Source organism: Arthrobacter sunyaminii (genome assembly GCF_018866305.1).
In the GTDB taxonomy this organism is placed as follows: domain Bacteria; phylum Actinomycetota; class Actinomycetes; order Actinomycetales; family Micrococcaceae; genus Arthrobacter_B; species Arthrobacter_B sunyaminii.
Map to the genome: position 1 here is coordinate 3658209 of NZ_CP076456.1, position 110396 is coordinate 3768604.

The 110396-nt window shown below is 65.3% G+C and carries 113 protein-coding genes, 1 tRNA gene, 1 other RNA gene and 2 riboswitches; of the genes, 48 read left to right on the forward strand and 67 right to left on the reverse strand.

The genetic code is table 11. The features are described from left to right. Positions 1-4 precede the first annotated feature (4 nt). Complete coding sequence (locus KG104_RS16620; protein WP_104053251.1) at positions 5-610, reverse strand: antibiotic biosynthesis monooxygenase; 606 nt, start codon at positions 608-610, stop codon at positions 5-7. A 70-nt stretch (positions 611-680) separates the two neighbouring features. Further along, positions 681-1037, reverse strand: a complete 357-nt coding sequence (locus KG104_RS16625) for a nuclear transport factor 2 family protein (RefSeq protein WP_207348299.1) — start codon at positions 1035-1037, stop codon at positions 681-683. 147 nt (positions 1038-1184) lie between these two features. Between KG104_RS16625 and KG104_RS16630 the strand changes: the two genes are divergently transcribed. Together KG104_RS16630 and KG104_RS16635 are read left to right on the forward strand one after the other, a co-directional pair. Next, the gene (locus tag KG104_RS16630; RefSeq protein ID WP_207348331.1) at positions 1185-2987 is read left to right on the forward strand and encodes a flavin-containing monooxygenase; all 1803 of its coding nucleotides are present in this window, start codon (positions 1185-1187) and stop codon (positions 2985-2987) included. A gap of 107 nt (positions 2988-3094) precedes the next feature. Beyond that, complete coding sequence (locus tag KG104_RS16635) at positions 3095-3892, forward strand: hypothetical protein (RefSeq protein WP_181032466.1); 798 nt, start codon at positions 3095-3097, stop codon at positions 3890-3892. A gap of 18 nt (positions 3893-3910) precedes the next feature. On the opposite strand, the gene KG104_RS16640 is transcribed toward KG104_RS16635, so the two are convergent. After that, positions 3911-4141 carry a hypothetical protein gene (locus KG104_RS16640; RefSeq protein ID WP_146067184.1) on the reverse strand — a complete coding sequence of 77 codons (231 nt, stop codon included), beginning with the start codon at positions 4139-4141 and terminating at the stop codon, positions 3911-3913. 50 nt (positions 4142-4191) lie between these two features. After that, positions 4192-5088 carry an ABC transporter substrate-binding protein gene (locus tag KG104_RS16645; RefSeq protein WP_207348298.1) on the reverse strand — a complete coding sequence of 299 codons (897 nt, stop codon included), beginning with the start codon at positions 5086-5088 and terminating at the stop codon, positions 4192-4194. Between the two features lie 160 nt (positions 5089-5248). On the opposite strand from KG104_RS16645, the gene KG104_RS16650 reads away from it, so the two are divergent. After that, positions 5249-5623 (forward strand): nuclear transport factor 2 family protein, encoded by a 375-nt coding sequence (locus KG104_RS16650; RefSeq protein ID WP_207348297.1) that lies wholly within the window; start codon positions 5249-5251, stop codon positions 5621-5623. A 45-nt stretch (positions 5624-5668) separates the two neighbouring features. On the opposite strand, the gene ssrA is transcribed toward KG104_RS16650, so the two are convergent. From ssrA to KG104_RS16665, 3 genes are all read right to left on the reverse strand, one after another. After that, positions 5669-6038, reverse strand: a transfer-messenger RNA (tmRNA) gene (gene ssrA, locus KG104_RS16655). A 111-nt stretch (positions 6039-6149) separates the two neighbouring features. Beyond that, the gene (locus KG104_RS16660) at positions 6150-6644 is read right to left on the reverse strand and encodes a hypothetical protein (RefSeq protein WP_207348296.1); all 495 of its coding nucleotides are present in this window, start codon (positions 6642-6644) and stop codon (positions 6150-6152) included. Positions 6645-6691: 47 nt separating this feature from the next. Further along, positions 6692-6991, reverse strand: a complete 300-nt coding sequence (locus KG104_RS16665) for a hypothetical protein (RefSeq protein ID WP_104102140.1) — start codon at positions 6989-6991, stop codon at positions 6692-6694. Between the two features lie 115 nt (positions 6992-7106). Here KG104_RS16665 and KG104_RS16670 point away from each other — a divergent pair, with 115 nt between their 5' ends. Continuing rightward, complete coding sequence (locus KG104_RS16670; protein WP_207348295.1) at positions 7107-8048, forward strand: SMP-30/gluconolactonase/LRE family protein; 942 nt, start codon at positions 7107-7109, stop codon at positions 8046-8048. Positions 8049-8073: 25 nt separating this feature from the next. Here KG104_RS16670 and KG104_RS16675 read toward each other — a convergent pair whose 3' ends face one another. Next, on the reverse strand, positions 8074-8421 hold the full coding sequence (locus KG104_RS16675; RefSeq protein WP_207348294.1) for an antibiotic biosynthesis monooxygenase family protein: 348 nt from the start codon (positions 8419-8421) through the stop codon (positions 8074-8076). A 99-nt stretch (positions 8422-8520) separates the two neighbouring features. Next, a riboswitch (guanidine-III (ykkC-III) riboswitch) is annotated at positions 8521-8585 on the forward strand. 10 nt (positions 8586-8595) lie between these two features. On the opposite strand from KG104_RS16675, the gene KG104_RS16680 reads away from it, so the two are divergent. The 3 genes from KG104_RS16680 to KG104_RS16690 all read left to right on the forward strand — a co-directional run bounded on the left by KG104_RS16680 (position 8596) and on the right by KG104_RS16690 (position 10808). Continuing rightward, positions 8596-8910, forward strand: coding sequence for a DMT family transporter (locus KG104_RS16680; protein WP_207348293.1), 315 nt, complete (start codon positions 8596-8598; stop codon positions 8908-8910). 2 nt (positions 8911-8912) lie between these two features. Next, positions 8913-9278: a DMT family transporter gene (locus KG104_RS16685; RefSeq protein WP_207348292.1), complete on the forward strand. Its 366-nt coding sequence runs from the start codon at positions 8913-8915 to the stop codon at positions 9276-9278. Between the two features lie 66 nt (positions 9279-9344). Continuing rightward, positions 9345-10808: an amino acid permease gene (locus KG104_RS16690; protein WP_207348291.1), complete on the forward strand. Its 1464-nt coding sequence runs from the start codon at positions 9345-9347 to the stop codon at positions 10806-10808. 44 nt (positions 10809-10852) lie between these two features. Here KG104_RS16690 and KG104_RS16695 read toward each other — a convergent pair whose 3' ends face one another. Further along, on the reverse strand, positions 10853-12049 hold the full coding sequence (locus KG104_RS16695) for an MFS transporter (RefSeq protein ID WP_237688616.1): 1197 nt from the start codon (positions 12047-12049) through the stop codon (positions 10853-10855). 170 nt (positions 12050-12219) lie between these two features. On the opposite strand from KG104_RS16695, the gene KG104_RS16700 reads away from it, so the two are divergent. The 3 genes from KG104_RS16700 (at position 12220) to KG104_RS16710 (ending at position 13461) form a co-directional block, all read left to right on the forward strand. Further along, complete coding sequence (locus tag KG104_RS16700) at positions 12220-12573, forward strand: hypothetical protein (RefSeq protein ID WP_146067183.1); 354 nt, start codon at positions 12220-12222, stop codon at positions 12571-12573. A 112-nt stretch (positions 12574-12685) separates the two neighbouring features. Next, positions 12686-12982, forward strand: a complete 297-nt coding sequence (locus KG104_RS16705) for a hypothetical protein (RefSeq protein ID WP_207348290.1) — start codon at positions 12686-12688, stop codon at positions 12980-12982. Positions 12983-13092: 110 nt separating this feature from the next. Beyond that, the gene (locus tag KG104_RS16710; protein ID WP_207348329.1) at positions 13093-13461 is read left to right on the forward strand and encodes a DUF1622 domain-containing protein; all 369 of its coding nucleotides are present in this window, start codon (positions 13093-13095) and stop codon (positions 13459-13461) included. Between the two features lie 60 nt (positions 13462-13521). On the opposite strand, the gene KG104_RS16715 is transcribed toward KG104_RS16710, so the two are convergent. Further along, entirely contained in the window at positions 13522-14007 is a 486-nt protein-coding gene (locus KG104_RS16715; RefSeq protein WP_207348289.1) for a hypothetical protein, read from the reverse strand. Positions 14008-14241: 234 nt separating this feature from the next. On the opposite strand from KG104_RS16715, the gene KG104_RS16720 reads away from it, so the two are divergent. Next, positions 14242-14523: a PLDc N-terminal domain-containing protein gene (locus KG104_RS16720; RefSeq protein ID WP_181032469.1), complete on the forward strand. Its 282-nt coding sequence runs from the start codon at positions 14242-14244 to the stop codon at positions 14521-14523. Between the two features lie 254 nt (positions 14524-14777). On the opposite strand, the gene KG104_RS16725 is transcribed toward KG104_RS16720, so the two are convergent. Continuing rightward, complete coding sequence (locus tag KG104_RS16725; RefSeq protein ID WP_207348288.1) at positions 14778-16220, reverse strand: HNH endonuclease signature motif containing protein; 1443 nt, start codon at positions 16218-16220, stop codon at positions 14778-14780. Between the two features lie 292 nt (positions 16221-16512). On the opposite strand from KG104_RS16725, the gene KG104_RS16730 reads away from it, so the two are divergent. Further along, positions 16513-17817 carry an Nramp family divalent metal transporter gene (locus KG104_RS16730; RefSeq protein ID WP_207348287.1) on the forward strand — a complete coding sequence of 435 codons (1305 nt, stop codon included), beginning with the start codon at positions 16513-16515 and terminating at the stop codon, positions 17815-17817. Between the two features lie 67 nt (positions 17818-17884). Here KG104_RS16730 and trxB read toward each other — a convergent pair whose 3' ends face one another. Then, complete coding sequence (trxB, locus tag KG104_RS16735; RefSeq protein WP_104160663.1) at positions 17885-18862, reverse strand: thioredoxin-disulfide reductase; 978 nt, start codon at positions 18860-18862, stop codon at positions 17885-17887. Positions 18863-18976: 114 nt separating this feature from the next. Here trxB and KG104_RS16740 point away from each other — a divergent pair, with 114 nt between their 5' ends. Beyond that, positions 18977-19561 carry a GNAT family N-acetyltransferase gene (locus KG104_RS16740; protein WP_207348286.1) on the forward strand — a complete coding sequence of 195 codons (585 nt, stop codon included), beginning with the start codon at positions 18977-18979 and terminating at the stop codon, positions 19559-19561. Then, entirely contained in the window at positions 19561-20154 is a 594-nt protein-coding gene (locus tag KG104_RS16745; RefSeq protein WP_207348285.1) for a GNAT family N-acetyltransferase, read from the forward strand. Before KG104_RS16740 ends, KG104_RS16745 begins: the two co-directional genes overlap by 1 nt. A 1-nt stretch (position 20155) precedes the next feature. Here the strand turns inward: KG104_RS16745 and KG104_RS16750 are convergent, their stop codons facing one another. Genes KG104_RS16750 through KG104_RS16760 form a run of 3 tightly spaced genes read right to left on the reverse strand, consistent with a single transcriptional unit; the run spans position 20156 to position 22566 of the window. Further along, positions 20156-21034, reverse strand: a complete 879-nt coding sequence (locus KG104_RS16750) for an ABC transporter permease (RefSeq protein WP_104160144.1) — start codon at positions 21032-21034, stop codon at positions 20156-20158. Beyond that, a complete protein-coding gene (locus KG104_RS16755) occupies positions 21031-21966 on the reverse strand; it encodes an ABC transporter ATP-binding protein (RefSeq protein ID WP_237688617.1) in 936 nt (311 codons plus the stop codon). The genes KG104_RS16750 and KG104_RS16755 overlap by 4 nt, the downstream gene beginning before the upstream one ends. A gap of 45 nt (positions 21967-22011) precedes the next feature. Beyond that, positions 22012-22566: a GNAT family N-acetyltransferase gene (locus KG104_RS16760; protein ID WP_207348284.1), complete on the reverse strand. Its 555-nt coding sequence runs from the start codon at positions 22564-22566 to the stop codon at positions 22012-22014. A gap of 89 nt (positions 22567-22655) precedes the next feature. On the opposite strand from KG104_RS16760, the gene KG104_RS16765 reads away from it, so the two are divergent. The 6 genes from KG104_RS16765 (at position 22656) to KG104_RS16790 (ending at position 28474) form a co-directional block, all read left to right on the forward strand. Beyond that, a complete protein-coding gene (locus KG104_RS16765) occupies positions 22656-23339 on the forward strand; it encodes a DUF6308 family protein (RefSeq protein ID WP_207348283.1) in 684 nt (227 codons plus the stop codon). Continuing rightward, complete coding sequence (locus tag KG104_RS16770) at positions 23336-23704, forward strand: hypothetical protein (protein ID WP_207348282.1); 369 nt, start codon at positions 23336-23338, stop codon at positions 23702-23704. Before KG104_RS16765 ends, KG104_RS16770 begins: the two co-directional genes overlap by 4 nt. Before the next feature lie 179 nt (positions 23705-23883). After that, positions 23884-24900, forward strand: a complete 1017-nt coding sequence (locus KG104_RS16775) for a hypothetical protein (protein WP_207348281.1) — start codon at positions 23884-23886, stop codon at positions 24898-24900. Then, positions 24901-26511 (forward strand): efflux RND transporter periplasmic adaptor subunit, encoded by a 1611-nt coding sequence (locus tag KG104_RS16780; RefSeq protein WP_237688618.1) that lies wholly within the window; start codon positions 24901-24903, stop codon positions 26509-26511. Then, positions 26508-27185 carry an ABC transporter ATP-binding protein gene (locus KG104_RS16785; protein ID WP_104053277.1) on the forward strand — a complete coding sequence of 226 codons (678 nt, stop codon included), beginning with the start codon at positions 26508-26510 and terminating at the stop codon, positions 27183-27185. Before KG104_RS16780 ends, KG104_RS16785 begins: the two co-directional genes overlap by 4 nt. After that, the gene (locus tag KG104_RS16790) at positions 27182-28474 is read left to right on the forward strand and encodes an ABC transporter permease (protein ID WP_207348280.1); all 1293 of its coding nucleotides are present in this window, start codon (positions 27182-27184) and stop codon (positions 28472-28474) included. The genes KG104_RS16785 and KG104_RS16790 overlap by 4 nt, the downstream gene beginning before the upstream one ends. On the opposite strand, the gene KG104_RS16795 is transcribed toward KG104_RS16790, so the two are convergent. The 3 genes from KG104_RS16795 to KG104_RS16805 all read right to left on the reverse strand — a co-directional run bounded on the left by KG104_RS16795 (position 28471) and on the right by KG104_RS16805 (position 32291). Then, complete coding sequence (locus KG104_RS16795) at positions 28471-29616, reverse strand: glycerol dehydrogenase (RefSeq protein ID WP_207348279.1); 1146 nt, start codon at positions 29614-29616, stop codon at positions 28471-28473. The genes KG104_RS16790 and KG104_RS16795 overlap by 4 nt on opposite strands. 105 nt (positions 29617-29721) lie before the next feature. Next, complete coding sequence (locus KG104_RS16800; RefSeq protein ID WP_207348278.1) at positions 29722-31359, reverse strand: ABC transporter permease; 1638 nt, start codon at positions 31357-31359, stop codon at positions 29722-29724. After that, complete coding sequence (locus KG104_RS16805) at positions 31356-32291, reverse strand: ABC transporter ATP-binding protein (protein ID WP_207348277.1); 936 nt, start codon at positions 32289-32291, stop codon at positions 31356-31358. The genes KG104_RS16800 and KG104_RS16805 overlap by 4 nt, the downstream gene beginning before the upstream one ends. 175 nt (positions 32292-32466) lie before the next feature. On the opposite strand from KG104_RS16805, the gene KG104_RS16810 reads away from it, so the two are divergent. Both KG104_RS16810 and KG104_RS16815 read left to right on the forward strand, forming a co-directional pair. After that, positions 32467-32892 (forward strand): LexA family protein, encoded by a 426-nt coding sequence (locus KG104_RS16810; RefSeq protein WP_237688619.1) that lies wholly within the window; start codon positions 32467-32469, stop codon positions 32890-32892. Between the two features lie 8 nt (positions 32893-32900). Beyond that, positions 32901-34187: a Y-family DNA polymerase gene (locus KG104_RS16815; protein WP_207348275.1), complete on the forward strand. Its 1287-nt coding sequence runs from the start codon at positions 32901-32903 to the stop codon at positions 34185-34187. Here the strand turns inward: KG104_RS16815 and KG104_RS16820 are convergent. Beyond that, on the reverse strand, positions 34184-34558 hold the full coding sequence (locus tag KG104_RS16820; protein WP_207348274.1) for a PadR family transcriptional regulator: 375 nt from the start codon (positions 34556-34558) through the stop codon (positions 34184-34186). The two genes, KG104_RS16815 and KG104_RS16820, sit on opposite strands and share 4 nt — an antisense overlap. A 2-nt stretch (positions 34559-34560) precedes the next feature. Continuing rightward, a complete protein-coding gene (locus KG104_RS16825; protein ID WP_207348273.1) occupies positions 34561-35013 on the reverse strand; it encodes a hypothetical protein in 453 nt (150 codons plus the stop codon). 85 nt (positions 35014-35098) lie between these two features. On the opposite strand from KG104_RS16825, the gene arfB reads away from it, so the two are divergent. Then, positions 35099-35521: an alternative ribosome rescue aminoacyl-tRNA hydrolase ArfB gene (gene arfB / locus KG104_RS16830; RefSeq protein WP_207348272.1), complete on the forward strand. Its 423-nt coding sequence runs from the start codon at positions 35099-35101 to the stop codon at positions 35519-35521. Here arfB and KG104_RS16835 read toward each other — a convergent pair. Beyond that, complete coding sequence (locus KG104_RS16835) at positions 35518-36420, reverse strand: NAD-dependent epimerase/dehydratase family protein (RefSeq protein ID WP_207348271.1); 903 nt, start codon at positions 36418-36420, stop codon at positions 35518-35520. The two genes, arfB and KG104_RS16835, sit on opposite strands and share 4 nt — an antisense overlap. Before the next feature lie 228 nt (positions 36421-36648). On the opposite strand from KG104_RS16835, the gene KG104_RS16840 reads away from it, so the two are divergent. After that, positions 36649-37002, forward strand: coding sequence for a hypothetical protein (locus KG104_RS16840; protein ID WP_207348270.1), 354 nt, complete (start codon positions 36649-36651; stop codon positions 37000-37002). A 100-nt stretch (positions 37003-37102) separates the two neighbouring features. Here the strand turns inward: KG104_RS16840 and KG104_RS16845 are convergent. Then, positions 37103-37175, reverse strand: a tRNA-Ala gene (locus KG104_RS16845). Positions 37176-37405: 230 nt separating this feature from the next. Between KG104_RS16845 and KG104_RS16850 the strand changes: the two genes are divergently transcribed. Next, positions 37406-37825, forward strand: coding sequence for a four-helix bundle copper-binding protein (locus KG104_RS16850; protein WP_104053289.1), 420 nt, complete (start codon positions 37406-37408; stop codon positions 37823-37825). A gap of 38 nt (positions 37826-37863) precedes the next feature. Here KG104_RS16850 and KG104_RS16855 read toward each other — a convergent pair whose 3' ends face one another. Then, positions 37864-38379 (reverse strand): mycothiol transferase, encoded by a 516-nt coding sequence (locus tag KG104_RS16855; RefSeq protein WP_207348269.1) that lies wholly within the window; start codon positions 38377-38379, stop codon positions 37864-37866. A gap of 206 nt (positions 38380-38585) precedes the next feature. Between KG104_RS16855 and KG104_RS16860 the strand changes: the two genes are divergently transcribed. The 5 genes from KG104_RS16860 (at position 38586) to KG104_RS16880 (ending at position 43061) form a co-directional block, all read left to right on the forward strand. Next, positions 38586-38810, forward strand: coding sequence for a hypothetical protein (locus tag KG104_RS16860; protein ID WP_146068446.1), 225 nt, complete (start codon positions 38586-38588; stop codon positions 38808-38810). 39 nt (positions 38811-38849) lie between these two features. Next, positions 38850-39605, forward strand: coding sequence for an IclR family transcriptional regulator (locus KG104_RS16865; protein ID WP_207348268.1), 756 nt, complete (start codon positions 38850-38852; stop codon positions 39603-39605). A 69-nt stretch (positions 39606-39674) separates the two neighbouring features. Further along, positions 39675-41600: a heavy metal translocating P-type ATPase gene (locus KG104_RS16870; protein ID WP_207348267.1), complete on the forward strand. Its 1926-nt coding sequence runs from the start codon at positions 39675-39677 to the stop codon at positions 41598-41600. Positions 41601-41676: 76 nt separating this feature from the next. After that, on the forward strand, positions 41677-42672 hold the full coding sequence (gene corA / locus KG104_RS16875) for a magnesium/cobalt transporter CorA (RefSeq protein WP_104053292.1): 996 nt from the start codon (positions 41677-41679) through the stop codon (positions 42670-42672). 2 nt (positions 42673-42674) lie between these two features. Next, positions 42675-43061: an META domain-containing protein gene (locus KG104_RS16880; RefSeq protein WP_237687241.1), complete on the forward strand. Its 387-nt coding sequence runs from the start codon at positions 42675-42677 to the stop codon at positions 43059-43061. Positions 43062-43065: 4 nt separating this feature from the next. On the opposite strand, the gene KG104_RS16885 is transcribed toward KG104_RS16880, so the two are convergent. The 11 genes from KG104_RS16885 to KG104_RS16935 form a co-directional block, all read right to left on the reverse strand. After that, entirely contained in the window at positions 43066-44175 is a 1110-nt protein-coding gene (locus KG104_RS16885) for an alcohol dehydrogenase catalytic domain-containing protein (protein WP_207348265.1), read from the reverse strand. Next, positions 44172-45524, reverse strand: a complete 1353-nt coding sequence (locus KG104_RS16890; protein WP_207348264.1) for an MFS transporter — start codon at positions 45522-45524, stop codon at positions 44172-44174. The genes KG104_RS16885 and KG104_RS16890 overlap by 4 nt, the downstream gene beginning before the upstream one ends. A 161-nt stretch (positions 45525-45685) precedes the next feature. Beyond that, positions 45686-46648 (reverse strand): glycosyltransferase family 2 protein, encoded by a 963-nt coding sequence (locus KG104_RS16895; RefSeq protein WP_237688620.1) that lies wholly within the window; start codon positions 46646-46648, stop codon positions 45686-45688. 110 nt (positions 46649-46758) lie between these two features. Then, positions 46759-47640, reverse strand: a complete 882-nt coding sequence (locus tag KG104_RS16900; protein ID WP_104053295.1) for a manganese catalase — start codon at positions 47638-47640, stop codon at positions 46759-46761. Between the two features lie 122 nt (positions 47641-47762). Next, the gene (gene lhgO, locus KG104_RS16905; RefSeq protein WP_207348263.1) at positions 47763-48959 is read right to left on the reverse strand and encodes an L-2-hydroxyglutarate oxidase; all 1197 of its coding nucleotides are present in this window, start codon (positions 48957-48959) and stop codon (positions 47763-47765) included. After that, a complete protein-coding gene (locus KG104_RS16910) occupies positions 48960-49847 on the reverse strand; it encodes a fumarylacetoacetate hydrolase family protein (RefSeq protein WP_237688621.1) in 888 nt (295 codons plus the stop codon). 47 nt (positions 49848-49894) lie between these two features. Continuing rightward, positions 49895-50668, reverse strand: a complete 774-nt coding sequence (locus tag KG104_RS16915) for an SDR family oxidoreductase (RefSeq protein WP_207348262.1) — start codon at positions 50666-50668, stop codon at positions 49895-49897. After that, positions 50668-51573 (reverse strand): dihydrodipicolinate synthase family protein, encoded by a 906-nt coding sequence (locus KG104_RS16920; RefSeq protein ID WP_207348261.1) that lies wholly within the window; start codon positions 51571-51573, stop codon positions 50668-50670. The genes KG104_RS16915 and KG104_RS16920 overlap by 1 nt, the downstream gene beginning before the upstream one ends. A 37-nt stretch (positions 51574-51610) precedes the next feature. After that, positions 51611-53806, reverse strand: a complete 2196-nt coding sequence (locus KG104_RS16925; RefSeq protein WP_207348260.1) for a TRAP transporter permease — start codon at positions 53804-53806, stop codon at positions 51611-51613. Beyond that, positions 53803-54318 carry a hypothetical protein gene (locus tag KG104_RS16930; protein WP_207348259.1) on the reverse strand — a complete coding sequence of 172 codons (516 nt, stop codon included), beginning with the start codon at positions 54316-54318 and terminating at the stop codon, positions 53803-53805. The genes KG104_RS16925 and KG104_RS16930 overlap by 4 nt, the downstream gene beginning before the upstream one ends. Before the next feature lie 5 nt (positions 54319-54323). Next, on the reverse strand, positions 54324-55322 hold the full coding sequence (locus KG104_RS16935) for a TAXI family TRAP transporter solute-binding subunit (RefSeq protein WP_104053301.1): 999 nt from the start codon (positions 55320-55322) through the stop codon (positions 54324-54326). Positions 55323-55540: 218 nt separating this feature from the next. Between KG104_RS16935 and KG104_RS16940 the strand changes: the two genes are divergently transcribed. Then, positions 55541-57073 (forward strand): S10 family peptidase, encoded by a 1533-nt coding sequence (locus KG104_RS16940; RefSeq protein ID WP_207348258.1) that lies wholly within the window; start codon positions 55541-55543, stop codon positions 57071-57073. 40 nt (positions 57074-57113) lie between these two features. Here KG104_RS16940 and KG104_RS16945 read toward each other — a convergent pair whose 3' ends face one another. Next, complete coding sequence (locus KG104_RS16945; RefSeq protein ID WP_104053302.1) at positions 57114-57614, reverse strand: DUF456 domain-containing protein; 501 nt, start codon at positions 57612-57614, stop codon at positions 57114-57116. 258 nt (positions 57615-57872) lie between these two features. Here KG104_RS16945 and KG104_RS16950 point away from each other — a divergent pair, with 258 nt between their 5' ends. After that, complete coding sequence (locus KG104_RS16950; RefSeq protein ID WP_207348257.1) at positions 57873-58874, forward strand: YrzE family protein; 1002 nt, start codon at positions 57873-57875, stop codon at positions 58872-58874. Between the two features lie 94 nt (positions 58875-58968). Here the strand turns inward: KG104_RS16950 and KG104_RS16955 are convergent, their stop codons facing one another. After that, positions 58969-59877, reverse strand: a complete 909-nt coding sequence (locus KG104_RS16955; protein WP_181032203.1) for an SDR family oxidoreductase — start codon at positions 59875-59877, stop codon at positions 58969-58971. 274 nt (positions 59878-60151) lie between these two features. Continuing rightward, positions 60152-61357 carry a multidrug effflux MFS transporter gene (locus KG104_RS16960; protein ID WP_104160117.1) on the reverse strand — a complete coding sequence of 402 codons (1206 nt, stop codon included), beginning with the start codon at positions 61355-61357 and terminating at the stop codon, positions 60152-60154. A 108-nt stretch (positions 61358-61465) separates the two neighbouring features. Between KG104_RS16960 and KG104_RS16965 the strand changes: the two genes are divergently transcribed. Then, positions 61466-61912: a universal stress protein gene (locus tag KG104_RS16965; protein ID WP_104053306.1), complete on the forward strand. Its 447-nt coding sequence runs from the start codon at positions 61466-61468 to the stop codon at positions 61910-61912. A gap of 24 nt (positions 61913-61936) precedes the next feature. On the opposite strand, the gene KG104_RS16970 is transcribed toward KG104_RS16965, so the two are convergent. Beyond that, the gene (locus tag KG104_RS16970; protein ID WP_237688622.1) at positions 61937-63460 is read right to left on the reverse strand and encodes an MFS transporter; all 1524 of its coding nucleotides are present in this window, start codon (positions 63458-63460) and stop codon (positions 61937-61939) included. Positions 63461-63587: 127 nt separating this feature from the next. On the opposite strand from KG104_RS16970, the gene KG104_RS16975 reads away from it, so the two are divergent. The 3 genes from KG104_RS16975 to KG104_RS16985 are packed head-to-tail and all read left to right on the forward strand — an operon-like array spanning position 63588 to position 65240. Then, on the forward strand, positions 63588-64160 hold the full coding sequence (locus tag KG104_RS16975; protein ID WP_104053307.1) for a TetR/AcrR family transcriptional regulator: 573 nt from the start codon (positions 63588-63590) through the stop codon (positions 64158-64160). 19 nt (positions 64161-64179) lie between these two features. Further along, positions 64180-64647, forward strand: a complete 468-nt coding sequence (gene rraA, locus KG104_RS16980) for a ribonuclease E activity regulator RraA (protein ID WP_104053308.1) — start codon at positions 64180-64182, stop codon at positions 64645-64647. Positions 64648-64655: 8 nt separating this feature from the next. Continuing rightward, positions 64656-65240 (forward strand): dienelactone hydrolase family protein, encoded by a 585-nt coding sequence (locus KG104_RS16985; protein ID WP_207348256.1) that lies wholly within the window; start codon positions 64656-64658, stop codon positions 65238-65240. On the opposite strand, the gene KG104_RS16990 is transcribed toward KG104_RS16985, so the two are convergent. The 9 genes from KG104_RS16990 to KG104_RS17030 all read right to left on the reverse strand — a co-directional run bounded on the left by KG104_RS16990 (position 65237) and on the right by KG104_RS17030 (position 74733). Continuing rightward, the gene (locus tag KG104_RS16990) at positions 65237-66082 is read right to left on the reverse strand and encodes an HpcH/HpaI aldolase/citrate lyase family protein (RefSeq protein WP_104053310.1); all 846 of its coding nucleotides are present in this window, start codon (positions 66080-66082) and stop codon (positions 65237-65239) included. The two genes, KG104_RS16985 and KG104_RS16990, sit on opposite strands and share 4 nt — an antisense overlap. 70 nt (positions 66083-66152) lie before the next feature. Further along, positions 66153-67484 carry an allantoinase AllB gene (gene allB, locus KG104_RS16995; RefSeq protein WP_104053735.1) on the reverse strand — a complete coding sequence of 444 codons (1332 nt, stop codon included), beginning with the start codon at positions 67482-67484 and terminating at the stop codon, positions 66153-66155. 17 nt (positions 67485-67501) lie between these two features. Then, positions 67502-68359, reverse strand: a complete 858-nt coding sequence (locus KG104_RS17000) for a bifunctional allantoicase/(S)-ureidoglycine aminohydrolase (protein WP_207348255.1) — start codon at positions 68357-68359, stop codon at positions 67502-67504. Continuing rightward, positions 68360-69700 carry a DUF6986 family protein gene (locus KG104_RS17005; protein ID WP_207348254.1) on the reverse strand — a complete coding sequence of 447 codons (1341 nt, stop codon included), beginning with the start codon at positions 69698-69700 and terminating at the stop codon, positions 68360-68362. 4 nt (positions 69701-69704) lie between these two features. After that, a complete protein-coding gene (locus KG104_RS17010) occupies positions 69705-71210 on the reverse strand; it encodes a nucleobase:cation symporter-2 family protein (RefSeq protein ID WP_207348253.1) in 1506 nt (501 codons plus the stop codon). Then, positions 71210-72145, reverse strand: coding sequence for a factor-independent urate hydroxylase (gene pucL, locus KG104_RS17015; RefSeq protein ID WP_207348252.1), 936 nt, complete (start codon positions 72143-72145; stop codon positions 71210-71212). The genes KG104_RS17010 and pucL overlap by 1 nt, the downstream gene beginning before the upstream one ends. Positions 72146-72148: 3 nt before the next feature. Continuing rightward, the gene (uraH, locus tag KG104_RS17020; protein WP_207348251.1) at positions 72149-72490 is read right to left on the reverse strand and encodes a hydroxyisourate hydrolase; all 342 of its coding nucleotides are present in this window, start codon (positions 72488-72490) and stop codon (positions 72149-72151) included. Beyond that, entirely contained in the window at positions 72487-72975 is a 489-nt protein-coding gene (uraD, locus tag KG104_RS17025; RefSeq protein ID WP_273545221.1) for a 2-oxo-4-hydroxy-4-carboxy-5-ureidoimidazoline decarboxylase, read from the reverse strand. Before uraD ends, uraH begins: the two co-directional genes overlap by 4 nt. Positions 72976-73308: 333 nt before the next feature. Next, the gene (locus KG104_RS17030) at positions 73309-74733 is read right to left on the reverse strand and encodes an 8-oxoguanine deaminase (RefSeq protein ID WP_372434193.1); all 1425 of its coding nucleotides are present in this window, start codon (positions 74731-74733) and stop codon (positions 73309-73311) included. Between the two features lie 482 nt (positions 74734-75215). On the opposite strand from KG104_RS17030, the gene KG104_RS17035 reads away from it, so the two are divergent. From KG104_RS17035 to KG104_RS17045, 3 genes are read left to right on the forward strand one after another with little or no spacing between them, the layout of a single operon-like run. Then, the gene (locus KG104_RS17035) at positions 75216-76361 is read left to right on the forward strand and encodes an XdhC family protein (RefSeq protein WP_207348249.1); all 1146 of its coding nucleotides are present in this window, start codon (positions 75216-75218) and stop codon (positions 76359-76361) included. Between the two features lie 11 nt (positions 76362-76372). After that, a complete protein-coding gene (locus KG104_RS17040; RefSeq protein WP_207348248.1) occupies positions 76373-77236 on the forward strand; it encodes an FAD binding domain-containing protein in 864 nt (287 codons plus the stop codon). Next, the gene (locus tag KG104_RS17045) at positions 77233-79962 is read left to right on the forward strand and encodes a molybdopterin-dependent oxidoreductase (RefSeq protein ID WP_237688623.1); all 2730 of its coding nucleotides are present in this window, start codon (positions 77233-77235) and stop codon (positions 79960-79962) included. The genes KG104_RS17040 and KG104_RS17045 overlap by 4 nt, the downstream gene beginning before the upstream one ends. 113 nt (positions 79963-80075) lie before the next feature. Here KG104_RS17045 and KG104_RS17050 read toward each other — a convergent pair whose 3' ends face one another. Beyond that, on the reverse strand, positions 80076-81473 hold the full coding sequence (locus KG104_RS17050) for an FAD-binding oxidoreductase (RefSeq protein WP_104053319.1): 1398 nt from the start codon (positions 81471-81473) through the stop codon (positions 80076-80078). Next, the gene (locus tag KG104_RS17055) at positions 81474-83303 is read right to left on the reverse strand and encodes an L-lactate permease (RefSeq protein WP_104160104.1); all 1830 of its coding nucleotides are present in this window, start codon (positions 83301-83303) and stop codon (positions 81474-81476) included. Between the two features lie 253 nt (positions 83304-83556). Here KG104_RS17055 and KG104_RS17060 point away from each other — a divergent pair, with 253 nt between their 5' ends. Then, positions 83557-85041: a mannitol dehydrogenase family protein gene (locus KG104_RS17060; protein WP_207348246.1), complete on the forward strand. Its 1485-nt coding sequence runs from the start codon at positions 83557-83559 to the stop codon at positions 85039-85041. Between the two features lie 13 nt (positions 85042-85054). Here the strand turns inward: KG104_RS17060 and KG104_RS17065 are convergent, their stop codons facing one another. Then, positions 85055-86044 carry a sugar-binding transcriptional regulator gene (locus tag KG104_RS17065; RefSeq protein WP_104053322.1) on the reverse strand — a complete coding sequence of 330 codons (990 nt, stop codon included), beginning with the start codon at positions 86042-86044 and terminating at the stop codon, positions 85055-85057. A gap of 69 nt (positions 86045-86113) precedes the next feature. Here KG104_RS17065 and KG104_RS17070 point away from each other — a divergent pair, with 69 nt between their 5' ends. The 3 genes from KG104_RS17070 (at position 86114) to KG104_RS17080 (ending at position 89333) form a co-directional block, all read left to right on the forward strand. After that, positions 86114-87496 carry an ABC transporter substrate-binding protein gene (locus KG104_RS17070; RefSeq protein WP_104053323.1) on the forward strand — a complete coding sequence of 461 codons (1383 nt, stop codon included), beginning with the start codon at positions 86114-86116 and terminating at the stop codon, positions 87494-87496. Positions 87497-87561: 65 nt separating this feature from the next. Further along, entirely contained in the window at positions 87562-88437 is an 876-nt protein-coding gene (locus tag KG104_RS17075) for a carbohydrate ABC transporter permease (protein WP_372434199.1), read from the forward strand. A 2-nt stretch (positions 88438-88439) separates the two neighbouring features. Beyond that, on the forward strand, positions 88440-89333 hold the full coding sequence (locus tag KG104_RS17080; RefSeq protein ID WP_207348245.1) for a carbohydrate ABC transporter permease: 894 nt from the start codon (positions 88440-88442) through the stop codon (positions 89331-89333). A gap of 10 nt (positions 89334-89343) precedes the next feature. Here the strand turns inward: KG104_RS17080 and KG104_RS17085 are convergent, their stop codons facing one another. The 7 genes from KG104_RS17085 to gcvP form a co-directional block, all read right to left on the reverse strand. Next, positions 89344-90918, reverse strand: a complete 1575-nt coding sequence (locus KG104_RS17085) for an alanine/glycine:cation symporter family protein (RefSeq protein WP_207348244.1) — start codon at positions 90916-90918, stop codon at positions 89344-89346. 137 nt (positions 90919-91055) lie between these two features. After that, entirely contained in the window at positions 91056-91478 is a 423-nt protein-coding gene (locus KG104_RS17090) for a ChaB family protein (protein WP_207348243.1), read from the reverse strand. Positions 91479-91521: 43 nt separating this feature from the next. Beyond that, complete coding sequence (locus KG104_RS17095) at positions 91522-92937, reverse strand: L-serine ammonia-lyase (RefSeq protein ID WP_207348242.1); 1416 nt, start codon at positions 92935-92937, stop codon at positions 91522-91524. Positions 92938-92946: 9 nt separating this feature from the next. Continuing rightward, entirely contained in the window at positions 92947-94248 is a 1302-nt protein-coding gene (gene glyA, locus KG104_RS17100; RefSeq protein WP_273545196.1) for a serine hydroxymethyltransferase, read from the reverse strand. Continuing rightward, positions 94245-94622, reverse strand: coding sequence for a glycine cleavage system protein GcvH (gene gcvH, locus KG104_RS17105; RefSeq protein ID WP_104053329.1), 378 nt, complete (start codon positions 94620-94622; stop codon positions 94245-94247). Before gcvH ends, glyA begins: the two co-directional genes overlap by 4 nt. A 99-nt stretch (positions 94623-94721) precedes the next feature. Continuing rightward, the gene (gcvT, locus tag KG104_RS17110) at positions 94722-95843 is read right to left on the reverse strand and encodes a glycine cleavage system aminomethyltransferase GcvT (RefSeq protein ID WP_104160100.1); all 1122 of its coding nucleotides are present in this window, start codon (positions 95841-95843) and stop codon (positions 94722-94724) included. A gap of 19 nt (positions 95844-95862) precedes the next feature. Then, on the reverse strand, positions 95863-98772 hold the full coding sequence (gcvP, locus tag KG104_RS17115; RefSeq protein WP_207348241.1) for an aminomethyl-transferring glycine dehydrogenase: 2910 nt from the start codon (positions 98770-98772) through the stop codon (positions 95863-95865). A 150-nt stretch (positions 98773-98922) separates the two neighbouring features. Beyond that, positions 98923-99042, reverse strand: a riboswitch (glycine riboswitch). Between the two features lie 279 nt (positions 99043-99321). Here gcvP and cycA point away from each other — a divergent pair. Beyond that, positions 99322-100818 carry a D-serine/D-alanine/glycine transporter gene (gene cycA / locus KG104_RS17120; protein ID WP_207348240.1) on the forward strand — a complete coding sequence of 499 codons (1497 nt, stop codon included), beginning with the start codon at positions 99322-99324 and terminating at the stop codon, positions 100816-100818. On the opposite strand, the gene KG104_RS17125 is transcribed toward cycA, so the two are convergent. Then, positions 100811-102160: an MFS transporter gene (locus KG104_RS17125; protein ID WP_237687201.1), complete on the reverse strand. Its 1350-nt coding sequence runs from the start codon at positions 102158-102160 to the stop codon at positions 100811-100813. The genes cycA and KG104_RS17125 overlap by 8 nt on opposite strands. 111 nt (positions 102161-102271) lie before the next feature. Beyond that, positions 102272-102733, reverse strand: a complete 462-nt coding sequence (locus KG104_RS17130) for a VOC family protein (protein WP_207348239.1) — start codon at positions 102731-102733, stop codon at positions 102272-102274. Positions 102734-102853: 120 nt separating this feature from the next. Here KG104_RS17130 and KG104_RS17135 point away from each other — a divergent pair, with 120 nt between their 5' ends. Then, a complete protein-coding gene (locus KG104_RS17135; protein ID WP_207348238.1) occupies positions 102854-103828 on the forward strand; it encodes a helix-turn-helix transcriptional regulator in 975 nt (324 codons plus the stop codon). Here the strand turns inward: KG104_RS17135 and KG104_RS17140 are convergent, their stop codons facing one another. Together KG104_RS17140 and KG104_RS17145 are read right to left on the reverse strand one after the other, a co-directional pair. Next, positions 103829-104287, reverse strand: coding sequence for a GNAT family N-acetyltransferase (locus KG104_RS17140; protein WP_207348237.1), 459 nt, complete (start codon positions 104285-104287; stop codon positions 103829-103831). A gap of 3 nt (positions 104288-104290) precedes the next feature. Then, entirely contained in the window at positions 104291-104926 is a 636-nt protein-coding gene (locus tag KG104_RS17145; RefSeq protein WP_237688624.1) for a nucleotidyltransferase family protein, read from the reverse strand. Between the two features lie 65 nt (positions 104927-104991). On the opposite strand from KG104_RS17145, the gene KG104_RS17150 reads away from it, so the two are divergent. Genes KG104_RS17150 through KG104_RS17160 form a run of 3 tightly spaced genes read left to right on the forward strand, consistent with a single transcriptional unit; the run spans position 104992 to position 107030 of the window. Further along, the gene (locus tag KG104_RS17150; RefSeq protein ID WP_104160653.1) at positions 104992-105699 is read left to right on the forward strand and encodes a histidine phosphatase family protein; all 708 of its coding nucleotides are present in this window, start codon (positions 104992-104994) and stop codon (positions 105697-105699) included. Positions 105700-105708: 9 nt separating this feature from the next. Continuing rightward, a complete protein-coding gene (locus KG104_RS17155; protein WP_104102273.1) occupies positions 105709-106263 on the forward strand; it encodes a DUF3090 family protein in 555 nt (184 codons plus the stop codon). Then, complete coding sequence (locus tag KG104_RS17160; protein ID WP_207348235.1) at positions 106263-107030, forward strand: SCO1664 family protein; 768 nt, start codon at positions 106263-106265, stop codon at positions 107028-107030. The genes KG104_RS17155 and KG104_RS17160 overlap by 1 nt, the downstream gene beginning before the upstream one ends. 24 nt (positions 107031-107054) lie before the next feature. Here the strand turns inward: KG104_RS17160 and KG104_RS17165 are convergent, their stop codons facing one another. From KG104_RS17165 to KG104_RS17190, 6 genes are all read right to left on the reverse strand, one after another. Beyond that, positions 107055-107867, reverse strand: coding sequence for an MBL fold metallo-hydrolase (locus tag KG104_RS17165; RefSeq protein ID WP_207348234.1), 813 nt, complete (start codon positions 107865-107867; stop codon positions 107055-107057). Between the two features lie 5 nt (positions 107868-107872). Next, a complete protein-coding gene (locus KG104_RS17170; RefSeq protein ID WP_207348233.1) occupies positions 107873-108472 on the reverse strand; it encodes an Asp23/Gls24 family envelope stress response protein in 600 nt (199 codons plus the stop codon). A gap of 29 nt (positions 108473-108501) precedes the next feature. Continuing rightward, the gene (locus KG104_RS17175; RefSeq protein WP_207348232.1) at positions 108502-109068 is read right to left on the reverse strand and encodes a DUF6286 domain-containing protein; all 567 of its coding nucleotides are present in this window, start codon (positions 109066-109068) and stop codon (positions 108502-108504) included. Then, positions 109065-109484 (reverse strand): Asp23/Gls24 family envelope stress response protein, encoded by a 420-nt coding sequence (locus tag KG104_RS17180; RefSeq protein WP_104102281.1) that lies wholly within the window; start codon positions 109482-109484, stop codon positions 109065-109067. Before KG104_RS17180 ends, KG104_RS17175 begins: the two co-directional genes overlap by 4 nt. Then, on the reverse strand, positions 109481-109660 hold the full coding sequence (locus KG104_RS17185) for a hypothetical protein (RefSeq protein ID WP_104053344.1): 180 nt from the start codon (positions 109658-109660) through the stop codon (positions 109481-109483). The genes KG104_RS17180 and KG104_RS17185 overlap by 4 nt, the downstream gene beginning before the upstream one ends. Positions 109661-109729: 69 nt before the next feature. Beyond that, positions 109730-110293 carry an Asp23/Gls24 family envelope stress response protein gene (locus KG104_RS17190; RefSeq protein WP_104053345.1) on the reverse strand — a complete coding sequence of 188 codons (564 nt, stop codon included), beginning with the start codon at positions 110291-110293 and terminating at the stop codon, positions 109730-109732. Between the last annotated feature and the right edge of the window lie 103 nt (positions 110294-110396).

Here is a 110396-nt window from a genome sequence, read left to right on the forward strand (position 1 = left end):
TCCGCTAGGACGTTTTCCGGCGCTGGAGCCAAGGCTGCAGCAGACCGGTGACCCAGGGCAGCACCCAGTACGCCATGATCGGCGTGAGGATGGCGGTGGTCAGGAACACGCGCAGCGGCATCAGCAGCGAATCCCACCACTCGGGCAGCAGCAGGCCCACCAGCGCTGTAAACGCAAGGTTCACGGGGAAGAAGCCCAACCAGATGGCTACAGCCTGCTTCCAGCGCGGCGGCTTGACCGGTGTCTCGAGATCGGTGGAGACCGACGGCGCATCAAACCAGCCCTCAATGCCGGTGCGGCGCAGAACGTGGCGGTCCTCAACCATGTCGCGGCCCCGCTCCAGCCAGGCAAGGCGGGGTTCGGAGTGCTCCCAGGCGTCCAGCGCCTCCTCATCGGAGAAGCGGTAGAGCATGTGCCATTCATCAGACTCGGCGGAGGCGCGGACCCAGCCGGAGCCCAGGAAACCGGGCCAGCTGTTGGCGAGGTTAACGCCTTCCTGGACCCAGTGGGTGGCCTCAGGCACACGGAGGGGATCGACCCGCCGGGTGATGGAGACCGTTACCGCCCCCGGCCCGCGGAGCGGGAGGGCGTCAGCGTGCGTTGAAGTCATGCTTTCCAGTATCCGGGGAGGAGGACGCCGACGGCGAATCGGGTGCGGGATCCCACAGGCGCCTCACGCGTCAGTAGGGCGTGTGCTGGTGCAGGGCTAGTTTCCATTCACCGTCTTCCTTGGCATACACGCTGCTGAGCAGTGCCGTGTACGGGGTTCCTTCGCGGTCTGCGCGCACCTTGTAGGTGAGAACACCGACGTCGTTCCCCAGGTAGTCTTCCCGGGGTTCGATGATCTCGAAGGCAGACCACGGCGGACCTCCCATCGATTCGAGGATCCGGTCCCGGTTGGTGAGCCGCAGCCCGCCGGTCAACACCAATACCGGTTCCCGCGCCAGAACAGTCGAATAGAACGCGGTCGCTTTCGCAGGCCCAATGGACAGGGCATGCCATCCCTCGGTTTCCAGTGCCACAAGTTCATTTTCCATGGCTCAGGAGCTTAGACCTGCCGCCCGATAGGCAACAGGAGTCCCTGGCCATCCCCTATCGCTCTGAGCGCCGGGAGTGTTTACTGGAGCCCCGCGACCCACGAACAGGTCCGCGCCCCCAGGAGCCACAAAGGAGTGGATATGGATATGGCCAACAGTTCCCCGTCACAGCTGGACGAATCAGTTCAGGACTGGCTGAACAACCTCAATACCGCCCTCACAACCCGGAATACCGAAGCGGCGGCCGACTTGTTTGAGGACGACGGATTGTGGCGGGATTTCGTCTCCTTCACCTGGAACCTCAAGACACTCGAAGGCAAGCAGCAGATCATGGATATGCTCGATTCCGTCCTCGATGACGTGCAGCCCTCCGGCTGGACGCTGGCGGAACCGGCCGCGGGCGACGCCGACGCAGCCGAAGCGTGGATCACGTTCGAAACCGCCGCGTCGCGCGGCTGGGGCCATCTGCGGCTGCGAAACGGAAAAGCCCGGACCCTGCTCACCACTATGCAGGAACTCAAAGGGCATGAAGAGCAAAAGGGTGCCACCCGGCGCAAGGGAGTGGAGCACACCGTTGAGCGCGGCCGGAAATCCTGGCTCGAGGAAAAGGAACTGCATCAGGCGCGCCTGGGCTATGAGGAGCAGCCCTACTGCGTCGTCGTCGGCGGTGGCCAAGGCGGGATTGGACTCGCCGCACGGCTGCGCCGGCTAAACGTTCCCACCATCGTGATCGAACGGAACGAACGGGCCGGCGACTCCTGGCGCAAGCGCTACAAGTCCCTCGCCCTGCATGACCCGGTCTGGTATGACCATCTCCCCTACCTTCAGTTCCCCGACGATTGGCCGGTCTTCGCTCCCAAAGACAAGATTGGCGACTGGCTGGAGCATTACACGTCCCTCATGGAACTGGATTACTGGTCCGGCACGGAGTGTCTCGGCGCGCAGTACGACGACGATGCCGGAGCCTGGGAGCTGACAGTCCGGCGCGGGGGCCAGGACATTACACTGCATCCGCAGCAGCTGGTGTTTGCGCTGGGAGTCTCCGGATATCCCAATATTCCGGAGTTCGAAGGAGCCAACGCATTCCTCGGCGAGCAGTACCATTCCTCGCAGTACCCCGGCGGCGGTGACCAGACCGGCAAGAAAGCACTCATCATCGGCTCGAACAACTCGGCCCATGACATTGCCGCCGACCTCTGGGAGCACGGCGCCGACGTCACGATGCTGCAGCGTTCCTCCACCCATATAGTCCGCAGCGAATCCTTGATGGAGTTCGCCCTCGGCGACCTGTACTCGGAGCGCGCTCTGGCAGCCGGCACCACCACTGAAAAAGCGGACATGCTCTTTGCCTCCCTCCCCTACCGGATCCTGCCGGAGGCGCAAATCCCGATCTACGAGAAGATCGCCGAGCACGACGCCGAATTCTATGACCAGCTGCGCGCAGCTGGGTTTGACCTCGACTTCGGCGAAGACGGGTCCGGATTGTTCCTGAAATACCTGCGGCGCGGTTCCGGCTACTACATCGACGTCGGTGCCTCCCAGCTGATCATCGACGGGCGAGTGAAGCTGAAGCAGGGCCAGGTTGCCAAGTTCACGGGCAACGGAGCGGTGCTCGACGACGGCACCGAACTGGACGCGGACGTCGTCGTCTACGCCACCGGATATGGATCCATGAACAACTGGCTGGCAGAGCTGATCTCCCCGCAGGTAGCCGATCAGGTGGGCAAATGCTGGGGCTTCGGCTCCGGGACCACCAAGGATCCCGGACCCTGGGAAGGGGAGCTGCGCAATATGTGGAAACCCACCAATGTGGATAATCTCTGGATCCACGGCGGGAACCTGCATCAGAGCCGGCACTACTCACTGTTCCTGGCACTGCAGCTCAAGGCCCGAATGGAGGAACTGCCCACCCCGGTCTACGGACTGCAGCCGTCCCATCATTCCCGGTAGCCCGGTCCGCAGCCGCATACCCGCCGCAGCCGGCTGTACGTGACGCAAGCCGCACCCCCTGTAAATGCGGGCAGCGCTTTCGGTAAGCTGTCGCCATGCTGAAGAGAGTGGCAAAGAAAGTCGCGGTGGCAGCACTCATTTTTACGGCCTTTGTTGCGGGCCTTGCTGCGGTACTGGGTTACGGTGCACTCCAGCTCGTCCAGGCTGCGGTGTTCGGTGACGACGGCGATCCCTCCGTCTGGTCCTTCTTTGCCGCCTTCATGGCGCCGTCGCTTTTTATCGGAGCCCTGGTGCTGCTGACGATGGGGGTGCGTTCCTCGCGGCGCCGCGCCCGGGCGGCGCAAAGCAGGCGCAGCAATGCCGCTGCGCAGGCCGAGTCCTGGCGCCGGTTGTACGTACGGAGGGACGAACTGCTGGTGCGGTGGTCCCGTTACGAGACCGACGTCGCCCTGATGATCGACTATCCCATCATGACGGACTACACGGACCCGGTGGTCCGGGACGTCATTGTCGCCATGCAGGGCATCCGTGCCGCCGAAGCCCAGGCACTGGACCTGGACCGCGGTCCGGCCGAAGCATCCAAACTCTTTCATGCGGTCAACAGGTTTGAGGTTGCCTTCCTGACAGCTGAAAAGTACGCCCGGCGCTGCGGGCAGTCCAAGCTCAATCCCGCCGAACGCACCAAGCTCGCCGGCGCCCGGCAGGCACTGAACATCATCCTTGACGGCGCGGCGACGCCGTCCGAGGTGGAGGTTGCCTACCGAAGCCTGCGGGGTTCGCTGCGCGGGATCATCGACCTGCCGGACCGTGCCGTGGCCGACCTCCAGGCCCACACCCGGCAAAGCCTCGGCGTGCGGCCCCACGGTTCGTCACCGGCACCCGCTCCGGCACACCGGGCAGCCTAACCGCAGCAGCCCAACCGGTTACTGAGCATTCCCGCGGGGATACTCGTCCTCGTCGGTATCACCGCTTTCCGTACTCTGCTCCAAGCGGTCCGCTTCCGAACCGTCAGCACGCAGCGGGTCACCGTGTGCCTGCACCGGGTCCTGGGATCCGGCATCCTCCTGCCCGTCGGGGATGGCAGGGGTTTGCTGTTCCTGGGCATCGGCTTCGTTTTCGGTAGGTACAGCGGGGCGGTCATCTGCTTCGGACATCAGCATTCTCCTTTGCCGGAAACGTTTTCCTTTTGCGAGAAACGGGGCTTTCAAGCTCCGCTGTTGACGAAGAACGCGGACAGGTCCCCGTAGGGATTCACCGCCGGATCGGCATCGAATCCGTTGTATTGCTTCCGCAGTCCAATAACGGCACGGGCGGTCTCATCGGTGATATCCGTGTCGCGGGCGAGACCCCAGGGGCCAAGTTCGGCGTCGAGCACCCGGCGGGCATCCGGCGCGTGCAGGTCACGGGCATTGGCGATCAGGTCAGCGGCCTCGTCCCTGTTGTTTGGCTCCAGAGCCCAGGCCAGTGCAGCCTCATAAGCCTCCCGGAAACGGAGGGCCGTATCCCGGTTCTCGTCATACCAATCCCCGTTCCAGGCGGCCACGCTCCCGACGTAGGGCAGGCCAAGCGCTGACTCGTCGGCCAGATTATTCATCCCCTGTTGGCCTGCCAGTACTTCCAGTCCGTCGCTCAGCAAAGTGGCGGCGGCGTAGCCGTCTGTCATCTTTCGGTAGCGTTCGGCAACGCTGCCGGAGCTGACCACCGTATAGTCGGCGTCGCGGCGCAGCCCGGCTTTTTCGAGGATGGAGTAGAGAACGTACGCGTAGCCGCTGTTCGGTGCGTCCACCGCCACCTCGCCTCCCCGCACCGCCTCCAGGGACGTGATTTCCGGTGGACTGATGACGCTGAGGCCCATCCCCAGATCCAGGGCGAAATCAGCCAGGACGTTCAGTGTGCGTCCCAGGTCATTGGAAGCGTTGCACCGGTAGTTGACCACGTTGTCCCAGGAGGTTTGCAGGACGTCGTAATTTCCGGCGTCGAAGTCCCTGAACTGCTGTTCAGCGGACTCCACCTGTTCCAAGGTCACATGCACGTCATTGTCCGCAAAGTATCCCTTCTTCTCCCCCGCCGCCAACGCTGCCGAGATTGAAAAAACGCCCATTCTCAGGGGATTTGTGCTGCTGCCTGGCTGTGCCATTGAAGGTCCTTGATCTCTTGAAGGAAGCCCCCTGTCCATGTTCCAGCGTAGGGAGGCGCACCGTGCTGGAAAAGAACCCACGGTAATAAGGGCCATCTACAACCTGATGCGGCACACTGAACGCATGGGGGTACACGGCCAGATCAGAGCCTCGGAGCTGGAGCTTCTGGCGTCCTCCACCCGGCGCAATGGGGCACGTTTGCGCCGCCTGCTGCATCCTGAGTTCCTGGAGATCGGACGCTCGGGGCGGCGGTGGACACGTGAAGAGATGATTGCGTCCCTTGGCGACGAGGAGCAGCGGCCTGCCCCGGAGACGGATGAATGGGAATTCTCGGATCTGGCTCCGCACCTTGTCCTGGTTACCTACCGGATCCAAACCGGAACCACGGAGGATCCCAGGCACCGGCAAAGCCGGCATACCTCCGTATGGGACACCTCGTCCGGGCAGCCGCGTCTCCGCTTCCATCAGGGAACTCCCGTCCTGGGCAGCAGCGAATGAAAACGCGAAAGGCCTGCCCCTGGGGACAGGCCTTTCAATGCCGCTGCGTGGAGATGGGGGGAATCGAACCCCCGTCCGATGTTGTATTGCCAGGGCTTCTCCGGGCGCAGTATGCGTCGGATTTTCTCGGCCCCAGCCATCCTGCAAACAAGTGGCTGATCCGGGCCCAGCCGTCCAAAAGTCCCGAACACCCAGACGGCGGGAGTGTTCAGCAGTGGCCCTCTAAACGACGCCAGGATCCGGAGCGAGAGCGGCTCCGGGCTGACGGACTACTCCGGCTGCTTAGGCAGCGAGAGCGAAGTCAGTGCGCATAGGTTTGGCACTTATTTTTTTGCAGAGAGCGTTTACGAGATAACTCTGCGTTCTCGGCCCGCTTCCCCTGACTCAACAGACATCGTCGAAACCGATCATCCCCGTATTCAGTTACCAAGCCCTCCCGGGCCGCCGCCTGCTACCGGCGTCCACCATTTATAACGACACGGTACCGCGGATGATTCCCGGGCAGGAACCCTCCGTGGCGCTGCAATCAATGGCTGGTGGTTCCCTGCCGCGATTCCAGGTCAGGCGCAATCCAGGCGTCCGACACCATTCCGGTGACCCACGCGTAGACGACCTTGTGCAGGACGTCGACGGCTCTTTCCTTCGCCGGCCAGGTTGCCGGCGGAGCACCGATACCGGTGGCGTTTTCCAAGGTTTGGTCCGTTGCCAGCCGCACCACGGTGAACCCGGTGTTGGCTTCGGGCCCGCGGATACCGGTCACGGACCAGACACCGCGCAGCGCACCAAGCACGGCACCGGTCCCCCAGTGCATGGCGTGGTTCCAGACCGGCGGCTGCGCATCCGGAGCGGGGTGCCTGCCCAGCAGGCTCAGGAGCGTCCGGGCCGGAACGTAGGAGTTGGGGCGGCTGGTCACTGCTTGTTCGAGCTTCTCGCCTGCGGTCATCGCGGCGACCCCTGCCAGACCTGCGACGGCACCCTGTCCGGCGGCTTTCAAGAGCATGCGTCCACGGGATTCTGCCATGTCTGCCTCCTGGTTAGGTGAGTCGAATCAGGACGGCTCAGGCCGCACTAGCGGCGGCGTCCGAAAATCAGCGAAGCAGCCGCTGTGGCAGCGGTGACCGTATAGACGGAGGGCCAGGCGCCGAGTTTCTTGGCCAGCGGGTGGGACAGCCCGAACGCTGCCACATAACCGGCGGTAAGGGCAGCGGCGGTGCCGGTTCCGGCGTCGCGCTTCCACATCATGAAGGCCGCCGTACCCGCCGCAGCCAGAACCGCACCGCCGAGCTGGCGGTTGCCGGTATCCCGGGCGGTCTTGTAGCCGCCGATCAGGCCGGCGCTGGAAACGAGGGAGGTCAGAAGTGCGCTCACAGTGGTTTTTCTCCTCTTGGCTGCTGATTACTGCTCCCAGCCTATCCCTCCGCGGCAGCGGCCGGAGTGTGTCTAGACTGTGAGCAAACTTCCCCCAACACCAAAAGGACCGCGCATGCCGACAACGCCGCAGACTCTGCTCGCCCAGGACGCCGCAGTGGAGAAGGTGGCCACCGGAGCACAATGGGCCGAGGGGCCCGTGTGGATTCCTGCCCGTTCCGCCGTGCGATTCAGTGACATCCCGGGCAACCGGATCCTGGAGTACCGCGAGGCCACCGGCGCTCTGGAGGTTTATGCCGCGGATGCCGAATTTACCAACGGCCGTGCCCTCGACCACGAGGGCGCCGTGATCCAGTGCTCGCACGGAAGGCGTGCCATTGAGCGCGACACCGGCACCGCGCCCGACGCCGTTCCCTCCGTTTCCACGCTCGTGGACTCCTGGAACGGCCGGCGGCTGAACTCACCCAACGACGTCGTTGTGAAGTCCGACGGCACCATCTGGTTTTCCGACCCCTCCTACGGCATCCAGAAGGAGGAAGAGGGGCATCCGGGACAGGAAGAGTACGGCGACCGCTGGGTGTTCCGCTTCGATCCGGCCAGCGGTGAGCTGACACCGGCGGTCATCGACGTTGAGGTCCCCAACGGGCTGGCCTTCTCACCGGATGAATCCATCCTCTATGTCTCCGACACCTCGCTGGGCACCCCCGCCATGGACGGCGGGCCGCGGCTGCACGGTCACGCGATCCACGCGTACGACGTCGTCTCCGGCCGGTTTGCGCGAAACGGCCGAATTTTTGTGGAGGTTGCGCCGGGAGTTCCCGACGGTTTCCGCGTGGACGTACACGGGAATCTCTGGTCCTCCTCGAAGGAGGGCGTGCAGGTCTTTTCGCCCGAGGGTGAACGCATCCTGCAGATAGCTGTTCCGGAGACCGTCAGCAATGTCTGCTTTGGCGGCGACGACGGCCGCACCCTGTACATGACCGCGTCATCGAGCCTGTACCGGATCCGGACCACCGTCACCGATGCCTCTGCGGCGCTGCGGACCTCCGAGGCTTAACGCCGGAAGGTCCGCAGGGATGTGCCTAGTTTGCCGTTCCTTCGCTTCCTCCGGCGGGGCGGTAGCTCCACAGCTCGGCGCTGATTCCCACCGGCCGGGCCCGGCGGGAATCAGACGAGGTGCCGCCGTCGGCCGTTTCCTGCCCGTGTCCATGGGCAAAATCCTTCGATGACACCCAGTCCTGGAAAGACTTCTCATCCCGCCAGCGGGTAACCACCAGCCAGGTGGTGCGCTCATCGGTGGGCTGCAGGAGTTCAAACCCTTCAAACCCCTCCTGCCCGTCCACGGCGCCGGCGCGTGCGGCGAACCGCCGGGCCAGCTCGTCTCCGGAGTCGGCGGGAACAGTTACGGCGTTGATTTTGACGATGCTCATGGCCCATTATCCCCACATCCGGCGGGTGAACATCCTCCGGTGCGGGAGTATCCGGGAGGACTGTCCGGGTTGGCGGTGCCGCGTTTGCTACCCTAGGTAGCCAAGACCGGATCCCGGTCTCCGGACGACGGTTCAGTACCCGGACAGCGACAAGACTGGCCAAAGGATTTAGTCATGGCATGGGTCATCCTTGTTCTCTCCGGCATGCTGGAGGCCGTCTGGGCCACCGCACTGGGCAAATCGCAAAACTTCCGCCGGGTCTGGCCCACGGTGATCTTCGCCGCCGGCCTCCTGCTCAGCATGGCCGGACTCGCGGCGGCCATGCAGTCCATCCCCGTGGGCACCGCGTATGCGGTCTGGGTGGGAATCGGCGCAGTGCTGACGGCTGCCTACGCGATGGCCTTTGGCGGCGAGAAAGCCACCGCGCTGAAGGTCCTGCTGCTGCTGGGCGTCGTCGGCTGTGTTATCGGCCTGAAGATGGTGGGCTGAACATGCCGTGGATTGTCCTGCTCCTGAGCGCCGTCCTTGAAGCCGTGTGGGCCACCGCCCTGGATGCTTCAGCCGGGTTCACCCTCCTGGTCCCCTCCCTCATCTTCCTTGCCGCATGCGTGGCCTCCATGGTGGGACTGGCTTACGCCATGAACTCCATTCCCGTCTCCACGGCATATGCCGTATGGACCGGGCTGGGCGCCGTCCTGACGGTCGCATATGCCATGGTGTTCGGCAACGAACAGCCCGGACTGCTGAAGATCCTTTTCCTGGCCGGAATCATTGGCTGTGTGGTCGGCCTGAAGTTTGTGGAGTCTGCTCCCCGGGACTTGAGCCCAGACACTGGTCCCAGGGACCCGGCGGGTTGATACTGCTCTGAGCGCCGGGAATGCTCCGGCGTACCGCGGTACCGGCAGCGATGATCGGAGCCTTCCATGTCCACAGCGGAAAGTGCGTCTTCCTCCCTTTTCCGGCGCAAGCCAATCGACGAGGTCGAAGACGAAAAGAGCGGCAGCAAACTCTTCAAAAGCCTGGGGCTGTGGCAGCTCACGGCTATCGGCGTCGGCGGCATCATTGGCATCGGCATCTTCACCCTTGCGGGTTTGGTTGCCAACGGCGGGCCTGACGCGCCCGGCGTCGGTCCGGGCGTGCTGATCTCGTTCCTTGTCGCGGGGCTGGCAAGTGCTGCAGCAGCACTGTCCTACGCGGAATTTGCCGGAATGGTCCCGCGAGCCGGTTCCGCCTACACCTATGGTTATGTGGCTCTGGGCGAGATCATCGGCTGGTTTATCGGCTGGGACCTGCTCCTGGAATACACGGCCATTGTGGCCGTGGTTGCCATTGGCATCTCGGGCTATTTCACCGAGTTCATGAGCGGAATCGGCATTGACGTTCCGGCCTGGATGCAGGGCACCGGCGACACCGTTGAGGGCGGGGTCGTGAACGTGCCGGCCCTGGTGGTCTGCCTGTTCATTACCTGGATCCTCAGCCGGGGCACCAAGACCTTCGGGCGCTTCGAGCTGGTGGCGGTCGGCCTAAAAGTGCTGTTGATTCTCTTTATTGTGGGGCTGGGGTTCTTCTTCGTGAATACGGCCAACTACACACCGTTCCTGCCCAACGGGTTCGGCGCTGTCTTCACCGGTGCGGCTACGGTGTTCTTCGCGGTGTTTGGATATGACGCGATGAGCACGGCCGCTGAAGAAGCTACCGACGGCAAAAAACACATGCCAAAGGCCATCCTGCTGTCGCTGGCCGTGGCCATGGTCCTGTACGTCCTGGCAACGCTGGTCCTGACCGGCATGCAGAATTACACCGAGATCAGCCCGACCGCCGGATTTGCCTCCGCCTTCCAGGCCGTGGGGCTTCCGGTCATTGCCACCGTTATCTCCGCCTTCGCCGTGCTGTCCATCCTCACCGTGATGCTCACCTTCCTGCTCGGCGTCACCCGGGTTTGGTTCTCCATGAGCCGCGACGGACTGCTTCCGGGCTGGTTCTCGGGAACGGACCGGCACGGTACACCGCAGCGGGTCACTTGGATTGCCGGAATTGCCTCGGCACTGCTGGCCGGAGTGTTTCCGATCCGTGCCGTGGCGGATCTGACGAATATCGGCATTCTGGCGGCATTTGTGGTGGTTTCGGTGGCTGTGATTGTGCTCCGCCGGCGGCAGCCGGACGCTCCGCGGGAGTTCCGGCTGCCGCTGATGCCTTGGATTCCGGCCTTCGGCGTGTTGTCCTCAGGCTTCCTGATGCTGCAGCTGCACTGGGAGACCTGGCTGCGTTTTGCCATCTGGCTCGTGATCGGCATTGTCATCTACTGGTTCTACGGCCGCCGCCACTCGCTTTTGAATCCGAACAGTCCGCGTCTGGCCAAGCCGCCGCCGGCGCCGGAAACCGCCTGAGGCGCAGAGTCGACGGCATATTTTCAGCTCTCCGCAACGGCACTTCACCTCTCCACGACGGCTGAGCTACGTGCGGTCATCGAGCGAAGGACCAGGCCCAGAACCACGCACAGAAGGTAGCCGGCCGCCACAAACAACCAGCCCGCGAGGAATCCTCCCGAATACTGCAGCAGCAGTCCCATGGCCAGCGGACCCGAGGCGAATCCAATATACATTCCCAGAGAGACCACACCGGATGCTGCCCCTACCCGGCCCGGCTCCACCTCCCGCATTGCTCCTGCCATTACCACCACATTCACCCCGAGCACCGTGGCCCCGTGGAGGGCCACTCCGGTCCACAGAAGTACGGGCATCCCTGTTTGCCCGGCGGCCAGCAGAAGCGCCGTCCCTCCGATGGCTCCCAGCGCCAGGATGAGCAGCAGCGACGCCACCGCGGTTCCGCCGGCAATCCGCCGGCCCCACAGCACCCTGGCCGCTACGCCAACCACTCCGGCAACCGCGGCAGCCGCTCCTGCCATCAGCAGTGAAAAGTCCAGCTCGCGCTGCGCAAACATCGGCAGGTAAACGTTGGTGGCCTGCATCCCGGCGCCCGAAAACAGGGCAAACCCGGCCAGCAGCCAGACCGTGGGCGGGAACGGGTCGCGCGGGCCGGAAGCGGCACCCGTCCTTGGCAGCGCCGGCGGTGCCGCAGGCAATTTGTTCCACGAATACATCAGGAGCACCGCCATGACGACGGCGGCTCCGGCGGCGGCTCCGCGCCAGCCGACCAGCAGCGCCGCAGCGGGGAAGAAGAGGCTGGAAAACAGCTGGCTAGCCTGCACACCGGACTGCTTGATCCCCAACCAGCCGGGACGCCGGACGGGGTCCACCTGGTGCGCAATCACCCTGTTGGTCGTGGGATTGGAAATCGCCTGTGCCGGTCCCGCCAAACCTACGGCAATCAAAAGCCACAAATAACTTCCGGACACAGCCATCAGCGTGAGTGCGAGAGCCGTGCCTCCGAAAATAAGGATGAGCTGGGCACGTCCGGAAATCCTGTCGCTAAGCCTGCCCAGGGACACGGAAGACAACGCCGCGCTGAGGAAACAAACCGTGGCCAGCAGCCCAAACTGCGCTTCGCTGATGCCCAGGTCGCCGATGATGAGCGTGCTCGTGGCGCTGATGCCGTAATTCATGACGGGCCCGGCACCCATTGCACACACCAGCACAAACAAAAGTCCGGGACCCGCTTTGTTGTTCACTTTCTGCCCTTCTCGCAACGACACAGTACATTCTGGCTCACCGGTGAACAACGCACTGACAAATAGCGGCTATCATCTGCTTAGGGCCGGTATAACCAGGCCTATTAGCTGGGGGAGTAGAAATGGGCGGGGAGTCTCAAACAGTGCCTTCTGTGCGGAAAAAATCCGCCATGCTTTTTCGTCGCGGGCGAACCATGCTCGTGCTGGTGGCCGTCTTTTGGCTGTGGCTGCTGCTGGGTAGCGCGAACTTCATAGCCGGCCTCTTTGATACCCCCTTTTACGCGATGCTGGCCCTGTACGGGCTGGGCGTGGTAACCCTTATTTCCCTGGGTGTGGCTGGAATGGCCATTTTCTACATGGTTGTCAACAAGCCTGCGCGTACAGAACTCCCCGCTGGCAGCTCCGCCCGTCCTGGTTTCTCGGAGCTTGCGCCCGTTATCCGCCTCGTTCCGCGCCGGGTTGCCGACCACAGCGCAGCCCTCACCAACAAAGCCGCTGCCAAGTGGCGGGATCTGGCTTCCTGACTTCCGGCTTTTAGAACTCCCGGCGTTCCGGTCCGGTCCCCGCCCCGGCCACCTGACGGAACCGGATCGAGCGGCACATCAAAATGTCAGTGCCGCACGACAGGCTTGTGCCATGACAGTCACCCACGCCCCCTACCGCCGCGAGCCGTACGTCCGTTTCCAGACGACGTCGTCGATCATAGACGGCAAGGCTTGCGCCTGGACCCGCGTCTCGGTGCTCCTGCACTGGATTGACGACCTCGGGCGCGCCCACAATCGCTGGGTGCCGGCTGAAAACGTCTGCCGCGTCGCCCGGGATGATTCATCGTGGCAGGACCCCTATGACGACTGGGCCTTCTACTATCCCGGCGCTGCCGCAGGTTCTTCTCCGGAGCGTTCTTCCCGGGAACTTCTGCCGACGGCCGCCTGAAGTCCTTCCGGGCCCCTTCCCTTGACATGGGCCGGAGCCCACCCGCTTATGGAGGTACGGGCGGTTCGGCCCACGGGAGCAACCATTGGAGCCGGTGAGTGGAGCAGAGCATGGAATTCAAGGGCATCATTGAAGCCGCCGGCGAGCTTGTGGACCTGGCCGGGGTAGCCGTCATCATTGTTGGTGCCGTCATCGCTACGGTGTCCGTGGTGCGCACCCTTCTGCGCCGTACGGGCCGGCCGGTCTATGAGGCGTACCGGCAGCAACTGGGCCGGTCCATTCTGCTGGGCCTGGAGCTGCTGGTTGCAGCGGACATCATCCGGACCGTGGCTGTAACTCCCACGTTTGAATCGCTCGGGGTGTTGGCTCTCATCGTCCTGATACGGACCTTCCTTAGCTACACCCTGCAACTGGAAGTCACCGGACGGCTGCCCTGGCAGCAGGTTCGCCCGGCCGAAGCGGCACCTCCGCCGGGGTAGCCGGCAGATCGGGGACGGGTATCCGGCACTTGCGGAACGGTCATCCGCGAGGCCTGTCTGTCAGGCGCGGCGGTCGTCCCGCACCGAGACCACGAGCAGAGCCGCGGTCAGCCCCAGCGTCAGTATGCCCACCGGGTTGGCCAGTGCGGCGGAGAAGCCTGCCGCTTCCGCTCCGACCAGCGCGGACATTACTGAACCGTCGCGCCCTGGTTCTCCGCCGACGTCGGGCACCAGGAAACCAAAGGCCCCGCCTGCCAGCCACAGCCCCAGCAGAAGAAAAGACGTGCGCAATGGTGCCCCGAAACGCGGCCGCCGGGCGGCAGCCACCGTGATGCGCGCTGCCGACAACAACATCAGGATGGCCATCAGCGGCCCAACAGTTGCCGCAAAGATCACTACCAGGTTCCCCTGGATGCCAAACAGCATCCGTCCTGCTGTGATCCACAAAGGAACTAGCAGAGCCATCGGGAGGCTTAACGCCGCCGCAACAGCAGAAAAAACGGCTGCGGGACGGACCTTGGACCGTGCCGGGGATGTGGTGCTCATGGTTTAAGGCTAGGCGAGGTTCACGGCTAAACATGTTTCCGGCCAGGCGCACGGGCAGCTCCCGGCCGTACTACTTGGGGACGGTACGGATCGCCCGCATGTCATCACAGGGGATGAGGTTATTTGTCCTGCCGGAACCCTATTCTGGAATGGCGTCCACCCCCAAATAAACGGCGCGACCCCGTTCATTGTTTGTTCTGACTCCGTTCATGATGAAAGAGCATGGTTTTCGTTATGCCTATCGAATACCTGATGTGGGCTCCTCTGGTGGTGCTGTCATTGGTTCTGTACCTCACTTTGGCTGCCGCAGCGCTCTACAGTCTGGCCGGTTCCCCGTGGGTTTCCAGCTCGGCACGTCGCGGGTGGATGCTTGCTGTTGTGCTGCTTCCGGTGGTGGGGTCGGTGCTGTGGTTGGCTGCTTCCCACAGGCGGACTGCGGCCTTTCCCACCGACGGCGGCGATAAGCCCTCAACGTTGGAGGGGCCGGAAATTCTCTTGGAAGTCCGCGATCCCTAGGACTGCTCAAGCGCCGTGAAGACACGGCGGGTCATGAGATCGGATCATGAGAATGGCCGACAGCAGGGCGGCGGATCGTCCGAACTATCGTCAAAAGGGTGGCGGATCGTCGCCGTAGTCTTCCGGAGGTTCGCCTTCAGGGATCCAGCCCGACATCCGGCTTACAGCAGGTTTCGTGGCTTCCACACTGGGTCCCGCACTTAGTCCTGTGCTGGGTCCCGTGCTAAGTCGTGTGCTCAGCCCTGCGGCCAGGGTCAGGTGCGGATCGGTCCGGAGGTCCGGCCTCCCGGCGAGGTCCACTCAATAATTCCCGGGATGCGCTGGTGGGCCTTCCAAAAACCCCGGGACTTGAACATGTGATGCCGCCTGCAGAGATGCTCCAGGTTGTCGTGATCGGTGGTCCCGCCGTGGGACCACGGTTTGGTGTGATCTATCTCGGCGATCGCGGCGTTGGTCCGGCATCCCGGGAACCGGCAGGTTCCGTCCCTGGCCCGGAGCCAGCGCTGCAGCCCGGCAGGAACTTTCCGCCGCCGCCCGACCCGCAGGATCTCCTCAGTGTCCGGGGTTCGTTCCACCGGAGTCCAGTGCGCTGCCTGCCGGGCCAGCCGACGGGCAGTTTCGGGGCTGATCGGCCCGTATCCGTGCAGTTCGGCAGGCTGTTCATCAGCACCGAACAGCGTCTCGGCGGTGATCAGGACCAGAATCTCGGTGCGGGCACGTGCCCGGGCCTTGTTGCGTCCAGAGTCTGGGGCACGGCCACCTGGGCCGCCGCCGTCCATCACCTCGCTGGCAGGCCCACTTCGTTCGAGGTTATGGCTGTGCGTTGCATCCTCGTCACCGTCGAGCAGGTCAGCCAGTATGTCCGCCCGCAACTGATCCACTCCCCGCGGATTCCCCGCACCCTGCTCACCCCGCGCCGTCGTCGTCAGCTGCGTATAAACCAGCTGCGCCCTCGCTGCCGGCAACAACGCCGACAACCACGACATCCCGTCCTCCTCCGGCACCAAACACACCCGCCGCCGTTCAAAAGCACTCTTATGCCGGACCGGGATGGTGTCCGGATACCGATTCTCCCGCAACCTTCTGGCCTTCACCCGGAACTGGGACGATGTCTGCCCCGCAGCAGCACTCTCCAGCAGGGAAGCCTCGAAGGCGGCCAGTTCGGGTTCTGGGACGTTTTGGGATTGGTCCAGCACCGTCTGCACATGCCCGTAACCCAGGGCCCCGTCCTCCAGCCGGGCCAGGGTTGCGGTGTGGGTGGTGCATAACCGTCCCGCCTCACTCATCAGCATCTTCGCGGTGTTCGTGGGAAGGTGCAGGATGGCTGCGGCTTCCTCCGCGGCCAGGCTGAAGGTCAGGGCCGGATCTTCCCGGCCAACATCTTCGAGGAGCTCGTCACGGAAGAGGGTTTCCATCCGGTGCAGCACTTTGGCTTGCTGTGCCTGCGCCCACCGCACCAACGCATCCAACCGGGACAACACCACACTGGTTTCGTCCTGGGTCAGGGACTCCGCACCCTGCAGGACCAACGAACCGGTAAGCCCGTCCCGGTAAGCCGGATCCAGGTGAGTGGTTCTGGGATCCCTCGGGGCACTGTCCGGCTCAGCGTTGTAAATCGACAGGCTCGGGCCGGCAGCCTGGCCGGCACCGGATGCTTCACCGGTGCCACCTCGTCGAAAAGATCCGTTCTGATCCATGACTTCAGGCTTTCACCTGCCACCGACATTTCCGTCCCGAAAACAGCCCCAAAAACCCCAAAACAGACCACTTTGGGACGGTCCCAAATACTCGACTTTTTTCTATAACTACTTGCCAGAGGAGGGGCTGCCTACGCCGCGCCGGCACACACCGTCAAAGCGATCTATATCTGCTCCGTACATCCGCCGTCCGAACCCACCGTGGACGAGCCACCTCCCACCCCACTCCAAAAGTTCGCCACCCCCGCTACGCCATCTTCGGGCTACCGAACTTTTGTGTTACGTTGCTGTCATGAGCCGCAAGACTGCCCTCCTGAGGCCTGCCAAGCCGGCAACAGGCGCGCCTTCCTCTGTGCCCGCTTCCCCCACCGCAAAGCCCGCTGTCCCCAAACGCCTGATCTGGATGCTGGGACCCGCACTGGTTGCGGGAGTCGCCTATCTGGATCCGGGAAACGTGGCCAGCAACATGACGGCGGGCGCCCGGTTCGGCTACCTGCTGGTGTGGGTTGTGGTTGCCGCGAACATCATGGCCTGGCTCATCCAGTACCTCTCCGCAAAACTTGGACTGGTCACCGGCAAGTCCCTGCCCGAACTGCTCGGAGAACGACTGGGCCGCAAAACGGGACGCCGCCTCTACTGGCTCCAGGCGGAGCTCGTAGCCATGGCCACAGATGTGGCCGAGGTGATCGGCGGCGCCGTGGCCTTGTGGCTGCTGTTCGACCTGCCGCTGCTCCTCGGCGGCGTCATTACCGGGGTCATTTCCATGGCCGTCCTGGGCCTTCAGGGCAGCGGACGCCACCGCACGTTTGAATACGTGATCGTGTCCATGATGGCGATTATCGCCGTCGGCTTCACGGCCGGAATCGTGATTTCCCCGCCAGACGGGGGCGCCGTGGCTGACGGCCTCATCCCCCGCTTCGAGGGAAGCGAATCCGTGCTGCTCGCAGCATCCATTCTTGGCGCCACGGTCATGCCGCACGCCATTTACGCGCATTCGGCACTGACCCGGGACCGGTTCCCGGACCGCACTGCTTTCCTAACGACCCCGAGGCTGATCCGAGCCACCCGCTGGGATGTCACCATTGCGCTGGCTGTCGCCGGAACCGTGAACCTGGCGATCCTGCTCCTGGCAGCGAGCTCCCTCCAGGGCGTCGCCGGAACCGACACCTTGGAAGGTGCGCACGCTGCGATCGCTGCGTCCCTTGGCGGCGCCGTCGCCACCCTTTTTGCCGTTGGCCTGCTGGCATCGGGCCTGGCATCCACCTCCGTAGGCGCCTACGCCGGCGCCGAAATCATGCAGGGGCTGCTGAAGGTCCGCATGCCGATGCTGCTGCGCCGCCTGATCACGCTGATTCCCGCGCTGCTGATCCTGGCAGCCGGCGTCGACCCCACTTGGGCGCTCATCCTCAGCCAGGTCATCCTGTCCTTCGGCATTCCGTTTGCCCTGATTCCGCTGGTGTGGCTGACCTCCCGCCGGGATCTAATGGGTGTGCACACCAACCGCTGGTGGACCACCGCGCTGGGAGTGGTGGTGGCCATCCTGCTGGTGGGGCTGAACATTACGCTGCTCGTGCTGACCTTCACCGGCGCGGCTTAGCGCCGGAAAGGTCCAACACCACAGCACGACGACGACGACGGAAACCTCCGTGTCACCGGTCCCCTGCTCAGTCGTTTAGCGTCCCCTCCACCAGTGCGGTGGCAATGCTGTCAGCATCCTGCACCGCGGCCAGATAGCGTTCGGCGTCCAGAGCTGCGGCACACCCGGTGCCGGCGGCGGTGATGGCCTGACGGTAGCGGTGGTCCACGGCATCGCCGCACGCAAAAACACCGTCGGCGGAGGTAGCCGTGGTGGGTGCCGCCACCGTTATGTAACCCTCCGCGTCAAGGTCCACCTGCCCATGCAGCAGTTCGGTGCGCGGCACATGCCCGATGGCGACAAACACCCCGGTAGCCGCCAACTCGCGCCGTTCTCCCGTGACCGTGTCGGTAAGGGTCACCCCCGTCACCTTGTCCTGGCCGTGCACCGCGGTCACTTCGCTGTTCCACTCAAATCGGATCTTTTCGTGGCTCTTGGCCCGCATGGCCATGATGCGTGAGGCCCGCAGCTCGCCGCGCCGCACAATCACAGTGACGGTCCGTCCGAACCGGCTCAGGAACAGAGCCTCCTCCATGGCGGAATCGCCGCCGCCCACCACCAGCACGTCCTGGTTCCGGAAAAAGAAACCGTCGCAGGTGGCACACCATGAGATGCCGCGGCCGTTGAGCCGTTTCTCCTCCGGCAGACCCAGTTCCTTGTACGCGGATCCCGTGGCCAGGATGACGCTGCGTGCCTTGTATTTGTCGCCGCCGCCGGTCTCCACCCGCTTAATGTGCCCGCCCAGATCGACCGACACGACGTCGTCGTACTGCACCACGGCACCGAACTTTTCCGCCTGCCGGCGCAGGCTGTCCATCAGGTCCGGGCCCTGAATACCGTCCGGAAAGCCGGGAAAGTTTTCCACCTCGGTGGTGTTCATCAGGGCTCCGCCCGCGGTCACCGATCCGGCAAGGACACGCGGTTTCAGCCCAGCCCGGGCCGCATAAATGGCCGCTGTATAGCCGGACGGACCGGAGCCGATGATGATGACCTGATCGGTATTCATGAGGTAGTCCTTGGCGTGCGGTCTGGTGGGGAACAGCAAGGGCACTGATCCCAGTGTGACCGCCCCGGCTCCGGCCGGGAAGAAGTTCCGTGCCGGCGCCGCCATAATGGAGCGATGCCCTCTCCTTCACCGACTCCCGCCCGGCAGCATCCCGCTTCCCGGCGGCCTGCCGTACACCTGGCGCAGTTGCCCGTGGCTGCCATTGACGCGCTGGCAGCAGGAGACTTGGACACCGCCAACCGGCACTCCCCCGTTCCCCTCACCCGGCATTTTTCCTCCGACCGGCAGTCGCTGTGGAAAATGCGCAGCGCCCAGCTTGCGGCGGCGCCCGACGACGCCGGCTGGATCACCGGGGCCATCATCGACACGGAGTCGGGGCAGGCTGTGGGCTGCGCAGGTTTTCACGGACCGCCGGATTCGGACGGAATGGTGGAACTGGGCTATTCCGTGGATCCGTTGTTCCGCCGCCGCGGCTACGCCCGCGCCGCACTGGAACTGCTGCTGGCCCGGGCCGCCCGCGAGCCGGATGTCCGCACGGTGCGCGCCACTATCGGCCCGGATAACGAAGCATCCCGCAACCTGGTGCTGCAGTACGGGTTCGAGGAAAACGGTTCCCAGTGGGATGAGGAAGACGGGCTGGAGATCATTTTCGAAGTGGCAGCGGGAAACCAGTCCGGACACCCCAGTAGGCTGATCTGATGCTTCCCGAGAACCTCTTTGCCAACCAGGCCACCTTAACCACCGCCCGGCTCCGGCTGGAACCGCTCGGGCCGGAACATTTTGAAGGAGCCTGGGCCAGCCTGCAGGATCCGGAAGCACGGCGCCTGACCGGAACCCACGCAGAATTCACCCCCGAACAGATTCAGGCATGGCTGGCCGGGCTCGCCGGACAGCATGACCGCGGGGACTGGGCCGTCATCCGGCGCTCCGACGAACAGCACCCGGAGGAACGGTACCTGGGCGAAGTGGTGCTGAACGATCTCGATGCCGACAACGGGTCGGTCGGATTCCGGATTGCCCTGGCACCGGCGGACGTGCGGGGACAGGGGTACGGGACCGAGGCGACGGCCGCCGTCGTCGGGCACGCGTTTGATGACCTGGGCCTGCACCGGGTGGCGCTGGAGGTCTTTGCGTTCAATCCCCGGGCCCAGCGCGCCTATGAGAAGGCCGGGTTCACCGTGGAGGGCCGCCAGCGCGAGGCTCTGCTCTGGGACGGTGAGCGGGTGGATGCGATCAGCATGGGTATCCTCGCACGTGATCCGCGTCCTGCCCTGCCGGTCCCAACAGCCTAAATCAACCGATGCGGCGCCGGATCTGAACGGCAGCCAGCAGGGTGAACACCACCGTCATGGCGGCGAGGACGAATACCACGTAGGCGTTTGTGACCGTCCAGTCCCCCACCGACGCAGTGATCCCAAAGAGTTCCTGCAGCTCAATCACTGCCTCCGGCTGGTCCACTGCCAGGACCTGAAGGGAGTCGGCCGTCATCTCCTGGCGGAGGGGCACCGCAGCCTGCATGAACGGCAGAGCGTTAACCACGGTGCGCACACCCTCAGGCAGGGCACCCACCGGAATGTAGGCGCCGGCCAGGAAACCAAGAATCGTGCCCACAATGGTGGACAGGGCTGAGTACGCGCCGGAAGTGCGGACGAAAGAGACCGCAAAGGCGCTCAGTGCCGCAAACGCCACGCAGCTCAGCGCCAGGAAGCCGTAGACTGTGGCGATCTGACCGGCGTCGAAGCTGATCCCGTCCACCAGGTACAGGTAGGCCAGGCTGATGATCAGCACCACCGTTGTCATGATCAGCGCCACGACGCCGGCGGAGAGCAAATAGCCAAGAATCAACTGTTCGCGGCGGATGGGGGACACGAGAAAATCCCGGAAACGGCCCGACGACGAGTCCTCCACAAACACGTTCATGGCGCCCAGGCCGGTGGTGATGGAGGTAATGCCGACAATCCCGGCGAACATCCAGGTGTCCACGAAGCCCTTGACCTCGTCCCTCGTGGCGGCAGGGAAAGAACTCTGCAGGCTGTCGATCTGGGTGCTGCCCAGAAACAAGGTGTACAGCAGGAACAGGATCAGTGCCGAAAGCAGCGAGAAGAACACGCCCATCCGGTCCCGGAAGAAAAGCCGCAGGTTGCGCTGCATCAGGTTTCCGACGATGTTCATGCGCCCTCCCCCTCGTGTCCGGTCAGCGCCAGAAAAACGTCATCCATGGTTCCGTGCCGGAATTCGAAGTCCGCCACGGAGTCCCCGTGTTCCGCCAAGATGCGACGGGCCGTGTCGGCGGTGTCGACGACGAGCCGCACCACCCCGCCGTCGTCCTCGTCGCGGATGCCGGCGCCTGCGGCGGTTGCCAGCGCCAGCAGCGCCGGACGGTTGTCCGTGGTGATGCTCAGGACGGAGTTGCTGTGCCGGGCGCGCAGCTGGGCGGGCGTGCCGTCGGCGATGATCCGGCCGCGTTCAATAATGCACACGCGGTCCGCTTCCTCGGTTTCCTCCATGTAGTGCGTGGTGAGGAAGACGGTGAGCCCGTGCCGGTCCCGCAGCTCGCGGATGGTGGACCAGACCATGGCGCGGCTGGCCGGGTCCAGCCCGGCGGTGGGTTCGTCCAGGAAGAGGATCGACGGCGAATGCAGCAGTGCGCGGGCAATGTCCACGCGGCGCCGCTGTCCGCCGGAATAGGTGCCGTAGCGGCGGTCGACAAAGTCGTCGATCCCGATCATGGCGCTCAGCTCCTGGATCCGGGCATCGTTGGCCGCGGTGTCGGCCGAATAGAATTTGGCCCTCGTCCGCAGGTTTTCCCGGCCGGTGAGCAGAGGATCCAGCAACGAGTCCTGGAAAACGACGCCGATGTCCTTACGGACTTCGCCGGCCTCGCTGCGTACGTCGTGCCCGCTGACGGTGGCTTCACCGGCATTGAAGGGAATGACGGTGGTGAGGCAGGAAATAGTGGTGGATTTACCGGCGCCGTTGACTCCGAGAAAGGCGAAGACGGTGCCGGGCTGAACCTCAAAGGAGAGGTCGTCAACAGCTGTGGTGGCACCGTATTTCTTGGTCAGCCCACGCACGGATATAGCGGTGTCTCCGCTGATTGCCACAATTCCCCCGGATTCTCCGGCAGCAGCAGCCGGTTTGGGGAAAGTCTAGCGGTAGGTTTGGTGCAGATCGTCCCATTCGAAGAGCGTGGTTTCGTTGTTTTCCCAGTCCTGCCGCAGGATGGCGTAGGCAACCGAAGCCACCCGCGTACCATCCGCCGTGGGCCAGCCGAGGCGGTAATGGGCCTCCTTGAGAAAGCCTGCCCGGACGAAAGTCTTGCGCATGGCAACGTTGTCCTCCCGTGTCTGGCCTTCAAACCGCACCGGATCGGGAAACTCTTCAAACACCAGTGAGCACAGGGCCTTCAGGACCTGCGGCCCCAGTCCCCGGCCGCGGAAGTCCTCCGCCAGCCGCAGGTCGAACATGGGGGTGTCCTCCTCCAGGTCATCAAGCACCACCATTCCGACAGTTTTGGCATCAGCGACGATCCAGTAGCCCACCGATTCCTGCGACCAGAACCTGCCGCTGTCCACCGCTTCCCGTGCCGACTCCGCCGTATGTTGTGCCGTCATATGGAAAGGAAAACTGTTTGACGTCAGGAATTGCACAATTGCTTCCGCCTCAGACTCCGATTCGGCCATCAGGCGAAAGTTAATAACCATGGTGGGAGCCTATCCGACACCAGTAGGGTGTTGGTCATTAGGTGTCCACCAGCATTCCCACCCATTCCAAACCAGACTTGGGGATATTCATGAGACGAGTTGTTTCGACCGGGGAAATCACCGTTGAGTCGGCTGCACGGAATCTGCAGGACTATTTCACCGAACTCATGCCGCGGACCGGCAGGGTCCGCAGCAGTTCGCGGTTTGATTCATGGGCCGGCGGCGGCGATGCCCCGGATGTGGTGAACCGGTTCACCGCCGACGACGTCGTGGCCGCTTCCTTCCGCTCCGTGAAGATCCCGGCGCGGACGGCCGTTGCCCTGCTGGAAACCCGGGCCGGGGACATCTCCGACCTGCTGGCGTCCATCCCGGCGGACGTCGATTTGCCCGACGCGGACGCGGTGCAGGATTTGGGCGCCGGCAGCCCGGCGCGCCAGCTGTGGAACCTCCTGCGCGGCAGGCACGACGACGACGGCGGCTGGGGCGTGGGCCCGAGCACCGCCAGCAAACTCCTTGCCCGCAAGCGGCCCCGGCTGATTCCGGTGTACGACTCCATCATCCGCCGGGTCACGGCGGTGCCCGGGCCCAAGGACCAGTGGGAGTACTGGCACGCCTCCTTTGCGGACGGGGTTCTTGCCGAACGGCTGACGGAGATCCGTGCCAAGTCGGGGATCACTGAGCCCATTTCCGACCTTCGGGTGCTGGACATCGTGCTGTCCATGCACGGCAAGCGGCAGGGGTTCCTGCCGCAGGAGGAGGATCTGGAGTCTTGAGCGCCCTCCCGTCTCCACCGTCCGGCGCTGGCGGAACCACCGTCCGCCCGGGTCCGGCCAGCCCGTGGCTGGGCACGCCGTCGGGCATCATTGCCCTCACGGCACTGGTTCTGTCCATTGTCCTTATTCCGCTGTTCTTTCCGCTGGCCGGACTCGCCCTGGTGCTCGCGGTCGTGGCTTTGGTTCGGCGGCGGCCGCAGCCGCGCAGCGCCTGGGTCGTTGCCATCACCAGCGGCGTGCTGCTCGTCGTCGTGCTGGCCATCGGCATTCTGGCGTCGGTTTTCCTCTTTACAACGGAATCCGGCGGCACCGGCGATCCACAGCCGGCTACAACCTCGGTGTCCGTTCCAGCAGGGGAACCCTGACCGAAGGAAAGGGCGGCCGATCCGTCGCCGCGCACCGGAATTTCTCTCCCTTTAATGCCGTCTGCAGATGAGATGAAAACGTTACTGGCCGCGAGCATATTTCCGGGCCGGTTGTGAGGCATTCTTTGAGGTACGTGAGCCCGCAGGTTCACCGCCCGCACTCCTAAAAGAGGATATCCGTGCACCGTTCTCCGCGCGCTGCTGCGCTTCTTGCCGCTTTGTGTTTCTCCATCGTCCTCGGCGGGTGTGGTTCGTCCGGTGAAGCTGAAGAAACTCCTGCCGCCAAAGATTCCCCTTTGGCTGAATTCATGTCCTCCGCCTATGAGAGCGGGATGAGCGTGGAGGAGCAGGAGAAGGAATACGCCGAACGGGAGCGCAAGCGGGAAGACCTCGTGGCCCAGTGCATGACGGAGGAGGGTTTCGAGTACACGCCGAATGTCCAGGACGTGTCCTTTTCCATGGGAACGGACACGGAATGGAATCCTGATTCCCGGGAATGGGTGTCCCAATACGGCTACGGAATGATCAATTTCCCCGGCCGGGATGACGAGCCCGTGGCCAGCGAACAGGAATACGTCGATCCGAACGCGGATTATGTCTCGAGTTTGTCGGAATCTGAGCAAACCGCCTTTTATGAGGCGCTCCACGGCCCCACTCCCGACGAAGAGGACATGCCCGCCGAGGGGGAAATGACGGAATGGGACTGGACCACCGCGGGCTGTTACGGATGGTCGGAGAACGAAATAAACGACGACGACGTCAACACCTCCGAGAAGCACCAGCCGCTGATTGATTCCATGAATACCCTCTACGAGGACATGATGAGTTCCCCGGAACTCACCGAGGCCGATGCCGAGTGGTCCTCCTGCATGGCCGACGGCGGACACCCCGGGTTCACGGCTCAGATGGATGCGCAGAACAGCATCAATGAAAAGATGAACTCCGCCTACAACGGGATGAGTGCCAGCACCAGCGCCACCGCCGAGGCTGTTGACCCCGGCGCAATGGTCGAACCGGACATGGACGAGCTGGCCGAGGAAGAAATTACCCTCGCCCTCGCTGACCTGGACTGCCGGGAGAAGACAAACTACAAGGACACCATGGAGAGCGTGCAGTTCGAGCTCGAGCAGCAGTTCATTGATGACCACAAGGCCGAGCTGGAAGCTTTCCGCGCGGACATCGAGCAGGGCAACTGAGTGGCGGGGCTTGGACGCAATGGTGCCGACCGGCCGGCGGACCAGGCATCGGGCCTGGGCCTGCTCCTGGAAGAGGCTCCGGACCGGGCCCAGGAGCAGGACGTTCCCGCACGGTCATCAGCATGGGCAGGCATCGTCACCGTTTTCCAACGTAACCGGACTCTCTGGATTGTGGCTGCTGCCGCCGTTCTGAGCCTGGTTGCCGGCCTGCTGCTGGGGCGGTTTCTGGTCTCGCCGGCTGACGCAGCAGGTGCGGCCGAGCCTCCGGTGCCGGGGCTGGTGACCGTTCCCGTGCAGTACGGCCAGCTCAGCAATGACGTAACCATCCGCGGAGAGGTGGCCTACGCAGACCCGGTGGAAGTGCGCATCGACACCACATCAATAGCCGGCCCCGCCGTGGTCACGGGCCAGGTGCCGGAGGTTGGAGCGGAGCTGAAGCCCCTATCGATAGCCCTGGAGGTTGCCGGCCGGCCCGTCATGGTCCTGCCCGGCGAACTGCCTGCCTACCGGACCCTTTCCCTCGGCGCATCGGGCCCCGACGTGGCCCAGTTCAAGACAGCGGTTCGGACGGTGGGAATCGACGCCGGCGATCCGTCCGACCCGGTGTTCGGCGCAGACGCAGCCAACGCCGTCGCCACCCTTTATGCCGCGGCCGGGTATTCGCTTCCGGAGTCGGAGGAGGGAAGCGCCGAATCCGTCCGCGCAGCGCAGGAATCTGTACGGATGGCGGAGCAGGGTTTGTCCTCAGCCCAAAACGAGCTGGCCATGACGCCGGTGGGTGCAACACCCGTGGAGATCCGGGAGGCCGACAATGCCGTAGCCGCCGCACAGCGAGAGCTGGCCGCCGCGCAGCAGGCCACACCCCGGGATGCGCTGCAGATCGGCAACCTGGTGGATGCCCTTGAACTGGCTGAACTGCGCCGACAGCAAATCGGCGCCGACCGAACCGACGCTCCACAGCGGGCAGCAGTTGACGCCGCTGCGGTGCAGCTCGCGCAGGCGCAGGAGGACCTGGTCCTCGCCGAGCAGGCTGCGCTGCCGTCACTGCCTGCCTCAGAGGTGCTGTACCTGGCCGATCTGCCCCGCCGCGTCGACACCGTCACTACCGCGCGGGGTTCCATCCTGGAGGGATCCTCCATGACAGTTTCCGGCGCAACGCTGGGACTGTCCGGTTCCGCAGCGGACGCTGATGCCCGCCTCCTCAAGGCCGGAGACAAAGCGTCCTTTGACCTGCCGGACGGCACCGCGCACGCGGCCACCATCACGTCCGTTGCAGCCGGAGAAGGCGACTCCGCGCGATGGACCGTTCAGCTGCAGCCGGACCCCCTGACGCCGGAGCAGATCCAGGAACTCCAGGGAACCAACGTTCGCGTGTCGATCGCCGTCGGCGCCACCGACGGCGATGTTTTGTCCGTTCCCTACGCGGCCCTCACCGCCGGTCCCGGGGGCGAAACACGCGTGGAAGTGGTGGAAGGAGATCCCCGTGAGGGCGAACGGACGGCCACCCGGCTGGTGGTTGTCCGCAGCGGTTTGGCAACTCCCGGTGCGGTGGAAGTCATCCCGGTGGAAGGGGAACTGGCCGAAGGGGACCTTGTTGTGGTGGGCAAGTGAGTGTCCCCCTCCTCGAACTGCGTGATGTCACAAGGTCTTTCCCGGGTCCGCCCGAAGTGCAGGCACTGAAGGGCATCAACCTCACTGTGCGCCAGGGCGACTACGTGTCGATTGTGGGCCCCAGCGGATCGGGCAAATCCACCATGCTCAACATCCTCGGCCTGCTGGACCGGCCCAGTGTGGGCGAGTACCGCTTTGACGGCCATCTGACTGGAGTTCTGGACGAGGACACGCGCGCTGCCGTCCGTGCCCAGCGCATCGGGTTTGTTTTCCAGGCCTTTCACCTCATGCCGCGGCGGTCGGTCCTGGAGAACGTGATGATGCCCATGCTCTACAGCGGAACCCCGCGCATCGAGCGTGCTGACCGCGCCCGAGAGGCGCTCCGGCGCGTTGGCCTCGGCCACCGCATCGATTTCCTGCCCGGCACCCTCTCCGGAGGCGAGCGCCAGCGCGTGGCCGTGGCACGCGCCGTCGTCACCCGCCCCAGCGTGCTTCTGGCCGATGAGCCCACCGGCAACCTCGACGGCGGCACCACGCAGGATGTCATGACGCTGTTCGAAGAACTGGTGACCGACGGGCTGGCCCTGGTCATCATCACGCACGACCAGGGCGTGGCCCGGCGTGCACCCCAGTGCGTCCGGATTGCCGACGGAAGGGTGGTCACGCCCGTATGAAGCTCGCCCGCGTCACACGAAACCGTCCCCCTGCCGACCCGCCGGCGGCAGGACTCCTGTCCCCCGTTCCTTCCGCAGACCGCTTCAGTTTTATCGACCTGCTGATCGAAGCCACCTCCGACCTCGGGACACGGCCCGGCCGGCTCCTGATGACGCTGGCCGGAACCATCCTCGGCATCGGAGCCCTGGTCGCCACCCTGGGCTTCGCCCAGACCACCGCCGGACAACTTGCCAAACAGTTCGACGCCTTCGCCGCCACCCAGGTCATCGCGTCTCCCGCCACGGCCCAGAACTCCGACGGCAACAGCGTTGCCACCGCTTCCCTCCCCTGGGACGCAGTGGAACGCATGGAACGCCTCGCAGGGATCGAACAAGCAGCATTAATCACCGAAGTGAAACTCCGCGAAGGCACCGTCACCGCCGTTCCCGTCAATGATCCCTCCGCACCCCTCACCTCACCGCCGCGGGTTTTTGCCGCCTCCCCCGGACTCATCGACACGCTGAAGGGCACAGTCCTGCACGGCAGGCTCTTCGACGCCGGACACGACCAGCGGCATGACCGCGTGGCTGTGTTGGGCAACCGGCTCGCAGACCGTCTTGGCATCACCCGGGTGGATTCCCAACCGTCCATCTTCATCGACGGCCTGCCGTACGCCGTCGTCGGTGTTTTCGGCGACGTCCAGCAGCGCTCCGAACTGCTGGAGAGTGTTGTCATCTCCACCGGCGCGGCTCGTTCAGACTTTGGCCTTGGTGCGCCGGGAGAGGTGCAGGCGCGCATTGTTGTTGGCGCCGGCCCCCAGGTGGCGGACCAGGCTGCCCTCTCCCTCTCCCCCGATGAGCCCGAGCGCATCGACGTCGCAGCCCCGCAGGGACGCTCCCAGCTCGCGGGCAATGTCCAAGCAGACGTCAACCTCATTTTTGTGGTCCTGTCCGTGGTGGTGCTTCTGGCCGGCGGCGTTGGAATTGCGAACGTGACGATGCTTTCCGTCATGGAACGCACCGGAGAGATCGGTCTGCGCCGTGCCATCGGTGCCACCCGGCGCCAAATTGCCGCACAGTTCGTCGCGGAGTCAGTCATTATCGGACTCCTGGGCGGGATCCTCGGCGCGGCCGCGGGAGTTTTCACCGTCATCGGAATCTCCCTGTCCCAGCAGTGGACGCCCGTCCTCAACCCGCTTCTCGCCTGCGGCGGGGCGCTCCTGGGAGCACTCGTCGGGCTGGTCGCCGGCGGATTTCCGGCCCGCAAGGCCACGCGCATTGAACCCGTCGTGGCCCTGCGGGGAGCCTAGTGCGCTTTGTACGGCACCGGTTCCGGCAGCCCCGCTTCACGGCGTACCCGGCGCGAGAACCGTTCGATGGATTTCAGTGCGGCTTTGACGTCGGCTGGACCAACATCGAACGGCATGGACTTCATGGTCTCAGCGGGAACAGTGGCAGCCTCCGCCACCAGATCCAGTTCACGGGCGTCGTCCACGGACAAACCCACCTCGGTAAGGGTGCTCGGCAGGCCGACGCGCGTTGTGAACTCCACAAAGTCCCGGATCTCAGCGGTGGGAGCGCCCTCCAGGACCAACTGCGTCAGTGAGCCGATGTTCACCTTCTGTCCGTGGGCGAGGCCATGCGTCTGGGGTGCAGCGGTCAGGCCGTTGTGGATGGCATGGGCTGCAGCCAGTCCGCCGGACTCGAACCCCAGGCCGGACAGCAGGGTATTGGCCTCGATAACCTTTTCCAGCGCCGGCGTGACGAGGTTGTCCCGGGCGGCATCCAGGGCGGGAAGCGCGAACTCCCACAGCACGTCCCAGCTCAGCCGCGCCAGCGCGGTGCCGGTCTCAGTGGGCAGGCCGCCGGCCATGGTCAGCGAAAAAGACGCAGCCGTGGCGCGTGCTTCCAGCCAGGTGGCCAGCGCGTCGCCCACCCCGTAGGCAAGGAACGACGCCGGAGCGTTGGCCACAATCTGCGAGTCCACCAGCACCAGATCCGGGTTCCGGGTGAAGAACCGGTACTCCTCGAAGGCTCCGTCTGCGGTGTAAACGACGGCGAGCGCCGACGTCGGCGCATCAGTGGAAGCGACGGTGGGCACCGATGCCCAGCGGATGCCGGCTGCGTCGCCGGCGGCCTTGCACGCGTCGATGGTGCTGCCGCCGCCCACTCCCACCACCACGTCAGCGCCCGCGGCGCGGATGGCACCGGTCAGCCGGTCAATTTCAACGGCCGTGGGTGTTCCATTGAAGACTTCCCGGGTGAGTGGCAGTTGGGCAACCTGCAGGGACGTGCCGATGTCATGGCCGACAAAGCCCCAGACGACGTCGTCGGCCACCAGCAGCGGTGTCTTGCCGACCTGGCTGAGGAACTCGCCGAGCCGGTGGATGGCGCCGGCGCCCTGCACGTAGCGGCCGGGACTGATGACGGTACGGATTGGTGCCTGCTTCATCGTGAGCTCCTGAGGCGGTTCCGACGGCGGCCGACTGGCTGCCGCTGCCAGCCTAGGGGGCGGCCGAAACGGCAGCTAGGGGCAGCCTGCATCCGGGTGCCCTGATCACCCGATCCCGACGTCGCGCCGCCGGAAACCCGTAAAACCCGCCGCGACGAGGACTGCTGCACCCGCCGTCAGAACCGCCAGCGGGGCAGCCTCCGGATCGGCGCTGGGCACCAGCGCCACATGGGCGAGGGGTGACAGGTCCATGGCCCAATCGGGCAGAGCCAGCAGCTGTCCCAGAAAGAGCACAATGGCGCTCCACACCACCGGCGCCCACGCCAGTGCAGCGAGCCGGGGAAACAGACCGTAGAGGGCCGCCGCGACGCCGGCGGACAGGGCGATGGCGGGTAAATACGTCAGCGCAGCAAGGGTCAGCTCGCCCGCCCATCCGCCGTCGCCGGTTCCCGCGGCCACTCCCAAACCTGCGCCGAGCCCCACGACGGCGGTCATCAGGACGGTCTGCCCGGCCACCACAGCGAGCCATCCCGCAAGCAGCCCGGTCCGGGAACTGCCGGTGGCGAGCAGCTGCTCGACACGGCCCGCGTCCTCCTCTGCGCGCAGCCGCAGGACGGCCGAGACGCTGAAGATGAGCGGGGCAACGATGACGAAGGAGACGATGGCGGACGCAAAACTGGTGGTCACATCCGCCAGGTCCACGGTGATGAAATCCGCCAGCTGCGGAAGATCGGAGAATGATTCCTCCAGGGAATTGGCCAGCGCCCCAAAAGCGGCCGCGAACAGGAAAGCGGAGACGGTCCAGGTGGCAAAGGAGCCGCGCAGCAGCCGGCCGGCCAGACCCGCCGGGGAAAGTAGGGCGGGCCTGGCGGTTGCCGGACCGGGCCGGGGCGTCCGCAGCCCGGCGCCAAGGTCCCGCCGCCGGGCCAGCTCCACGGCGAGCACCAGCAGTATTGCCGTGGCCGCAGCCGAGAGGAGCAGCGGCCACCAGCGCAGGTCCACCCAGAGGCGGGTCTGCTGCGGCCAGGCAAGCGGCGAGAACCAGGACAGCCAGGATCCCTGGTTATTGATGACGTCGCCGATTCCCCGGATCAGGAAGGCGGCAGCCAGAACCGCCATTGCCGTGCCGGTGGCTCCCCGCGCGTGCTCATTGAGCTGGGCGGCAACCGCGGCAACCGCACCGAAAACCATGCCGGTGAGTGCGGTCCCGGCGCCCAGGGCAAGCGAACTGGCAGGGTCCAGGGACGCTGTGCCCGCGAGCGCCGCCACAACGGCCGCCCCGACCGCGGCATTGGCGACGGCGACCGTGATGATTGCGGCGGCGGCCGGTGCAAAAGGGCCCACCGGCAGGGCACGGAGCATTTCCATCCGGCCGGATTCCTCCTCCGCCCTGGTATGCCGCACCACGAGGAGGATGCTCATGATGGCGGCGGCCAGATAGAGGTACAAGGAGAGTTCGTTGGCGACCATCGCGCCGAACGTGTAATTCTCCAGTCCAAAGGCCGGTCCGGTCATCATGACCGTGGCCGGGTTGTCCATGAGCGATGCCCGGGCCTGCAGTGATTCCGGGGTGGTGTAGGTCGTCTCGAAAGTTGCCATGGACCCGGCAACGCCTGCGCCGACGGCCAGGGTCCAGACCGGAATAATGATCCGATCCAGCCTCAGGTGCAGCCGCAGCAATCCGCCGGTGGCAGCCCACGGGTTGCGGAAGGACTGCCGGCGGGCAGTGGGTGGTGCGCTCATTGCTCTGCTCCCGCCTCGTCACCGTAGTGGCGCAGGAACAGCTCCTCCAGTGACGGCGGGGCAATGGTCAGGTTTTGCACGCCGGCTTCGGCCAGCAGTGCCAGGATGCTGTTCACCTGCGCATTGTAGACGTCGAACCGCAGATATCCGTGCTCCGCACTGAGGTTGTGCACCCCCGGTGCAGCGGCCAGCGCGGCCGGATCCGCCGTCGTCGTCGCCGTGACCGTGGACCGGGTGAGGTGGCGCAGCTGGGCCAGGGTGCCGGTTTCCACGTCGCGGCCGGAGCGGATGATGGTGACGGTGTCGCACAGCTTTTCCACCTCGGCGAGGATGTGGCTGGACAGCAGCACGGTACGTCCCTCGCTGCGCAGGTTCCGGATCTCCTCGGTGAACGCGGCCTCCATGAGCGGATCGAGGCCCGAGGTGGGTTCATCGAGCAGGAACAGCTCAGCATCTGAGGCGAGCGCGGCGACCAGCGCCACCTTTTGCCGGTTGCCTTTGGAATAGGTGCGCGCCTTCTTGGTGGGGTCCAGCTCGAAGCGTTCCAGCAGTTCAGCGCGTCGTGCCGCCTGCCGCTTCGCGTTCCGGTCCTTCCCCGCGGTCCGCTTGCCGGCATGTAGCCGGGTGAAGATGTCAATGGCTTCCCCGCCCGTCAGGTTCGGCCAGAGGGTGGTGTCCCCGGGAACGTAAGCGATCCGGCGGTGGACGGCGACGGCGTCCGCCCAGGGATCCATGCCCAGCACCGCGGCGGTTCCGGCGTCAGCGCGCAGCACGCCCAGCAGCACCCGGATGGCGGTGGATTTCCCGGCTCCGTTGGGCCCCAGAAATCCGGCGACCTGTCCCTCCTCCACCGTGAGCGAGAACCCGTCCAGAGCACGGGCAGAGCCGAAGGCCTTGACGAGGCTGGTCGTTTCGACGGCGGGCTGATTCATGGGAGCTCCGGTGGCATCAGACGTGGCCGGGGCCCGTCTTGCGCCCGGTCTGCCCTGGCTGGCAGCAATGTCCACCCAGTCTGCGGCAACTTGCGCCGTTCGCCAAGGTGTTTTCCATGCTCAGTGCTAACCTGTTGGTATTCGAAGGTGTGTTCTAGGGAGGTGTGCGGTGCCCGTGTTTTCCTCCGACTCTGCGCCGCGTTCCGGCGGCGCGAAGGAACAGCCGGCCACCCGCGGTTCAACGCTTCCGGCCGGGTTCGCATCACCCGCCCAGGACTATTACGACGCCGGCATTGACCTGAACCGGCACCTGATCCGCGATGCCACGTCCACCTTCATCATGCGGGTTTCCGGCAACGCCATGGACGAAGCCGGCATCAGCGACGGAGACGAGCTGATCGTGGACCGGTCGCTGACGCCCAAAGACGGGTCGGTGGTTGTTGCCGTTCTGAACGGAGAGCTGATCATCCGGCGGCTGCTGTTGACCGGCCAGGGGATCTTCCTGCGCGCGGACAGCCCGGACGCAGAAGACATCCGGGTGCCGGATCCCGCGGAACTGTCCGTCTGGGGTGTCGTGACCCGGTGTCTGCACCATGTCTAGGCCGTCTCATGGCTGAGCAGCACCGCATCGCACTCGTGGACGTAAACAGCTTCTACGTCTCCTGCGAGCGCCTTTTTGACCCGAAGCTGGCCGGCATTCCCGTGGTGGTGCTCTCCAACAACGACGGCTGCGTGGTGGCCCGCTCCGATGAGGCCAAGGCCCTGGGCATCAAGACGGGTGAGCCGTGGTTCAAGCTGGCCGAGGCCGCTCCGAAGCTGGGCCTGGTGCAGCGCTCGAGCAACTATGAGCTGTACGGGGACCTGAGCTCGCGCGTGATGCAGCTGCTGGCACGCTTCTCCTCCGAGCAGGAGATTTACTCCATCGACGAGTGTTTCCTGCACCTGCACGGCACCGATGACGAACTGCGGACCCGGGGCACTGACATCCGGGCTGCCGTGGCGAAGAACATCGGCCTGCCGGTCTGCGTGGGGATCGGCCCCACCAAAACCCTGGCCAAATTCGCGAACCGGATCGCCAAGCAGAATCCCCACATGGGCGGGGTCTGCAACCTCGACACCCTGGATCCCGCCGTCGTCGACACCATCATGTCCCGCGTGCCGGTCACCGGCCTGTGGGGCGTGGGCGCGCGCAACGGTGTCCGGCTGAATGCGCTGGGCATCCACACTGTCGCGGATCTGCGCGCCGCCGATCCCGCCGCGATCCGTGCGAAGTTCTCCGTGGTGCTGCAGCGCACGGTGCTGGAACTGAACGGCACCGCCTGCATTCCCATGGAAACCGAGTCCGCAGACAAACAGCAGGTCCTCTTTTCACGCAGCTTCGCGACGCCGGTGACTACACAGGAATCGATGCGCCAGGTCATGAGCCTGTACGCCCAGAAAGCGGCCATTCGACTGGCCAAGGAGGGACAGCTGGCCAGCGTCATGACGGTTTTTGCGTCCACGTCGCGCTTCAGCGGCACTGAAGCATCCTCACCTTCGGCTACGGTCCGGCTTCAGCGGCCCACCGCGGATCCCCTGGTGCTCACCCGGGCCGCGATTGACGCCATGGATCCCCAGGTGGTGGAGGGTGCCCGGTATGCCAAGGCCGGAATCATGCTCACGGGCCTCTCCCCCGCCGGCGCCGAGCCGGTGTTCGACCTGTTCGATGCCGGACCGGAGCAGAAGGACATCGGGCCGCTGCTGGCGCAGGTCACCGACAAGTACGGTGCTGCCAGCATTGGCCTGGGACTGGCCGGGATGTCCACAGCCAAGCCGGACTGGACCATGGCGCGGAACTTCGCTTCCCCGCGCTACACCACCGAGTGGTCTGATCTTCCGGTGGTGAAGGCGGTTTAGCGGCCAGGTTTCCTGCCGGCTCCAGGGCCCGGAAATTCAACCAGGCTGGCGGTGATTCCGGCAAGGAACTGCGACCCCAAGCCTGTCAGGGAGATCTCCTTGCGCTTTGCCCCGGTGCGCGGGACATCGACCTCCGCACTGTGCAGGAGACCGGTGTCCTGCAGCCTTTTCAGGGTGCGGTAGAGACTGCGCTCGGTGATCTGCCAGCCGGTGCCTGCTGCAACCTCTTCTGCAACCCTGGCCACCGTCACCGGTTGATGCTCGGCCACTGCCCGCAAAACCACCGGCGTCAGCATGGATTTCTTGTAGGTCTCCACCCAGGATTCGACCCGGGCTTGAACCCATTCCTGTTCCTCAACGGGTCGGGCCACGCTCAGTCTTCCCATCCGCGGCCCAGCACGACGCCGGCGAGGTGGACGAGGAGCCCGGCTCCCCAGGCGGCACTCATCACGAGCGTGGCGCCGAACCAGGGGGTGGATAGCAGCTCATGGGCAGCGGCGCCGTCGGCTCCGCCGGTCGAACCCAGCGAAAGCGCACGGATGACGGCGTGCAGGTTGAAGGATGCCGTTACGGTGACAAAAGCGAGGGTGTGCGCAATGGCCAGGCCAAAGCGGATCTTGGTGAGTTTGCGGTAGTTGCGCCAAAACCAGACGGCAATTCCGGCTGCAACCAGGGCGGTGAGGATCCCGGCGAGAAGGGTAATGTCTCCTCCGGTGAAGGCGATCGCGGCTTGAATCGCCGCCGTGGCGGCGACCAGAACCAGCAGATACGGCAGGAGCACGGTGCGTGCATTGACGGTTGGCTGAGGCAGGGTGTTTGTAGTCATGGGCGGCACTGTACCAATGGCACACTACCGATGGAAGAGTGGTTGTCACGGTGCTGCACCGGCTAACCCATGCGAGGCTGGGGGTATGGACTTGATGGTGTCGCCCGCGCTCACAATTCCCGCGTCGGAACTGACCTGGCGTTTCTCCCGCTCATCCGGTCCCGGCGGGCAGCACGTCAACACCTCCGACAGCCGGGCAGCACTGTCCTGGAATGTGGCTGCCTCGACGTCCCTGACCGACACCCAGCGGCAGATCCTGCTTCGGCGCCTCAAAAGGCACCTAATTGCCGGAACCGTCACCGTCACCGCTTCGGAACAGCGCTCCCAGCTGCGCAACCGCGAGATCGCCCTCACCAAGCTTGCCGAGATGGTGGCGGACGGCCTCGCCCCGGAGGCAGCAGCCCGGCGGAAAACCAAACCCACCCGGGGCTCGAACTACCGGCGCCTCGACGCCAAGAAGCAGCGCTCCGCCACCAAGCGTCAGCGACAGCGCCCGCCGTCCGATTAGCCGGCTGCGCCGTCGTCCTTCTGAAGGGCCTTCCCGTCGGCGTCCAGGTAGTCACGCCAGGAACGCTTGGGCTGCCAGCCGAGCATGCGCTGGGCCTTGGCGCTGGAGATGCCGGAAGCGTCGGGCCGGTCAAGATCGCGCAGTTCGATCCGGTCGCCGTAGTACTTCGTCAGCACCTCCGCGAAGTCATGGCCGCCCGCGTTGTCCGGTGAGGCGATGTAGAAGACTTCGTGTCCGGGCAGGTCGGACTCGGCGGCGAGGACAATGGCGTCAGCCAGGTCATACACATCGATGTAGCTCCACAGCCCGGGGCTGAGCACCGAAGCGTCGCGGATCTGCGGGCCCAGATTGTTTTCATAGTTGCCCTCGAACTGCACCCAGCTGGGCCGGATGGAGATGCATTGAATGTCGGACCGGGCAACAGCGGCGTCCATGAGCTGCTCACTAAAGTGCTTGGCGAGCGCGTAAGGGTCCTGCGGGTGGATCGGGTGTTCTTCATCCACGGGAGCGTACTCCGGAAGGAAATCGCGTTCCGGGAAAAAGAAGCCGGGCACCGTTTCGCTGGAGATGAAGACAAAGCGCTGAACGCCGAAGCTGACGGCGGCCTCAAGGACGTTGAAGGTGGACATTAGATTGTTCTGGAAGACAACCTGGGGAGCATGGCCCGTGGGCTCGGGGATGGCGGCGATGTGCACGACGGCGTCGACTCCGTGCACGACGGCGTACGCTTGCCCGGCATCCGTGAGGTCGGCCATGACGTAGCGGGGCGTGCCTTCCGGCTTCCGTTCGTAGCTTGGCCGGCTGAGGTCGGTGGTGATGACTTCGTGTCCGGCGTCGATCATTGCCTGCGTGGCGGCGCGTCCGACTTTTCCGTGGGCTCCGGTGATGAGGACTTTCATGGTTGCTCCTTGGATGTGACGCACGTCGGATCTGTGCTGTCGGATTCATTGCACGTCGCCCGAGTATAGGGCAAGGAATCGTGCGGGACTCAGCCACATGGCTGTGGGACACACCTTATAAAATTGGGGATATGCCCCGAACCGATGCAATGCAGGTTCGGCCCCGGGAGTCTGGTCGAAAAGAGCCCTCCCAAGCGTCCTCCCTCATCAACTACTGAAAGGAAGACCGTGAGCATCCCGATCCTCGAGTTCGCCTCCCACACCAAAGGCAGGAACGCGCAGGTTCGCATTTTCCACGACCGCATTGAGTGGGAATTGAAGCGGAGCCTGTCCGCCGGCAAACTCACCGCCGGGTTGTTGACCGGGGGCGTATCCCTCCTTGGCACCGGAGTGAAGCACGGAAACGCCTTCACGGAGATGATCCCGCTCAAGAGGGTTTCATCTGTGACCACAAGACGTGACGGAATGATGTACACCATCGTTTCCGTGATCACGACCGGAAACAGCATCGATTTCCGCGTTTCCCACTCCGAGGCAAAGCACGTAACGGACACGCTGAACCGCCTCATTATGCAGGCGTGACCGTTCGGCGTCGTGTCGAAGTAACTGATTGACCTCTTTACCGACACGAAAGGGGCCCGCCTTCCTTTGGAACAAGGAAAGCAGGCCCCTTTTGAAAGGGTGGAGCTTAGGGGAATCGAACCCCTGACCTTTTCATTGCGAACGAAACGCTCTACCAACTGAGCTAAAGCCCCAGTCCGGCCAAAGCCGGACAGCCCCGAGGGGCATAACCCCGATTCTAGACCCGGGCACAGGTTCATAGGCAAATCGCCGCAGTGTTCTGGCCCCCCGCAGTGCCTCTGGCCGCTCACGCTCTGGTTCGGCCTTCCGGCCCAGGGCTATCCTGACAGCCCGGGCCGCAGCATCCCCGGCCGCACTCCCGGCGAAACCGCACCGATCAGCGAACGCAACAAGGAGCAGTGCCATGAGCCTCATCGAATCCATCCTCAGTGAACGTCCCGACGGCGCCGGAACGGACCTCGAGGCCGTCTCCACCTGCGTCATTGCCTGCTTTGACTGCGTACAGGTCTGCACCGCCTGCGCCGACGCCTGCCTCAGTGAGGACATGCTCGGCGACATGGTGGAATGCATCCGCAAGGACCTCAACTGCGCCGACATCTGCGCTGCCACCGGCACCGTCGTAGCCCGGGTTGGAACACGGTACGCCGGCTATCCGGACAGCACGGAAGCACTGCTGCGGGCGTGCGCGGCGGCCTGCCGCCAGTGCGCGGAAGAATGCGCCCAGCATGCCGCCGAACACGGACACTGCCGCATCTGTGCGGAAACATGCCGCCGCTGCGCCGCCATGTGTGAGGAACTCCTGGTGGTTATGTCCCGCAGCTGATCAGCGCGCAATAAGCCAACGACGACGGCGGCCGACGGCTACAAACCCTCCGCCACCGCCATCCCGCGAAGGTAAGCAGCCTGGCCCACGTGTTCCAACCCGTCACCGAGGATGCTGATCAGTCGCACTCCGAGGGTTACGGGCGGATCCCAGGCGGTGTCCACCACTTGGTCCAGGTCCTGTCCGGAAAGTCCGGAAACAAAGGCGGCCGTGCGTGAATGCACCGCCTCGTAGTAACCCAGCAGCACATCGGCTGACTGAACCTGTACGGCCGCAACCTGCTCTGAGTTGTGGCCGTATCCGGTGTCTTCGACCGCAAGTGGAAGCCCCACCCGCCCGTACCATCCCTCCGCGGTCCACGCCTGTTCATGCCCGGCCAACGGAGCAATCTGGGCATCCTCGCCGCGGGCCAGATGCCAGATCAGCCACGCGATGGAGTTGCCCTGCGGATAGGGCCGGTGGTTCAGTGCGCCCGCGTCCAAACCGTGGGTGGCGCTTCGGACCGCCTGGGGAAGCCGGCCAAAGGCGTCAATGAGGAGATCGCTCTGTTCCATGTCGGTACTCCAGTCGTAGAGAGGGAAAAATTGCCGCGCCGATAAACCGCAGGAGAAGTGCAGGGGCGGCGCCCGGCACACAGGATCGCCGCCATCATTTCACGGGTGCACGCGCCGGGATAGAGCAGCGGCATTGACGGATGCGGCTGAGAAAAAAGCCACTCCCAGCCGGGTGCAATCGGCCCCGGCAGGCTTAACCTTGCCGCATGAGTTGGACCGACGAGCGTCCTCCGTGGCTTCCGCCTCTCCCCTCGCCCAACCGCGGACGCATCCGCATAGTGGTGGGCATGACCATGGTCATTGCCTGCATGCTGGGCATCCTGGTGGTCGCCTTCCTGGGCGAAACCCTGAGCATGTACACCTGGTGGCCGCTGGCCGGCGGGCTCGCCTTCCTCATGTCCGGCCTGCTGAGCCGCCGCCGAATGCCCTAGCTTCGGCCGGCCCCGGGCGTGTCATCCTAAGATGGCTCCATGACTGAACCCTCCGGCCCCGACAGCGCATCCGCATCTGCCCCTTCCCCGGGGCCCGGCGGAGCCGGATCCTTATCCCAGACCCTCTCGCGCGGCCTGCACGCCCTGGAACTGCTGGCGGAGGCCGAGGCACCCATGACCATCGCTGAACTGTCGCAGAGCCTCGGCGTCCACCGTTCCATCGCCTACCGAATCCTGCGCACCTTGGAAGCGCATTCGCTGGTGATGCGCGACGACGCCGGCCGGGTGGCGACGGCGCCCGGCCTCGCAGCGCTGGCCCGCGGTGTATCGCGGGACCTCCAGACGGCGGCACTGCCCGAGCTGACGGTCCTGGCCGAAGAACTCTCCATGACCGCTTTCGTGGCCGTGTGGGACCAGCACGACTGCGTCACGCTGGTGACAGTGGAACCGCGCCACAGCCGCACGGCACTGGTCCAGCGCCCGGGAACCAGGCACTCCTTCGCTTCCGGAGCGCCGGGCATTGCCATCCAGTCCGCCGTGGGCGAGGAACAATGGGCCAAGCTGGCCCCCGGGCAGCCCTACCGGCCGGAATCCACTCTGGCGCGAGCCCGGGGTTATGCGGTCAGCCACGACGAAGTCATCGGCGGAGTCTCCGCCGTCGCGTCTCCCATCACCGTTTCCGGGCAGCTGCCGGCGGCCGTGTCGGTGGTGTACTTCGGCTCCGGCAGGGATGAAGAAACACTGGGCCGGCGGCTGGCAGAAACGGCGCGTTCGATCACCGCACGGATGAACTAATCCGGCCTCGGAGTTAGGCAAGCCATCTCTTGCTGGCGGGGCCCTTGCGGCAGGCCTATAACGGGAGACATGAGAGTTCTTCGTGCAATCCGGAGGTACCCGGTGGTGGCGGCAACCATCGTCGTCGGCGTGGTGGTTTTTGCGCTGCTGGGCACCGATCTCAATACTCCCGCCGCATGGATCGCCTCAATTTTCGCCCTGCTGGTCGCCGCTGTAACCAGCGCCCGCATGATCCGTGACATCCTCCGCGGTCGCTGGGGGCTGGATATCCTGGCCGTGGTGGCCATCCTGTCCACCGTGGCGGTGGGCGAGTACATTGCCTCCCTGATCATTGTGCTGATGCTCTCCGGCGGCGAGGCGTTGGAAGACTACGCCGCCGGGCGGGCACGCGGGGAGCTGGATGCCCTTCTCGCCCGGGCACCGCAGGCGGCACACCGGCTGCCGCCGAATTCCCAAACGCCTCAGGACATCCCGGCGGGTGCGGTGGTCCCGGGCGATGTGCTGCTGATTAAACCGGCTGAACTGGTCCCGGTGGACGGCGTCCTGCTCAGCCCGGAAGGCAGTTTTGATGAATCCTCGCTGACCGGCGAACCCCTGCCGGTGACCATCACCGAAGGACAAACAGTGATGAGCGGCTCGGTCAACGGATCGCAGGCTGCGCTGATCCGGGCCACCGCGGCCACGGAGGACAGCCAGTACCAGCGAATCGTCGCCCTGGTGCGCGAGGCCGCCGAGTCCAAGGCCCCGGTGGTCCGGCTTGCCGACCGCTTTGCCGTCCCGTTCACTGTCTTCTCCCTCCTCCTTGCCGGCATTGCCTGGTGGGTAAGCGGGGAGCCGGTCCGGTTCGCCGAGGTGTTGGTGCTGGCCACTCCGTGTCCCCTGCTGATCGCCGCACCGGTGGCCTTCATGGGCGGTATGAGCCGGGCCGCCAAGGACGGCATCATCGTCAAGGGCGGGGCAACCCTGCAGCAGCTGGCCGGAGCCCGCAGCATTGCTTTCGACAAGACCGGCACGCTGACCTATGGGAAGCCCGAGCTGACAACTATTCAGCCCGCTTCCTCCTTCGCAGCCGACGACGTGCTGCGGCTGGCTGCCTCGGCCGAGCAATACTCGTCCCATGTGCTGGCCGCCGCCGTGCAAAGTGCCGCCCAGGAGCGCGGACTGCAGCTGAGCCCGGCCACCACCGCTTCAGAGGTTGCGACCAACGGCGTGCGTGCCGTTGTGGATGGCCACACGGTCCTGGTGGGCAAGCGCCGCTTCGTTGCCGCCGAGGCTCCCGACACCGGAGACGGCGGTGAAACGAAGGCCGGCGCCGGGCAGCTCAGGGTTTACGTGGCGGTGGACGGACGCTTCGCCGGCACCCTCCTCCTCAGTGACACGCCGCGGCGGAACGCAAAGACCACCCTGGAGCAGCTTGCCCGGCTCGGCCTGGAACCGCCCGTCATGCTCACCGGGGACGGCCGCGCCTCTGCTGAAAGCGCCGCGGCGGCTTTGGGGATCCAGCAGGTCCATGCGGAGCTCCTGCCCGAAGACAAGGTCCGGCTGGTGGCAGCGATGCCCTCGCGCCCGGTCATTATGGTGGGCGACGGCGTCAATGACGCACCTGTGCTCGCTGCGGCCGACGTCGGCATTGCCATGGGCGCACGCGGTTCCACTGCCGCCGGGGAATCGGCTGACGCAGTGATCGTGGCGGATGACATTTCCAAGGTGGCCGACGCCGTCGTCATTGGCCGGCGGACGATGCGAATTGCCCTGGGCAGTATCTGGCTGGGCATCTCGCTCAGCGTCGGGCTGATGCTGGCCGCTGCCTTCGGATTCATCCCCGCGGTGGCCGGAGCCCTGATCCAGGAGCTCGTGGACCTGGCTGCCATCCTCAACGCGCTGCGCGCCGTGGGCGGCGGATCCGCCACAGCCCGGCCGCTGGGCCGGATCGACGGCGCCGCGGAAGCCTCCCGGCGTGGTGCCGGAAACGGTTCGGAACTGAATTCCGCGTAACAGCAGGGATAATGAACTTTTGTCCGCGCCGCACCTGCCCGCGGGCGGCAGCAGCCAACAACACGGAGGGACGTCCATGACACTGATCGACAACGGGGTGTATGTGGACGGAAAGCGCCAGCACACACCGGACAGTCTGGATGAAACGTTCGAGCTGACCCGCACTTCCGGCGGCATGGCCTGGATCGGTTTGTACCGCCCCGACGACATTGAGCTGTTGGCCGTCGCCGAGGAATTCGGATTGAACCTGCTGACCGTGGAGGACGCGCTTGCGGGCCACCAGCGGGCCAAGCTCGAGCACTATGACACCACGCTGTTTACGGTCCTGCGGCCGGCCCGGTACCTGGACGACGTCGAACGCGTCGAGTTCGGCGAGCTGCACCTGTTTGTGGGCCCCAACTTTGTAGTGACGGTGCGGCACGCCGAATCCCCTGACCTGGGCCGTGTCAGGAAGCGGCTGGAACAGGAACCGGACCTGCTGGCCCTCGGTCCGCATGCCGTGCTCTACGCAGTCCTGGACCAGGTGGTGGATGAATACGCACCGGTGGCGGCCGGGCTGGAGAACGACATCGATGAGATCGAGGACCAGCTCTTCGGCGGCGATGTTGAAGTATCCCGGCGCATCTATGAGCTCTCCCGCGAAGTCATCCAGTTCCAGCGTGCCATTGCACCGCTCGAAGGCATGGTGGGAACCCTGCGGAGCAACACCGGAGAGTTCGGAATTCCGGATCAGCTGCAGGACAACCTGGGCGACGTCCTGGACCACGTCCTGCGTCTGATCGACCGGGTCAACGCCTACCGTGCCCTGCTGGAGAATGCCCTGAACCTCTCCTCCACCCTGGCGTCGAACCGTCTGGCGGAAACCTCGATTGCGCAGAACGAGCAGGTCAAACGCATCTCCTCCTGGGCTGCCATCCTGTTTGCTCCCACCCTGATTGGGGCCATCTACGGCATGAACTTCGATAACATGCCCGAACTGTCCTGGGAGTGGGGGTACCCCTTGGCCCTGGGCGCCATGGTTGTCATGGCGGCAGCTCTGTATCTGACCTTTAAGAGGAACAAATGGCTGTGAGCATGCGACGCCGCCCTGCAGCGCCGCTTCGGTCCGCAGCCATGCTGGGGGCTGTGCTGGTGGCAGCCAGACTGTCGTCCTGCGCGGACTCTGCCGGAACACCTTCCTCCTCCGTTGAAGGCAGCTGGGGCAACACCGAGGATTCGGGCATGCCGTCCCTGGTGTTCGAATCCGGCGGCCGGGTGAACGGCACCGACGGCTGCAACGCCCTGATGGGCCGCTGGGACCAAAAAGGTTCCGCGGTGGAACTGAAAGACATGACCTCCACCTTGGTGGGCTGCATCGGCGTCGACACCTGGCTGTCCGATGCGGCCACCGCCGAGGTTGACGGCGAAAGTCTCGCACTGTTCAACAACGACGGCGACCCCATCGGCACGCTTCAGCGCTAACTAGTCATTCCCCGTCGAAATGGATGATCTGGCGCAGGGCCCGGCCTTCGGCGAGATCGTCCATGGCAGCGTTGATGCCCTCCAGCGGAATCCGGGCCGACACCAGCTTCTCCACCGGCAGCCGTCCCTGGCGCCAGAGGTCGGCAAAGATGGGCACATCACGGGAAGGAACGGCTGATCCCAGATAACTGCCGATAATGGTCCGGGCCTCAGCCACCAGGGTGAGCGGTGAAATCTGCGCCAGGGCCGTCGGAGCCGGCAGTCCCACGGTAATGGTGGTGCCGCCGGGCTCGGTCAGCGCCACAGCGGTCTCAAAGGCCCGGGCATTGCCGGCAGCTTCCACCACGGTGGACGCCGTGATGCCAAGCTCAGCAGCGGCCGCCGGCGTGTAGGCCTCCGCAGCGCCCAGAGCCTGGGCCTGCCCCAGCTTTTCCTCATTCGCGTCGATCCCAATGACCTCGGCGCCGAGGGCGCGTGCCGTGAGCAGGGCAGCCATTCCCACACCGCCCAGGCCCACCACCATCAGGGTGTCCCCCGGCTTTGGCTTGGCCAGGTTGAGCACGGCCCCGCCTCCGGTGAGGACGGCGCAGCCCAGCAAGGCGGCGACCTCCGGCGGCACATCGGCGCCCACCTTCACCACCGACCGCTTGTCCACGACGGCGTGGGTGGCGAAGCCGGAAACGCCCAGATGATGCAGCACGTCTTCGCCGCCGCGGTGCAGCCGGACCTGTCCCGACAGCAGGGTTCCCTTGGTGTTGGAGGCGGTTCCCTCAGTGCAGGGAAGCAGCCCGTTGGACCGGCACCCGCGGCATTCCCCGCACCGGGGAAGGAACGTCATGACAACGCGGTCACCGGGGACGAGCTCCGTCACGGAGTCTCCGACACTTTCCACAATGCCGGCGGCCTCATGGCCCAGAAGCATGGGCACCGGGCGCACCCTGTCGCCGTTGACCACGGACAAATCCGAATGGCAGATCCCGGCGCATTCGATCCGGACCCGGATCTCATCGCCGGCGGGCTCATCCAGTTCCAGGTCACAGATGGTCAGTGGCCTGGAATCCGCGTAGTTGGGTGTTCTGCCGATCTCCTCGAGCACCGCTCCCCGGATTTTCACCGCTTGCTCTTGTGCACTTCATCGACGTGCAGGTCAGCACCCCGGGTTTCCTTCACCATGCTCACCGCAGCGAAGGAGATGACGCAAAGCACCATGATGTAGATGCCGATGGACGGCGACCATCCGGTTTCATTGAGCAGCATCTGCGCGATGGTGGGAGCAAAAGCGCCGCCAAGGATTGCACCCAGCGCATAGCCGATGGACACCCCGGAGTACCGGACCCGGGCGGGGAACATCTCGGCGTACAGCGCCGACTGCGGGCCGTAGGACAAACCCAATCCGATGGTCAGCACAAAGATGGCGACGGCGAACAGGACGATGTTGGCGGTGTCGATGAGCAGGAACATGGGTACGGCCCAGAGGAACACCCAGGCGTAGCCGATCTGGAAGGTCCGGATCCTGCCGATCCGGTCCGAGAGAATCCCGCCGTACATGGTGAAGATCAGCCAGCCGAAGGATCCCAAGGTGGTGGCCAGCAGCACTGAGGGGCGGTGCATCCCCAGCCCGCCGTCGTCGGCCTTGCCGGTGGCATAGGAAGCGAAAAACGCGATGACCAGGTATCCGGCGGCGTTGTTGGCAATGAAGATCAGGGCGCTGAGGACAACTTCGCGGGTGTTGTGCTTGAACAGCTGGGCCAGCGGCGCGGAGGATTCCTTCTTGCGCTCCTGGATTTCCAGGAAGATCGGGCTCTCATCCACGGACCGGCGGATGAAGTACCCCACCCCGATCAGCACCACGGAGAACAGGAACGGGATGCGCCACCCCCAGGACAGGAACTGCTCTTCGGTGAGGCTGGTGCTGAGCACGTACATGACGAACGTCGCCAGGATCATGCCGATCGGAACGCCGATCTGCGGGTAGGCGCCGAAGAGTCCGCGCTTATTCACGGGTGCGTGCTCCACGGACAACAGGGCCGCACCGCCCCACTCGCCGCCCGCCGAGAAGCCCTGCAGGATGCGCAGCAGCACGAGCAGGATGGGAGCCGCAACGCCGATCTGGGCGTAGGTGGGAACGAGCCCGATGAGTGCCGTCGAAGCACCCATCATCAGCAGGGTGAAGACGAGCATCTTCTTGCGGCCGAGCTTGTCACCGAGGTGCCCGGCGACAACGGCGCCCAGCGGCCGGAACAGGAAGCTGATGCCGATGGTTGCGAAGGACACCACCTGTCCCATCGGTCCTTCGCTGACCGGGCCGAAATAGAGCGTTGCCAGGACCAGGCCGGCTGCCTGGGCGTAGATAAAGAAGTCGTACCATTCGATGGTGGTGCCCACGAGGGTTCCCGCGAGGACCTTGCGTTCCTCCCGTGACATCTTGCCGGCGGCGGGGGCTCCCGCGATGCTGCTGCTCATGAAAAACTCCATTGTTCATCCGGAGGGCTGGAATAACTGAAAGAACGTTCGGTATGTACCTTGCGGATAAGATACCGGAATTGTGACATAAAACACAGGCATGTCCGGAGTGTGACTCGGCGCCGCAGATGCAGCAGCGCCGAAGCTTCAGCGCTATCGCGTCAAATGATCTTTCGGAGCCGGCGCTGGGAGTGCCCGGCAATGAGGAGCCGTTTCCCCGCGTAGGGAACTCCGCCTGTCAGCCGCCAGCCCACCGCCAGCCAGATGCTGACCGCACGCTCCGCCACCCACAGCGGAGCCCACAGAGCAGCGTCCGCCTTGAACACCCGCACTCCGCCCGCCCGGCGCCGGCCAACCTCGGCTGTCATGACGCTGATTGCCGCAACCATCGCCAGCCGTGCCGGTTCCTTCCGGAGCATCAGCAGCAGCGGCAGCAGCGCAGCCTCGGCAGCAAGGCGCCCCGGCTGGGCGAAGTCGTCATAGGCCTGGCGCACCCGCTGGCCCCAGAAGTGACGGGTTGAACAGCAGATCCGGGCGACAAACAGGTCATCCGCCCGAATTTCGCGGCCGCCCGCGGCCCGGATGGTGCGGAGCAGTTCCAGATTTTCGAAGAGGACGTCACCGCTGTAGCCGCCGGCCGCGTGCAGCGTTGACTTGCGGATGGCCAGCGTCCCGGGATAGTCAGAGCCGAGCGCCCTGTTGATCAGTGTTCGGGCGGTATCCCAGCGGGCATGCCACGGTTTTGCGTCCGCGAAATAATTCTGGGGGCGGACGGCGTCGGCGTTTTCGAGCAGCGCGACCACACGCTCGAGAGATTCGCGGGTGTACCGCACATCGTCGTCGGCAATCACCAGGTATTCAAACGCGCTGAGCTGTACCCCCGTCAGCACGCCCTCGACCTTTCCGTTCGCCAAACCCAGCGGATGAGGGCGGCAATGCCGTACAGCGGCGGGGAAAACCTTTGCATGCAGGGAGAACTGGGGGGCAGGAGAACCGTCAACCACCAGGACGGAGATCCACTGGCTCAGCTCTTTCAGATACCGGCAAAGCGAGGCAAGGTCCCCGCCGTCGTTCCATTTGAGCGGCAGGATGTATCCAGCTTCAGCCAGCACCGGACGAACCACAACGCCGCACCTCCCCTGATGAGCCCGCCGCCGGAGCGCTTACAGCCATGTGGATGCCGGGGCCGCCGCCGGACCTGTGGACGGCGGCAGCCCCGGCACCAGCTCTTCAGTTACTCCTTGTGCAGCTTGTCCTGAACGCTGCCCGCCACCTTTTCGACTACGTTCGGCAAATCAGTGGTGCCGTAGTAACGCGCGTCCACCCTGGTGGGAGGGGGCATGGGGGCCGACGTCGTCGGCCCGTCATGGTAGGTGAACTCACCGTGTCCGTCCGGAGTGGGGCCGGAAGCCCATGAACCTTCCGAAGCAGTCTTTCCGTCCGAGAAGTTCAAATACTGGTACGAGACGGAGCGTTCTTCCTTCTTGATCGGGAAGTTGGACGGCACCGGAAGGGATTCAGCGCCTTCGGCCTGGAGCTCCCTGGCCGCCGCCAGCCACTGGTTCTGGTGCATGGTGTCGCGGGCCAGCAGAAAGGACAGAAGGTCCCGGACACCATGGTCATCGGTCATATGGTAGAGCCTGGCAACAGCGAGCCTGCCCTGCATTTCGGCGTTGGCATTCGCCGTGAAGTCGGCCAACAGGTTACCGCTGGCGGTGATGTAGCTGCCCTGCCAGGGATTGCCGTTGGAATCCACCGGACGCGCGCCGGCACCGGCCACGATGGCATGCTGCACGTCCATCCCTCCGACCACCGCCGCCACTGTTGGATCATTCTGGACGGCGTCTTCCGTGATTCCCAGCGGCGCCTTCTCCAGCAGCTGGGCAATCATGACAGCCAGCATCTCCACGTGGCCCATTTCCTCTGCCCCGATTCCGAAGAGCAGGTCGCGGTATTTGCCGGGAATGTGGGTGTTCCAGGCTTGGAATTCATATTGCAGGGCAACCGTAATTTCACCGTACTGGCCGCCAAGCACCTCCTGAAGCTTGCGGGCATAGACGGCGTCGGGCTTGTCGGGCGTGGACTTGAATTGGAGTTCCTGCTTGTGGAAAAACATAGATACCTCCGTGAGGGGTTGGAGCACCCGCTTCGGCACCGCTTTGGCAGCAGGCGAGCCGGTGCGCGTACCCTCAACGTAGCCGCGGCAACCCCCGCAGGGAAGAGTAATCAGCATACTTACTATTGAATTCCGGTGAGTTCATTGGCGATCAGGCGGCCAATTTCCAGCGCTGCCGTGGCCGCCGGAGACGGTGCATTGAGCACGTGAATCTGCCGGGGCGCCCGCTCATACAAAAAGTCATCCACCAGGGTTCCGTCCCGCCGCATGGCCTGTGCCCGCACCCCGGCATGTGCCGGCACGAGGCAGTCATCCGGAAGAGCCGGCACCAGTTCGCGCAGTCCGGCCAGGAAGCGTTTCCGTGACAGTGACCGGGTGGTTTCAGAAAGCCCCACCCGCCAGAACTTTGCTCCCAGTTTCCAGAGCCCCGGCCAAGCGGCGCTGTCCAGCACATCCCGCGGGTTGACCGTCAACCAGGTGTATCCCTCCCGGGCCAGGGCAAAAACGGCATTCGGACCGGCGTGTACGGATCCTGTGGTCATTTTGGTCAGATGAACGCCCAGAAAAGGAAAGGCTGGATCCGGCACCGGGTAGATGAGCCCGTTCACCAGATGCTGTGCCTGCGGAGTTAGCTCGAAGTACTCGCCGCGGAACGGGATGATCCGCACGTCGGGCCGGATTCCGGCCAGGCGTGCAACGCGGTCGCTGTGCAGCCCCGCGCAGTTCACGAACTGATGGCCCCGGAAGGTTCCGGCATCCGTCTCGACGGTGACCCCGCAGGCGTCGGAATGCACAGCCGACACCTCGGCATTGAGGTGTATTTCTCCCCCGGCCTCCCGGATCAGGCGGACCAGCGCTGCGCAGACGCCCCGGTAATCCACAATCCCGGTGGACTCCACCCGCAGGGCCGCGAGGGATTGGACGTTCGGCTCATAGCCGCGCGCTTCTTCCGGCCCAATGAGACGGCAGGGAACACCGTTCTCCATTCCGCGGCGAAGCAGCTCCTTCAGGGCCGGCAGCTGGCTTTCCCGGGTTGCCACTACGAGCTTTCCCGTGATCCGCACATCCACGCCGTGGGTTTCGGCGAAGCCGCGCATGGAGCTGGCCCCGGCGGCGCCCAGGGCTGCCTTCAGGCTTCCCGGCGTGTAGTACAGCCCGGAGTGGATGACACCGGAGTTGTTGCCGGTCTGATGCGCCGCCACGGAACTTTCCTTGTCCAGGACCGTCACCCGGTTGCCCCGCCGGGCAAGTTCAAGTGCCGTGGCCAGTCCGACGATCCCGGCGCCGGCTATTACTGCATGGTTTGGGCCCTGTGCCACTTAGGAGCCGCCGAAGCCGGTGACGGGGTTGATGAGCCCCGGAATCCCGCTGATCCGGCATTGCGCAGTATCCCCGGCCCGGATGTGGACGGCGCCCGGTGTGCCGGTGGAAATGATGTCCCCTGGAAACAGGGGCATGACCTTGCTGTGGAAACTGATGAGGAAGGCCGGGTCATAGCGCATATGGGACACCGTGTTGGTGCGCCGCTGCTCTCCGTTCACCACGGTGGAAACCACCAGGTCCCCCAGCGTCCCCTCCCCCACGGCCTCGGCCAGCGGAACAATTTGGGGACCAAAGGAGAAGAATCCCGGAAAGTTCTTGGCGCGGGTGAGGAACCGCGGATTGCGTTCCAGAATGTCTTCAGCCGTCTGGTCCAGCACCGGCACGAGGCCGGCCGCGTAGGACAGGGCGTCTTCGGGTTCCACATTGCGGCAGTAGCGTCCGATCACCACACCCACTTCCGCCTCCGTGGTGGTGCGTATGCTCTGTTCCGGCACAGGAATGGCTTCTCCGGGACCAATGACGGTGTGGTCGCCCTTAATAAAGGACGCCGGTTCGTCGGGAACAACTTCCGCCAGGTCAGAAGCATGTTCCAGATAGTTCAAACCGATGCCCCAGATGAGCCGCGGATGACGGTAGGGCGCGCCGTAGGTGACGGACCCGGGATTGGTGAAGACGGCGTCGTCCGCTTTCTCCGCCGCGTCCTCCAGGTCCCCCAGCAGTCCGTTGGTCAGCACAGCCAGGAGATCACCGGTGAATCCCGGCAGCAGGTCGCGGACCAATGCCGTGCCGCGCCGTGGATGGACGACGGCGGGCGCTTCCACCGGGTGGTCCGGGCTGGAGCTGCCCTCATGGATGGAACACAGGCGCAGGATACGGGGAGTCACGGAAACGGTCCTTTCAACAGTGGGCGAAGGCGTCCGGCGGGAACTCTCTAGTAGGAACGGACCAGTCCGCCGTCACACCGGATCTGCTCCCCGGTGACGTAGGACGCGGTGGTTCCGGCGAGGAAAGTGACGACGGCGGCAAACTCCTCGGGGCGCCCGTACCGTCCGGCGGGAATCGAGGCTTCGGAAGCTGCGCGGACCTCTTCGGGGGTTTGCCCGGCCCGCGCCGCGGCGGCGGAATCCAGGGAGGCAACGCGGTCTGTATCTATCCGGCCGGGAAGCACCATGTTGACTGTCACCCCTTCAGCGGCAACTTCAGCCGCCAGGGTTTTCAGGTAACCGGCAAGGCCGGCCCGGGCCATGTTGGACAGGGCGAGGTTGGGCAGCGGCTGCTGAACTCCGGAGGAGCCCACCGCGATAATCCGCCCCCAGCCGCGGCGGCGCATGCCGGGCAGGACCAGGGAGGTGAGCCGCAGCTGCTGGAGGAGCAGCTGGTTCACGGCCGCGGCTGCCTGCTCGGCCGTCAGATCCGCGGCCACACCGGGCGGCGGACCGCCGCTGTTCAGCACCAGCACGTCAACCGGCCCAAACGCCTCCTCCGCCAGCCGGACCAGCTCCTCCGGGGCACCGCCGTCGTTCAGATCCACCGTCACGCCGACGGCGGATGCCAGGCGGGCAGCCTCCGCCTCCACAACGTCCCTCCTGCGGGCGGCGAGCACCACGTTGGCACCCTCCTCGCTGAGTGCGCGGGCAACGGCCAGGCCGATGCCGGAACTGGATCCCGGAATGAGCACATTCTTGCCTTTCAACCCAATGTCCATCAGGCGACCTCCATTCGAACTGCTGCGAGTTGGGCTTCAATGAGATCGGACAGTTCCGGCGGAAGGGACGGTGCCGGCGGACGGACGGACGCTTCGGCAATAATGCCCCGCCGCCGCAGCACCTCCTTGCGCAGGGCCAGGCCAACACCGGGCTGGGCTTCGAAATTGGCTAGCGGCAGCCAGGGCGCGAAGGCTGCCCGCGCCTCGTGGAATCCCCCCTTGCGAAAGCCGTCCAGCGCGGCGAGAAGCCCTTCCGGGTGCGAGAATCCGGTCATTGCTCCGGCGGCTCCCGCTGCCAGTTCATCAAGCAGTCCCACTCCGCCCAGGCCTCCGAAGACCGGAATCCGGGTTCCGCGGGTGAGCCTTGCGATGGCAAGGGCCGTGGGAGGAGCCTCTGACTTCACTGCCGTAATGAACGGGCAGCGTTCGACGACGGCGAGGATCTGCTCGGCACTGATATGCACCGAAGACGCCACTGGATAATCCTGCAGCACAATTCCGGCACCGGTAGCCTCGTGGATAGCGCTCAGATGGGCGGCGAGGACCTCGGGGACCGGGCTGTTGATCTGCACCATCAAAGCGGCAAGGCTGCTGCCGGCGGCCCGGGAGGCGGCAACAGCCTGTTCAAGCGCCGGAGCAGTGCTGCGTGCGGAGATTCCCACCACCAGGGGGCATGTCCCGGCGTCCCGGGCAACGGAGCGCACGGCTAGTTCCTGCTCCTCGGAACTCAGTGCGGCACCCTCGCCAAAGACACCCAGCACCACCATTCCGGCAGCGTTCAGACCCGTGTACAGCTGGACTTCCCGGCGCAGGGATTCAGTGTCCACAGCCAGCGCGGGACCGTAAAAAGGCGTGGCCAGTACGCCCCAGAGTCCGGGAGCCAGCGGGGATACGGACGTGGTCATGAGGCGTCCTTTCGCGTTTTCACGGCAGATCCGGCACTCACGGCGTTTCAGTGGCGGCCGGCGGGACGGGTGAGGGTGCCCGGTGGCTGCCTCGGCGGACGACGGCGGCGGGCGGAGCGGAACTTCTGTCCGGCAGTTGATCGGGGGTGTCCCCTGCGCGCCTGCGCAGGCCGACCAAATGCACCAGGACGCCCGCAGCAATAATGCCCAGACCAATACCGATATACATCGGTTCCATAATCAGCATCGGCAATGAACCAATGCCCAGCAGAACCCGTTCGGGCCAGCGGGCCAGCCCAACGAGCCATCCTCCGGTCGCCACGGCCAGAGCAGCAACGGCCACCAGGGAGACGGCCAGCGCGAGGATAACGGTGGCCGGCCCTCCCTGCATCAGCAGGCCGATACCCGGTCCGGACATCACGAAGATGAAGGGCACCAGGAATGCGGAGAGTGTGTACCGCCAGGTCAGCCACATGGTTTGGATGGGCTTGCCGCCGGTGATCGCTGAGGCCGCGAACGGCGACAGTGCGGTGGGAGGTGAGACCTCGCTCAGGACGGAGTAGTAGAAAATGAACATCGCCGCGGCAAAAGCGGGAACGCCAACGTCCTGCAGCGCCGGACCGATGATGACCCAGGAAATGATGAAGCTGGCGGTCACCGGAACAGCCAGGCCAAGCAGGGTCACTGAAATCGCCGAGAAAACCGCCGTCAGCAGCAGGCTTCCGCCGGCGAAGTCCACAATGATGTTGGCCAGCTTCAGGCCCAGGCCGGTCAGCGTCATCACGCCCACGATCAGTCCGGCGGCGGCCATGACCGGAATGACGGACAGTGCGCCGGTTGCGCCTGCGGACAGGGCATCCCAGATGCGCCGCGGCGTCATCCAGGACTGCCGGTCCAGGAAGCTCAGGACAAAGGCGAGTCCGGTGGCATACACCACCGCCCGGAACGGCGTCATGCCCATCATCATGAACACGACAATCGCCACCAGCGAGCTGAAGTGGTAACCGAAGCGCAGCAGGAGCCTGCCGACGGGCTTGACCTCGAAATCGACGGCCTTGGTCTTGAACCGGCGGGCATCCATTTCGATGGCCAGGATGATGCCGAAGTAATAGAGCAGCGTCGGGATCGTGGCCCAGATCAGGACCTGCAGGTAGGACACGCCCAGCAATGCGGCAATGATGAAGGCAGCTGCTCCAAGGGTGGGCGGAGACATGATGGCACCAATACCGGCCGCTGCCAGGATGGCGCCGCCGTGTTCCTTCGGGTAACCCGCCTTGCGCAGCAGGGGCCATGAAATTCCGCCGAGTGTCACCGTGGTGGCAACTCCGGATCCGGAGACCGTGCCCAGCAGGAACCCAGCCAGGGTCACCGTCCGACCGGGACCGGATTTTGACTGGCCGAAGGCGGAGAAGGACAGGTCAATGAAGAATTTCGTGGCACCGGAGGACGCCAGCACGGCGCCGTAGATGGTGAAGAGGATGATGTACGACGCCGCCACGTCGGTGGGCACGCCAAACAGCCCCTGGGTGCCCATCACGTTGTGGCCCACCAGCCGGATCCAGCTGAAGTCCGAGGTGTTGAACGGTGCAGGCACCAGCGTTCCGAAGGACGCGTAGACGAAGAAGACCAGCACCACAAGGGGAACAAGGATGCCCACGGTCCGGCGGGAGGCTTCCAGCGTGACCAGGATGGCGATGATTCCCATGACCAGGTCCAGGTAGGTGGGCGTGATGGCCCGGCGGAAGAATCCGTCCCAGTTGAAGGCGATGTAGACGAACGGCACCAGCGCTATAACCGCGAGCAGCCAGTCTGCAACCTGCGGGTTGTCGGCCTTTCCTTTCGCCTTGGCCTTTTCCGAGCGCCCCCATCCCCGGTAGACGAGAAAGGTCATCGCCAGTCCCAGGCCCAGGAACATGGGCAGGTAGAACTGGGTGGGCATGGGCCTGAAAACCCAGTACAGGGCAAACAGGGACAAGCCGGCGCCGAACGCCTTGATCACCGAGGCGGGGAGTCCGCTGAGCTGGCGGGCCGGTTTCTCGGCCTCGAATTCGGCGATCAGGGCGTCTTCGTCAATGATGCTCTCGCGCTCGAGCGGGCTGACGACCTCGTCGCCCGCTTTGCCCAGCTGTTCCGATCTGAGCAGCGGATCTGATGCAGTGGGCGATTCGGAGCTTCCGGCGGCACCCTGGGCCGAAGCTTTGACGGCGCCGCTGCCGCGGGGTCGCTTGATCATTGATTCTCCTTGAGTTCCAGCGTCACGAAGGGATCGCCGTCGTCCACCAGCGTCCACAGTTCCAGCGGCGGCGCCCCGTCCGCATGGACGGTGCGCTGTCCCAGGTCGGTGGCCGCCAGGGACAACCGCGTGAAGGCGGCGGGCCGGGCCGGATCCGGGTCAGCAACCCACTGTCTTCTGTCCGGCGGTTCCGCCGCCACGGGGGCACCGGGCACCGCATAGTATTCCTCCAGCACCGCCATCTGGTCCGCTGCGAGCTGCACCAGCAGATAGCTGGCGTCGGGCCTGACCTCGTAGCGTTCTTCGGCCACGGTGCCGTAAATCGAGTTCCGGTAGCTGACGGCGAAGGAATCCCCGTGAAGGGGAACTTCCGCCAGCCGGCCGCTGTCATTGCTGACGCTCAGCGTCCATTCGACGGATTGCTGCTGGGGCCCGGCGGCCCCGGCAACGCCGGCCAGTCCGGCAGCCGCCGCAACTCCCAGCATCACGACGACGGTGGCCAGCCGGCGCATGAGGGCTAGCTTCCCGCCTGGTCGAAGTAGGTCGCCGCTCCCGGACAGGTGTCTACGTAGGAAACGTCACCGGCTGTGGCGGCGTCCATTTCTTTGGCCGAGGGATGCACTTTTTCGAGTTGCTCAACGTTGTCGAAGAGCGCAGCGGCAATGTCCTGCTGCAGCTGCTCGTCCATCTTGGGGCTGGCAATCAACAGGTTGGGCGAGGCGATGGCCTGGACGGCTTCGGTCTGGCCCTCATAGGTGTTGGCCGGGATTTCTTCGGCCAGGTAGTACTCGCCGTAGGTTCCCGCCATGGATTCTGCATACTGCCCGATGGGAAGCAGGACCATATCGCCGTCGCTGGCCAGGTCGATCAGCGCACCGGTGGGCAGTCCGCCGGACCAGAATCCGGCGTCGATGGTTCCGTCCCGCAGGGCTGCCACCGTTTCCGCAACGCCCAGCTGGCGCCGTTCCACGCTGTCCGGGTCAACGCCGGCAGCCTCGAGGATCCGCAGTGCACCAACTTCAGTGGCTGATCCCGGAGCTCCCACTGAAACAACCTTGCCGACAAGCTGCTCCGCGCTGGTAATACCCGTGCCGTCAACGGTGACGGCCTGCAGATAGTTGTTGTAGATGTTGCCCAGTGAACAAATCTCCTGCGGCTTGCCTTCGAACTCTCCAACGCCTTCCACGGCGTCGGAAACCACGTCACCCACCGAAAAAGCGATCTGGGCTGACCCGTTGGCTATCAGCAGCACGTTGTCCACGGAAGCATTGGTTTCCTGGACTGTGGCGTCATAGCCCTCGATGTTCTCGCGGATAGCGGTGGCAAAGCCGCCGCCCAGCGGGTAGTACACACCACCGGTGCCGCCGGTCGCAATGGACAGTGTGCCGCCGCCGCCGTCCGCGCCGGCCCCGGAATCGCCGGACGTATCGGGGCTGCCGCAGGCGGAGAGGAGCAGTGCCGGAGCGATGAGCGCTGCCGTGCCGAGACGCAGCCAGCTCCGTTGGTTCAAAGGCATGGATTCTCCCTGGTTAAGCGCCCCGCGGGCGCGAGTAGATGAGAAGCGTTAAGGATCCTGAAACTGCCGGTGGAACAGGCGCGTGGCCTGCAGCGTTGCAGACCGGCACCTCTGGGGGAGAACCTATCCAAGTCCCCTTGGAAATGTAAGGTGCGTCACATAATCGTGACGTGCACCCTGATCCGGCCCGCAGGTGAGGAACTGGTTAGACTGCTCCAATGCCCCATGACGAGCAGCACCAGGACGCCGGCAATCAGCATCAGAGCCGTGAGAACATCAGAAACGGCGGAGAGCCGGAGGCGAGGAACCCGAGGGTTACCGATGACTTCACGGTCCGCCGCCATACTCTTCCAACAGGCCTGAAATACACCACCACAGCCGGACGCCTGGTGCTGCGGCGGGAAGAAACCAAGGACGGAAAAGCGGACGGCTTCCTGCCCAAGGCGGAGATTTTCCTCGTCGCCTACACCGCCGATGTGGGCGAACCGACGGCGGAAGCGCACGCAGCTGCTCCGCCGGCCAACAGCCGTCCGGTGGTGTTCGCCTTCAACGGCGGCCCCGGCTCGTCCTCGGTGTGGTTGCACATGGGCCTGCTGGGACCCCGGATGGTTGACTCCGGGGACGTTGGGGCACTGACGCCTCCCCCGTTTGGCCTGGTGGACAACCCGGAAACCATCCTGCAGCACGCGGACCTGGTGATGATCGATCCGGTCAACACGGGGTTTTCCCGGGTGGTGGACGGCAACGAGGCCGCAGAGTTTCACGGCTTTGAAGAGGACCGGGACCTGGTGGCGGAAGTCATCCGGCTCTGGACCACCCGCAACAACCGCTGGCTCAGCCCCAAGTATCTGGTGGGCGAGTCCTACGGGACCCTGCGTGCCGTCGCCGTCGCCGGACGGTTGTTCGATGCCTACGGCCTGGCCGTCAACGGGCTCGGACTGATTTCCACGGTCCTGAACATGGCCACGCTGGATTTTGCTCCGGGCCGCGACACTCCGTACGCACTTCATTTGCCCACTTACGCGGCCATTGCGCACTTCCACGGGCGGCACGGAGACCGGCCGCTGGCTGATGTGGTGGCCGAGGCGGAGGAATTCGCCGGACGGGAGTTCGGCTACGCACTGACCCAGGGTTCCCGGCTGAGCACGGAAGAGTTCGACGACGTCGTCCGCCGACTGGCGGAAATCACCACCTTGGAGGAGGGGTTTATCCGGCGCACCAACCTGCGGTGGGATTACGCCCAGTTCTCCGCGGAGCTGCTGCGCAACGAGAACCTCGTGGTGGGGCGGATAGACGGCCGGTTCACGGCACCTCCCGCAAACCAGCAGGATTCCATCAACTGGGATGACCCCAGCCTGCAGGCCATCAACGGACCGTACTCGGCCGCCGTCAACCACTACGTCCGGGCCGAGCTGGGCTACGAAAATGACCTCCCGTATGAAATCCTCACCGGCCGGGTCCAGCCCTGGAGCTACAAGAGCTTCGAAGGGGTTCCCGTGGATGTCACCGGGACGCTCGAACGGCTGCTGGCGCACAACCCTCACCTGCGGGTGCATGTGGACTACGGCTACCACGACGGCGCCACGCCCCACTTCGCTGCCGAGTACGTTTGGGCGCACATGCGGCTGACTGATGCGGCTCGGGCACGATTCACGCACCACTATCACGAGGCAGGCCACATGATGTATCTGAAGCCGGAGTGCCGGCTGGACCAGCTCACCGCGCTGGCGGAGTTTGTCAGCGCCGGCTAGCCGTATGCGGAGGGCTGGTCAGGGGCTGCTCAGCGGTTGGTCAGCGGCTGGCGAAATGCCACCAGATCCCGCCCGCAAACACGGATCCGGCGGCGAAGGCAAGGCCCAGTTCCACCAGGATGCCCAGCCCCATCGCCTTCAGTGCGGCATAGCTGGCTGACCATGCCTCGGGCAGGCTGCGGCGGCGAAAGAACTCACTGAGCAGCAGACCCGCCACAAACCCCACGATGAGCCCCACTACGGGAATCAGGAACATCCCCACAACACCCACCACCACTCCCGCCAGAACGGAAGTATTGGGGACCTGGCGCTGCTTCAATCTCCTGCCGGTCAGCACCGCGCTGGCGAGCAAACCTGCCAGCGCCAGCACCGCGCCCACTCCGAAGGTCCACCAGGCAGCTGCGCTTTGCATGCCTAACGCCCAGCCAAGCAATGCGGCGATGATCAGAATGCTGCCAGGCAGAACCGGAATGATGATTCCGGTGAGACCCACGGCGACGGCAAGGGCGGCAATGACGGTAATGACTATGTCGGGGTCCATTCCTCCAGTGTTTCATTTGGGCGGCAACCCCGAATGCCGACCTGCCGCTGCGGAGTTTTCCCTCCGGTTTGGGATTCTGCTCCGGTTTGGGAAAATCCGTCCGGTCCGCCGCGGCAGGGATTTCCCAAACCGGTCAATTTGTCCCAAAGCGGAGTTCCAGGCGGGCAGTCGGGGATCAAGGGCAAGTGGAGAAAATAGTAAGGATACTTATAAGCTGGCTCTGACAGCCCGATCACTCGATGGCAACAGGAGACACAGATGAGCACGGAACCAGGCAACAACGGCCGGGCCGGAGCCAACAACTCCGGCGACTTCGGAAATTCCACAGGCCCGGACGGCGGACGCCTGCGCGACAGGTCGGACCGATTGGCTCCCGCCGACGAAACCCAGGTCCTGCCCACGGACAACGGATCCGAGGCACAGAATTCCCCGGCGACCGGGGCAACCGCAGCAACCGCAGCCGGGACCCCTGCAACAGGAACCTCGACGGGGGCTTCCGGCAACAAGACCAACGACGGCGGGCGCACCCAGGCGATGCCGGTGAGCCACACCAAGGATCCCAACGCAGACTATGACGACGGCACCGAATACCGTCCCGGGGACGGCGGACGCCACACCGGCGACGACTCCGGAAGCACGGCCGTTCGCAGCACCGAAAACGGCGGTGCCCTGCCCGGCAAGGCCAACCGCGAGGCCCTTCTCGCGATGGAAAAGGAACGTTTTGGCGGCATGAAGTTCGGAGCGGCTTTCTTCGGCTGGCTGACCGCCACCGGAATGGTGGTGCTCCTGTCCGCCCTGGCAGCGGCCATTGGCGCCGCCGTCGACTTCAACACCGACAATGACCTGGGCCAGTCCCTGGACCAGGCGATGGCCAACCAGAGTGCCGGCATCATTGGCACGGTCATTTTGCTGGTGGTGCTGCTGCTGGCCTACTTCGCCGGCGGGTACGTGGCGGGACGGATGGCACGCTTCAACGGCCTCAAGCAGGGTCTGGCCGTTTGGCTCTGGGCCCTCATCGCCGGACTGGTTGTTGTGGTGCTCGGATTGATCTTCGGTGACGATATCCGCAGCATCACCCAGCTGAACACTGTGGCACCCCTTCCCGATGACCTCGACGGGGCCACAGCGGCAACCTGGCTCGCCGTCGCCGCAACGCTGGCCGCGACCCTCATCGGTGCGCTGCTCGGCGGCCTTGCCGGTATGCGCTATCACCGCCGGATTGACCGCGCCGACTACAGCGACACGGACGTCCGCGCCTGATCTGTTCTGACTTTCCGGAGCAGACAAAAGGAACCGGCCCGCACCTTTCGAGGTGCGGGCCGGTTCCTTTTGAGCTAAGCGGGACGCCTGATCCTTACGGGGTGGGCATGCCGCCGTTGACGTTCAGGGTTTCACCGATGACGTAGCTGGATTCCGGGGACGCCAGGAAGACGTAGGCCGGGGCAAGCTCGGTGGGCTGTCCGGCGCGGCCCAGTGCGGTGTCCTTGCCGAATTCCGGCAGTGCTTCCTTGGGCTGGCCGTCGGAAACCTGCAGCGGCGTCCAGAACGGACCCGGCGCAACGGCGTTCACGCGGATGCCCTTGGGGGCCAGCTGCATCGACAGTCCCTTGGTGAAGTTGTTGATGGCCGCCTTGGTGCTGGCGTAGTCCAGCAGGAACGGCGACGGGCTGTACGCCTGGATGGAGGTGGTGTTGATGATGCTCGATCCGGCCGGCAGATGCGGCAGCGCAGCCTTGGTAATGCGGAAGAACGCGTAGATGTTGGTCTTGAACGTGTCATCCAGCTGCTCGTCGGAGAGGTCTTCAAGATTCTCCACGGCAACCTGCTTGCCCGCGTTGTTCACGAGGATATCCAGGCCGCCGAGGGCTTCCACGGCGTCCGCAACCAGCTGCTTGCAGTACTCCGCGTCCCGCACGTCGCCGGGAAGGGCCACAGCCTTGCGGCCAGCCTCCTCCACTAGGCGCACGATTTCCCGGGCGTCTTCCTCTTCCTCGGGCAGGTAGGCGAGTGCGACGTCGGCGCCTTCACGTGCGTACGCAATGGCAACTGCCGCGCCAATACCTGAGTCGGCGCCGGTGATCAGGGCCTTGCGGCCTTCCAGCCGGCCGGTGCCGCGGTAGGATTCCTCGCCGCGGTCCGTTTTGGGTTCCAGAGTCGCATCCAGGCCAGGCTCGGGCTGATCCTGCTTCGGCGGCGTGATGGTCGGGAAGCGGTCCACGGGGTTCTGGAAGGTGTACTGGTCGCTAGTGTTGCCGTTGGTCATAGAGTTTCCCACTTTCGGTAGGTCATTCTGCATGCGGTACGCCAATCTGGGGCGGACTTTCACCGCCCCGACAAGAAGCGTAAGTATGCTTACTACCCTATGCCCATGAGGCGGCAGCCCTCAAGTTGGGTCTCGCTGCGCGCGGGGGAAGGGGTCCGGCGGGTCAGAAGAGCATGCCGAGGAACCCCACGCTGAGGCTGCCCACCAGTGCGATGATGAGGAGCCAGACGATGAGCGTTCGGTACTTGTTCATGGTTCGCATAGTTCGTCGAGTCTACCGACCGGAGGCCGAACGTGTGCGGGTGGCAATCAGTGCAGCCACGGCCACCAGAGCGGACAGCGTCATGATGACCGCCAGCGGCACCGCGGATTCCTCGCCGGCAAGTCCCGTCAGCGGGGAGACCAGTGCCCCGGCAAAGAACTGGCCGCCGCCCAGGACTGCCGATCCGCTGCCCGCGGCGAGGCCCACCTCGGCGAGGGCCAGTGACGTGGTGTTGCCCATGATGAAGCCCACCGAGGTGGCTGCGAAGAAGATGGGTACCGCCAGGAGCAGTGGTGGTGCGGCCGAAACTGACAGCACCAGAACAGCGACGGACATGGTGAGCAGCACGGACACCGCCGCCGTGACCGTCTTCCTCGGCGGTATCCGGCGGGCCAGCCGGGCGGAGACAAATCCGGCACCGACCAGGCCCATGGCGTTCACTCCGAAGGCCAGTCCATAGGCGGACGCCGTCAGTCCCATCAGGTTTTGGTACACAAAGGGCGAGGCCGAGATGTAGGCCATCAGCACACCGAAGGTGCTGGCAAAGAGCACGGCATAGCCGAGGAATTTGCGGTTCGCGACCACGCCTGACAGCCCGGCCAGCATCGGCCCGCTGCTGCGGTGGTGCAGGGGCTGGGATTCCGCCAGCACACCCGCCACACACACGAACATCACCAGTGCCAGCCCGGCAAGCACCCAGAGGACGCCGCGCCAGCCAAGGTGCTCTGCCAACAGCCCGCCCACCGTCGGCGCAACCACCGGCGCCACGCCGCCGATGGTCATGAGCAGGCTGAAGGTGCGTGCCGACGTCGCGCCCGTAGTCAGGTCCGCGACCATGGCGCGCGCAATAACCACTCCTGCCGAAGCGCACAGCCCCTGGAGCAGCCGGCCGGCCACGAGTACGGCCAGATTGGGTGCGAGGGCGCACACCGCCGACGCGACAACAAAGCCTGCGGATCCAAGGAACAGCGGGCGGAAGCGGCCGTACCGGTCCGAGAGCGGGCCGAACACCAGCTGGCCGGCCCCCATGCCGAGAAGGAACGCGGTGAGGGTCAGCTGCACTGCGGTGGCGGACGCCTCGAGCTCATCGGTCATGGCCGGAAAGGAGGGCAGGTAGAGATCGGTGGCAAACGGCCCGGTGGCGGAGAGCAGGGCCAGAACCAGCAACAACCCGGTTGTCATGGCGGTAACCGGCTTGCGGCGAAACGGACTAAACATAGGCCTGATGGTACGTGGCCCCTCCCCCGCGGCTCCATTCAGGTGGAGGATGGCAGCACGGCACCATCCAGCACGCCCAAAGCCAACGTTGAGAAGGACGGATGCACCATGAGCAACGGTGAAGAGGACCGCAAACGCATTGTTGTGGGGGTGGACGGCTCCCGGCTCTCCATTGAAGCGCTCTGGAAGGCCCGGCGCCTGGCCGCAGTGCTGGGGTGCTCCCTGGAGGTGGTGACCGTCTGGGAGTACAGCATTTCCCTGGCCCCGCCGGTTCCCACGGAAGTCTGGTCTCCGCAGACCCAGGCCGAGCTGACGCTCAAGGAGGCAGTGGAGGAAGCCTTCGGGGAGGACGTCCCGGCGGATCTCAAGCAGACCGCCCTGGTGGGACTGCCGGTGGAGCTCCTCATCGAAGCCAGCCGCGGGGCGGAAATGCTGGTGGTGGGCAACCGCGGACGCGGCGGCTTTGCGGGACTGCTGCTCGGATCCGTCAGCTCAACGCTGGCGGCGCATGCGCATTGTCCGGTGCTGATCGTTCACCGCGGCGAATCGGCGTAAACGATACGGATCCTGCCGCAGCACTTAGTGCCCGGCCGGAGCCTTGCGCAACAGCACGCCGGCACCGGCGGCAGCCACCAGCATGATCACCACGCCGATCAGGGACGTGACACTGACACCCGAATCAAAAGCGGCCTGCGCCGAGTGCAGCAGAGCCGAACCTTGTTCCGGCGGCAGCGCCTGCGCGGCATCGACGGCGCCGCCGAGGGTTTGGCCGGCCGATTCGGCTTGTTCGGCGCTCAGTCCCGCCGGGACCTGCACGCCGTTGCGGTACGCAGCCGTGAGGATGCTGCCCAGCACCGCGGTGCCCAGGACGGAGCCGATCTCATAGGCTGTCTCGGAAATGGCCGAGGCGGACCCGGCGCGGGACGGCGGAACACTGGCGAGGATCAGGTCATTGGAAATGGTTTCCGCAGCGCCCACTCCGACGCCCAGGAACAGGAAGGCCACCACCAGCTGGAGTACTGTCACGGACTCGCCGGCGAAAAACACCAGAGCGTAGCCGGCGGCATTGAACAGCAGCCCGCCGGCCACCACGTAGGCGGGGCGCAGATGCTTGACCAGCGGCACCACGGCCAGTCCGGTGATGACCGTCAGCACCAGTCCGGGCAGCATGGTCAGGCCCGCTTCGATGGGTGACTGCCCCACCACCAGCTGCAGGTGCTGGGAGAGGAAAAAGATGAAGCCCACCATGGCGAAGAGGCTCAGCAGGTTGGCGCTGATGGACCCGGTGAACACCGGATTGCGGAACAGGCGGACGTCCAGCATCGGCTTCTCGCGGCTCAGCTGGCGGCGCACAAACAACGTGCCCAGCACCAGGCCGAGGAGGATGAACGGCAGTCCGTGAGCGGCGCCGTCGGACGCGAAGGACTTGATGCCGTAGGTGATGGACAGCATGGCACCCATGACCAGCACGACGCCGGGCACGTCCACGGCTCCCGGGCTCGGGTCCTTGGATTCAGGCAGCAGGATGGGTCCGAAGACCAGCAGCGGAAGCAGCACCGGAATGGACAGCAGGAACACCGAGCCCCACCAGTAGTTCTCCAGCAGCACTCCGCCCACGATCGGTCCCAGGGCGGCCCCTCCGGAGAACCCCGCAGCCCAGATGGCCACCGCAACGCGTCGCTGGGACGGCACCGTGAAGATGTTCCGGATCAGGGACAGCGTGGCAGGCATCAGCATGGCACCGAAAACACCCATGAGGGCGCGGGCCAGGATCAGCATGGAGGCCGAGGGTGCAAACGCCGCGACCAGTGACATGACGCCGAAACCTACGCTGCCGATCATCAGCACCCGGCGGCGGCCGATCCGGTCCCCCAGGCTGCCCATCGGGACCAGCAGTCCCGCCAGCACCAGCGCGTAGATGTCCACAATCCAGAGCAACTGTGTGCCGCTGGGCGCCAGGGCCCGGGACAGTGACGGGATGGCGAAGCTGAGGACGTTGTTGTCGATGGAGATCAGCAGCACTGGCAGCATCAGGACTGCAAGTCCCCACCATTCGCGCTTTCCTGCACGCGTAATAGCGGGCCTTTCCTGAACGGCCGTCACGGCGTCCTCCTTCTAAAAGTCGTGGGGGGATTTGGGCAGAGATAGGCCCGGCAAGCTACTGTACCGTCTAGACTGTACAGTTCTCAAATTGCGACTGCTTTCCGGTGTGATGGCGTAGCGTAAAAGCATGTCCAACACTCGTCCTGCCCGGGACCGCATCCTTGATGCCTACGAGGAGCTGCTCATCAATGAAGGCCCACGCGGCGCCACCCTCGATGCCGTGGTTGCACGCGCCGAAGTCTCGAAGGGCGGGCTGCTCTATCACTTCAAGAACAAGGAAGCGATGGCCGCGGCCCTCATCGCCCGCCTCGAGGAACTCGCCGCGGCCGACCTTGTGAGGATGCGCGCCGACCCGGAAGGCCCGTCGCGGTATCTGGTCCGGGAGTCCGTTTATGTTGGCAGTGCCTTGGACCGCGCGCTGATCGGCGTCGTCCGTCTTGCCCAGGCCTCCGATCCGGATGCCTCAGCGGTGCTGGAACGGATCCACCGCAGCTGGATGGATCTGGTCCTCGAGGAAGTAGGCCATCCGGCCATTGCCCGTGCCATTGTCCTGCTCGGCGACGGACTCTATTACAACGAGGGCCTGCCGGGCGGCTGGCCGCGGGACCAGGACTCTTCCGCCGCCCAGTCAGTGGCCGACCTGCTGGAGGTTGTGGATGTCCTGAAGGCGCATGCCGCCAGTGTTCCGCAGAACCGTTAACTCGTGCCACAGTGGTCCCATGGAAATCAGCACAGCAGACCTCTATGACCAGCACGGTGAGTCTTTGGCTTCCGTCTCCCTGCAGTTCCAGGACCTCGGAGGGCACCTGTCCTTCACCGGCCCGGTCCGCACGATCCGCTGCCGTGAGGACAACGGCCTGGTGAAGTCCGTCCTCAACTCGCCCGGCAATGGTGCCGTGCTGGTGGTGGACGGCGCAGGATCCCTCAACAGTGCCCTCATGGGAGACATGATTGCCGAGGCTGCCGTTGCCAACGGCTGGGCCGGCGTTGTCATCAACGGACCCATCAGGGACCGCGCCGCCGTGGCCAAGCTGCCCCTGGGCGTGAAGGCGCTCGGCTCCAACCCGCGCAAGAGCGCCAAGGACTCTGTTGGCGAAGTGGACGTGCCCGTAGAGTTCGGCGGTGTCACCTTCCGTCCCGGCGCCACGCTGTACGCCGACGAGGATGGAATCCTCGTCGAACGCTAGGAGCCGGCATGGCCAACATCCTGCTGTTCCATCACGCCCAGGGCCTTACTCCGGGCATGGACGCCTTTGCCGGGGTACTGCGCGATGCCGGACATACGGTGACCGTGCCGGACCTCTACAACGGGCAGACCTTTGCCGAGCTTGCAGACGGCCTGAACTACCTCAGCGAAATCGGCATGGACACAGTGGTGGAGCAGAGCGTGGCCATCGCTGAACGCTTCCCGCCGGAGATGGTCTACGTCGGCTTCTCTTTGGGCGTGATGGCGGCCCAGCGCCTGGCGCAGACCCGGCCGGGCGCCCGGGGTGCCGTGCTGATCAGCGGCTGCCTTCCGCTGGGCACTTACGGTGACACGTGGCCGGCGGGAGTGCCCGTGCAGATCCACGGGATGGACGCCGATGAGGAGTTTGTTGACTCCGGCGATCTGGACGCCGCCCAGAATCTGGCCGCGTCCACCGACGACGCGGAGCTGTTCCTCTACCCCGGCGCCTCACACCTGTTCGCGGACATCAGCCTGGCCCACTATGACCCGGATCAGGCCTTTGCCCTCACCCGCACAGTGCTCCAGATGCTGCGCAGGGTGGATGAAGGCTAGGCGTTCCAGAGTCCGTAGGAGTCAGCCAGTGAGGAGATCTTCTGGGCGCGCGCCAGGCGCGGCAGGTAGGAACCGTCGCCCACGACGGCACCTGCAGCGTGCGCCTCGAGCAGCTCATGCGCCCACGTGATCTCGGATTCGCTCGGCGAAAGTCCGTGGTTGATGAAGTCCGCGGCCTCGGGCATCAGGCACAGCTTGCCCGTCATTCCCATGGACTGCGTGACCTTGCAGGCGTCCAGCAGTTTATCGCCCAGGGCACCGACCGTGGGGCCGTCGATCGGGCCGGGAAGCTGCCCCACGCGGGAAGCCACCACCAGCTTGGAACGGGCGTAGGCCAGAGCCATGGGATCGTCGGAGGCACCGGTGTCGCGGCGGAAGTCGCCCACACCGAAGGCCAGGCGGAAGGTGCCGGGAGCCGAAGCAATCGCCGTCGCGTTTTCAATGCCAAGTGCGGACTCCACCAGGGCCAACACCGGGGTGCCGGCCTGCAGGCGCATGGCCGTGTGGGTGACCTGCTCCGGCTTTTCGGTCATCGCCAGCATGACACCGCGCAGTCCCGGAGCCTTGGACAGCGCCGCGAGGTCATCGGCCCAGTAATCCGTTTCGATGCCGTTCACGCGCACCCAGGCGGTCATTCCGGTGGACAGCGCCTCCACAACGCGCTCACGGGCCTCAGCCTTGCCGGCCGCGGGTACCGCGTCCTCCATGTCGAACACCACGGAGTCCGCTTCCGACGCGAGCGCCGGCCCAAAATTCGCTTCATCGGCAGCCGATGCCAGAAGCCAGGAACGGGAAAGTTTTGCAGGCAGCGACGCAGCGCGGCTGTTACGAAAAGGAGCCATACCTAGACCCTACTTTCCGCGCTGGCCGTTCCTTAAATGCGACGCATGCCTTTGTGGCAGCCATCACTGCCTACCGGCGCAGCAGGCGCCCGGCCGGGACAGCGGGATCGACGTCGGTACCCGCCAGCACCGTGCGGCGCACGACGCCGGTGAGCTGCTTCCCGGCATAGGGCGTGATCGGATTCCGGTGCTGCAGCGCCGCCGGATCCACCGTGAAGGTGTCCTCCGCGGCGAACACGGCAAAATCGGCGTCTTTGCCTTCCACGATGCCGCCCTTGCGGTCCAGGCCGGCCAGTGCTGCCGGCGCGGCGGACATCCAGTGCAGCACCCGCTCCAGCGCAATGCCCCGGATGCGGGCCTCGGTCCAGATCAGCGCCAGCCCCAGCTGCAGGGAGGACACCCCGCCCCAGGCCACGCTGAAGTCTCCGTTCTCCAGGTCCTTCAGGTCCAGGGTGCTGGGCGAATGGTCCGAAACGATGCAGTCGATGGTCCCGTCCGCGAGACCGGCCCAGAGCTCTTCGCGGTTGGCGTCCCCGCGGATGGGCGGGCAGCACTTGAACGCCGTGGCGCCGTCGGGAATCTCTTCGGCCCGCAGGGTGAGGTAATGCGGGCAGGTTTCAGCCGTGAGCCGCACGCCGTCGGCCTTTGCCGCCCGGACCAGGGGCAGGGCTTCGGCGGAGGACAGGTGCAGGATATGGGCGCGCGCGCCGGTGCGTGCCGCCGCGTCAATGACACCGGATATGGCGGTGTTCTCCGCCGCCGGCGGACGGGAGGCCAAGAACCCCGCATAACCGCTGCCCGGCGGTGTGTCCCGGATGGCTGCCGGATCCTCGGCGTGCACAATCAGCAGACCGTCAAAGGTCTTCAGCTCGGCGAGCGCCGCCTCCATTTGCGCCGGTTCCAGGTGCGGAAACTCATCGACGCCCGAGTGGACCAGGAAGCATTTGAACCCGAAGGCACCGGCCTCGTGCAGCGGACGCAGATCGGCGAGGTTCCCGGGGACGGCGCCGCCCCAAAAACCCACGTCAACAAAGGCCTGCGGGGCCGCGCAGTTCCGTTTGATGTTCAGGGCCGCCACATTCACGGTGGGCGGAATGCTGTTCAGCGGCATGTCGATCAGCGTGGTGACCCCGCCGGCGGCCGCCGCGCGGGTGGCGGAGGCGAACCCCTCCCACTCGGTGCGTCCCGGCTCGTTGATGTGCACGTGCGTGTCCACCAGCCCGGGCAGCAGGGTTTCGTCCGCGGCCAGTTCAATGAGCCGCTCCCCGTCCAGCCCGGCGCCCAGCGGCACGACGGCGGCAATCACCCCGCGACGTACCCCCACCTCGGCCGGGATGGTTCCCTCGGGGGTAAGTACGGCGTGCCCGCGGATCACCAGGTCAAAGGGTTCAGGCGCCGACATATCCGGCAACTCAGCGGTCACGGCTGGCCGCCGAGCAGGATCTGGCGGTTGACGTCCTTATAGAGGAGGTAGCGGAAGTTCGACGGGCCGCCGGCGTAACAGGCCTGCGGGCAGAAGGCGCGCAGGGACATGTAGTCGCCCTCTTCCACCTCCACCCAGTCCTGGTTCAGCCGGTACACGGCCTTGCCCTCCAGCACGTACAGCCCGTGTTCCATGACATGGGTTTCAGCAAACGGAATGACGGCGCCGGGTTCAAACGTCACCACGTTGACATGCATGTCATAGGCGACGTCATCCACGGGGATCATCCGGGTGGTGCGCCATTTGTTGTCCGTGGCCGGCATGGGCGTGGGCTCGATGTCCGCCTCGTTGCCGAAGACCGGCTGCGGGGTGTGGCCCGCCAGCGGCTGATAGGCCTTGCGGATCCACTGGAACTTGACCGGTTCCCTGGATTCGTTGAAGGCACTCCACTGTGCGTCAGGCGGCAGGTAGGCGAATCCGCCGGGAGCCAGGACATGGTCCTCGCCGTGCAGGCGGACGGTCAGCGTGCCCTCGAGGATAAAGACGAAGGATTCCACGGTTGGCTGCGGTTCCGGTGAGGTGGAGCCGCCGCCCGGGGCAACCTCCACCAGGTACTGGGCGAAAGTGGTGGCGCCGCCGGCCACCGGCCGGTTCAGGATCCAGGTGCGGGTATCGGTCCATTCGGGCAGCACGCTGGTGACAATGTCCCGCAGCACGCCGCGCGGAATCACGGTGTACGCCTCGGTCACCGCCGCTCTTCCGGTGAGCAGTTCGGTCTGGGCCGGCAGGCCGCCTGCCGCGGAGTAGTAGCGCGGGGTGCCGCGGTGTTGGGCGTTGTGCTGCGGGGTGTTCATCTAGCGGACCTTCTCTTTGATGGGCGATACGGCAGTTTGGGGATGGGCGAGCGCGGCGAGTTCGACGCCGGTCAGCCCTGTGCCCTGTTCAATTTCCGCTTCGGTCAGGGCTCCGCAGAGCAGGCCGCGGTGCACAAACCGGGCCAGTGCCCGGGCGGTGGCGGGTTCATCCAGGACAGTGCCAACCTGTTTCCGGACGTAGGTGTCCAGCCGCCGGGCAGCGGCGTCGAATCCCTCCCGGTAGAAGGCATAGGTGGCCAGGAAACGGGTGGGAAGCTGCGCGGGGTGCAGGTCCCAGCCCTGATAGAAGCCGCGTTCCAGCGAGCGGCGCACCAACCGGGCGTGCAGCTGCCAGGCGGACCGGATTTCCCCGGGGGTGCCCAGCGGCAGGATGTTGGTGGAGCCGTCCGAGAGCCGGACTCCGGTCCCGGCAGCCGCCACCTGCATCACGGCCTTGGCGTAGTCAGCGGCCGGGTGCTCCATGGACTGGTATTGCGCGGCAATCTGCACCGAATCGCTGTAGTCGTAGGTGCCGTAGTGCAGGGCCGAAACGCGGCCCCGCCCGCGGTGGATCAGCTGCGCCGCGGGCACGGTGCCGTTGGCGGCCAGGATCAGCTGCGGGGTTTCCACCTGCACTTCAAACCGCAGCCGTCCCGGTTCCAGACCGTGGGCCTCTTCGAGCTGCCCGCAGATGTAGACCATGGCCTCCACCTGTTCCACGGTGGACACCTTGGGCAAGGTCAGCACCAGCCCGTCGGGCAGTTTTCCGGCCGCCAGCAGGCCGGCGAGGAACAGGTCCAGGGTCCGGACACCGCGGGCCCGGGTGGCCGCTTCAAAGCACTTGAACCGGATCCCGATGAACGGCGGCGCGGTCCCGGCAGCCACCGCGTCCGCCACGGCGGCGGCGGCCAGCACGGCATGGCTGTCCTCTTCCGCGTCCGGCCGGATGCCGTAGCCGTCCTCGAAGTCCAGGCGCAGGTCCTCGATCGGCTCGGTGCGCAGCTTCGCCTCCACAAGGGGCACGACGGCGGCTGCCAGCCCGGCGTCCAGGCCCGCCAGTTCGGCCAGGCCCGGCAAACCGCCACGGCCGCCCTGCCCGAGTGAGCCCTGCGCCTCGACGGCCGCAAGCCCGTCTCTCCCCCAGCCTGACGGCAGGGCCGGCACGCAGCGGTCCGCCGGGATGTAGACGGTGTGCACGGGCTGGCGGGTGCCGGCGTCACCGGGGTAGTTGCCGGCCAGCAGCCGGTCCGTGTCCGCCAGCACGGCATCGAGCCTTTGCAGGTGCGCGGCGCCGAGGACGGGTGCGGGCTCAGTGGACGGAGGCGAGGGGTTCAAAGTCATGGTCCTAGTGGGAATCGGTTTCAGCGGTACCGGTGGCGGCCAGCGAAATTTCCCGGCCGTCGGCGTCGAGCAGTTTTCCGTCCAGCACGTGGTCGCCCTCTTTCAGCGCCGCCGTGTCCTCGAGGCGCACGATGCGGTTGGCGCCTTCGGCCCACACGGAGGGGTCCTTCGGGTTTCCGGTCCGGATGTGGTTGAAGAGGATGTTCATCAGGATGGCCATCACGGCGGCGGAGCTGATGCCCGAATGGAAGATGGTGCCGAACCAGTCGGGGAACTCGTCGTAGAAGGTGGGTGCGGCAATCGGGATCATGCCGAACCCGATGGACGTGGCCACAATGATGAAGTTCATGTTGTTGCGGTAATCCACCCTGGCCAGGGTGCGGATGCCGCTCGCCGCCACCGTGCCGAACAGGACAATCCCGGCGCCGCCGAGCACCGGCGTCGGAACCGCCGCCACCACCCGGCCCAGGACCGGCAGGAGGCCAAGGATGACCAGGATCAGGCCGCCGGCGCTAACCACAAACCGGCTCTTGACGCCGGTGATGGCCACCAGCCCCACATTCTGGGCAAAAGCGCTCTGCGTAAACGAGTTGAACACCGGGGACAGCGCGCTGGAGAGCATGTCCGCGCGCAGTCCGTTGGCAATGCGCTTGGAGTCCACCTTGGTTTCCACGATCTCGCCCACTGCGATGATGTCCGCGGTGGTTTCGGTCAGGGTCACCAGGATGACGATCACCATGGAGATGATGGCGGCGGCCTCGAAGGTGGGCATGCCGAAGGCGAAGGGCTCCGGGACGGCGAAGATTGCACCGCTGCCCACGGCGGAGAAATCAGCTTTGCCGGTCACCACGGCGAAGATGGTGCCCAGCACAATGGCGAGGAGGATGGAGAGCCGGGAAATGGCGGAATTGCCGAGCTTGCTCAGCAGCAGCACCAGCAGCAGGGTCAGTCCGGCCAGGCCAATGTTGGAGACGCTGCCGTAGTCCGGGGCGGCGCTGCTGCCGCCCATGGCCCAGTTGGCGGCCACGGGCATCAGTGTCAGGCCGATGGTGGTGATCACGACACCGGTGACCACCGGCGGGAAGAAGCGGATCACCTTGGCAAACACCGGGGTGATCAGCAGCCCCACCAGGGAAGCAACGATCACCGCTCCGAAAACGGACTGCAGGCCGCCGCCGCCGTCGAGAATGGCCGTCATGGTGGCCACACCGGCGAAGGAAACGCCCTGGACCAGGGGCAGCTGGGAGCCGAAGAACGGGATGCCGATGGTCTGCAGCAGGGTGGCCAGGCCGCCGACGAAGAGGCAGGCAGCCACGAGCATGCCGACGTCGGCGGGATCCAGTCCGGCAGCGGTGCCGACAATCAGCGGCGGGGCGATGATCCCGCCGTACATGGTGAGCACATGCTGGAAGCCGTAGGCGAAGGTGCTGCCCAGCGGCAACCGGGCGTCTTCCGGACGGGCTGCGGTGCCGACCGTGCCGGCGGCATTGGAGCGCTGTTTGCGGCTCATCAGCAGAAACCGCCCACGGTATTCCAGACCGGCGAATCGGCGGCCGTACCTTCGCGCAGCACGGAGGCTTCGATCAAACCGTACGGGCGGTCCGCGGCGAAGAAGACCTCGTTGGGATTGTCCAGGCCAAACGGTGCCAGGTCCACCAGGAAGTGGTGGTTGTTCGGCAGCGAGAGCCGGACCTCGTCAATCTCCGGGTGGGCGGTGATGACGGCCTTGCCCATTTCAAACATGGTCTGCTGCAGGGCCAGGGAGTGCGTGTTGGCGAAGGCGTCCAGGAGCAGGGTGCGGGCGGAGGCGTAGAGAGCGTTGAAGTCCAGGCTGCTCACGTCCGTGTCCGGAGCGTAGCGCCACTTGGCGGTGACATCCGTGGCCAGAATCCGGTCAGTGGTCTCAGCCAGGGTGGTGTAGCGGTCCCGGGGGAAGCCGGAGAACTCGGAGCCGGTGGACTTCAGGACGGTCAGGCCGCTGATGCCGGAGACCAGGTGCTGCCGGCCGGCTTCGGAGACCAGCACCGCGGTGCGGATCTCGGACTTGTCCTTGGCAAAGGCGTGATCGTGGTCGCTGATCCGGTTCCAGAAGTACTGTTCGGCGGCCCAGCGGCCTCCGGAAACCCAGTCGAATCCGCCGGTGAAATGCTGCTCCAGGCGCAGCAGGAACTCCTCCGGTGACCCGACGCCGTCGCGGGCGAAGGCGTAGATGGTGTTCTTCTGGGTATCGGTGGCCACTACGTGGGAGTTGTCCCCCTCCGTGTGCGCGGCTTCGAAGTCGCCGTGCAGCTGGCTGGTGATGCTGAGGTCTTCGAGCCGGTGCCGGGCGGTGTCTCGGGTGACCTTGACCAGGCGTACCTCGGCTTTGCCGTACTGGTTGCTGCCGAGGACAATCCGGGTGTTGTCTGCCCTCTCCTCTGAGGGGGCCTGAGTTGTTTCAGTCATGGTTCAACTTCCTCGGTAGGTGGAGTAGGCGAAGGGGCTCAGCAGCAGCGGTACGTGGTAGTGCTGGCCCGCGTCGGTCAGGGCAAAAGTGAGGGAAACGCTGGGGAAGAAAGTCTCTGTGCCGGCGGCGGCAAAGTACTCTCCGGTGGCGAAGTCAATCCGGTAGGTTCCCGGCACCAGCCGTTCCGGGCCCAGGCTGCCCACCCGGCCGTCGTCGTCCGTGGTTCCGTCCCCGATCCGGGTCCAGACGCCTTCCCCGCTCCCCCAAAGCGATACGGCGACGCCGGAAGCCGGCTTCCCGGCAGCGGTGTCCAGGATGTGGGTGGTGACGTGGCTGCGGGTCATGAAGAGAGCAGTCCTTCCAGGCGCAGGATGGCGATGTCCCGCAGTTGGCCTGCGATGAGGGGAACTTCTTCCTCCGGGGTGTGCTCCAGGCGTTCCTGCAGATTGGCGAGGATCTCCTCGGCGCTGCGGCCTGCCGCGCGGATCAGGAAGACGCGCCCATGCTTGTCTTCATAGGCGCGGTTGCCGGCGGCCAGCTGCTCCTGGACGTCGTCCAGCCCGGTGACCGTGGCCTGCTCTCCGCGCGAGAAGGTGGCTTCAGTGCCCGCTCCGGCGGGGCGCTCGCCGATCCGCGGATGGCGGGCCAGGGCGCCGTCGATCTCTGCTTCAGTGAAGTCCGGCGCCGCCAGTTCGGCGAAGCTCAGCAGTTCGCCGGGGGTGGCGAAAGGCCGGGCTGCAGCAATTTCATTGCACCAGCGTTGAATGTCCAGGCAGGGACGGAGCATTTCTTCAGCCTCGGCATAGCCTGCCGTGTTGAAGGCTGCCAGGAAGTCCGGAACCGGTGACTCTGCGGCGGTTTCCGGGGTTGACTCGAAATGTGGTTCTGGGCGCACGGGTGTCAGCTTTCGGTAGATCTGTTCCATTGCCGGCGCTGAACACCCTTGACCATCGGCGGCGCCGACTTGATTCGATGTTTCCGGCAGTTGGAATTGCTATTTCCGACAGTGTGAGCGAGCGCGGGCAAATCTGTCAACAGGTAAATAAATGTTGCAGAATAAAACGGCATCTTGTTTCACGGGTGTTAATTCTGTGCAAACAATCGCCGGTTTTTACCCGAATGCATTGCTTCCGGTTCCGGGCCTTGCCACAATCCCGGAAACCTAACCCGCCACCATCCGCCGGGCCGCCGCGGTGTGCCGGGCAATCAGCGCCGGCAGATCGACGCCCGGAAGCGCACCGTCCACCACGCGCCAGCTGCCGCCAACCATCACCCGGTCCGCACGGTCCGCCCCGCAGAGCAGCAGGGCCGAGAGCGGATCATGGCTGCCGGAAAAGCGCAGGTCGTCCAGCCGGAACATCGCCAGGTCCGCCTGCCGGCCCGGCGCCAGTTCGCCCACGTCCTTCCGGCCCAGGGCACGTGCCGATCCCCTGGTGGCCCAGCCCAGTGCACGTTCGGGCGTGATGGCTTCGGCGCCGTAGCGCAGCCGCTGCAGATAGAGGGCCTGCCGGGCCTCCAGGATCAGGTTGGAGGCGTCGTTGGAGGCCGAGCCGTCCACTCCCAGCCCTACCGGAGCGCCGGCATCCTCCAGTTCCGCCATCCGGCCGATGCCGCTGGCCAGGCGCATGTTCGACGTCGGGCAGTGCGCCACGGTGGTGCCGGCAGCGCCCAGGCGGGCAATCTCGTCGTCGTTGAAGTGCACACCGTGCGCCAGCCAGGTCCGGTTCCCCAGCCAGCCGACACTCTCCAGGTAATCCACCGTCCGCAGCCCAAACGTCTCCAGGCAGAAGGCCTCCTCGTCCATGGTTTCGGCCAGGTGGGTGTGCAGCCGGACGTCATATTCCTCGGCAAGCGCTGCGCTGTCGCGCATGATGTCCCGGGTCACCGAGAACGGCGAGCAGGGGGCCAGGCCAATCTGGATCACGGCGCCGTCGCCGCGCTCGTGGTAGTCCCGGATCAGCCGCCGGCTGTCCTCGAGAATCACGTCCGGCGCCTGGACCGTGTGCTGCGGCGGCAGGCCGCCGTCGTCCTCCCCCAGCGTCATGGAGCCGCGGGTGAGCATGGCCCGCATGCCCAGTTTCCGGACCACGTCCACCTGCACGTCAATGCCGTCCTCCAGCCCGTCGGGGAAGAGGTAATGATGGTCCGCGGCAGTGGTGCAGCCGGAGAGCAGGAGCTCGGACAGGGCCACGGTGGTGGCCAGCTCCAGATCCGCCGGTGTCAGCCGCGCCCACACCGGATACAGGTTCTTCAACCACGGGAACAGCGGGGTGTTCACCACCGGCGCCCAGGCGCGGGTGAGGGTTTGATAGAAGTGGTGGTGCGTATTGATCAGCCCCGGCAGCAGCACGTGGGCGGAGGCATCAAACACCTCTGCGCAGGGCGCGGCGGGACTCTGCCCGGCGGCCAGCACCTCGGTGATGACCCCGTTCTCAATCACCAGGCCCCCTGCGGCATCCAGCTCATTGGCGGTGAAGGCGGCCAGCGGATTCTTCACCCACAAGCGGCCGCTGCCGGGTGCAGGTGCGGATGAAGCGACAGGTGCGGTTGCGGGTGCGACGGCGGCGGCTGGCATGGAAACAGTCATGGGACATCCTCGGGCATGCAGACCCCTCCCGGGGCCAGCTCAGTGGGCTTGTCTGCTGATCCAAGAGGCCGGGTCCTGCTCCAACCACCCGGCCCGCATGGAGGCCGGGTTTTGCTGCGCCGGTGGCCTAACCGTCCGCACGCGACCACCATACATCCACGGTGACACCCTCCCTTCGAATATGAAGCAGCGGGGTGTCCCGCACGGCGGATTGCCGTGGTAGGCTTCCGTGCAATTACCGAAAACAATTACGGCAGATCTGGTTCCCGGCGGTGCCGAAATTTACATTGTCGTGCTGACATTTATATTTCTTTCCGCCCGCCATAAGGCCCAAAAAATGCCCTAATATGTTTCATCAATGTCATTGTTTGCGGATTTAAGGCCCCTGCCCGGCTACTCCGGCAGGGGGAACTCACCGCTTTGGTTACTGGTTAGCCGGTGGCGGTCAGCCGCCGGCGGGTATCGCTGGAGGGTAGGGGCGCATGCTTGACATGCTTGACGCACTGGCTGCGGCCACGGCGGACGGCTTTCCCTGCGCCGCCGCAACCATCGTCCGCGCGTCCGGATCCGTGCCGCGCCCGGTTGGCACCTCCATGCTCATCCACCAGACCGGCGGGATCACTGGGTCCCTCTCAGGCGGATGCGTGGAAGCCGCTGTGGTTGCCGTGGCCGAGGAGGTCCTCGCTGACGGCCAGCCCCGGGTTGAATCCTTTGGCTACAGCGATACTGATGCCTTCGCCGTCGGGCTCAGCTGCGGCGGCACCCTGGAGGTGCTGATCCAGCTCCTGCACCCCGGCACCTTTCCCGTCATCCCCAAACCGGATGCTCCCTGCGCCCTCGTCCGGCGAATCGATGCCGGAGGCACAGCACAGAACAATGCGGCACAGCTGCTGCTGGTCCCCGACCCGCGCCGCGCCGCCTCGACCGCAGGTTTGCTTGCCGACCACGGGGCAGCGTTGGCTGCGATGCTGGATATGGACCCGGCGCATGCCGCCGCACGGCTGGCCCCTCTGCTGGCGTCCGGCCGCACGGGGATCGTGGAGCTTGGCGGTCCGGTGTTGTTCCTTGAGTCCCGGCTTGCGCCTGCCCGGCTGCTGGTGATCGGCGCCAATGATTTCTCGGCCGCCCTTGCCCGGCAGGGGCGCCTGCTCGGTTACCACGTGACCGTCTGCGATGCCCGGCCCGCCTTCACTGTTCCGGAACGTTTCCCCGCAGCCCATCAAGTGCGGGTGCGGTGGCCGGACCAATACCTGAGAGAGGAAGCCTCGGCGGGACGCCTGGATGCGCGCTCCGTGGTCTGTGTGCTCAGCCATGACGCCAAGTTCGATATCCCGGTGTTGATCGAGGCGCTGCGCCTGGATTTGGGCTATGTCGGCGCCATGGGATCGCGGCGCAGCCACGAACAGCGGATGACCGCGTTACGGGACGCCGGGCTGAGCGCAACTGAGACGGCAAAGCTGCACTCTCCCATCGGACTGGACATCGGGGCCGCGACACCCGAGGAAACCGCACTGTCCGTCTTCGCCGAAATAGTGGCAGCACGTTCCGGTGCCGCCGTCAGCGGGCAGCCCCTGCGCGCGCTCAGCGGCCCCATCCATCCGTTCACCCGCCAGCACGTCAGCCATTGAGGGATTTATCTATGGACATGCCCACCGTTTCCGAACTGGTCCGCACCAGTGACCCCAGCGACTGGCGTCCCGGAGATGCCTGGCTGGCCGGCGGGACCGTGCTCTTCTCCTACGGCAGCGACTCCCTGCAGCGGCTGTTGGACATCACCGCCGCCGGTTGGGAACCGCTGAGCGTGTCCGACGACGGACTCGAGATTGCGGCAACCTGCACCATCGCGGACCTGCACGCCTTTCCCGGCACAGCTCCTGCCGGCGTCCGGGCTGAGTGGCGGGCGCTGGATCTGGTGCAGTTGTGCTGCGATTCCTTTGTGGCTTCCTTCAAAGTCTGGAACGTCTCCACGGTGGGCGGAAACATCTGCACCGGCCTGCCCGCCGGCCCCATGACTGCTCTGACCGCTGCGTTGGACGGCGTTGCGCTGATTCACTCCCCCGGCGGCACGTCCCGCGAAATCCCGGTGGCCGAACTGGTGATCGGTGACGGACGCACTGCCCTGGAGCCCGGAGAACTGCTGCGCAGCGTGACCCTGCCGGCAGCCGTCCTGCGGGCCGGGACCGCGTTCCGCCGGCAGTCGCTGACCAATCTGGGCCGCTCCGGGGTGCTGCTGATCGGCCGGCTGGACGAGGACGGCGGGTTTGTCCTCACCATCACCGCCGCCACGAAGCGTCCGGTCCAGCTTCGATTCCCCTCGCTGCCTACCGCCGTCGAACTCCGGGCGGAACTCAGCGGGCAGATCGACGGCGAACTCTGGCATGACGACGTCCACGGCCTGCCCGAATGGCGGCACTACATGACGGACCGGCTGGCCGAAGAAATCCGGGCCGAGCTGGCCGCATCCCGCTCGAACGCATCTGGGTCGAAGGAGGAGCTGCTGTGACGTATCGGATCAACAAGACCGAGGTGGAGGCCGCGCCCTTCCCCGGCCAGTGTCTGCGCACCTTCCTGCGGGAACAGGGCAATCTGGGCGTCAAAAAGGGCTGCGATGCCGGCGACTGCGGTGCCTGCACCGTCCATGTTGACGGTAAGCCCGTGCACAGCTGCCTCTATCCGGCAGTCCGTGCCGAGGGCCGGGAAATCACCACCATCGAAGGGTTGGCCAATGGGGAGGAACTGCATCCCATGCAGCAGCAGTTCCTGGACGCACAGGGCTTCCAATGCGGTTTTTGCACCGCCGGCATGGTGATGACCGCTGCTGCGTTCGACGAGGAGCAGAAAGAGAACCTGCCCCGGAATCTCAAGGGCAACCTCTGCCGATGCACCGGCTACCGCGCCATCGGGGACGCAGTCTGCGGGCACCGCACTGTGGATGTCCCGGCCGGGACCTCTCCTGTTGCCCGGACCGTGGGCGCCAGCATTCCGGCTCCGGCCGGCCCGGACATTGTCACCGGCCGCGCCCGGTACACCATGGACGTGCCGGCAGCGGAGCTGCCCGGTCTGCTGCATATGAAAATCCTGCGCTCCCCGCACGCACACGCCCGCATCGTTTCCATTGATGCACGCGCTGCCCTGGCGGTGCCCGGCGTTGAGGCGGTCCTCACGCACGAAGATGCCCCGAAGCAGCTGTTCTCCACCGCGCAGCATGAACTGCATACCGATGACCCGGATGACACCCGGATCCTGGATGACGTGGTCCGTTTCCGCGGCCAGCGGGTGGCCGCGGTTGTTGCCGCGTCCGTGGGCGCCGCTGCCGAAGGCGTGCGTGCGCTCAGGGTGGAATACGAGCTGCTCCCGTCCGTCCTGGACACCGGCGCCGCCCTGGCCGACGGCGCACCCGAGGTTCATCCGGGCACCGCCGGCAACATCGTCGCCGAACTGCACTCCGAACTCGGCGACACGGCCGCCGGACTGGCGGCAGCCGACGTCGTGCATGAGAACACCTACGAAAGCCAGCGCCTGCAGCACATGGCACTGGAAACGCATGGCTCCATTGCCTCCTTCGACGAGGCGGGCCGGCTGGTGGTGCGCACCTCCACGCAGGTTCCGTTCCTCATCCGGCGGGCGTTGTGCCGGGTGTTCGGCCTGAAACCCGAATCTGTGCGGGTGCTCACCGGACGGGTGGGCGGCGGATTCGGCGGCAAGCAGGAGATGCTCACCGAGGACCTGGCCGCGCTGGCGGCGATCAAGCTGAACCGGCCGGTGCAGCTGGAGCTGACCCGGCAGGAGCAGTTCACCGCCACCACCGTGCGGCATCCGTTCTCCGTCCGGGTGCGGGCCGGAGCACGCCGGGACGGCACACTGACCGCACTGGAGCTGGATGTCACCACCAACACCGGAGCCTACGGAAACCATGCCCCGGGCGTGATGTTCCACGGCTGCGGCGAGTCCGTGGCCGTATACCGGTGCGACAACAAGAAGGTCGACGCGCGGGCCGTCTACACCAACACCGTTCCGTCCGGAGCCTTCCGCGGCTACGGACTGAGCCAGATGATTTTCGCCGTCGAGTCCGCGATGGATGAGCTGGCGCGCAGCATCGGCATGGATCCGCTTCAGTTCCGCCGCCGCAACGTCATCGCCCGGGGGGACGCCATGCTCTCCACGGCGCCGGTTCCGGCGGAGGACGTGCATTACGGCAGCTACGGGCTGGACCAATGCGTGGAACTGGTCCGTGCTGCGCTCGAACGGGGAAAGCTGTCCGCGGAAACCTCCGGCGAAGGTCTGGACGAGGAGTGGCGGGTTGGCACCGGCACCGCCGTTGCCATGATCGACACGGTTCCACCCCGCGGGCATATGAGCCACGCCCGGATCCGGCTGCAGGAAGACGGACGGTACGGGCTCGACGTCGGCACCTCCGAGTTCGGCAACGGCACCACGACCGTGCACACCCAGCTCGCGTCCACCGCGCTGCACACCACCGCGGACCGGATTGTCATCCGGCAGTCGGACACCGATCTGGTGGAACATGACACCGGCGCCTACGGCTCCACCGGCACCGTAGTGGCGGGCAAGGCTTCCCTCGCGGCGGCAGAGGAACTGGCTGTTTTGCTCAAGGGCTTTGCCGCTTCCCTGTTTTCCAACACCTCGGCGCAGGTGGGGTTGCTGCCGGACGCGGTGGAGTGCGACGGCGAGCGGATAGCGCTGGCCGACGTCGCCGTCCGCGCACGGGAGGCCGGAATCGACCTGTCAGCCCAGGGCCGCTGGGGCGGAACGCCGCGGTCCGTGGCGTTCAACGTGCAGGGCTTCCGGGTGGGCGTGCACACCGGCACGGGTGAAATCCGGATCCTGCAGAGCGTGCATGCCGCGGACGCCGGAGTGGTCATGAATCCATTGCAGTGCCGGGGCCAGATTGAGGGCGGCATTGCCCAGGCACTGGGTGCGGCACTGTTTGAAAAGGTCCGGGTCAGCAGCACCGGCGAGGTGCAGACCAAGATCCTGCGCGAATACCATGTGCCGGCCTTCGCGGATGTGCCGCGCACGGAGATCTACTTTGCAGAGACCAACGACTCGCTGGGGCCCATGGGTGCCAAGTCGATGAGCGAAAGTCCGTTCAACCCCGTGGCTCCGGCCCTGGCCAACGCCGTCCGGGATGCCACGGGAGTCCGGTTCAGCGCTCTTCCGCTGGCCCGCGACGTGGTTTTTCTGGCGCTGCGGGAGGCGCTGGCCTAAAGCCCTCCGGCCCCCGGGGCTCCCTGCCCGGAAGCGGCTGAGCGCAGCCTGTCCGCCCAAAGCCGGCCCGTCGCGGTACCGCGACGGGCCGGCGGCCCCGATCCTGCCCAGGGTCAGATTGCCTTTCCTGGATTGAGGATGCCCAGCGGATCCAGTGCGCGGCGGATGGAGTGCTGCACTCCCACCGACACGTCGCCCAGCTCGGCGCCCACCCAGTCGCGTTTCAGCAGCCCCACCCCGTGTTCACCGGTCAGGGTGCCGCCGAGCCGGTTCGCGAGGAAGAACATTTGCCCCAGGGCGTCCTTGGCCGGACCCTCCGTGACCGAGTCCTCGGGGTCCATCACGATCATGGGATGCAGGTTGCCGTCGGAGGCATGGGCGATGGTGAAGATCCGGACCCCGGTGGCTGCGGAAATCTCTTCGAGCCCGGTAACGGCTTCGGCCAGCCTTCCCCGCGGCACGCCGATGTCGCCGATGGACACCCGTCCCATTTGTTCCAGCGACGGGATCGCATCCCGCCGGGCGCTGACCATGGCCGCTGCCTCGTCGTCGTCGGCTGCCTTTCCGCAGGAGCCCGCGAAGGGGCGCACGGCTTCCAGCACCACGTCCTGTTCCAGGAAGGCGCCGTAGCCGTCGGTCTGCACCAGGAGAAAAGCCGCTCCGCGGGACCGGTAATCAGTTCCGGTGGCTGCATCCACGGCTTCCAGTGTGGGCCCGTCCATGAGTTCCATCATGGACGGCTGAATGCGCGCGGCCACCACAGCCGACGCGGCGCGGGCGGCGCTTTCGACGTCGGGGAAGAAGGCAGCAACGGTGGCAGTGGCCACCGGCGTGGGCCGCAGCCGCAGCGTGGCTTCAACGACGACGCCGAGGGTTCCTTCGGAGCCGATGATGAGCGCGTTCAGGTCGTAGCCCGTGACCCCTTTGATGGTTTCCCGTCCGGTGCGCAGTTCGCGCCCGTCGGCGAGGATGACGCGCAGCGCCAGCACTGATTCGCGGGTCACGCCGTATTTGGCGCAGCGCATGCCGCCGGCGTTGGTGGCAATGTTGCCGCCAATGGAGCAGATGGCCGTGCTCGCCGGATCCGGGGCATAGAACAACCCGTATTCACCGGCAGCCGCATTGATTTCAGCGTTAAGGACTCCGGGCTGGACCACGGCCAGCTGTTCCACCGGGTCGATGCGCAGGATCCGGTTCATGCGGGAGACATCCAGCACCACTTCACCCGTGCGGGCGGACGATCCGCCGGCCAGCCCGGTGCCTGCACCGCGGGGCACCACCGGCACGCGGTGCAGGGTGGCCAGGCGCAGGGTTGCCGCCACGTCCTCGGCGGACTCGGCAAACACCACACCGTCCGGATGCGTTTGGGCCACGAAACCGGAGCGGTCGGTGCTGGCCTGCTCGCGGTGCCCGGGTTCGATGGACGCGTTCGGGGCCAGGCCCAGCAGGGTGGCGCTGGGGGCGGGATCCGGCAGCCCCACGGTCGAATCGGAGTCGGAGAAGATGCTCATTTACGGCACCATCCAACCGAGAATGGACGTTGACTGCAGCCAAATCAGCAGTGTCATCAGCACCAGCAGGCCCAGACTCCAGCCGATTAGTTTGCGCAGCAGCGTGCTCTCTGCACCTTCCAGTCCCACCGCAGCCGAGGCGATGGCCAGGTTCTGCAGGGAGAGCATCTTGCCGAGCACTCCGGCGGACGAGTTGGACGCCGCCATCAGGGTGGCGGACAGGCCCGTCTCATTGGCCGCTGCCACCTGCAACTGGCCGAACAGCGAGTTAGAGGAGGTGTCGGAACCTGTCAGCGCCACACCGATCCAGCCCAGCAGCGGTGAGAGCAGGGCAAAGAATCCGCCGGCGGAGGCCAGGGCCACGCCCAGTGTGGTCGTTTGCCCGGACAGGTTCATCACGAAGGACAGGGCCAGGACAGCGCAGACCGTCACAATGGTCCAGCGCAGCTGCTTCAGGGTTTCCCCGTACACCTTCGCGCCTTCGCGGGGCCGGATCCGGTACAGGATCATGGTGAGGATCCCGGAGAACAGCAGCAGGGTCCCGGTGGCCCGGATGTGGTCAAAACGCAGCGTCTGGGCGGCAACGGCCTTCCCGTTGGAGTCCACCACGTCCAGTCCCGGCCAGTGGAAGGTGACACTGCCGATGGACGTCAGCCAGGTTTTGATGGCCGGTATCTGGGCCAGTGAGAACACCACAATGATGATCAGGTACGGGGCGGTGGCCATCCATACGCTGCGGGCATCGGGACGGGCGGTGTTGCTGGTGGACCCGGGGCCCGCCGGGGGCGCGGAGTCTGTCCCCGCGGAGCCGGCCGCCGTTGCGCCTGCTCCCGGCAGGGCGGCCGCGCGCCGCCCGCGGCCGGTTTTGACCGGCTCTGCCGTGCCGGATCCGTCGAGAACGTCTGTTGTACTGCCGGAACCCGCGGCGTCGACCGTTTCCCTCGAATCAGCGGCAACCTCCCGGTCGTCCTGCACCTGGCCGGACATGCCGATGATTTCCGCCGGCTGCCAGACGCGGAGCATCAGCAGCACGGCGATAACCGTGGCAACGGCCGCCACGACGTCGGTCAGTTCCACGACGAAGAAGTTGGAAGCAACGAACTGGGCCAGTCCGAACACAAATCCGCTCACCAGGGCCACCGGCCAGGTTTGTTTCAGGCCGCGCTTTCCGTCCACCAGGAAGACCAGGATCAGCGGCACCACCAGGGCGATAAACGGGGTCTGCCGCCCGGTCATGGAGGACAGCTCCTGCAGCGGAATGCCGGTCACACCGTTCAGTGCGATGATCGGGGCGGCCATGGCGCCGAAGGCAACCGGAGCGGTGTTGGCCAGCAGCGCCACAATGGCCGATTTCAGCGGCTTCATGCCCGCCGCCATGAGCATGGCTGCTGCGATGGCCACCGGTGCGCCAAAACCGGCGAGGGATTCCAGCAGTGCCCCGAAGCAGAAGGCGATCAGGATGGACAGGATCCGCAGGTCATCCGAGATGGAGCGGATGGTCCTGCCCAGGACCTCAAACCAGGGCGTGGCCACCGTGAGCTTATAGATCCACAGGGCGTTGATGAGGATCCAGAGGATTGGGAAGATCGCGTAAAACGCCCCCAGTCCGGTGGCGGCAGCCACCTGTCCCACCGGCATCTGCCAGCCGATTACGGCCAGCAGGATGGACAGCACCAGCGAGATGAGTCCTGCCTGGTAGGCCTTCATCCGGAAGACTCCCAGCAGGACAAACAGGAGCAGCAGCGGCAACGCCGCAAGAACCGCGGAGAGGACCAGGGAATCCCCGATGGGATCGAGCGGTTGTTGGAAAGCGGCTAGCTGTGTTCTCACAAAAACTCCTTTGTCTTTGTTTCACATCCGTCCGCACTGTTGCCGAGCCAGCCCCATCCGCGGTAACGATGGGTTGACCCTAGGCCCGAAGCCGCAAATTGGTCAACGGTGGCGGCGAGAGAACGAGGGCGGCCACCGTCGGCGGCAGTGGTCAGGACCGCTTATCGGCAGGACGACTGCTCATGTGAGAGGACACTTTTGCTCACATGATAAATTGAGCCGCACCTATCCGACTCAGGCCCCAGGTGGAACCATGAACAAGCTCAATTCCGCGTCCTTGTCCGGGCTCCCGGCCCGGCTTTCCGTTCCCGGGTATGACCGCTCCGAGCTGAGTGTGGGCATTGTCCATTTCGGGGTGGGAGGGTTCCACCGGGCGCACCAGGCGATGTATGTGGACCGTCTGATGAACGACGGCGGCGCCAGGGACTGGGCGATCTGCGGCGTGGGCGTCCTGCCGGGAGACTCGGCCATGAAGACGGTGATGGATGCGCAGGACTGCCTGTACACGCTGGTGCTGAAGAACCCGGACGGCACACGTGAGGGCCGCGTCATCGGCTCCATTATCGAATACCTGCTGGCTCCCGAGGACCCGGAAGCCGTCATCGAGAAAATGGCCGCACCCGGCACCCGAATCGTTTCCCTGACCATCACCGAGGGCGGCTACAACTTCCACCACGTGACCGGCGAATTTAACGCCGCGAACCCCGCAGTAGCGGAGGATCTGCAGCCGGACGCCGTGCCGACCACCGTGTTTGGGCTGGTCTGCGCGGCATTGCAGCGCCGGAGGGACAGGGGGCTGCCGCCGTTCACGGTCATGTCCTGTGACAACATCCAGGGCAACGGAGACGTGGCCCGGAAAATGTTCACGGCCTTTGCCTCCCTGCGGGATCCGGAGTTGGGCGCCTGGATGCAGGAGAACGTAGCCTTTCCCAATTCCATGGTGGACCGGATTACGCCGGTCACCACGGATGAGGACCGGACGATGGTGGCCCGGGACTTCGAAGTGGAGGACGCCTGGCCGGTAGTCAGCGAGGACTTCGAGCAGTGGGTCCTGGAGGACCACTTTCCGCAGGGCCGCCCGCCCTTTGAAGACGCCGGGGTCCAGGTGGTGGATGATGTGGAACCCTACGAACTTATGAAGCTGCGCCTGCTCAACGCCAGCCACCAGGCCCTGTGCTATTTCGGCTACCTTGCCGGTTACCGGTACGCCCACGAAGTGTGCCAGGATCCGCTGTTTTCCGGTTTCCTGCTGGATTACATGGTCCGGGAGGCAACCCCCACACTGGCGCCGCTGCCCGGGGTGGATCTGGATGCCTACCGGCACCGGCTGATCGAACGGTTCTCCAATGAGCACGTCCGCGACACACTGGCCCGACTGTGCGCCGAAAGCTCGGACCGGATTCCCAAGTGGCTGCTGCCGGTGATCCGCGAGAACCTGGCCTCGGGAGGAGAAATCCACCGCTCGGCAGCGATCGTGGCAAGCTGGTCGCGCTACGCCGAGGGAACGGACGAGCAGGGCGCACCAATCGAGGTCGTAGACCGGCTCCGCGAGCCCCTGATGGCCGCCGCCGCGCGGAATCGCGCTGACCCGCTCGCCTTCGTTGAAGACCGGGATCTCTTCGGAGATCTCGCGTCCAATGACCGCTTTGTCCAGTCCTATACGGCCGCCTTGGCCTCGCTGCATGAGCACGGCGCCCGGACAACGCTGGAAGACCTGGCCGCGGGGCGGCCGACCTAAGCCATCCCGCTTGTCAGGCGGGGGCACCGCCGGACAGCGCCGCGGCGAGCTCTTCATCCACCAGGAGGGTGGTGACGAACCCCGCGGCCAGTACCGCACGCACCGCCTCAACGCGGGCGGCACCCCGGGCCACGGCCACCACCCGGGGCGTGTGCTGCAGCTGGGCTATGGTCACGGCCAGCACGCGTTCATCCAGCTCTGAGACCACCGGATGCCCGGCCGCATCCAGCAGCCGGCCCGAGCATTCGGCAACCGCCCCGGCCCGGGCGGCCTCCAGGCGCAGGCGGTTATCCACCCGGTCCCACACGGTGGACAGCCCGGGCTGCCAGGCGCCCACAGCAACGATTGCGGCATCCAGGGTGTTGGCCTGCGCGAGGGTCTCGCCAATCTCGGGCTGCCGGCGCAGGCTCTGCGCGGTCGCGGCGTTTTCCACCACCAGCGGCGCCCAAAGCGGCCAGGTTTCCACGCCGTCCAGCCTGCCCAGAGATTGAATAAGTTCCAGTGAATTGCCGCTGCCGGGAACCGGCAGTGCACCTGCCAGCTGGACGATTTCGCAGGGCGGCAGGTCCGTCACATATCCGGCCGCGAGGTCCAGGGTCCGGGACCATGACACTCCCAGGGTGGCGCCGTCGAACGCCGCCGCCATCAACTCCTCGGCCGCGCTTCTGGCCATGGCCTCCCGGGTGCTGCGGTCATCAGCGCCCGTCGGCGAGATGCGGACGCGTTCCACGCCGAGCTCAACCGCCAGCTGCTGCGGATCCACGCCCGCGACGGAGGCGGGGAAACGGATGTCAATGCGCACAATGCCCAGCGCGCGTGCTTCTTCCAGATAACGGGCGACCTGAAATCGGGAAATGCCGAACCGGCGGGCAATATCAACCTTCGAATGGTTGTGAAGGTAATAGTCGCGGCCAATCCTGGCCAGCAATTCCTCATGGGACGCATCTGTACCGGTAATGATTCGACCCCGCCTGTCTTCGAAAGATCGCAACCTATTGCTCATTCGAGTCTATCTGTTTAGAGTTCCCTGCAAATGAGCAGAATGCAATTCTCAGATGAGCAAAGGTGACGCATGAGAGCAGAACGCAGCACGCTCGGTGGCCGCAGGCGGAGTTCCGGAAGGAGCACGGCAGCGGGCGCTGCGGCTCTGGCGCTCATACTGGCAGGATGCGGCAGCGACTCCGCCGACGGCCCCGAGGAGATTGTGGTGGCCATCGTGTCCAACCCGCAGATGACTGACGCCATCTCCCTCGAAGACGAATTTCGTGCCCAATATCCGGATGTGGACCCCCAATTTGTTTCCCTCCCGGAAAACGAGGCCCGTGCCAAGATCACGGCGTCGGTGGCCACCGGCGGCGGGGAGTTCGACGTCGTCATGATTTCCAACTATGAGACGCCCATGTGGGCGGAGAATGGCTGGATTACCAATCTGCAGGAGTATGCAGACAACACTCCCGGCTACGACCCGGACGATTTCATTCCGAATATTCGCGAGTCCCTCAGCTACGAAGGCGACATGTACTCCGTTCCCTTCTACGGGGAATCCTCTTTTCTCGCCTACCGTGAGGATCTGTTCGAGGAAGCCGGCCTGGTCATGCCGCCCAAACCCACCTGGGCGGACATCAGCGCGTTCGCTGAGCGGCTCCATGACCCGGACAACGGCTTTTCCGGCATTTGCCTGCGCGGGCTGGCCGGCTGGGGCGAGGTCATGGCACCCCTGACCACCATGATGAATACCTACGGCGGAGGCTGGTTCGACCAGGACTGGAACGCGACCCTGGATTCACCCGAGGTGGAGGCCGCCGTTACTGACTACGTGAATCTGGTCCGTAACTCGGGACAGCCGGGTGCGGCCACGTCCGGCTTTGGTGATTGCCTGACCCAGTACAGCCAGGGCAATGCGGCAATGTGGTACGACGCCACCTCCATGGTCTCCACCGTGGAAGACCCTGCCTCGTCCCTGGTGGTGGGGAAGACCGGATACGCCCAGGCCCCCGTGCAGGAAACCGACTCCTCGGGCTGGTTGTACAGCTGGTCCCTGGCCATTCCCGCCACCAGCGAAAAGAAGGATGCTGCCTGGGACTTTGTTTCCTGGATGACCAACAAGGACTACATCCAGCTGGTGGGGGACAAGATCAGCTGGGAGCGCGTCCCGCCCGGCAGCCGGCTGTCGACTTATGAGATTCCCGAATTCGCAGACGTCGCCCGGGCCTATGCGGAACCCACGCTGACGGCCATGGCCGGGGCCTCGCAGGAGACCAGCATGACCGGTTCAGTGCCGTATCCGGGATTGCAGTTTGTGGGCATCCCGGAGTTCCAGGACCTCGGCACCCGCGTTGCCCAACAGATCTCCGCCGCGATCGCCGGACAGAAGACAGTGCCCGAAGCGCTTGAACAATCACAGCGCTATGCCGAAACCGTTGCGGAAAGCTACCAGTCAGGAGAGAACAAATGAGCGCCCTGGTAGACAAGCACCACGCCAAAGTCCGGAGGGAGGCGGAGCAGCGCCAGACCCGCGGCATGTCCAGGGCCGAAGGGTGGCGGCGCCGCGGACCGCTCCTGCCGGCGCTGATCTTCACCCTGGTGGTGACGCAGGTTCCGTTCCTCTTCACCATTTGGTACTCGCTGCAGAACTGGAACCTGCTCAATCCCGAGGGCGACCGCTTTGTGGGGCTCTCCAACTACATCGAAATCTTCGCCGACTCCACGTTCCGCCAGGCCGCGTTGAATTCCGTGATCTTCACCCTGGGCTGCGTGTTCTTCGCGATGCTTCTGGGCATTGTGTTCGCCATCCTCCTGGACCGTTCCTTTGCCGGCCGCGGGGTGGTCCGGACCCTGCTGATCACCCCCTTCCTGATCATGCCGGTGGCCGGTTCCCTGCTGTGGTCCGTATCCATCCTGAACCCCAGCTACGGACTGCTGAACTGGCTGATCGGACTGGTGGGGATCTCCCCGGTGGACTGGACCTCAGCGCATCCGATCGCTTCCATCCTCATGTCCCTGGTCTGGCAATGGACACCGTTCATGATGCTGCTGGTCCTTGCCGGTCTTCAGTCGCAGCCCAAGGACGTGCTGGAAGCTGCGCAGGTTGACGGTGCCGGGTGGTGGCGGACGTTCATTTCGGTCACTCTTCCGCAGCTGCGCCGGTACATCGAGCTGGGTGTCCTGCTCGGGGCCATCTACGTGGTGAACACCTTCGACCAGATCTATCTGATGACTGCCGGCGGTCCCGGGACCGCCAGTGCCAACCTCCCGTTCTACATCTACCAGCGGGCGTTCCTGGGCTTCGATATCGGCCAGGCGGCTGCCATGGGCGTGGTGGTGGTCATCGCGACCATTGTCATTGCCACCTTTGCCCTCCGCCTGATCTTCCGCAGCTTCGACGTAAAGGATTAGCCGTGAGCACACAAACTGAACCGGCACCGTCCCAAGGCGCCCCTTCCACGTCCGGCTCCTCCCCCGCACGGCAGCGGAAGGGCAAACCCCGTACGGGAGCTTCCCTCCTGACCGCGCTGACCTGGATCCTGGCGATCGGCTTTTTCTCACCCGTGCTGTGGATGGTCCTGACCTCTTTCAAACAGGAATCAGCCGCCGCATCCAATCCACCCACCTTCTTCTTCGCCCCCACGCTGGATCAGTACCGCGCAGTGCTCGACGCCGGGGCCGGCAGCTACTTCGTCAACTCCATGATCGCCACGGGCATTTCCACCCTGCTGGTGGTGATCATGGCGGTTCCGGCGTCCTATGCGCTGAGCATCCGCCCGGTGAAGAAGACCTCCGACGTGCTGTTCTTTTTCATCTCCACACGGATGCTCCCGGTGGTGGCGGTCATCATGCCGATCTATGTGATTGCCGGGCAGCTGAAGGTGCTGGACAACATCTGGACCCTGGTGGTCCTGTACACCTCCATGAACCTGCCGATTGCGGTGTGGATGATGCGCTCTTTCTTTCAGGAAGTGCCTGCCGAAGTGCTCGAGGCCGCCCAAATGGACGGCGCTGGACTGATGAAGACCCTGTGGCGGGTGCTCATGCCCATGGTTGCGCCGGGACTTGCGGCCACCGCCCTGATCTGCGTGATCTTTGCGTGGAACGAGTTCTTCTTCGCCCTGAACCTCACGGCGGCCAAGTCCGCCACGGTGCCGGTCTTCCTGGTGTCCCAGATGACCAGCGAAGGCCTGTACCTGGCCCAGCTCTCCGCCGCCTCTGTCCTTGCCTCCCTGCCGGTGGTGATTGCCGGCTGGGTGGCCCAGAAGCAGCTGGTGCGCGGGTTGTCTATGGGTGCCGTGAAGTAGGAGGAACCGCTCAGGCGTTTGCAGCGGCTTCTTTGATGTCATCCTCCTCGATGCCCAGCATTTCCAGCTTTCCGCTCTTGCGGTCCGCCAGGTATTGCTTCATTTCCCGTTTGATGACCGGAAGCAGGAGGTAGACGCCCAGCAGGTTCACAAAGGCGCAGACAAACAGTGCTGCGTCGGTGAATTCGATGACCTGACTGAAGGACAGCACGCAGCCGGCAACGGTGAAGGTCAGGAAGATGACCTTGTACGTGATTTCCCGGCGGCGGCCGCGGCCGAAGAGGTATTCCCAGGCCTTCAGCCCGTAGTAGGACCAGGTGATGAGGGTGGAGTAGGCAAAGAGCGCGACGGCGATGGACAGCACAACGGGGAACCACGGCAGGACGGTGGCAAAGGCATCCGAGGTGAGGATCACGCCGTCGGGCGGGCCTTCTCCGCCCTGGACCTGGTCGATGCCGGCCTGCAGGCTGGGGGTGCCGGCCATAATGATCGCGAGGGCGGTCATGGTGCAGATGAGGACGGTGTCCACGAGCGGTTCGAAGAGCGCCACGAAGCCTTCACTGACCGGCCGGCGGGTCTTGACCGCCGAATGGGCGATGGCAGCGGATCCCACGCCGGCCTCGTTGGAGAAGGAGGCACGCTGGAAGCCAACAATCATGACCCCGATGATGCCGCCGGCGAAACCTTCGGGCTTGAAGGCACCGTCAATGATGGCGCCGAAGGCGGCCGGCACATTCTCGATGTTCACGGCAATGACCGCGAGGCAGGCCAGGATGTAGATGCCGCCCATGGCCGGCACGAGCTTGGAGGTGGTGGCGCCGATCGACTTGATGCCGCCAAGAATGACCACGGCCACCGCGACGGCCAGGATCAGCCCGAACACCACGGCTGCTCCGGCGCTGCCGAGGATCCCGTCATCGCCGCCGGTGACGTTCTGGACCTGCGCGAAGGTCTGGTTGGCCTGGAACATGTTGCCGCCAGCCACGCCAAAGAGCAGGATGGCGACGGCGAAGGTGCCGGTCAGGATTTTGGCGGGCCACCGGCCGAAGCGTTTGAACGCCACCGGAAGGTACTTGAAGGGGCCGCCGCTGATGGACCCGTCTTCATGGACTTCGCGGTATTTCACTCCGAGGGTGCATTCGGCGAACTTCGTGGCCATGCCCAGGAGACCGGCGATGATCATCCAGAAGGTTGCTCCGGGACCGCCCAGGGCCATGGCGGCTCCGACGCCGGCGATGTTCCCCAGGCCTACGGTGCCGGAGAGCGCAGAGGTCAGGGCCTGAAAGTGCGGCACTTCGCCCGGGTCGTCCTTGGAGGAGAATTTTCCCCGGATGACCTGGGTTCCAACCCGCAGGCCGCGGAACTGGATGAAACCGAAATAAACGGTGATGACAATGCCGGCAATAATCAGCCAGGCGACAACCGCAGGGAAACTGAAATCGCCAACGGTGACGGGAAAGAACACGATGGCGGAGAAAACCTCAGTGATCGGCTCGAAGAACGAGTTGATGCCCGCGTCAACCGAGCCGAGCCACCCTACTTCCTCGGAAGCGGGTGCCATCTGCACAGATCGGGGTGCGTTCATCGTTCGAACCTCGGTTTCAGTAAGCCAGCTGTCGAATGCGTGGACCCAGCTTTGCTTACAACCGCAGTGTTAGACAAATCACAAATCGGGATATAAGTTAACCCGCTAATGCCTCACAAAAGCCTGCAGGGCAGGGTTCAGCTCTCGCGTGATTTCCGGGTCGCAGCGGCATTAGCCTTCTGGAGTGCCTCCACCAGCTCATCTTTTGTCATCTTTGAGCGGCCGGAAATATCGAGCTTGGAGGCCAGGTCATACAGGTGCTCTTTGGAGGCATTTGCGTCCACGCCGCCGGCCGTTTGCTTGGCGGAATTCCGTCCTTCGGCAGCCTTGGCATCGGAGGGACCGTTCTTTTCCTTTTCCTCCCAGTGGTCCCCCACCTTTTCGTGGGTGTGCTTGAGCGATGCATACGCCGTGCGCGCAGCGCGCTCCTCGTCGCCGTATTCCTCCATGGCCGAGTCGTACGTCTTCGCGAAGGTGTCCTGCGCCTTGGAATCGGAGCGCTGCAGAGTTGAAGGCAGCTCATCCTTGATGGGTGCTCCGTTTTTGGCCGTCTTGGGCATGGCGTGTCCTCTCCGACAGGAAAACCTCAGAAGGTCCTGAGGGTCAACACTCCACCACGTTCACGGCCAGTCCGCCAAGGGCGGTTTCCTTGTATTTGGAACTCATGTCGCGGCCCGTTTCCCGCATCGTGACGATGACTTCATCGAGGGAAACACGGTGGTCGCCGTCGCCCCAGAGCGCCATCTTCGCGGCGTTCACGGCCTTGGCGGCACCGATGGCGTTGCGTTCGATGCAGGGCACCTGCACCAGTCCGCCAATGGGATCGCAGGTCAGGCCCAAGTTGTGTTCCATCGCGATTTCGGCGGCGTTTTCCACCTGTTCGGGGGTGCCGCCCAGAATTTCGGCCAGTCCCGCAGCGGCCATGGACGACGCCGATCCCACCTCGCCCTGGCAGCCCACCTCCGCACCGGAGATGGAGGCCTGCTCCTTGTAGAGGACGCCCACGGCGCCGGCGGCGAGCAGGAACCGCACGACGACGTCGTCCTTCTGTTCCTGCGTGGCGTTTTCCATACCGGGACCATAGTGGGTGGCATAGAACATGACGGCGGGGATGATGCCGGCCGCGCCGTTGGTGGGAGCGGTGACCACCCGTCCGCCGGAGGCGTTTTCCTCGTTGACGGCCAGCGCCACCAGGTTCACCCATTCCTGCCAGAACTTGGGATCCCGGTTCGGATCCTCGGCGCGCAGCCGGGTGTGCCAGGCGGGAGCCCGACGGCGGACCTTCAGTCCGCCGGGCAGCAGGCCGGTGCGGGCGATGGCGGAGTTTTTGCACTCCTCCATCACGTCGCGGATGTGCAGCAGACCGGAGCGGATCTCTTCCTCGGTCCGGGACGCTTTTTCGTTGGCGAGCATTACTTCTGAGATGCTCAGCCCGTTATTGGTGCAGTGTTTCAGCAGGCCGACGGCGGTGCGGAAGGGGAACGGCAGCTGCGCCTTGGTGGACTCCAGCTCCTCGCGGGCAGCGTCTTCTTCACCCTCGCGCACAATGAAGCCGCCGCCTACGGAGAAGAACGTTGCCGCGTGCAGCACCGACCCGTCCGCAGCACTGGCGGCGAACTTCATGCCGTTGGTGTGGCGGGGCAGGACGGTGAGCGGATGCAGGACTATGTCCGCTTCCCCGTATTCCAGCACGCAGGCATCGGCACCGGGGACCTGGGAGCACAGCTGCAGCTTGCGGGTCGATTCTATGGCCGCGAGGCGTTCCTCAACCTCTTCGGGCAGGATTTTTTCCGGCGCGAAGCCTTCCAGCCCCAGCAGCACCGCAGTCATGGTGCCGTGGCCGCGGCCGGTCGCCGCGAGTGACCCGTACAGGTCAACGCGGAGACCGGCCACAGAGTCCAGGATGCCGGCGTCCACCAGTTCCGCCGCGAAAACGGCAGCGGCACGCATCGGGCCCACGGTATGTGAGCTCGACGGGCCGATGCCCACGGAGAACAGGTCAAAAACGCCAACAGCCATGTGGATTCCTTAGACGTGCGCAGGTGAGGAGGCCAGGTCGGCCACCTCGGTGTAGAGCGGATGCGCTTCGGCCAGCGCGGTGACGCGTGCCTTCAGCTCCGAGAGGTCATCGTCCGCACCGGCCACCAGGGCCAGCGCAATGATGTCGGCGACTTCACGGAACGCGTCTTCATCAAATCCGCGGGTGGCCAGGGCCGGGGTGCCGATCCGCAGGCCCGAGGTCACCATCGGCGGCCGCGGGTCGAACGGAACAGCATTGCGGTTCACCGTGATGTCGATCTGCGCCAACCGGTCTTCAGCTTCCTTCCCGTTGAGCTCGGCATTGCGCAGGTCCACCAGCACCAGGTGCACGTCGGTGCCGCCGGACACCACTGAGATGCCCTTGGCGGCGACGTCGTCGGCCAGCAGCCGCTCCGCGAGGAGGCGGGCACCGGTCAGGGTGCGCTCCTGACGTTCCTTGAACTCCGGGGTGCCTGCGATCTTCAGTGCGGTGGCCTTGCCGGCGATCACGTGCTCCAGCGGTCCGCCCTGCTGTCCGGGGAACACTGCCGAGTTGATCTTCTTGGCGATGTCGGCGTCGTTGGAGAGGATGATGCCGCCGCGCGGACCGGCGAGGGTCTTGTGCGTGGTGGAGGTGACCACGTGCGCGTGGGGCACCGGGCTGGGATGCAGTCCGGCGGCCACCAGACCGGCGAAGTGGGCCATGTCCACCATCAGATAGGCACCCACCTCATCGGCGATGCGGCGGAATTCGGCGAAGTCCAGCTGGCGGGCGTACGCGGACCAGCCGGCCACGATCAGCTTGGGCTGGTGCTCGCGGGCCAGGCGCTCCACCTCGGCCATGTCCACCTGGTGGGTGTCTTCGGCAACGTTGTACGGCACCACGTTGTACAGGCGGCCGGAGAAGTTGATCTTCATGCCGTGCGTAAGGTGGCCGCCGTGCGCCAGGGACAGGCCCAGGATGGTGTCGCCCGGACGGATCAGGGCGTGCATCACTGAGGCGTTGGCCTGGGCGCCGGAGTGCGGCTGCACGTTGGCGAAGCCGGCACCGAAGAGGTCCTTGGCGCGGTCGATGGCCAGCTGCTCAATGACGTCCACGTATTCGCAGCCGCCGTAGTAGCGGCGTCCCGGGTAACCCTCGGCGTACTTGTTGGTCAGCACGGAGCCCTGGGCTTCCATGATGGCCACGGAGGTGTGGTTTTCCGAGGCGATCATTTCCAGGCCGGACTGCTGGCGGCGGCGCTCGTTGTCGATCTGCTCCGCCACCTCCGGATCAATCTGCGCGAGGTGGGAGTTCAGGTAATCGGTCACAGCTCGCCGCCGTTCTTTTCCGCGTATTCCTCGGCGCTGAGCAGTTCACCCTCGGACGTGGTGTTGACCGTGAAGAGCCAGCCGGCGCCGTACGGGTCCTCGTTCAGCAGGGCCGGGTTGTCGATGGCTTCCTGGTTGATCTCCACGATTTCACCGGAAACCGGTGCGTACAGGTCGGACACGGACTTGGTGGACTCGACCTCGCCGCAGGTTTCGCCGGCGGTGATCACGGTGCCGACCTCGGGCAGGTCAACGTACACCACGTCGCCCAGGGCGTCGGCGGCGACGGCGGAAATGCCAACCTTCACGGGGCTGGAACCGTCCACCCACTCGTGCTCTGCCGAATAACGGAGTCCTGCGTTCACTTTGCTCATGGGGTTGCCTTTCGGTGCATCTGAAGTCCTGCGGGTTAGTTCAAAGTCTAGGTCGGCACTGCGGCAGCACGGCATTCCGCCGTGCTGCCGGCGGGGAGGTTACTGTCCGCGCTTGTAGAACGGCAGCCCGACGACGGTGAAGGGCTCGGGCTTGCCGCGGAGGTCCACCTGCACCTCGGTGCCGGGCTCCGTGAAGGCGGTGTCCACATAGGCCAGGGCAATCGGATAGCCCAGGGTGGGGCTGGGCGCACCGGAGGTGACTTCGCCGATCACTGCGCCGTCGGAAAGGACCGGGTAGTGCGAGCGGCCGGCGCGGCGGCCGGATCCTTTCAGGCCCACGAGGCGGCGGGCCGGAGCCTGCTGCTTCTTGGTTTCCAGCGCGGCGCGGCCCACAAAGTCCCCCTCCTTGGAGAGGGCGACGACGGGACCCAGGCCTGCGGCGTAGGGATCCAGCTCCAGGGAGAGTTCATTGCCGTACAGCGGCATGCCGGCTTCCAGGCGCAGCGAGTCACGGCAGGCCAGACCGGCGGGGATCAGGCCCCGGTCCGCTCCGGCGTCGAGCAGTGCAGCCCAGAGGATGGGGGCGGCGTCGTTGGGCACGTAGATCTCAAAGCCGTCCTCGCCCGTGTACCCGGTGCGGGCCACCAGCAATTCCGCGCTCCAGGCACCCAGCGCCATCGGCACCTTGGCTGCGGCGTAGTACTTCATCCCCGTCACAGCGTCCCGGTGCTCGGCGGGAACCAGGGCCAGCAGGATGGCCTCGGCGTTGGGCCCCTGCACGGCCACCAGGGACGTGTCGTCGGAGATGTTGTTGACGGTGACGTCAAAGCCCTCGGCCCGCGCTGCCAGTTCGGCGGCGACCACCGGTGCGTTGCCGGCGTTGGGCACCACCAGGTAGGTCTCGTCGTCGAGCCGGTAGCTGATCAGGTCATCGATGATCCCGCCGTCGGCATTGGTGATCAGCGAGTACTTGGCCTTGCCCACCTTGACGGCGGACAGCTTGCCCACCAGTGCGTAATCCAGGAAGGCACCGGCGTCCGGGCCGGTGACCTTTATTTCGCCCATGTGGGAAAGATCGAACAGGCCCGCTGCTTTGCGGACGGCGTGGTGTTCGGCCAGCTCGGAGCTGTACTTCAGCGGCATCTGCCAGCCGCCAAAATCGGTGAAGGAGGCGCCGAGGCGTTTGTGCTCTTCGTAGAGCGCGGTGTATTTCTCAGTCATTGTTCTTAGCCTTTGCGCTCTAGTTTTCGAAATCTTCGATGGGCGGGCAGGAGCAGATGAGGTTCCGGTCCCCGGCTGCGCCGTCGATCCGTCCCACCGGCGGGAAGTACTTGTCCATCCGCTGGCTGCGCATCGGGAAGGCGGCCTGTTCCCGCGGGTAGGCGCGGTCCCACTCATTGCCGGCCACCACGACGGCGGTGTGCGGTGCGTTGCGCAGCGGGCTGCCTTCCAGGGTGAAGTCGCCCGCGGCGACCTGGTCGATTTCGGCGCGGATGGCGATCATGGCGTCGATGAAGCGGTCAATTTCGCCCAGGTCCTCGGACTCGGTGGGTTCCACCATCAGGGTGCCTGCCACCGGGAAGGACAGCGTGGGGGCGTGGAACCCGTAGTCCACCAGGCGCTTGGCCACGTCTTCGGCGGTGACGCCGGTCTTCGCGGTGAGTTCGCGCAGGTCCAGGATGCATTCGTGCGCCACGAGTCCGCCCTTGCCCGTGTAGAGAACCGGGAAGTAGTCGTTGAGCCGTGCGGCCACATAGTTGGCGGCCAGCAGGGCGCTCTTGGTGGCTTCGGTCAGGCCTTCCCCGCCCATGAGGTTGACGTAGGCCCAGGAGATGGGCAGCACGCCGGCGGAGCCGAAGCGCGACGCGGAGACGGGAATGTCCTCGCCCTCGGACCAGGTGGCGGCATCGCCGGGCAGGAACGGTGCGAGGTGTGACTTCACGGCCACGGGGCCGACGCCGGGACCGCCGCCGCCGTGCGGGATGCAGAAGGTCTTGTGCAGGTTCAGGTGGGAGACGTCGCCGCCGAACTCGCCCGGCTGGGCCAGTCCGACCAGGGCGTTGAGGTTGGCGCCGTCAATGTAGACCTGGCCGCCGGCTTCGTGGACGGCGTCGCAGACGTCGCGGACGTCGTCGTCGAACACACCGTGGGTGGAGGGGTAGGTGATCATGATGGCGGCGAGGTTGTCGCGGTGCGCATCGATCTTGGCGCGCAGGTCGGCGTGGTCAATGGCCCCGTCGCCGGCGGTGGCAACCACCACCACCTTCATCCCGGCCAGGACGGCGGAGGCGGCGTTGGTGCCGTGCGCCGAGGCGGGGATGAGGCAGACGGTGCGCTGGTTCTCGCCGCGGGAGTGGTGGTAGCCGCGGATGGCCAGCAGGCCGGCCAGCTCACCCTGCGAGCCGGCGTTGGGCTGGATGGACACCCGGTCATAACCGGTAATGACCGCGAGCTTCTCTTCGAGATCCGCGATCAGTTCGCGCCAGCCCTCGGTCTGGGAATCCGGCGCGAACGGGTGGATGGAGGCGAACTCGGGCCAGGTCATGGCCTGCATTTCGGCCGTGGCGTTGAGCTTCATGGTGCAGGAGCCCAGCGGGATCATGGTCCGGTCCAGGGCCAGGTCACGGTCCGAGAGGCGGCGCAGGTAGCGCAGCATCTGGGTTTCGGAGCGGTAGGAGGAGAACACCGGGTGGGTCATGAACTCCGAGGTGCGCCGGATGTCCTCCGGCAGTTCGAAGCCCTCCGGCTGGCTGTCCGCTGAATCAGCGGCGGCACCAAAGGCGGCGGCAACGTCGGCGAGGACGGCCGGCGTCGTCGTCTCATCGCAGGAGATGCCCACGGTGTCCGCGTCGATGCTGCGCAGGTTGATGCCGCGGGTTTCGGCGGCGGCAATGATTTCGGCGGCGCGGCCCGGGACGCGGGCGGTGACGGTGTCGAAGAAGCTCTCGTGCAGCAGTTCGATCCCGGCGTCCTGCAGTGCGGCGGCCAGGGTGCGGGCGGAGTCGTTGGCGCGGCGGGCGATCCGCTTCAGGCCCTCGGGGCCGTGATAGACGGCGTACATGGAGGCCACGATGGCCAGCAGCGCCTGCGCGGTGCAGATGTTGGAGGTGGCCTTCTCGCGGCGGATGTGCTGCTCGCGGGTCTGCAGGGCCAGGCGGTACGCGGGGGTGCCGGCGGAATCCTTGGAGACACCCACCAGACGGCCGGGCAGGGACCGCTCCAGGCCCTTGCGGACGGCCATGTAGGCGGCGTGCGGGCCGCCGAAGAACAGCGGAACGCCGAAGCGCTGCACGGAGCCAACAGCAATGTCGGCACCCTGCTCGCCGGGAGGCGTGATGAGGGTCAGGGCCAGCAGGTCCGCGGCTACCGTGACGAGCGCGCCGCGTTCCTTGGCTTCGGCAATCAGGGCTTCCTGGTTCCGGACCACCCCGGAAACGCCCGGCTGCTGCAGGACGAGGCCGGTGATTTCGCCGTCGGGCAGTCCGTTGGCCAGATCCGCCACGATCACGTCGAAGCCCAGGGCCTTGGCCCGGCCCTTCACCACGGCGATGGTCTGCGGCAGGGTTTCAGAGTCCAGCACAATGGCGCCGTTGGCCTTGGACTTGTTGGAGCGGCGCATGAGCAGCACGGCCTCGGCCACTGCGGTGGCTTCATCCAGCAGCGAGGCATTGGCGATGGGCAGGGCGGTGAGGTCCTGGACCATGGTCTGGAAGTTCAGCAGGGCTTCGAGCCGGCCCTGGGAAATCTCCGGCTGGTAGGGCGTGTAGGCGGTGTACCAGGCGGGGTCCTCGACGACGTTGCGGAGGATCACCGGCGGCGTGTGCGTGCCGTAGTAGCCCTGGCCGATCATCTGTACTGCGGTCTTGTTCTTGCCGGCGATGGCGCGCAGCTGGGCGAGGGTTTCCTCTTCGGAGCGGGCGGGATTCAGAACCAGCGGGCTGCCCTGCCGGATGGCGGCGGGAACGGCCATGTCCGCCAGAGCGTCCAGGGAGTCATATCCCACGGCCTTGAGCATCGCTGCGGCGGAGCCGGCGCGGGCACCAATGTGGCGGTCAACAAAACCCTCGGCGAGCGGCGCGGCTGCGGCGGAACCAAGGGAGTTCGCGGCGGACGTGGCGGGGGTTTCGGCGGTGGACAGATCAGCAGTCATTCAGGGCTCCTGGAAGGCAGACGGGGTACGCCAACAAACGTTGGGTCCTCCCCGCTCTGTATTGGACCTGAGAGATTCCGCGGGGGTGGCCCCGCTTGCACCGTCGGTGAGTACCGCACGCATTGTACGGAAACTGCTTTCCAGAGTTGCCTCGCTGTGGCGGTACAGGGGCCTGAGAGATTCCCGGGGAGGGTTTGCTCCTACGGCGCCCGCCGGTGCTCGCCTCCCCATAGGGAGACTGCATTCGCGGGACTCTCCCGCCACGGCTGATAAAGGCATATTCACTTGTGTATATCCACCTGTGACCCTACCCTCCCGGAGGTGCCTCATCAAGAGAATGACGGCCGCCGGATCCTCTTTGACGTCCGTGTGCGGCGTCACGGCGTCCTTTGACCGGGCGGAGACGCCAAATTGACATCGCCCACCCGTGACTTCCACACTTGAATGTCGGCGGTGGCGCCAACATCTTTCTTACGGCCTGGGTACGAGCCTTCCGTGCGCGTGGCGGCGTCACGCGCGCCGGCGGGTGCCTAGATAAGAAAGATCCCCATGTCTGACCGCCTGACCCGCCCCACCTCCGCGGAGACTTCTCCCGGTGTAAAAAGCTCTTCCGAGCCGGAACTCTCCCGCTCCCTCTCCAGCCGCCACATCCAGCTTCTGGCCATCGGCGGCGCCATTGGAACCGGCTTGTTCATGGGCTCCGGAAAAACCATTTCGGTGGCCGGCCCGTCGGTGATCTTTGTCTACATGATCATCGGCTTCATGCTGTTCTTCGTCATGCGGGCCATGGGCGAACTGCTGCTTTCCAACCTCAACTACAAGTCCTTCACCGACTTCTCTGCTGACCTGCTGGGCCCCTGGGCCGGGTTCTTCACCGGCTGGACCTACTGGTTCTGCTGGGTGGTCACCGGAATTGCCGATGTAGTGGCCATTTCGCACTACGTCACCTTCTGGTGGTCGGATGCACCGCTGTGGATTCCGGCCCTGGCCTGCATCCTGGTGCTGCTGGCATTGAACCTTCCCACCGTGAAGGCCTTCGGCGAGACCGAATTCTGGTTTGCCCTGATCAAGATCCTGGCGATTGTCACCCTCATTGTGGTGGGCCTGGTCATGATTTTCACCCGTTTCAATTCCGGCGACGGCGACGTAGCGGGCTTCAACAACCTGTGGGAGCACGGCGGGATGTTCCCCACCGGCCCCATGGGCTTCGTGGCGGGTTTCCAGATTGCCGTCTTCGCGTTTGTGGGCATCGAGCTGGTGGGTACGGCCGCAGCCGAAACCAAGGATCCGGAAAAGAATCTTCCCCGGGCCATCAATTCCATTCCCCTGCGCATCATGCTCTTCTACGTAGGCGCCCTGGTGGTCCTGATTTCCGTGGTTCCCTGGGACGAGTTCAGTGCGGACGAAAGCCCGTTTGTGGGCATGTTCGCCCTGGCCGGGCTCGGAGCCGCGGCCGCCGTGGTGAACTTTGTGGTCCTGACTTCCGCCGCCAGCTCGGCGAATTCCGGGATATATTCCACCTCGCGCATGGTTTTCGGCCTGGCGCACGACGGCGACGCCCCCAAGCCGTTCGGCCGCCTGTCACGGCGCAAGGTGCCCCAGAACGCACTGTTCTTCTCCTGCACCTTCCTGCTGGCCGGCGTCGTTCTTTTGTACGCAGGGGAATCGGTGAGCGCAGCTTTCACCCTGGTCACCACCATCTCCGCGCTGTGCTTCATGTTTGTCTGGACGATCATCCTGCTCAGCTACCTGGTGTTCCGGAAGCGGCGTCCGCACCTGCATGAGGCCTCGAAGTTCCGCATGCCCGGCGGCGTGGTGATGGTCTATGTGGTGCTGGCGTTCTTCGCCTTCATCCTCTGGGCCCTGACCACCCAGGCCGACACCCTGCAGGCCCTGCTGGTGACACCCATCTGGTTTGTCCTGCTGGGCGTTGTCTATGCGTTCCTGCGCCGCACTCCGCTGCACCAGGCCCGGGTGGCAGAGTACAAGGCCATGGCGGCTGCCGAGCGGGCCGCACTGACAACCCACCCGGAAGCGGTCAAGTAACCAAACCCTGCTGCTGGTCCTCAATCCGCGCGTTCCGAAACCGTGACAGCGCGAGCAGGAGACCGGCCAGCAGCAGGGTACCGGCTGAAAACCACAGGGCCGGGCCGACGCCCCGGGTCGTAGCGAGATATCCGCCCACCGGGGCGCCGAGAACAATCATTCCCCGGTTCGCTGAACGCATGGTGGCACTCATCCGGGCCAGCAGCCGGTCCGGCGTGACGGCCTGGCGGTACCCCATTTCCAGCGGACCTTCGATCCCCATCCCCAGGCCCAGCAGCAGCTGTCCGGAACACACCAGCACCATGGCTCCCGCCGCTGCCGGCCAGCTGCCGGTGCCCTGCAGTCCCGGGTTGTCCTGGGCGCCAAGGGCAGCGGCTGCCAGCAGGGCAACGGCGAACGGCTGAAGCAGCCGGGCACAGGTTACCGTGCGGCCGGTGCCCCACCGCTGCCCCAGGCGGGCGGACAGTAAGGTCCCGAGCACCGCTCCTCCCCCGGCGCAGGCCAGCACCACGCCAAGTCCCGCCGCGCCGGCTTGGAGGTTTTGCAGCACCAGGGCCGGCAGTACTGCGCCGAGGGCGGAGAAGCCCACAAACCACAGATGGGTGCTCCAGGCCAGGGGCGCCAGCTGCGGATGCCCGTAGACCCAGCGCAGGCCCTCCCCGATCTTGTTCCGGAGCTTGTGCCGTTTCGGACCGGCTTCTTCTGTGCTTTCAGCGGCCCGCGGGGAGGGCGCCGCAGCTGAGCCGCCCATGGTCAGGAGCACTGCCGCCGAGAAGAGGTAGGAAGCCGCGTCCAGAAGGAGGGCAAAAGGTGCCCAGAGAAGCGCCACCAGGCCCCCTGCCACCGCGCCTCCTGCAGTTTGGGCCACGGTATCGCTTTGCTGGAGCCGGGCATTGGCCCGAACCAGCAGCGGCCGGGGCACCAGCTGCGGAAGGTAGCTCTGGTAGGCCGCGTCGCCGGTGAGTGCCAGGGTGCCGAAAAGAAACAGCAAGACCGCCAGCACCGGAACAGAAAGCATCCCCATGACTGCCACAGTGCAGGTCACGGCAAGGATCAGGCCTCGGCCCAAGTCCGCACCAACCATCGCTGTCCGGCGCGGGAACCGGTCAATCCACACTCCGGCAAACAACCCAAACACCAGGTACGGCGCCCACCGTGACGCGTTGGCGATGCCCTGGTCCAGGGGTGTCCCGTCCATCGTGACGAGAATGAGGACGGACAGCGCCACCGTGGTGACATAGGTGCCGAAGTCGGACACGGTGGATGCCAGCCAGAACCGGACAAAGGCCGGGTTGCGGCGGAGCTTGGCGTGCATGGAAGTCGATGCGGCGTTGATTTCCATGGCCCTCCCTCCTGCTCGATGGCACAGAGCCTAGCTGGAAGTGCTTGCACAATCTCCCGGTGACCGGGGTGAGCAGCAGGGTGCCTGCTGAAAAGGCAGGTGGCGATCCCGCTAAGCCGGCGCCTCGACGTCAATCACCCAGGTCACGCCGAAACGGTCCGTAAGCATCCCGAACCCCGGGCTCCATGCCGAGGCAGCGAGCGGCTCAATGATCTGGGCACCGTCAGCCAGTCCGCTCCAGAGCTTCTCCACTTCCTCCAGGGTTTGTCCGCGCAGGGACTGAAAGAAGGTGCGGTCGGTGATGGTGGTGCCGTTTTCACGGCGGGTGGTGCCGGCGGTCGCTTCGCCGTCCGCGCTGTCCGTGCCGGGGATGTCGTAGGCCATCAGGCGGAAACCGTCCGGGGTTGCGAGCTGACCGAACACGATCTTGTCCGCTCCCGGCACCCCGGGCGGCATGCCGAAGTCGCCGTAAGTGGCGGCGCTGATGCTGCCGCCGAAGACCGACCGGTAGAACTCAAGTGCCTGTGCTGCGGTTCCGCGGAAATTCAGATGGGTTGTGGTGGTGATGCTCATGGGATAGATCCTTTGCCTGTACTAACGGTGGCTGTGCTTCGTCCGCGGGTTGCGGCTCTAAGCCCAGATTGGACCTAATAGCGGACAGGTAGTGTCCTCTTCTGCCGCCATACTGAAACCATGTCCGGAACCTCGTCCCGAATGCTCAAACTGCTCTCGCTGCTGCAATCCCGCCGGGACTGGCCCGGGCAGGTGCTGGCCGAGCGCCTGGATGTGACCGCCCGGACCGTCCGCCGCGATGTAGACCGGCTGCGTGGGCTCGGTTATTCCATCGCTGCCGTCAAGGGGCCCGACGGCGGCTACCGGCTGGCGCCCGGCTCAGAACTGCCGCCGCTGCTCTTTGATGACGAGCAGGCGGTGGCGATCGCCGTCGCGCTGCAGAGCGCGCCCTCCAGTGGCGTGGATCTGGACGACGCCGCTGCCCGGGCACTGACGACGGTGAAGCAAGTGATGCCCTCCCGGCTGCGGCACCGGATTGAGGGAATCCGGTTTACCGATGCCGGCGCCTCCGCCCGGGTGGATCCGGCGGTCCTTCAAGCGGTCAGCACCGCCGCCGGGAGCCGGCGGATTCTCCGCTTCGACTACGGGGAGGATGAATCCCACCCGCCCCGGCGCGTGGAGCCGCACTCCGTCGTCGCCCGGCGGGGCCGCTGGTACCTGATCGCCTGGGACCTGGACCAAAACGGGTGGCGGATCTACCGGCTGGACAAGATGACGCCGAAAACCCCGGCCGGAGCCGCATTTGTGCCGCGGCCGATCCCCTCCGGAGATGCAGGCACGTTCCTCGCCGCACGGTTGAAAGGCTCCGACGACGGCGACCGCTGGGCCTTTTACGGGGAGCTTCTAGTCGAGCTTCCCGCCTCCGCGATTGCGCCGTGGCTGGGCGACGGTGAACTGGAGCAGGTATCCGATACCGCCTGCCGAGTCCGTGTTGGTTCCTGGTCCTGGGCAGGACTGATCGCCTGGGCAATGCGTTTCGACGCCCCGTTCGCGGTCCTTGGCCCCGAGGCGTTCACCGCCTCAGTTCCCGGTTTCGCTGCGCGGCTGGGCGCAGCCCGTCAACCCGATGCCACGAGCCAGGCCGCACGGCCGTAGTCAGGATTCGTTGAGAACCTTGCTGAACAGCACATAATCGCCGTCCTGACCCGTAGTTTCATAACCCGCGGCCGTGTAGAGCCGGCGGGCCGGGTTGCTACGGTGAACGCCGAGTTTCACAACGCGAACTCCGCTTGGGGTTGCCCCCTGCTCGAACGCCTCCAGAAGGAGCCGTCCGAGTCCCTGGCGGCGATGGCTGCCGAGGACATGGATCGAGACCAGGGTGGCGCTGTCATCCTGGAGGGTCCACATTGCATATCCAAGTGGCCGCCCGTCGTCGTCGACGACAAACACCGTACGCGGGAGGCAGCCGATCCAGTCTGCGAGGTTCAACTCAATGGCGGACATCCACCCCTCGAGGCCATCCGGCTCGATGGTCTCCATGTACTCGAGCTCCTTGCTGAAGATGAACGGCAGATCGTTCACTTCGGCGGGACGGAGGCGTGCTGGGGTGGTCATGGACTAGAGCATCTCACGTCGGGTTATTCGAGCCGCCGGCGACGCGTCATTGCCCGATTGGTCCTCGGGCCAGGGCAAAACGGTCAGCGAAGGCCACTGAGCAAGCCATCTTTGAGTTTTCGCCTCGTACACTTCCCGAGGGGCAAGGACCGGGTTCGGCACGATCCGGCGCGCGAACAAGTCTTCGTAGCCGTGCGGCGCGTAGGTGCTGAGGTTGCCCGCCGGGTCGGACGTGACCGCGAAGCAGCAGGTCTTCGCGGCGAAATGATCCACCGCATCGGTGGTGCCGGTGAAAGGGACGGCCGGAACGCCGAAATGGTCCTCGTACCAAAGGTGCACCCGGGCTTCGTTGCGGACTTCGACCTCGACGCCCAGGTCCCGAAAAACCTCACGCGCTCGGACAATGACCGCATGTTCCGCCTCGTAGGACGTGTCTTCGTCGAAGTAGAACAGGTCGTAGTCGCGGATGCCCGCCTGCGGATCCCTGCCCTCCAGCACATTCCATACGGTTTGGAACAACGCACCGGCCGTCAGCCACCAGTCGGAGACACCGAGCAGCGGCGCAAGCTGCAGAATTCTCCCATTGACCGGGTTCTTCAGGGTATGGGCCAGGAAAAGCTGCTCGTCATTGGTGGTCACCGCATCATCCTGCCTCATCACCAGCGGTTCGCCCCGCCGTCGGACGGGATGACTAGGCTATGGGGATGGCAACAGTAATCCTCGTGCGGCACGGCCGCACCACAGCGAACGCCTCCGGGCTGCTGGCCGGCCGGACCCCCGGCGTCGAACTCGACTCTGCAGGCCGAGACCAGGCCGCCGTGACCGGGGACCGGCTCGCCGTCGTGCCCCTTGTCGGCGTGGTGTCGAGCCCGCTCGAGAGATGCCGGCAGACCGCGCAGTTCATCCTGGACCGCCAGTCCGGCACCCCGCATGCCCCCGTGGAGCAGGAGCTGACCGAGTGCGATTACGGCTCCTGGCAGAACCGCACTCTTGAGGAGCTGGCGAAGGAGGAGCTGTGGAAGACGGTGCAGTCCCAGCCCTCCGCCGTCACCTTCCCCGGCGGCGAGTCCATGGCGGCCATGCAGGCGCGCTCGGTGGCCGCCATCCGGCGCCACGATGCGGCCTTCGAAGCGGAGCACGGGCCCGGCGCCGTATGGGCGGCGGTGAGCCACGGCGACATCATCAAATCGGTCCTCGCCGATGCACTGGGCATGCATCTGGATCTGTTCCAGCGCATTACCGTGGGACCGGCCTCTGTGTCGATCGTGCACTACGGCAAGGGGCGGCCCACCGTTTTTGCCACCAATACCGACGCCGGAGATCTCTCCTGGCTGGCCGTTCCTCCGGCGTCAGAGGATGCTGCGGTCGGCGGAGGCGCGGGACATGCGGCACCTCAGGCCGAAGGAGCCTAAAGTAGTCCTATGCCTACAACCGTTCACGAGTTCGCCTGGCCTGACCGCGTCGTCGTCGGCACTGTCGGCGTCCCGGGGCAGCGCACGTTCTATCTGCAGGTGCGCACCGGAAAGCAGCTTGTCAGCATCGCCCTGGAGAAGCAGCAGTCCGCCCAGCTTGCCGAGAAGATTGACGAGATCCTCGACCAGCTCATGACCGTCGACGGCAATCCCTTCCACGTTCCCGCCAGCACTCCCCTCGAACTCGTCGACAATGACGACCTCGAGACAGTGCAGGAACAGTTCCGCGCCGGCGTGATGAGCCTGGGCTGGGACCCGACCACGGCGCAGCTCGTCATCGAGGCCTACCCGCTCGAAGAAGTGGACGAGGACGATGACGGCTTCCTTGAGGAGGATGAAGACGCCGATCCCGCCGAAGTGCTGCGGGTCAGCATGCCGGTGGGCACCGCCCGCGCTTTTGCCAAGCGCACGCGGGAGGTCGTGGGCGCCGGGCGCCCCATCTGCGTGATCTGCGGACAGCCGATCGACGCCGACGGGCACACCTGCACCTTCCCCGGGGCCTGATGCCGGCGCCGGATCTGGTGACCGCGGAGCTGACACTCACCGGCCGCATCACGACGGCGTCCAACGCCACCTTCCTGGGCAGCATCGGCGGCGCGTCCGTGGTCTACAAGCCGATCGCCGGCGAGAAGCCGCTCTGGGATTTTCCTGACGGGTTTCTGGCACACCGGGAAGTGGCTGCCTACCTGGTGTCGGAGATGCTGGGCTGGAACATCGTGCCGCGCACCTGGCTGCGGGACGGCCCGCTGGGCGTTGGCATGGTGCAGCTCTGGCAGGACACCGATCCGGAGCAGACCGCGGTGGATCTGGTGCCGGTGGATGACATGCCGGAAACCGGCTGGAAAGAGGTCCTCGAGGGCGAGGACCAAAGCGGACAGATTGTTGCCCTCATTCACGAGGACACCCCGGCGCTCCGCCGGATGGCCGCGTTCGACGTCCTGGTCAACAATGCCGACCGCAAAGGTGACCACGTCCTCGCCATGGGCGGCGGGCACCGGTACGGCGTGGATCACGGGCTGACCTTCCATCACGAGCACAAGCTGCGCACGGTGCTGTGGGGATGGATCGGGGAGGCTCTAAGCGCCGAGGAACTCGCAGGCATCGACCGGGTTCTCGAAGGACTGCAGGGTGAGCTGGGCGGGCAGCTGGCGGACCTGCTCACCGCTGAGGAGATTGCGGCGTTTGCTGCGCGCTGCGCCCGGTTGCGTTCAGCGGGCGTGTTTCCGGCTCCCAGCGGCGGCATGCCCGCGGTCCCCTGGCCGCTGTTCTAACGGCTTCCAGCGAAAACGGTTGGCCTATCCGCGGGTGAAGGCAAGGTACCGCCGAGCGGATTCCTGCACAATGCGGTCTGCGCCGTGGGGAATTATCCGGTCCCACCAGCCCCCGTACAACCGGTCGTAGCGCAGCGGCTCCAACCGGGCAGCGGCATCCTCCACTACCTCCGGCCGTTCGGGAATCTGGTTCGGATAGCTGTACAGAAAGGACACATGCGTACGGTCCGGGATGACATTGATGATGTCTGAGCTGAAGAGCGCTCCGCCGCCGGCCGGATCGCCGGACCAGTGCAGCACCGTGCCGCCGGGAAAGTGGATCCCCGCACGGTAAAGGGTCAGGTCCCCGGCAAGCGCGAGGCTGTCCCCGCTCCAAAACTCCAGCGCGGGGTCGGGCCGTCCCACCCACTGCCTGTCCGCATTGTGCAGATACACCGGAGCATCGAATTCATGCGCCCACTCCACCATGGTGGTGTAAAAATGCGGATGGCTGACGGCGATCGCGGAGATTCCGCCCTCGGCACGGATCAGGGCGGCAAGCCCATCATCCAAATACGCCTGGCAGTCCCAGAGCACATTGCCGCTTGACGCCTTGATCAGCAGAGCACGCTGTCCAATCGCGAAGGACGGTTCACATCCGATTCCCAGGACACCCGGGCCCTGCGCATGAATTGTTCCCCGGTGCGAGGATCCGCGCAAACGTTCGAACGTTGTCCAGGCCTGCCCCGTCAGCGGCACGTACTGTCGTTCGTCGTCGCAAATGGGGCAGTCCCGGCGCTCCGCTCCGTATTGGGTTCCGCAGGTGACGCAGAGGGGAAGATCCGGTGCGGATGACATGGAACCTAATAAACCACAGTTCCGCCCGGGGTCACCGGACCGCCGGAGAGTCCCTGTTTGTTGCTCGCCTCCAGCTGGACTCCCAGACTGTGCAGCGGATTCTCCAACGCCATGGCCAGGTGAGGCACCACGGCTCCCTCAATCTGGTCCATGACCTCGCGGATATCCGCCCATGCATTGACCGTGATCTTCAGCGTCAGATCCGGTTCCTCGGCAGTTCCGCGCAGCAGCGCCGTCGAATCGACCACACCGGGAATCCGCTCCGTGTCATCCTCGACGGCCGCGGCCAGCACTGACGGGTTGCAGACGGTGATGCCGCGGGCCGGGTTCTCCTGCAGCCTGAACGTGTCCGCCTCAACGCGCCGCGGGATCTGGACCAGCATCCACCACAGCCCGAGGGTTCCCAGAATCAGTCCGGCGATCAGGACGCCACCGGGCGCATAGTCGGCCCCCGTGACGTCCTCCGGCGGTCCGGACAGGACGGGGCTTCCGGCTGTCCCTATCACTCCTGAAGCCAGCAGCAGGAGGTAGACGCCTGCCGCCAGGCACAGCAGCGCAAGGATGGTCAGCCAAACACGGTTGGCGGTGCCTGCATGGTGGCGCATGGTGTTCCCCTTCAGTTGCCAGTGGTCCTTCAGCGGCCGGGTCGGATCGAAACGGTAATGTTCGGCACCGGATCCAGGCCGGACGCCTGAAGCCGGGAGCGTACGCCGTCGGTGACCCAGTGCTGCAGGTCGGCGGTGTCGTGCAGCGGCGTGTGCACGGACACGTGCACCTCTTTGTCCGACGCCGTTGCCGAGGCCGTGGAAACGCCGTCGATATGTTCACAGGTGGCCGCGGCAAGCCGGGCAACAGCCCGGCGCGACATCACCGCACGGCTGTCGCCGCTGACCTCACGGATGGGATCCAGGCGCAACGGAAGCGCGTGAAACTTTCCGGGCACCAGCGCTGCCAGCAGCAGCACCAGACCGATGACAGTGAGGACGACGCCGGCGGTCCAGCTTCCGGGGCTGTTCCAGTTCAGCGTGGCAAGCCAGTCCGAAACCGCCGTGAAGAAGGGCGGCCACACCCCCATGGTGAGCCGGGCAACGGCAGCCCAGACCAGCACCACTCCCGCAGCCAGCAGCACCAAGCCGCAAATGATGGCGGGCACCGCGCGGCTGGGCCGGGGCCGCAGAGACACCGGCAGGTTGCCGCTCACTGCAGCCTCCGGCGGCCGTCAACGGGTTCATCCGGCCGCAGCCACGAGACGGTGACATCCACCTGGCGCACTTCCACACCGGTCATCTCACTGACCCGACTGGATATCCGGTCCCGCAGCTGATCAGTGGCCTGCCGCAGGGGCACCGGATACGGCAGACCCACTTCCACCTTCAGCGAGGCCACGTTGCCGGCCAGTTCAACCTTGGCCTGGGGGCGGGCGGACAGGTCCGCCCGCGCGCCGATGCCCAGAAAACCGCCTGAACTGCCGCCGGCAAACGTTTCGTCCACCACGATTTGGGCGGCCACCTTCTCGAGGACCTTACGGGCCAGCACGGTGCGGCCGCGGTCGCCGACGTCGAGCCGCTGCCTGCGCGCGGCCGGGGACCTCGCGTCCTGGATTCCGGGTGCGCTCATCTGCTCGACGCTCTGCCGAACATGGCCTGGACATCAAGCTTCCCGTCAGCGGCCATGCCCACCAACAGCCCCACCAGGCCGAACAACACTGCCAGCAGGAAGGCGTACCAGCCTCCGAAGGCCAGCACGATTCCCAGGACGAGGCCCACTGCCAGGCACCATTTAGTTGCGGACATGTTGTCCTCCTTCGCTAGGTTGCCGGCGGCACCGCAGCACCTGTCCGGCGGATTTCTTATGCCGGAGCGTCATTCCAACCGGTCCGATGGTTTCTTGTTCGCATCCTGATCGTCGTCGGAATCGTCTTCCGGCAGGTGCACGTCGGTGACGTTGACGTTCACCTCGAGAACTTCCAGTCCCGTGGCGTTTTCGACGGACCGGATGACGTTGCGCCGGATCCCCTGGCTGACTTCCACGATGGAGTAGCCGTATTCCACCACGATGCTTACGTCGATTGCCGCCTGCCGCTCGCCCTTTTCGACGCTGACGCCGTTGCTGACGTTGGTCTGGGATCCGGGAATCCGCTCGGTCATGGAGCTGAACACGCGGCGTGCCGTATTGCCCATGGCATAAACACCGGGCACCTCACGTGTCGCCAGTCCCGCGAGCTTCTGGACCACCGTCTCTTCAATGGTCGTGTCACCGTGCGGCGTATGCAGCGGTCCGGATTTGCGGGCCGGTTCCGTGTCGCTGACGCTGGTCACGGTGCCCGACGACGAGGCGCCGGTGCTCCCGCCCGATGAATGTCCGCTGCCCGGTGACGAGGACACCGGTCCGGAGGATGGTCCTGATGGTTTCTGGGCATCTGCCATGTCGCTCATCTCCTGCTTGGAACTGGTCCCGTTCGGGGAACGCTTGCGAGCTTAAAGACGCACTGCGGGGGTAATCGTCACGCCGTTTGGCAAACTTCCCCCA

Bases quoted from the DNA above. Each gene is read 5' to 3' on its own strand.
- KG104_RS16620 (WP_104053251.1), bottom strand. From the start codon at position 610: ATGACTTCAACGCACGCTGACGCCCTCCCGCTCCGCGGGCCGGGGGCG.
- KG104_RS16625 (WP_207348299.1), bottom strand. From the start codon at position 1,037: ATGGAAAATGAACTTGTGGCACTGGAAACCGAGGGATGGCATGCCCTG.
- KG104_RS16630 (WP_207348331.1), top strand. From the start codon at position 1,185: ATGGCCAACAGTTCCCCGTCACAGCTGGACGAATCAGTTCAGGACTGG.
- KG104_RS16640 (WP_146067184.1), bottom strand. From the start codon at position 4,141: ATGTCCGAAGCAGATGACCGCCCCGCTGTACCTACCGAAAACGAAGCC.
- KG104_RS16645 (WP_207348298.1), bottom strand. From the start codon at position 5,088: ATGGGCGTTTTTTCAATCTCGGCAGCGTTGGCGGCGGGGGAGAAGAAG.
- KG104_RS16650 (WP_207348297.1), top strand. From the start codon at position 5,249: ATGGGGGTACACGGCCAGATCAGAGCCTCGGAGCTGGAGCTTCTGGCG.
- KG104_RS16660 (WP_207348296.1), bottom strand. From the start codon at position 6,644: ATGGCAGAATCCCGTGGACGCATGCTCTTGAAAGCCGCCGGACAGGGT.
- KG104_RS16670 (WP_207348295.1), top strand. From the start codon at position 7,107: ATGCCGACAACGCCGCAGACTCTGCTCGCCCAGGACGCCGCAGTGGAG.
- KG104_RS16675 (WP_207348294.1), bottom strand. From the start codon at position 8,421: ATGAGCATCGTCAAAATCAACGCCGTAACTGTTCCCGCCGACTCCGGA.
- KG104_RS16680 (WP_207348293.1), top strand. From the start codon at position 8,596: ATGGCATGGGTCATCCTTGTTCTCTCCGGCATGCTGGAGGCCGTCTGG.
- KG104_RS16685 (WP_207348292.1), top strand. From the start codon at position 8,913: ATGCCGTGGATTGTCCTGCTCCTGAGCGCCGTCCTTGAAGCCGTGTGG.
- KG104_RS16690 (WP_207348291.1), top strand. From the start codon at position 9,345: ATGTCCACAGCGGAAAGTGCGTCTTCCTCCCTTTTCCGGCGCAAGCCA.
- KG104_RS16700 (WP_146067183.1), top strand. From the start codon at position 12,220: ATGCTTTTTCGTCGCGGGCGAACCATGCTCGTGCTGGTGGCCGTCTTT.
- KG104_RS16705 (WP_207348290.1), top strand. From the start codon at position 12,686: ATGACAGTCACCCACGCCCCCTACCGCCGCGAGCCGTACGTCCGTTTC.
- KG104_RS16710 (WP_207348329.1), top strand. From the start codon at position 13,093: ATGGAATTCAAGGGCATCATTGAAGCCGCCGGCGAGCTTGTGGACCTG.
- KG104_RS16715 (WP_207348289.1), bottom strand. From the start codon at position 14,007: ATGAGCACCACATCCCCGGCACGGTCCAAGGTCCGTCCCGCAGCCGTT.
- KG104_RS16720 (WP_181032469.1), top strand. From the start codon at position 14,242: ATGCCTATCGAATACCTGATGTGGGCTCCTCTGGTGGTGCTGTCATTG.
- KG104_RS16725 (WP_207348288.1), bottom strand. From the start codon at position 16,220: ATGGATCAGAACGGATCTTTTCGACGAGGTGGCACCGGTGAAGCATCC.
- KG104_RS16730 (WP_207348287.1), top strand. From the start codon at position 16,513: ATGAGCCGCAAGACTGCCCTCCTGAGGCCTGCCAAGCCGGCAACAGGC.
- trxB (WP_104160663.1), bottom strand. From the start codon at position 18,862: ATGAATACCGATCAGGTCATCATCATCGGCTCCGGTCCGTCCGGCTAT.
- KG104_RS16740 (WP_207348286.1), top strand. From the start codon at position 18,977: ATGCCCTCTCCTTCACCGACTCCCGCCCGGCAGCATCCCGCTTCCCGG.
- KG104_RS16745 (WP_207348285.1), top strand. From the start codon at position 19,561: ATGCTTCCCGAGAACCTCTTTGCCAACCAGGCCACCTTAACCACCGCC.
- KG104_RS16750 (WP_104160144.1), bottom strand. From the start codon at position 21,034: ATGAACATCGTCGGAAACCTGATGCAGCGCAACCTGCGGCTTTTCTTC.
- KG104_RS16760 (WP_207348284.1), bottom strand. From the start codon at position 22,566: ATGGTTATTAACTTTCGCCTGATGGCCGAATCGGAGTCTGAGGCGGAA.
- KG104_RS16765 (WP_207348283.1), top strand. From the start codon at position 22,656: ATGAGACGAGTTGTTTCGACCGGGGAAATCACCGTTGAGTCGGCTGCA.
- KG104_RS16790 (WP_207348280.1), top strand. From the start codon at position 27,182: ATGAAGCTCGCCCGCGTCACACGAAACCGTCCCCCTGCCGACCCGCCG.
- KG104_RS16795 (WP_207348279.1), bottom strand. From the start codon at position 29,616: ATGAAGCAGGCACCAATCCGTACCGTCATCAGTCCCGGCCGCTACGTG.
- KG104_RS16800 (WP_207348278.1), bottom strand. From the start codon at position 31,359: ATGAGCGCACCACCCACTGCCCGCCGGCAGTCCTTCCGCAACCCGTGG.
- KG104_RS16805 (WP_207348277.1), bottom strand. From the start codon at position 32,291: ATGAATCAGCCCGCCGTCGAAACGACCAGCCTCGTCAAGGCCTTCGGC.
- KG104_RS16815 (WP_207348275.1), top strand. From the start codon at position 32,901: ATGGCTGAGCAGCACCGCATCGCACTCGTGGACGTAAACAGCTTCTAC.
- KG104_RS16825 (WP_207348273.1), bottom strand. From the start codon at position 35,013: ATGACTACAAACACCCTGCCTCAGCCAACCGTCAATGCACGCACCGTG.
- arfB (WP_207348272.1), top strand. From the start codon at position 35,099: ATGGACTTGATGGTGTCGCCCGCGCTCACAATTCCCGCGTCGGAACTG.
- KG104_RS16835 (WP_207348271.1), bottom strand. From the start codon at position 36,420: ATGAAAGTCCTCATCACCGGAGCCCACGGAAAAGTCGGACGCGCCGCC.
- KG104_RS16850 (WP_104053289.1), top strand. From the start codon at position 37,406: ATGAGCCTCATCGAATCCATCCTCAGTGAACGTCCCGACGGCGCCGGA.
- KG104_RS16855 (WP_207348269.1), bottom strand. From the start codon at position 38,379: ATGGAACAGAGCGATCTCCTCATTGACGCCTTTGGCCGGCTTCCCCAG.
- KG104_RS16860 (WP_146068446.1), top strand. From the start codon at position 38,586: ATGAGTTGGACCGACGAGCGTCCTCCGTGGCTTCCGCCTCTCCCCTCG.
- KG104_RS16865 (WP_207348268.1), top strand. From the start codon at position 38,850: ATGACTGAACCCTCCGGCCCCGACAGCGCATCCGCATCTGCCCCTTCC.
- KG104_RS16870 (WP_207348267.1), top strand. From the start codon at position 39,675: ATGAGAGTTCTTCGTGCAATCCGGAGGTACCCGGTGGTGGCGGCAACC.
- corA (WP_104053292.1), top strand. From the start codon at position 41,677: ATGACACTGATCGACAACGGGGTGTATGTGGACGGAAAGCGCCAGCAC.
- KG104_RS16880 (WP_237687241.1), top strand. From the start codon at position 42,675: ATGCGACGCCGCCCTGCAGCGCCGCTTCGGTCCGCAGCCATGCTGGGG.
- KG104_RS16890 (WP_207348264.1), bottom strand. From the start codon at position 45,524: ATGAGCAGCAGCATCGCGGGAGCCCCCGCCGCCGGCAAGATGTCACGG.
- KG104_RS16900 (WP_104053295.1), bottom strand. From the start codon at position 47,640: ATGTTTTTCCACAAGCAGGAACTCCAATTCAAGTCCACGCCCGACAAG.
- KG104_RS16915 (WP_207348262.1), bottom strand. From the start codon at position 50,668: ATGGACATTGGGTTGAAAGGCAAGAATGTGCTCATTCCGGGATCCAGT.
- KG104_RS16920 (WP_207348261.1), bottom strand. From the start codon at position 51,573: ATGACCACGTCCGTATCCCCGCTGGCTCCCGGACTCTGGGGCGTACTG.
- KG104_RS16925 (WP_207348260.1), bottom strand. From the start codon at position 53,806: ATGATCAAGCGACCCCGCGGCAGCGGCGCCGTCAAAGCTTCGGCCCAG.
- KG104_RS16930 (WP_207348259.1), bottom strand. From the start codon at position 54,318: ATGCGCCGGCTGGCCACCGTCGTCGTGATGCTGGGAGTTGCGGCGGCT.
- KG104_RS16935 (WP_104053301.1), bottom strand. From the start codon at position 55,322: ATGCCTTTGAACCAACGGAGCTGGCTGCGTCTCGGCACGGCAGCGCTC.
- KG104_RS16940 (WP_207348258.1), top strand. From the start codon at position 55,541: ATGCCCCATGACGAGCAGCACCAGGACGCCGGCAATCAGCATCAGAGC.
- KG104_RS16945 (WP_104053302.1), bottom strand. From the start codon at position 57,614: ATGGACCCCGACATAGTCATTACCGTCATTGCCGCCCTTGCCGTCGCC.
- KG104_RS16950 (WP_207348257.1), top strand. From the start codon at position 57,873: ATGAGCACGGAACCAGGCAACAACGGCCGGGCCGGAGCCAACAACTCC.
- KG104_RS16955 (WP_181032203.1), bottom strand. From the start codon at position 59,877: ATGACCAACGGCAACACTAGCGACCAGTACACCTTCCAGAACCCCGTG.
- KG104_RS16960 (WP_104160117.1), bottom strand. From the start codon at position 61,357: ATGTTTAGTCCGTTTCGCCGCAAGCCGGTTACCGCCATGACAACCGGG.
- KG104_RS16965 (WP_104053306.1), top strand. From the start codon at position 61,466: ATGAGCAACGGTGAAGAGGACCGCAAACGCATTGTTGTGGGGGTGGAC.
- KG104_RS16975 (WP_104053307.1), top strand. From the start codon at position 63,588: ATGTCCAACACTCGTCCTGCCCGGGACCGCATCCTTGATGCCTACGAG.
- rraA (WP_104053308.1), top strand. From the start codon at position 64,180: ATGGAAATCAGCACAGCAGACCTCTATGACCAGCACGGTGAGTCTTTG.
- KG104_RS16985 (WP_207348256.1), top strand. From the start codon at position 64,656: ATGGCCAACATCCTGCTGTTCCATCACGCCCAGGGCCTTACTCCGGGC.
- KG104_RS16990 (WP_104053310.1), bottom strand. From the start codon at position 66,082: ATGGCTCCTTTTCGTAACAGCCGCGCTGCGTCGCTGCCTGCAAAACTT.
- allB (WP_104053735.1), bottom strand. From the start codon at position 67,484: ATGTCGGCGCCTGAACCCTTTGACCTGGTGATCCGCGGGCACGCCGTA.
- KG104_RS17000 (WP_207348255.1), bottom strand. From the start codon at position 68,359: ATGAACACCCCGCAGCACAACGCCCAACACCGCGGCACCCCGCGCTAC.
- KG104_RS17005 (WP_207348254.1), bottom strand. From the start codon at position 69,700: ATGACTTTGAACCCCTCGCCTCCGTCCACTGAGCCCGCACCCGTCCTC.
- KG104_RS17010 (WP_207348253.1), bottom strand. From the start codon at position 71,210: ATGAGCCGCAAACAGCGCTCCAATGCCGCCGGCACGGTCGGCACCGCA.
- pucL (WP_207348252.1), bottom strand. From the start codon at position 72,145: ATGACTGAAACAACTCAGGCCCCCTCAGAGGAGAGGGCAGACAACACC.
- uraH (WP_207348251.1), bottom strand. From the start codon at position 72,490: ATGACCCGCAGCCACGTCACCACCCACATCCTGGACACCGCTGCCGGG.
- KG104_RS17030 (WP_372434193.1), bottom strand. From the start codon at position 74,733: ATGACTGTTTCCATGCCAGCCGCCGCCGTCGCACCCGCAACCGCACCT.
- KG104_RS17035 (WP_207348249.1), top strand. From the start codon at position 75,216: ATGCTTGACATGCTTGACGCACTGGCTGCGGCCACGGCGGACGGCTTT.
- KG104_RS17040 (WP_207348248.1), top strand. From the start codon at position 76,373: ATGGACATGCCCACCGTTTCCGAACTGGTCCGCACCAGTGACCCCAGC.
- KG104_RS17050 (WP_104053319.1), bottom strand. From the start codon at position 81,473: ATGAGCATCTTCTCCGACTCCGATTCGACCGTGGGGCTGCCGGATCCC.
- KG104_RS17060 (WP_207348246.1), top strand. From the start codon at position 83,557: ATGAACAAGCTCAATTCCGCGTCCTTGTCCGGGCTCCCGGCCCGGCTT.
- KG104_RS17065 (WP_104053322.1), bottom strand. From the start codon at position 86,044: ATGAGCAATAGGTTGCGATCTTTCGAAGACAGGCGGGGTCGAATCATT.
- KG104_RS17070 (WP_104053323.1), top strand. From the start codon at position 86,114: ATGAGAGCAGAACGCAGCACGCTCGGTGGCCGCAGGCGGAGTTCCGGA.
- KG104_RS17075 (WP_372434199.1), top strand. From the start codon at position 87,562: ATGTCCAGGGCCGAAGGGTGGCGGCGCCGCGGACCGCTCCTGCCGGCG.
- KG104_RS17085 (WP_207348244.1), bottom strand. From the start codon at position 90,918: ATGAACGCACCCCGATCTGTGCAGATGGCACCCGCTTCCGAGGAAGTA.
- KG104_RS17090 (WP_207348243.1), bottom strand. From the start codon at position 91,478: ATGCCCAAGACGGCCAAAAACGGAGCACCCATCAAGGATGAGCTGCCT.
- KG104_RS17095 (WP_207348242.1), bottom strand. From the start codon at position 92,937: ATGGCTGTTGGCGTTTTTGACCTGTTCTCCGTGGGCATCGGCCCGTCG.
- gcvH (WP_104053329.1), bottom strand. From the start codon at position 94,622: ATGAGCAAAGTGAACGCAGGACTCCGTTATTCGGCAGAGCACGAGTGG.
- gcvT (WP_104160100.1), bottom strand. From the start codon at position 95,843: ATGACTGAGAAATACACCGCGCTCTACGAAGAGCACAAACGCCTCGGC.
- gcvP (WP_207348241.1), bottom strand. From the start codon at position 98,772: ATGACTGCTGATCTGTCCACCGCCGAAACCCCCGCCACGTCCGCCGCG.
- cycA (WP_207348240.1), top strand. From the start codon at position 99,322: ATGTCTGACCGCCTGACCCGCCCCACCTCCGCGGAGACTTCTCCCGGT.
- KG104_RS17125 (WP_237687201.1), bottom strand. From the start codon at position 102,160: ATGGAAATCAACGCCGCATCGACTTCCATGCACGCCAAGCTCCGCCGC.
- KG104_RS17130 (WP_207348239.1), bottom strand. From the start codon at position 102,733: ATGAGCATCACCACCACAACCCATCTGAATTTCCGCGGAACCGCAGCA.
- KG104_RS17135 (WP_207348238.1), top strand. From the start codon at position 102,854: ATGTCCGGAACCTCGTCCCGAATGCTCAAACTGCTCTCGCTGCTGCAA.
- KG104_RS17140 (WP_207348237.1), bottom strand. From the start codon at position 104,287: ATGACCACCCCAGCACGCCTCCGTCCCGCCGAAGTGAACGATCTGCCG.
- KG104_RS17150 (WP_104160653.1), top strand. From the start codon at position 104,992: ATGGCAACAGTAATCCTCGTGCGGCACGGCCGCACCACAGCGAACGCC.
- KG104_RS17155 (WP_104102273.1), top strand. From the start codon at position 105,709: ATGCCTACAACCGTTCACGAGTTCGCCTGGCCTGACCGCGTCGTCGTC.
- KG104_RS17160 (WP_207348235.1), top strand. From the start codon at position 106,263: ATGCCGGCGCCGGATCTGGTGACCGCGGAGCTGACACTCACCGGCCGC.
- KG104_RS17165 (WP_207348234.1), bottom strand. From the start codon at position 107,867: ATGTCATCCGCACCGGATCTTCCCCTCTGCGTCACCTGCGGAACCCAA.
- KG104_RS17170 (WP_207348233.1), bottom strand. From the start codon at position 108,472: ATGCGCCACCATGCAGGCACCGCCAACCGTGTTTGGCTGACCATCCTT.
- KG104_RS17180 (WP_104102281.1), bottom strand. From the start codon at position 109,484: ATGAGCGCACCCGGAATCCAGGACGCGAGGTCCCCGGCCGCGCGCAGG.
- KG104_RS17185 (WP_104053344.1), bottom strand. From the start codon at position 109,660: ATGTCCGCAACTAAATGGTGCCTGGCAGTGGGCCTCGTCCTGGGAATC.
- KG104_RS17190 (WP_104053345.1), bottom strand. From the start codon at position 110,293: ATGGCAGATGCCCAGAAACCATCAGGACCATCCTCCGGACCGGTGTCC.